This is a genomic window from Flavobacterium sp. (genome assembly GCF_034111225.1).
In the GTDB taxonomy this organism is placed as follows: domain Bacteria; phylum Bacteroidota; class Bacteroidia; order Flavobacteriales; family Flavobacteriaceae; genus Flavobacterium.
Genome location: NZ_JAWUXR010000011.1, coordinates 519,043 through 608,848, shown reverse-complemented (window position 1 = coordinate 608,848; position 89,806 = coordinate 519,043). Strand labels below are relative to the sequence as shown.

General features: G+C 31.0%; 78 protein-coding genes, 1 tRNA gene and 1 riboswitch (1 of these 80 cut by a window edge). Of the genes, 53 read left to right on the top strand and 26 right to left on the bottom strand.

Going from position 1 to position 89,806, the window contains the following annotated elements; genetic code table 11:
• On the top strand, nucleotides 1–417 hold a 417-nt coding region (locus tag UXY25_RS08130; protein WP_320815499.1), incomplete at its 5' end, for a hypothetical protein.
• 81 nt (nucleotides 418–498) lie between these two features.
• Here the strand turns inward: UXY25_RS08130 and ahcY are convergent.
• On the bottom strand, nucleotides 499–1,815 hold the full coding sequence (ahcY, locus tag UXY25_RS08125; protein WP_320815498.1) for an adenosylhomocysteinase: 1,317 nt from the start codon (nucleotides 1,813–1,815) through the stop codon (nucleotides 499–501).
• A gap of 128 nt (nucleotides 1,816–1,943) precedes the next feature.
• Here ahcY and UXY25_RS08120 point away from each other — a divergent pair, with 128 nt between their 5' ends.
• The 6 genes from UXY25_RS08120 (at nucleotide 1,944) to UXY25_RS08095 (ending at nucleotide 8,193) form a co-directional block, all read left to right on the top strand.
• The gene (locus tag UXY25_RS08120) at nucleotides 1,944–2,573 is read left to right on the top strand and encodes a 4'-phosphopantetheinyl transferase family protein (protein ID WP_320815497.1); all 630 of its coding nucleotides are present in this window, start codon (nucleotides 1,944–1,946) and stop codon (nucleotides 2,571–2,573) included.
• Between the two features lies 1 nt (nucleotide 2,574).
• Complete coding sequence (locus UXY25_RS08115; RefSeq protein ID WP_320815496.1) at nucleotides 2,575–3,294, top strand: geranylgeranylglyceryl/heptaprenylglyceryl phosphate synthase; 720 nt, start codon at nucleotides 2,575–2,577, stop codon at nucleotides 3,292–3,294.
• The gene (gene pnuC, locus UXY25_RS08110) at nucleotides 3,288–3,902 is read left to right on the top strand and encodes a nicotinamide riboside transporter PnuC (protein WP_320815495.1); all 615 of its coding nucleotides are present in this window, start codon (nucleotides 3,288–3,290) and stop codon (nucleotides 3,900–3,902) included. The genes UXY25_RS08115 and pnuC overlap by 7 nt, the downstream gene beginning before the upstream one ends.
• Nucleotides 3,872–5,407, top strand: a complete 1,536-nt coding sequence (locus tag UXY25_RS08105) for a DUF4301 family protein (RefSeq protein WP_320815494.1) — start codon at nucleotides 3,872–3,874, stop codon at nucleotides 5,405–5,407. Before pnuC ends, UXY25_RS08105 begins: the two co-directional genes overlap by 31 nt.
• Nucleotides 5,400–5,801: an alternative ribosome rescue aminoacyl-tRNA hydrolase ArfB gene (gene arfB / locus UXY25_RS08100; RefSeq protein WP_320815493.1), complete on the top strand. Its 402-nt coding sequence runs from the start codon at nucleotides 5,400–5,402 to the stop codon at nucleotides 5,799–5,801. Before UXY25_RS08105 ends, arfB begins: the two co-directional genes overlap by 8 nt.
• 40 nt (nucleotides 5,802–5,841) lie before the next feature.
• Nucleotides 5,842–5,936: riboswitch (TPP riboswitch) on the top strand.
• Between the two features lie 82 nt (nucleotides 5,937–6,018).
• Complete coding sequence (locus tag UXY25_RS08095) at nucleotides 6,019–8,193, top strand: TonB-dependent receptor (RefSeq protein WP_320815492.1); 2,175 nt, start codon at nucleotides 6,019–6,021, stop codon at nucleotides 8,191–8,193.
• A 56-nt stretch (nucleotides 8,194–8,249) separates the two neighbouring features.
• Here UXY25_RS08095 and UXY25_RS08090 read toward each other — a convergent pair whose 3' ends face one another.
• Nucleotides 8,250–8,675: a hypothetical protein gene (locus tag UXY25_RS08090; protein WP_320815491.1), complete on the bottom strand. Its 426-nt coding sequence runs from the start codon at nucleotides 8,673–8,675 to the stop codon at nucleotides 8,250–8,252.
• A 134-nt stretch (nucleotides 8,676–8,809) separates the two neighbouring features.
• Here UXY25_RS08090 and greA point away from each other — a divergent pair, with 134 nt between their 5' ends.
• Nucleotides 8,810–9,286: a transcription elongation factor GreA gene (gene greA / locus UXY25_RS08085; protein ID WP_320815490.1), complete on the top strand. Its 477-nt coding sequence runs from the start codon at nucleotides 8,810–8,812 to the stop codon at nucleotides 9,284–9,286.
• Between the two features lie 3 nt (nucleotides 9,287–9,289).
• A complete protein-coding gene (locus UXY25_RS08080) occupies nucleotides 9,290–9,679 on the top strand; it encodes an HIT family protein (RefSeq protein ID WP_320815489.1) in 390 nt (129 codons plus the stop codon).
• Nucleotides 9,680–9,716: 37 nt separating this feature from the next.
• Here UXY25_RS08080 and UXY25_RS08075 read toward each other — a convergent pair whose 3' ends face one another.
• Nucleotides 9,717–10,865: a HAMP domain-containing sensor histidine kinase gene (locus tag UXY25_RS08075; protein WP_320815488.1), complete on the bottom strand. Its 1,149-nt coding sequence runs from the start codon at nucleotides 10,863–10,865 to the stop codon at nucleotides 9,717–9,719.
• 92 nt (nucleotides 10,866–10,957) lie between these two features.
• Here UXY25_RS08075 and UXY25_RS08070 point away from each other — a divergent pair, with 92 nt between their 5' ends.
• The 4 genes from UXY25_RS08070 to UXY25_RS08055 all read left to right on the top strand — a co-directional run bounded on the left by UXY25_RS08070 (nucleotide 10,958) and on the right by UXY25_RS08055 (nucleotide 13,536).
• Nucleotides 10,958–11,833 (top strand): flavin reductase family protein, encoded by an 876-nt coding sequence (locus UXY25_RS08070; RefSeq protein WP_320815487.1) that lies wholly within the window; start codon nucleotides 10,958–10,960, stop codon nucleotides 11,831–11,833.
• A 12-nt stretch (nucleotides 11,834–11,845) separates the two neighbouring features.
• Entirely contained in the window at nucleotides 11,846–12,220 is a 375-nt protein-coding gene (locus UXY25_RS08065; RefSeq protein ID WP_320815486.1) for a DUF3127 domain-containing protein, read from the top strand.
• A gap of 120 nt (nucleotides 12,221–12,340) precedes the next feature.
• Entirely contained in the window at nucleotides 12,341–12,976 is a 636-nt protein-coding gene (gene aat, locus UXY25_RS08060) for a leucyl/phenylalanyl-tRNA--protein transferase (protein ID WP_320815485.1), read from the top strand.
• A gap of 92 nt (nucleotides 12,977–13,068) precedes the next feature.
• Entirely contained in the window at nucleotides 13,069–13,536 is a 468-nt protein-coding gene (locus UXY25_RS08055) for a hypothetical protein (protein WP_320815484.1), read from the top strand.
• Between the two features lie 60 nt (nucleotides 13,537–13,596).
• On the opposite strand, the gene UXY25_RS08050 is transcribed toward UXY25_RS08055, so the two are convergent.
• The 10 genes from UXY25_RS08050 to UXY25_RS08005 all read right to left on the bottom strand — a co-directional run bounded on the left by UXY25_RS08050 (nucleotide 13,597) and on the right by UXY25_RS08005 (nucleotide 25,751).
• Nucleotides 13,597–13,809, bottom strand: coding sequence for a VF530 family DNA-binding protein (locus UXY25_RS08050; protein WP_414601374.1), 213 nt, complete (start codon nucleotides 13,807–13,809; stop codon nucleotides 13,597–13,599).
• Between the two features lies 1 nt (nucleotide 13,810).
• Nucleotides 13,811–14,389: a DNA-3-methyladenine glycosylase I gene (locus UXY25_RS08045; protein ID WP_320815483.1), complete on the bottom strand. Its 579-nt coding sequence runs from the start codon at nucleotides 14,387–14,389 to the stop codon at nucleotides 13,811–13,813.
• Nucleotides 14,379–18,068 carry a TraB/GumN family protein gene (locus tag UXY25_RS08040; RefSeq protein WP_320815482.1) on the bottom strand — a complete coding sequence of 1,230 codons (3,690 nt, stop codon included), beginning with the start codon at nucleotides 18,066–18,068 and terminating at the stop codon, nucleotides 14,379–14,381. Before UXY25_RS08040 ends, UXY25_RS08045 begins: the two co-directional genes overlap by 11 nt.
• A gap of 118 nt (nucleotides 18,069–18,186) precedes the next feature.
• Nucleotides 18,187–19,008 (bottom strand): translation elongation factor Ts, encoded by an 822-nt coding sequence (gene tsf / locus UXY25_RS08035; protein WP_320815481.1) that lies wholly within the window; start codon nucleotides 19,006–19,008, stop codon nucleotides 18,187–18,189.
• A gap of 110 nt (nucleotides 19,009–19,118) precedes the next feature.
• On the bottom strand, nucleotides 19,119–19,928 hold the full coding sequence (gene rpsB / locus UXY25_RS08030) for a 30S ribosomal protein S2 (RefSeq protein WP_320815480.1): 810 nt from the start codon (nucleotides 19,926–19,928) through the stop codon (nucleotides 19,119–19,121).
• A gap of 180 nt (nucleotides 19,929–20,108) precedes the next feature.
• Entirely contained in the window at nucleotides 20,109–20,495 is a 387-nt protein-coding gene (rpsI, locus tag UXY25_RS08025; protein WP_320815479.1) for a 30S ribosomal protein S9, read from the bottom strand.
• Complete coding sequence (rplM, locus tag UXY25_RS08020) at nucleotides 20,495–20,950, bottom strand: 50S ribosomal protein L13 (RefSeq protein ID WP_320815510.1); 456 nt, start codon at nucleotides 20,948–20,950, stop codon at nucleotides 20,495–20,497. Before rplM ends, rpsI begins: the two co-directional genes overlap by 1 nt.
• A gap of 118 nt (nucleotides 20,951–21,068) precedes the next feature.
• Nucleotides 21,069–22,379, bottom strand: coding sequence for a serine hydrolase domain-containing protein (locus UXY25_RS08015; protein WP_320815478.1), 1,311 nt, complete (start codon nucleotides 22,377–22,379; stop codon nucleotides 21,069–21,071).
• Between the two features lie 47 nt (nucleotides 22,380–22,426).
• A complete protein-coding gene (gene polA / locus UXY25_RS08010) occupies nucleotides 22,427–25,279 on the bottom strand; it encodes a DNA polymerase I (protein ID WP_320815477.1) in 2,853 nt (950 codons plus the stop codon).
• Between the two features lies 1 nt (nucleotide 25,280).
• Nucleotides 25,281–25,751 (bottom strand): hypothetical protein, encoded by a 471-nt coding sequence (locus UXY25_RS08005; RefSeq protein WP_320815476.1) that lies wholly within the window; start codon nucleotides 25,749–25,751, stop codon nucleotides 25,281–25,283.
• A gap of 126 nt (nucleotides 25,752–25,877) precedes the next feature.
• Between UXY25_RS08005 and UXY25_RS08000 the strand changes: the two genes are divergently transcribed.
• The gene (locus UXY25_RS08000) at nucleotides 25,878–27,110 is read left to right on the top strand and encodes a metallophosphoesterase (protein ID WP_320815475.1); all 1,233 of its coding nucleotides are present in this window, start codon (nucleotides 25,878–25,880) and stop codon (nucleotides 27,108–27,110) included.
• Nucleotides 27,111–27,186: 76 nt separating this feature from the next.
• Nucleotides 27,187–27,483 carry a thioredoxin family protein gene (locus UXY25_RS07995; protein ID WP_320815474.1) on the top strand — a complete coding sequence of 99 codons (297 nt, stop codon included), beginning with the start codon at nucleotides 27,187–27,189 and terminating at the stop codon, nucleotides 27,481–27,483.
• Here UXY25_RS07995 and UXY25_RS07990 read toward each other — a convergent pair.
• A complete protein-coding gene (locus UXY25_RS07990; protein WP_320815473.1) occupies nucleotides 27,480–28,106 on the bottom strand; it encodes a polysaccharide deacetylase family protein in 627 nt (208 codons plus the stop codon). The genes UXY25_RS07995 and UXY25_RS07990 overlap by 4 nt on opposite strands.
• Nucleotides 28,107–28,184: 78 nt before the next feature.
• Nucleotides 28,185–31,391 (bottom strand): DUF2723 domain-containing protein, encoded by a 3,207-nt coding sequence (locus UXY25_RS07985; RefSeq protein ID WP_320815472.1) that lies wholly within the window; start codon nucleotides 31,389–31,391, stop codon nucleotides 28,185–28,187.
• Nucleotides 31,392–31,557: 166 nt separating this feature from the next.
• Between UXY25_RS07985 and UXY25_RS07980 the strand changes: the two genes are divergently transcribed.
• A tRNA-Gln gene (locus tag UXY25_RS07980) sits at nucleotides 31,558–31,628 on the top strand.
• Nucleotides 31,629–31,678: 50 nt separating this feature from the next.
• Here the strand turns inward: UXY25_RS07980 and UXY25_RS07975 are convergent.
• The gene (locus UXY25_RS07975; protein ID WP_320815471.1) at nucleotides 31,679–32,503 is read right to left on the bottom strand and encodes a universal stress protein; all 825 of its coding nucleotides are present in this window, start codon (nucleotides 32,501–32,503) and stop codon (nucleotides 31,679–31,681) included.
• A 169-nt stretch (nucleotides 32,504–32,672) separates the two neighbouring features.
• On the opposite strand from UXY25_RS07975, the gene rimP reads away from it, so the two are divergent.
• From rimP to UXY25_RS07955, 4 genes are all read left to right on the top strand, one after another.
• Entirely contained in the window at nucleotides 32,673–33,140 is a 468-nt protein-coding gene (gene rimP / locus UXY25_RS07970; RefSeq protein ID WP_320815470.1) for a ribosome assembly cofactor RimP, read from the top strand.
• 13 nt (nucleotides 33,141–33,153) lie between these two features.
• Nucleotides 33,154–34,392, top strand: a complete 1,239-nt coding sequence (gene nusA / locus UXY25_RS07965) for a transcription termination factor NusA (protein ID WP_320815469.1) — start codon at nucleotides 33,154–33,156, stop codon at nucleotides 34,390–34,392.
• A gap of 64 nt (nucleotides 34,393–34,456) precedes the next feature.
• The gene (gene infB / locus UXY25_RS07960) at nucleotides 34,457–37,231 is read left to right on the top strand and encodes a translation initiation factor IF-2 (protein ID WP_320815468.1); all 2,775 of its coding nucleotides are present in this window, start codon (nucleotides 34,457–34,459) and stop codon (nucleotides 37,229–37,231) included.
• Nucleotides 37,232–37,313: 82 nt separating this feature from the next.
• Complete coding sequence (locus UXY25_RS07955; protein WP_320815467.1) at nucleotides 37,314–37,706, top strand: hypothetical protein; 393 nt, start codon at nucleotides 37,314–37,316, stop codon at nucleotides 37,704–37,706.
• 56 nt (nucleotides 37,707–37,762) lie between these two features.
• On the opposite strand, the gene UXY25_RS07950 is transcribed toward UXY25_RS07955, so the two are convergent.
• Genes UXY25_RS07950 through UXY25_RS07940 form a run of 3 tightly spaced genes read right to left on the bottom strand, consistent with a single transcriptional unit; the run spans nucleotide 37,763 to nucleotide 40,909 of the window.
• Entirely contained in the window at nucleotides 37,763–39,964 is a 2,202-nt protein-coding gene (locus tag UXY25_RS07950) for a TonB-dependent receptor plug domain-containing protein (RefSeq protein WP_320815466.1), read from the bottom strand.
• 60 nt (nucleotides 39,965–40,024) lie between these two features.
• On the bottom strand, nucleotides 40,025–40,519 hold the full coding sequence (locus UXY25_RS07945; protein ID WP_320815465.1) for a hypothetical protein: 495 nt from the start codon (nucleotides 40,517–40,519) through the stop codon (nucleotides 40,025–40,027).
• The gene (locus tag UXY25_RS07940) at nucleotides 40,520–40,909 is read right to left on the bottom strand and encodes an SPOR domain-containing protein (protein ID WP_320815464.1); all 390 of its coding nucleotides are present in this window, start codon (nucleotides 40,907–40,909) and stop codon (nucleotides 40,520–40,522) included.
• Nucleotides 40,910–41,128: 219 nt separating this feature from the next.
• Here UXY25_RS07940 and UXY25_RS07935 point away from each other — a divergent pair, with 219 nt between their 5' ends.
• The 27 genes from UXY25_RS07935 (at nucleotide 41,129) to UXY25_RS07805 (ending at nucleotide 75,625) form a co-directional block, all read left to right on the top strand.
• Nucleotides 41,129–42,439 carry a c-type cytochrome gene (locus tag UXY25_RS07935; RefSeq protein WP_320815463.1) on the top strand — a complete coding sequence of 437 codons (1,311 nt, stop codon included), beginning with the start codon at nucleotides 41,129–41,131 and terminating at the stop codon, nucleotides 42,437–42,439.
• Nucleotides 42,440–42,472: 33 nt separating this feature from the next.
• Complete coding sequence (locus tag UXY25_RS07930; protein WP_320815462.1) at nucleotides 42,473–45,523, top strand: TAT-variant-translocated molybdopterin oxidoreductase; 3,051 nt, start codon at nucleotides 42,473–42,475, stop codon at nucleotides 45,521–45,523.
• A 28-nt stretch (nucleotides 45,524–45,551) separates the two neighbouring features.
• A complete protein-coding gene (gene nrfD / locus UXY25_RS07925; protein ID WP_320815461.1) occupies nucleotides 45,552–46,958 on the top strand; it encodes an NrfD/PsrC family molybdoenzyme membrane anchor subunit in 1,407 nt (468 codons plus the stop codon).
• Between the two features lie 4 nt (nucleotides 46,959–46,962).
• A complete protein-coding gene (locus UXY25_RS07920; RefSeq protein ID WP_320815460.1) occupies nucleotides 46,963–47,487 on the top strand; it encodes a DUF3341 domain-containing protein in 525 nt (174 codons plus the stop codon).
• A gap of 9 nt (nucleotides 47,488–47,496) precedes the next feature.
• Nucleotides 47,497–48,057, top strand: coding sequence for a cytochrome c (locus UXY25_RS07915; RefSeq protein WP_320815459.1), 561 nt, complete (start codon nucleotides 47,497–47,499; stop codon nucleotides 48,055–48,057).
• Nucleotides 48,058–48,087: 30 nt separating this feature from the next.
• Entirely contained in the window at nucleotides 48,088–49,410 is a 1,323-nt protein-coding gene (locus UXY25_RS07910) for a quinol:cytochrome C oxidoreductase (RefSeq protein WP_320815458.1), read from the top strand.
• A gap of 19 nt (nucleotides 49,411–49,429) precedes the next feature.
• Nucleotides 49,430–50,581 carry a cytochrome c oxidase subunit II gene (locus UXY25_RS07905; RefSeq protein ID WP_320815457.1) on the top strand — a complete coding sequence of 384 codons (1,152 nt, stop codon included), beginning with the start codon at nucleotides 49,430–49,432 and terminating at the stop codon, nucleotides 50,579–50,581.
• A gap of 28 nt (nucleotides 50,582–50,609) precedes the next feature.
• Nucleotides 50,610–52,379 (top strand): cbb3-type cytochrome c oxidase subunit I, encoded by a 1,770-nt coding sequence (locus UXY25_RS07900; protein ID WP_320815456.1) that lies wholly within the window; start codon nucleotides 50,610–50,612, stop codon nucleotides 52,377–52,379.
• A 75-nt stretch (nucleotides 52,380–52,454) separates the two neighbouring features.
• The gene (ruvB, locus tag UXY25_RS07895) at nucleotides 52,455–53,477 is read left to right on the top strand and encodes a Holliday junction branch migration DNA helicase RuvB (RefSeq protein WP_320815455.1); all 1,023 of its coding nucleotides are present in this window, start codon (nucleotides 52,455–52,457) and stop codon (nucleotides 53,475–53,477) included.
• 15 nt (nucleotides 53,478–53,492) lie between these two features.
• Nucleotides 53,493–54,827 (top strand): cytochrome P450, encoded by a 1,335-nt coding sequence (locus UXY25_RS07890; protein ID WP_320815454.1) that lies wholly within the window; start codon nucleotides 53,493–53,495, stop codon nucleotides 54,825–54,827.
• Nucleotides 54,828–54,927: 100 nt separating this feature from the next.
• Nucleotides 54,928–57,219, top strand: a complete 2,292-nt coding sequence (locus UXY25_RS07885; RefSeq protein WP_320815453.1) for an NADP-dependent malic enzyme — start codon at nucleotides 54,928–54,930, stop codon at nucleotides 57,217–57,219.
• Nucleotides 57,220–57,256: 37 nt separating this feature from the next.
• Entirely contained in the window at nucleotides 57,257–57,838 is a 582-nt protein-coding gene (gene ruvA / locus UXY25_RS07880) for a Holliday junction branch migration protein RuvA (RefSeq protein ID WP_320815452.1), read from the top strand.
• Nucleotides 57,839–57,841: 3 nt separating this feature from the next.
• Entirely contained in the window at nucleotides 57,842–65,056 is a 7,215-nt protein-coding gene (gene sprA, locus UXY25_RS07875; RefSeq protein ID WP_414601373.1) for a cell surface protein SprA, read from the top strand.
• An 85-nt stretch (nucleotides 65,057–65,141) separates the two neighbouring features.
• Complete coding sequence (gene gcvH, locus UXY25_RS07870) at nucleotides 65,142–65,522, top strand: glycine cleavage system protein GcvH (RefSeq protein WP_320815451.1); 381 nt, start codon at nucleotides 65,142–65,144, stop codon at nucleotides 65,520–65,522.
• On the top strand, nucleotides 65,500–65,895 hold the full coding sequence (locus UXY25_RS07865) for a VanZ family protein (protein WP_320815450.1): 396 nt from the start codon (nucleotides 65,500–65,502) through the stop codon (nucleotides 65,893–65,895). The genes gcvH and UXY25_RS07865 overlap by 23 nt, the downstream gene beginning before the upstream one ends.
• A gap of 30 nt (nucleotides 65,896–65,925) precedes the next feature.
• Nucleotides 65,926–66,669, top strand: a complete 744-nt coding sequence (locus tag UXY25_RS07860) for an energy transducer TonB (protein ID WP_320815449.1) — start codon at nucleotides 65,926–65,928, stop codon at nucleotides 66,667–66,669.
• 93 nt (nucleotides 66,670–66,762) lie between these two features.
• Nucleotides 66,763–67,512: a TonB family protein gene (locus UXY25_RS07855; RefSeq protein ID WP_320815448.1), complete on the top strand. Its 750-nt coding sequence runs from the start codon at nucleotides 66,763–66,765 to the stop codon at nucleotides 67,510–67,512.
• Between the two features lie 75 nt (nucleotides 67,513–67,587).
• Complete coding sequence (deoC, locus tag UXY25_RS07850) at nucleotides 67,588–68,331, top strand: deoxyribose-phosphate aldolase (protein WP_320815447.1); 744 nt, start codon at nucleotides 67,588–67,590, stop codon at nucleotides 68,329–68,331.
• Between the two features lie 7 nt (nucleotides 68,332–68,338).
• Nucleotides 68,339–70,459 (top strand): gliding motility protein RemB, encoded by a 2,121-nt coding sequence (locus tag UXY25_RS07845; protein WP_320815446.1) that lies wholly within the window; start codon nucleotides 68,339–68,341, stop codon nucleotides 70,457–70,459.
• A gap of 115 nt (nucleotides 70,460–70,574) precedes the next feature.
• Nucleotides 70,575–71,441: a heme o synthase gene (gene cyoE, locus UXY25_RS07840; RefSeq protein WP_320815508.1), complete on the top strand. Its 867-nt coding sequence runs from the start codon at nucleotides 70,575–70,577 to the stop codon at nucleotides 71,439–71,441.
• 1 nt (nucleotide 71,442) lies between these two features.
• Nucleotides 71,443–72,030 carry a heme-copper oxidase subunit III gene (locus tag UXY25_RS07835; protein WP_320815445.1) on the top strand — a complete coding sequence of 196 codons (588 nt, stop codon included), beginning with the start codon at nucleotides 71,443–71,445 and terminating at the stop codon, nucleotides 72,028–72,030.
• Between the two features lie 43 nt (nucleotides 72,031–72,073).
• On the top strand, nucleotides 72,074–73,045 hold the full coding sequence (locus tag UXY25_RS07830; protein WP_320815444.1) for a cytochrome c oxidase subunit 3: 972 nt from the start codon (nucleotides 72,074–72,076) through the stop codon (nucleotides 73,043–73,045).
• Nucleotides 73,046–73,063: 18 nt separating this feature from the next.
• Entirely contained in the window at nucleotides 73,064–73,414 is a 351-nt protein-coding gene (locus UXY25_RS07825) for a cytochrome C oxidase subunit IV family protein (RefSeq protein ID WP_320815443.1), read from the top strand.
• Between the two features lie 72 nt (nucleotides 73,415–73,486).
• Nucleotides 73,487–74,194 carry a hypothetical protein gene (locus UXY25_RS07820; RefSeq protein WP_320815442.1) on the top strand — a complete coding sequence of 236 codons (708 nt, stop codon included), beginning with the start codon at nucleotides 73,487–73,489 and terminating at the stop codon, nucleotides 74,192–74,194.
• A gap of 1 nt (nucleotide 74,195) precedes the next feature.
• Nucleotides 74,196–74,825, top strand: coding sequence for an SCO family protein (locus UXY25_RS07815; protein ID WP_320815441.1), 630 nt, complete (start codon nucleotides 74,196–74,198; stop codon nucleotides 74,823–74,825).
• Nucleotide 74,826: 1 nt separating this feature from the next.
• On the top strand, nucleotides 74,827–75,369 hold the full coding sequence (locus UXY25_RS07810; RefSeq protein ID WP_320815440.1) for a DUF420 domain-containing protein: 543 nt from the start codon (nucleotides 74,827–74,829) through the stop codon (nucleotides 75,367–75,369).
• Nucleotides 75,359–75,625, top strand: coding sequence for a hypothetical protein (locus UXY25_RS07805; RefSeq protein WP_414601372.1), 267 nt, complete (start codon nucleotides 75,359–75,361; stop codon nucleotides 75,623–75,625). Before UXY25_RS07810 ends, UXY25_RS07805 begins: the two co-directional genes overlap by 11 nt.
• Nucleotides 75,626–75,638: 13 nt before the next feature.
• Here UXY25_RS07805 and UXY25_RS07800 read toward each other — a convergent pair whose 3' ends face one another.
• The gene (locus UXY25_RS07800) at nucleotides 75,639–77,030 is read right to left on the bottom strand and encodes a DUF4403 family protein (RefSeq protein WP_320815438.1); all 1,392 of its coding nucleotides are present in this window, start codon (nucleotides 77,028–77,030) and stop codon (nucleotides 75,639–75,641) included.
• Between the two features lie 103 nt (nucleotides 77,031–77,133).
• Here UXY25_RS07800 and UXY25_RS07795 point away from each other — a divergent pair, with 103 nt between their 5' ends.
• The 3 genes from UXY25_RS07795 to tsaB all read left to right on the top strand — a co-directional run bounded on the left by UXY25_RS07795 (nucleotide 77,134) and on the right by tsaB (nucleotide 80,530).
• On the top strand, nucleotides 77,134–78,456 hold the full coding sequence (locus tag UXY25_RS07795; RefSeq protein ID WP_320815437.1) for a TolC family protein: 1,323 nt from the start codon (nucleotides 77,134–77,136) through the stop codon (nucleotides 78,454–78,456).
• A 3-nt stretch (nucleotides 78,457–78,459) separates the two neighbouring features.
• Nucleotides 78,460–79,761 carry an efflux RND transporter periplasmic adaptor subunit gene (locus UXY25_RS07790; RefSeq protein WP_320815436.1) on the top strand — a complete coding sequence of 434 codons (1,302 nt, stop codon included), beginning with the start codon at nucleotides 78,460–78,462 and terminating at the stop codon, nucleotides 79,759–79,761.
• Nucleotides 79,762–79,870: 109 nt separating this feature from the next.
• Nucleotides 79,871–80,530, top strand: coding sequence for a tRNA (adenosine(37)-N6)-threonylcarbamoyltransferase complex dimerization subunit type 1 TsaB (tsaB, locus tag UXY25_RS07785; protein WP_320815435.1), 660 nt, complete (start codon nucleotides 79,871–79,873; stop codon nucleotides 80,528–80,530).
• On the opposite strand, the gene UXY25_RS07780 is transcribed toward tsaB, so the two are convergent.
• Nucleotides 80,531–81,349, bottom strand: coding sequence for a mechanosensitive ion channel family protein (locus tag UXY25_RS07780; protein WP_320815434.1), 819 nt, complete (start codon nucleotides 81,347–81,349; stop codon nucleotides 80,531–80,533). It lies immediately after the preceding gene.
• Between the two features lie 456 nt (nucleotides 81,350–81,805).
• Between UXY25_RS07780 and UXY25_RS07775 the strand changes: the two genes are divergently transcribed.
• Nucleotides 81,806–84,064, top strand: a complete 2,259-nt coding sequence (locus UXY25_RS07775; RefSeq protein WP_320815433.1) for an inorganic phosphate transporter — start codon at nucleotides 81,806–81,808, stop codon at nucleotides 84,062–84,064.
• A gap of 62 nt (nucleotides 84,065–84,126) precedes the next feature.
• Here the strand turns inward: UXY25_RS07775 and UXY25_RS07770 are convergent, their stop codons facing one another.
• Nucleotides 84,127–85,026, bottom strand: a complete 900-nt coding sequence (locus tag UXY25_RS07770) for a NifU family protein (protein WP_320815432.1) — start codon at nucleotides 85,024–85,026, stop codon at nucleotides 84,127–84,129.
• A 204-nt stretch (nucleotides 85,027–85,230) separates the two neighbouring features.
• Here UXY25_RS07770 and UXY25_RS07765 point away from each other — a divergent pair, with 204 nt between their 5' ends.
• Together UXY25_RS07765 and UXY25_RS07760 are read left to right on the top strand one after the other, a co-directional pair.
• The gene (locus UXY25_RS07765) at nucleotides 85,231–86,229 is read left to right on the top strand and encodes a type IX secretion system membrane protein PorP/SprF (RefSeq protein WP_320815431.1); all 999 of its coding nucleotides are present in this window, start codon (nucleotides 85,231–85,233) and stop codon (nucleotides 86,227–86,229) included.
• 72 nt (nucleotides 86,230–86,301) lie between these two features.
• On the top strand, nucleotides 86,302–86,817 hold the full coding sequence (locus tag UXY25_RS07760; protein ID WP_320815430.1) for a gamma carbonic anhydrase family protein: 516 nt from the start codon (nucleotides 86,302–86,304) through the stop codon (nucleotides 86,815–86,817).
• Between the two features lie 4 nt (nucleotides 86,818–86,821).
• On the opposite strand, the gene murI is transcribed toward UXY25_RS07760, so the two are convergent.
• The 4 genes from murI to bamA all read right to left on the bottom strand — a co-directional run.
• Nucleotides 86,822–87,601, bottom strand: coding sequence for a glutamate racemase (murI, locus tag UXY25_RS07755; RefSeq protein WP_320815429.1), 780 nt, complete (start codon nucleotides 87,599–87,601; stop codon nucleotides 86,822–86,824).
• Between the two features lie 74 nt (nucleotides 87,602–87,675).
• A complete protein-coding gene (locus UXY25_RS07750) occupies nucleotides 87,676–88,179 on the bottom strand; it encodes an OmpH family outer membrane protein (RefSeq protein WP_320815428.1) in 504 nt (167 codons plus the stop codon).
• Between the two features lie 29 nt (nucleotides 88,180–88,208).
• On the bottom strand, nucleotides 88,209–89,201 hold the full coding sequence (locus UXY25_RS07745; RefSeq protein WP_320815427.1) for an OmpH family outer membrane protein: 993 nt from the start codon (nucleotides 89,199–89,201) through the stop codon (nucleotides 88,209–88,211).
• A 111-nt stretch (nucleotides 89,202–89,312) separates the two neighbouring features.
• Nucleotides 89,313–89,806, bottom strand: partial view of an outer membrane protein assembly factor BamA gene (gene bamA / locus UXY25_RS07740; protein WP_320815426.1) — the 3' end only. It continues 2,209 nt past the right edge of the window; only the last 494 of its 2,703 coding nucleotides appear in the window; its start codon lies beyond the right edge, outside the window — the gene reads right to left on this strand; it ends in the stop codon at nucleotides 89,313–89,315.

Below are 89,806 nucleotides of genomic sequence, written 5' to 3'. Positions count from 1 at the left end.
GCTTTTGGTACCTCTAGAGCCACAAGTGATTTAAAGAAAAGAGCTGAAATGCTTAAAAAAGCTGTTTTGGTTACCCCAAATGCTGATTTAAATTTATTGAATGAAATCGATAAAATTTTGAGTGATTTGAAACTTGTTGATATTAAATTAAACGGTGATAAAAGCATTAAGAAAAGAGAGTTCGAAACGGCACCATCCATAACAGATAGGGTAGGCCAAATCGTTTGGTATGTCTATAATTCAACTTCTGCTCCAACTCAAACGCAACGTGATAGTTACAGAGTGGCGGGGGAGACATTTAAAGCACTGTTAGCTGACTTGAATGTGACTTCAGTTAACCTAGACTCTGTTCATGATAAATTGGAGCAGAGTAAAGCTCCTTACGTTCCGGGTAAAATTCCTAATTGGGATTTTTAGGGCGAATAAAAATTCTTATAACAAGAAAAAAGGCGAACCATTTGGTTCGCCTTTTTTTTGAGAATAACTATTAACTAGTTATTAATATCTGTAGTAATCAGGTTTAAATGGTCCTTCAACCGTAACGCCGATATATTCAGCTTGATCAGGTCTAAGTTCTGTTAACTCAACACCAATTTTAGCTAAATGTAGCATGGCTACTTTTTCATCTAAATGTTTTGGTAACATATACACTTCATTTTTGTAAGCAGCAGTATTAGTCCATAACTCTAATTGAGCTAATGTTTGGTTTGTAAATGAATTACTCATTACAAAACTTGGGTGACCTGTAGCACAACCTAAGTTTACTAAACGTCCTTCAGCTAAAATAATAATATCTTTTCCAGCGATAGTGTATTTATCCACCTGTGGTTTGATTTCAACTTTAGAAGCGCCATGAGTTTTGTTTAACCAAGCCATGTCGATTTCGTTATCGAAGTGGCCAATGTTACAAACGATAGTTTTATCTTTCATTTGTTCAAAGTGCGAACCTAAAATGATGTCTTTATTTCCAGTAGTTGTAATGATGATATCTGCATTTCCAACAACCGTGTCTAATCTTTTAACTTCAAAACCGTCCATTGCAGCTTGTAAAGCACAAATTGGGTCAATTTCAGTAACTGTTACAATAGAACCTGCACCTTTAAATGAAGCAGCAGTTCCTTTTCCAACATCTCCGTAACCACAAACCACAACCCTTTTACCAGCTAACATAATATCTGTTGCTCTACGAACTGCATCAACTGCAGATTCTTTACAACCGTATTTGTTATCAAATTTAGATTTAGTAACTGAATCGTTTACGTTGATTGCTGGAACATGTAAAGTTCCGTTTTGCATTCTTTCGTATAAACGGTGAACACCAGTAGTTGTTTCTTCAGATAAACCTTTAATGTCAGCAATTAATTCGGGAAAACGGTCAAAAACCATATTCGTTAAATCTCCACCATCATCAAGAATCATGTTTAACGGTTTTCTGTCTTCACCAAACCATAAAGTTTGTTCAATACACCAATCAAAATCTTCTTCGTTTAAACCTTTCCAAGCATAAACTGGAATTCCAGCAGCAGCAATAGCAGCAGCAGCATGATCTTGAGTTGAGAAAATATTACAAGAAGACCAAGTAACATCAGCTCCAAGAGCAACTAAAGTTTCAATTAAAACAGCAGTTTGTATAGTCATGTGTAAACACCCAGCAATACGTGCTCCTTTTAAAGGTTGACTTGCGCCAAACTCAGTTCTTAATGCCATTAAACCTGGCATTTCAGCTTCAGCTAACTCAATTTCTTTTCTTCCCCAGTCCGCTAAAGTAATGTCTTTTACTTTATAAGGCACATAAGTTGTTGTATTTGAACTCATCTATTATGTATATTTGTATTATTAAATAAGAATGCAAAGGTACTAATTTCCTTTTTATTTTTTAAATAAATGCCTTATTTTGTGAAATGTTTAATAAGTTAATGCTTTGAACTTCAACCTTATATTTAATGCCTTTTTATAAAAAAATACAAGTAAATGCCTTAACTTCAGTTCTTATATGGAAAATTGAAGAAGATTTTAATGAGTTGTTTCGTCAAGTTAGGTTAAAAGATGTTTCACTTGCTAGACTTGAAAAAATGAAATCTGAAAGTCATCAAAATGGCTTTTTGAGCATTAGACGTTTGTTGAAAACAGCGGGTTATTCGGACTTTGATTTGTTTTATGATGAAGAGGGAAAACCTAATTTAATCGATGGAAAAAAAATATCGATAACCCATTCAAATAATTTTTCAGCTATTATTATTGGAAATGAAAACGTAGGCATTGATATAGAATTACAAAGAGAGAAAATTGTTAGAATTGCAGATAAGTTTGTGGGTTATGAATTTGATTACTTAGATAAAAACGCATCTGATTATATAAAGAAATTAACAGTAATTTGGGGAGCTAAAGAAGCAAAATATAAAATGTGTGATTCTAGAAGTTTGAGTTTCAAAGATGATATGAAAGTGTTTTCTTTTGATTTAATAGATGGAAACGGGAAAGCTTCAGTCGAACAGAATGAATTTGAAAAAGAGTTTTGTTTTTTCTTTGAAGAATTTGAAAACTTCACATTGGTTTACGCATTAGAAAAATAGAATGAAAGAGTTGTATAAAAATATTTTACAAGCCAAAAAAGAGCGCAAAAAATTACTTGCTATTTTATTAGACCCTGATAAAATTGAATTGAAAAATGTAAATGATTTGGTTGCAAAAATCAATCAATCACCAGCTACTCATGTTTTAGTAGGAGGAAGTATTGTTGAAAATAATATTATAGACGATTTAATTATTCAATTGAAAGAACAATGTAATTTACCAATTTTATTATTTCCAGGTAATCCCTCTCAAATATCAGACAAGGCAGATGGAATTTTGTTTTTAAGTTTACTATCAGGAAGAAATGCAAATTATTTAATAGAACATCAAGTTAATGCGGTGCCCATTTTAGAAAAAACCAATTTGGAGATTATTTCTACAGGTTATTTGTTAATTGAAAGTGGAGCTATAACTGCTGTCGAACGTGTAAGCGGAACAAAGCCTTTAGATAGAAGCAATATTAATTATGTATGTCAAACAGCTAAAGCAGGTGAGTTATTAGGTAATAAACTCATTTATTTAGAAGCAGGAAGTGGAGCGCAGAAAGTAGTTCCGTTAGAGATGATTAATAAAGTTGCTAATACTATTCAAGTTCCGTTGATTGTTGGAGGCGGCATTCGTTCTAAACAAGCAATTGATGAAGCTTTTAATGCAGGGGCTGATATGGTAGTAATTGGAACTGCATTTGAAAACGATAATACTTTTTTTAAATCATGTTAGAGTTTTTGTTTTCGCAATACAGTGAATATGCAACAATTGATATAGTTCTAGAAATTATTGCAGTATTATTCGGATTAACGAGTGTTTTTTATGCCAAGAGTAATAATATTTTGGTTTACCCAACAGGATTAGTGAGTACAATTATTTATGTTTATTTACTGAATAAATGGGGTTTAATTGGGGATATGCTTATTAATGGCTATTATGCCTCCATGAGTGTGTACGGATGGTTTCTTTGGACAAGAAAAAAGGATTCTCAAGTAGAATATCCAATATCTTGGATGACTAAAAAAGAACAACGAAGTGCTTTAGTTATTTTTATACTAACAATTCTTTTTGTAATATTGGTATATAATTGGTTCAATAAATTTAATGATTGGACAGCTTATGTAGATACATTTACTACAGGTGTTTTCTTTGTAGGAATGTGGCTTATGGCAAAACGTAAAATTGAAAATTGGTTGTTATGGATTGTGGGAGATATTATTTCCATTCCATTGTATTTCTATAAAGGATTTACTTTTTCAAGTTTACAATTTTTAATATTTACAATAGTTGCCATTTTTGGCTATTTAGAATGGAAGAGAATTTTACAGAAGAAGATTTAAGATATATTGAAAAAAGAGGGAATTCATTAATGAAAGTAAGACAGCAATTGTTTTACTTTAAAAATGGTATTCCAATGATAGATCTTGTTAAACCTGCAATAGTAGGGGATGGTATTATGTCTCTAAGTCAAAATGAAGTTGAAGAATATTCTATTTTTTTCAACAACCATAAATCTAATTACACTATCGAAAAATTTGTACCTGCTTCAGGTGCAGCTTCAAGAATGTTCAAGTTTCTAATCGAATTTTTAAATGAATTTGATATAAATACAGACACAATTAATAGTTATATCAATAAAAAAGGAAATCAAGACTTATCTATTTTTATTTTTGGATTGAAAAATTTTCCTTTTTATAGAGAGCTTAAAGGTAAAACTATAGAGTTATATCCGGAATTCTATTCTTTTTTTACAGATAAAAAGCAATATTTTTTAATTAAAACATTATTAAGTGAAGAAGGGTTGAACTTCACTCAAAAGCCAAAAGGGATACTGCCTTTTCATATAAGTGATGCAAAGATTATCACACCTATTGAAGAAAATATTATTGAAGCAAATTTCTATAAAAAGAATGATGTCAAAACTAAAATTCATTTTACAATAAACGAGGAATTTCAAAATGAATTTGAGGCAATAGTCAGCCAGTTTAAAGATTTTGAAATTGATTATTCTTACCAAAATTCAAATTCAGATACTATAGCTGTTAATCCTGATAACTCATTATTTCGATTAGAAGATAATTCTTTGTTTTTTAGACCTGGAGGTCATGGTGCGTTAATTGATAATTTGAATCAGTTAAAGTCAGATTTTGTTTTTTTAAAAAACATTGACAATGTATCTCTAAATAACAGAAGCTTAATTGTAGATTACAAAAAAGTTTTAGGTGCAATTATTATAAAAATACAAAGTAGAATTTTCGAATATTTAAATGATTTGGAAACGAAAGATTTGTCTGAAAAAGATCTTGATGAATTAATACTTTTTACTGAAAATGAATTATCCTTTCCTTTACCAGAAGATTTTAAATATTTCAAAAAGTCATATAAGAATGAATACTTGGTAAAAGTCTTAAATAGACCTATTCGAGTGTGCGGGATGGTAAAGAATGAAGGTGAGCCAGGTGGTGGTCCTTTTTGGACAAAAGATCAAAAAGGAAGGCAAACGCTTCAAATAGTAGAATCGTCTCAAGTGGATGTTTTAAATGAAAATCAAATTAATATTTTGAAATCTGCAACTCACTTCAATCCTGTTGATATTGTTTGTGCTGTTTATAATTATAAAGGGCAAAAATTCAACTTAGTTGATTTTGTAGACCACAATGCAGCATTTATTACAGAGAAAACTAAGAATGGTAAGCCAATCAGGGCATTTGAATTACCAGGTTTATGGAATGGCGCAATGGCAAAATGGACCACTATTTTTGTTGAGGTTCCTTTGGAAACTTTTAATCCTGTAAAAACAGTAAACGATTTATTAAAATCAGCACATCAATCATTAGATGAATAAAGAATTAATCATTAATGAATTAGATTTCAAAGCGGTTAGAAGTAGTGGAGCCGGTGGGCAAAACGTAAACAAGGTTTCTTCAAAAGTTGTACTTACTTTTGACTTAGAAAAATCATCAGCAATATCTGAAGATGAAAAAGAGTTGTTGAAGAATAAATTATCCTCAAAATTAACACAGAACAATATTCTTATTTTAAATTGTGATGAAGATAGAAGTCAGGTTAAAAATAAGTCCATTGTAATTAAAAGATTTTTCTCAATTATTGAAAAAGGTCTCCATAAGCCTAAGATAAGAAGAACAACAAAAGCACCACGAAGAGTTAAGGAAAAGAGACTTAATTCTAAGAAAATTATGAGTGTTTTAAAGCAAAATCGAAAAAAACCTAATTTTTAAAAAATTAAATTGAAACTTTAAACTAAAGTAGTACTTTTGCACTGTCTCAAAGGGGTGCTCTAAATAACGAGCTGAGATTATACCCATAGAACCTGGGCAGGTAATGCTGCCAAGGAAAATGACAAAATACTAATGTGCACGTTGGTATAAGTCTATTAACACAATTTAATTTTAAAAAAAGAATAATTACCCCTTTTATTCGTAACTAATTTTACGAATGAAAACTTTATTCAAAAAAAAACAAACTAAAAGTGTTTTAAAGCTAAGTCTTTTCGCTTTTTTCCTTTCACTCTTTTCTTACGCACAAAAGCAGCCAGTCGATTCTTTAAAGGTAAACAACCTAAAAGAAGTAACAGTCTTGTCTGTTAGGGCAACAGAAAAAACACCTATTACATTTTCAAATGTTTCTAAAGAGCAAATTGAGCCAAGAAATTTGGGTCAAGACATTCCTGTGCTTTTAAATTACTTACCATCAGTAGTTACTACTACCGATGCTGGTAATGGAGTAGGTTATACCTCAATGAGAGTGCGTGGTTCAGATGGATCAAGAATTAACGTTACCTTAAATGGAGTTCCTTTTAATGATAGTGAAAGTCATGGGACATTTTTTGTGAATTTGCCAGATTTTGCTTCTTCATTAGAGAGCGTTCAACTACAAAGAGGAGTGGGAACGTCAACTAATGGAGCAGGTGCATTTGGAGCCAGTTTAAATATGGAAACAAAGTCTTATCAACTGCAATCTCATGCTGAAATTTCAAATTCTGCAGGTAGTTTTGGAACAAGAAAGCATACTTTATCTTTCGGGACTGGCTTGCATAATAATTTCGAATTTAACGGAAGAGTTTCTCAAATTGCATCAGATGGGTATATTGATAGAGCTTCTTCAAACATGTTTGGGTATTTTTTTAATGCTAATTATGTAAAAGAAAATACTTTGATAAAACTTATTGCCTTTGGCGGTAAAGAAAAAACATACCAAGCTTGGTATGGTCTAGAAGATTTAGATAAGTTAGAAAACGATAGGACTTATAATTCAGCAGGTTTGTATTTTGACGAATTCGGTAATGAACAATTTTATGATGATGAAACCGATAATTATTGGCAAAATCATTTTCAATTGCATTGGTCTGAAAAGTGGTCTGAAAAGTGGAATTCAAACTTGGCGTTGCATTATACTCTGGGAAAAGGGTATTATAAGCAATATAAAGAAGATCAAACATTTTCTGATTATGGTTTAAGTGATTTTGGAGTTAATTCAATAACAGATTTAATTCGAAAAAGATGGTTAGATAATGATTTTTTTGGAACAACCTTTTCTTTAAATTACAATACTCATGAAACCAATATTCAATTAGGTGGAGCCGCTAATAGGTACTTAGGTAAGCATTATGGTGAAGTAGTATGGACGCAATATTATATACCTGGCAACAATAGGTACTATAATACTTTTGGAAACAAAGATGATGTAAATGTATATGCAAAATTATCTCAAGATGTCTCTTCAAAGATGAATATTTTTGCTGATTTACAATATCGTCTTGTGTACTATCAAGCAAGTGGAGTTCAAGCGACAGATGTTAATGATACGTTTCGTTTTTTTAATCCTAAAGTTGGTGCCAACTTTAAAATTAACCTTTCAAATTCTATTTATGCTTATGCAGGTGTTGCTAACAAAGAGCCGAGAAGAGATGATTATGAAAATGAAAGCACAAAACCTGAACGATTAATTGATTTTGAATTAGGTTGGAAGTACAATACAAGTAAGGTTAAAGTAAATGCAAATGCTTTTTATATGGATTATAAAGATCAATTGGTATTGACAGGCGCTTTGAATAATGTAGGAGCTCCAATATTTACTAATAGTGGAAAAAGTTACCGCTTAGGGTTGGAAGTAGATGCGCTAATAAAAATATTTGATAATTTATTATTTCAGCCAAATGTAACTTTAAGTCAAAATAAAAATAAAGATTTTTATTTTGAAAGAGATGGGGTTTTAACTAATTTAGGAAATACCAATATTGCTTTTTCTCCTGAAATCGTTGGTGGTGGAAATATTACTTTTTTACCTATTAAAAATCTGCAAGTAAGTTTGTTGGGTAAGTTTGTTGGAAAACAATATATGGGAAATATAGATTCTGAAAATTCTACACTTAGTGACTATACTGTTTTAGATTTCAATGCTAATTACGATTGGAAAATTAATAAAGGCATAAAGTCAATTGTTTTTTCTGCATTAGTTAATAATATACTAGACAGAAAATATGAATCAAATGGTTATTTCTACACATATGATGATACATGGAGTGGTCCAGGAACAACCACAATAGAAGGAACAGGTTACTATCCTCAAGCAGGAGTGAATCTCCTTTTAGGAATGACCTTAAAATTTTAAAATTAGTTCAGTCAGTTTAAAGTTAAATCCCTGTAAGATTCGTTTTGCAGGGATTTTTAATTGTAAACCTTTAAACTTGTTGAACTAATTTTTTGTACTCTATATTGTTTCATAGGATATTGTTGTCCTGGAGCCTGACCACTAAAAAAACTGTATTCAGCTCCGTCACAAGAACATAAAGCTTTAATGCCGTTAATTGTCATTGTTGAGCAACTGCTTAAGGCTTGGTTTGGACAAGCAGCATCAAATGCAACATAGTTTTCATTTCCAGTGTTGAAAACAAAAATGCCTCTTATTCCTGCTCCAGCGTTATTAATATATACTGCATTTGCAGGATATATTAACTGGCTGTATTGAGGTAAATTTAAATTTATAGTAGTTGAAAATCCATAATTAGGTAAATACGGATTATTGTTATTAAAAGAATCATTACTACAACTTAAAATTAGTGGTAATAAAATTAGTGTTAAGTATTTTTTCATAATTACAAATTTAAATTAAATTTAATAAAGTAATTGAGAAGCTAAATTAAATTTAAAAATTATTTTAGTATCTTTGTTATAAGGAATCCCATTTATTATGTGGGATTCTTTCTATTTATATAAACGATGAAGTTATGAGTGATATATCATATTATACAGCAGAAGGATTAAAAAAATTAAGAGACGAATTAGACTACTTAAAGAGCATTGAGCGCCCTAAAGCTTCACAAGACATTGCCGACGCAAGAGACAAAGGCGATTTGTCTGAAAATGCAGAGTATGACGCAGCAAAAGAGGCGCAAGGATTATTAGAAATGAAAATTTCTAAAATGGAAGGTGTTGTAGCTAATGCAAGGTTAATTGACGAATCTCAATTAGATCTTTCAAAAGTACTTGTTTTGTCAACTGTAAAAATTAAGAATCAAGTTAACGGTATGGAGATGATTTATACTTTAGTTGCTGAAAGCGAAGCCGATTTAAAATCAGGTAAAATTTCGGTAACTTCTCCAATAGGTAAAGGTTTATTAGGAAAAAGTGTAGGCGATGTTGCTGAAATTAGTATTCCTAATGGAGTTATTAAGTTTGATATTGTTGAAATTACAAGAAACTAAAATATGGCAAGTATTTTTACTAAAATTGTAAACGGAGAGATTCCATGTTATAAAATTGCTGAAGATGAAAATTTCTTAGCTTTTTTAGATGTTAATCCTAATGCAAAAGGACATGCGCTTTGTATTCCAAAACAAGAAATCAATAAGATTTTTGACATGGAAGAAGATTTGTATATGGGTTTAATGGCTTTTTCTAGAAAAGTAGCAAAAGCACTTGAAAAAACAATTGAATGTAAAAGAGTAGGTGTTGCCGTTGTAGGTCTAGAAGTTCCACATGTACATGTTCATTTAATTCCTCTTCAAGATATGGATGATATGCGTTTTCAACGAAAAGCAAGTTTGTCTTCAGAAGAATTTGAAAATATAGCCAAACAAATTAGTTTGAATTTATAAAACAAAATCCCGATACGTCGGGATTTTGTTTTATAATCTATTTTGCTTTAAAAGTCAGCTGCATAGTTGTTCCTCTCCCAATTTCAGATTGCGCAACTTTTATTCTCCCTTTATGGTACTCTTGAACAATTCTTTTGGTTAACGACAAACCTAATCCCCAACCTCTTTTTTTAGTGGTAAAACCAGGTTCAAATACTTTGTTGAATTGGTTTTTTGGAATTCCTTTTCCAGAATCTTTAATTTTTAATTTCACTATATTATTTGATTCTTCAATTGTAATGTTTAGGCTTCCTTTTCCTTTCATTGCATCAATGGCGTTTTTAATTAAGTTTTCAATGGTCCAACTATGTAATGCTGAATTCAATTCAATATAAACAGGTTCTTTAGGAACATTAATAGTAAAAACAACTTGTTTAGAAGTTCTAGTTTTTAAATATTCAATTGAGCTTAAAGTTTCTTCTACAAAATCTTTTCTCTCTAAAATAGGTTCAGATCCTATTTTTGAAAAACGTTCTGTAATGGTTTGAAGTCTGTCAATGTCTTTCTCAATTTCATATAAAGTACTTTCCTCTACATTTTCCATTTTCAGTAGTTCAAGCCAACCAATTAATGAAGATAAAGGTGTTCCAATTTGATGCGCAGTTTCTTTTGCCATTCCAGCCCATAATTTATTTTGGGTTGCCATTTTCGTAGCGCGATAAAAGTTGTAAACAACAGCTCCAAAAAGAATGATGATTAATAAAAGAGCAATAGGGTAATATTTCAACTTGTTTAATAAAGGTGAATTTCCATAATATAATAACTGATAATTATTTTCAGAAAGCTCCATTTTAATAGCTTTATTTTCTGCCTTTATGGAAATAAGTTTGCTTTGAAGAGTTAAGCTATCTTTAGAAACTTTCTCGTCAATATTATTGAAATTAATAATCCTCCCATTAATATCGGTAACAATCATTGGGCTAGATGTGTTCCTTGCAATAATTTCAAAAGGCAAGTCAACATCGGTATTTTCATTAGCATTAGCTAATGTTTTTTGAGCAGTTGCCCACAGTTCCATTTTAGTCCTTTCTTCAACTTTAAAAATTTGAAAAAAGTTATAGGTATTCCATAAAATCAAAATTACAATGAAAAATGATGCTAAAATAATGAACCAACGTGAAATATTTCGTTTTTCGGAAAACTGCATAAATAGGATTTGTTAGTAAAAATACTAAAAATGTATCAACTTATACGCTTCTAAATTATTTCAAAAAAGTATCTTTGTAAAAACTTTTTAACATGTTGTCAATCAACCCAAAAGAAATAGCACCTGCAAAATTACAAGGTTATTTACAAAGTGCCGTTGCACCAAGACCTATTGCATTTGCTAGCACACTCGATGAAAATGGTACGCCAAATTTATCGCCATTTAGTTTTTTTAACGTATTCAGTTCGAATCCGCCTATATTGATATTTTCACCTGCTCGTAGAGTAAGGAATAATACTGTAAAGCATACTTTGATAAACGTTCAAAATACTAAAGAGGTTGTAATTAATATTGTTAATTATGATATTGTTCAACAAGCATCTCTTTCAAGTACAGAATATGCAGATGGAGTAAATGAATTTGAAAAGGCTGGTTTAACGATGCTTGCTTCTGATGTTGTAAAGCCGTTTAGAGTTGCCGAGAGTCCAGTTCAGTTTGAATGTAAGGTAAATGACGTTATTGCGCTTGGTGATCAAGGTGGAGCAGGTAATTTAGTGATTTGTGAAGTTGTGAGAATTCATATCAATGAAGCGGTTTTAGATGAGAATGGAATGATAGACCAACACAAAATTGATTTGGTTGCACGTATGGGTGCCAATTGGTATTCACGTTCAAATGTTGGAATGTTTGAAGTTGAAAAACCTTTATCAACTTTGGGAATAGGAGTTGATAACGTTCCAGAGCTTGTAAAACAAAGCCCTATTTTTAACGGTAATGATTTGGGTAAATTAGGAAATATCGAAGCTGTTCCTACAGAAGAAGAAATTGCTATATTTGTAAAAGAAAATTTTGAGATAAAAGGAGTTTTAAGTGCAGATGATGCTCAAAAACAATTAGAGAAAGCAAAAGAATATTTAGATAAGAATGAAGTGCTAACCGCTTGGAAAGTACTTTTAGCAAAACAATAAATTAATAGTAAGATGGAAGTAACAGGAAAAATTAAATTAGTTAATGACGTACAACAAATTAGTGCTTCATTTAAAAAAAGAGAATTAGTTGTAACAACTGATGAGCAATATCCTCAAATGATAATGATTGAGTTTACTCAAGATAAATGCGACTTGTTAAACAGCTACAATGTTGGAGAACCAGTTAAAGTTTCAATTAATTTAAGAGGTAGAGAGTGGATTAACCCTCAAGGTGAAGCTAAATATTTCAACTCTATTCAAGGATGGAGAATTGAAAAATTACAAGAGCAAGCGCCTGCTGGAAATGTTCCTCCAATGCCAGCTGCTGATGCTTTTGAGCCAGCAACTAATTTTAAAGAAGAAGAACACGACGATTTACCTTTTTAATTGAAGATTAATAAGTAAACCATAAATAATTAAATTCCAAATTCCAAAAGTCTTTAAAATGACGTTTATTGGAATTTGGATTTTTTTTTGAAGTTGTAATTGATTTTTGAAAATGAACAAATGTATTTTTTAACTAAAGAACTATATTTTCCGTCTGTAGAAGAAACTACTCCTGAAGGCATATTGGCTGTTGGTGGCGATTTGTCCCCCGAACGATTAATGCTGGCTTATAATAGCGGAATTTTCCCTTGGTTTGAAGATGATGAGCCTATTTTATGGTGGTCTCCAGAAGAACGAATGGTGTTGTTTTTTGAATATTTGAAAATTTCAAAAAGCATGCGAAGTATTTTAAAAAAAGGTGAATTTAAGGTGACTTTTAATAAAGATTTTAAAGCTGTAATTACCAATTGTCAAAGTGTAAAACGAGAAGGCCAAAATGGCACTTGGATTACAGAAGATATGATAAATGCATATTGCAAGTTACACGAATTGGGTTTTGCTAAATCTGTTGAGGTATGGAAAGACAATGAACTTGTGGGTGGTTTGTATGGAATTGATTTAGGAGATGTTTTTTGCGGTGAAAGTATGTTTTCAAAAGTTTCAAATGCAAGTAAAATTGCATTTATAACACTAGCTCAAAAATTAGAAAAAGCTAATTATAAATTTATTGATTGCCAAGTGCACAATAACCATTTAGAAAGTTTAGGTTGTGTAGAAATTGACCGTGAAGAATTTATAGCAATTTTAAATTACTGATAATTAACTGCTTAATTCGACCTGAGTGGTTAATTTAATTTTTTGGCACAATAATTGGAATTTATATTCAATAAACAATTAATGAAAAAATTATGAATCCAGTATATTTAAATAATTTCGTAACAAAAATAAAGATCACTTTTGCTTTTTTGTTTTTATTAGCACTTCAAGGTAATGCTCAAATAGGAGTTAGTATTAATATAAATTCTCATCCTAGTTATGATAGGGAATATGAACGTCATAATCATTATGAAGATGTAGAATATTACTATTATCCTGAAATTGAGGCTTATTTTGATGTTCGTTCATCAGTTTATATTTATTTTGATCAAGGAAGATGGGTTAGATCTAGAAACTTACCAAGATATTATAGTAATTATGATGTTTACAGAGGGTATAAAGTTGTTATAGATTATCGTGGAAGAGACCCTTATAGTCATTTTCATGCTCATAAAAAAACATATAATCGTAAACAATATAGTTCATGTTGTGATAGAAAATATAAACATAAAGGTCATAAAAAACACAAAAAAAATCATCATAATGGACATGATGATTAGTAAAAAAATTAAAATAATAAAAAAGGGATTGTTTGATATCAAACAATCCCTTTTTTATACTTAAAACTTTGGCAAAGTTCTAATGTATAATTCTTCTACCTTTGTTCTTGCCCAGTCCGTTTTTCGTAAGAAAGTAAGGCTAGACTTAACAGATGCTTTTTCTTTAAAACATTTAATGTTTATCAATTCTCCTAAAGTGTCAAAGCCATAGAAATCTACTAATTGTTCTACAATAGCTTTTAATGTTTTTCCGTGTAATGGATCGTTACTCATTTTAATTATTTTTTTGGGTAAAACAATCTGCAACATGATCGTTTACCATTCCTGTTGCTTGTATGTGTGCATAAACTACTGTTGAACCCACAAATTTAAACCCGCGTTTTTTCAAATCTTTACTCAATGCATCTGAAAGTGGTGTAGTGGCTGGGACATCTTTTAAAGTTTGAGGTTTGTTGTCAATTGGTTTGCCTTCAACAAAAGCCCAAATGTATTTTGAGAAACTTCCAAATTCTTCCTGAACTTTAATAAAAGCTTGCGCATTACTTACTGCAGATTTAATTTTCAATTGGTTTCTGATAATTCCAGTATCTTCAATTAAAATTTGCAATTTCTTGTCGTTATAGGAAGCTACTTTTTTCACATCGAATTTATCAAATGCTTTTCTGAAATTTTCTCTTTTCTTTAAAATAGTGTGCCAACTTAAGCCTGCTTGAAACGTTTCTAAAATTAAAAATTCAAACAAAGTTGCATCATCATAAACTGGTTTCCCCCATTCATTATCGTGATAATTTCTATATAAATCATCTTTTTCGCACCAAGCGCACCTGATTTTGTTTTCTTTATTAATACTCATCATCATACTCATCTACATATTCATCACTTAATTTTCCATGAGTTACTCTTATATGGTCTTGATTTAAAGATTCGTCTATTTTCTTTTTTATGATAGCTTCAATTTCATCTTCTTCTAAATAACTTTCTTCTCCTAATACTTGAAATGCATTTATAATTAGGTTGTCGTTATTGGTAACAAAGGCTATTCCTGTTATTTTTTCTTTTTTGTAATTATATGAATCTTCATTAATTGATGTTTTTTTGAAAAAGAAGTATTTAATATCGGTATTATTAAACCTCATTTTTTTTGTGGAATAGATTGATAACGCATGTTTTTTAGGGTCTATACTTTCAAAATAAGTTAGTGCACATTTGGCAACATCTTCACTGCCAAAAATGTTGATTAATTCTTTTTGCTTTGTGTGGTAAAGCATTTGAATACCTCTAAATTTAATTTTTGGGTTTGATAGTATTTTTGAAGCTAACAAATTTTCAATACGCTTGTCGTTTTTTAATTGAAGTCTAGCAATTGCTAAATCGATTTCATCAATTTCTAACTTTTGTGCTTTATTGAATAATTCTGCTATTGTTTTTTCGCCTCTAGATGAATATAAAATATTTAAGTATCCTTCAAAATCTGAAGTTGGTGCAGAATCATCATATGTGTCTTCTGCATCTTTAATCAGCTGTTTGTTTTTCCAACTGGTAAGTCTTTTTGCTTCTAACTTGGCATTGGTTAAAAGCATTTTTTTGAATGACTTTAATTTTTTTGGATTTACCATCTCACTATTTATCAATTGATTTGTTAATTCAATTATTGGATTATGGTATTCTTGAATACTATAAAATTGGAAAACATCTGGAAATAATACCTGACTGTTTTCTAAATCTCCTTCAAAATAATTAAATAACCCTCTAATTTCATAACTGCTATCTGATATAGGCAAATCATACTCTAAAAGAGATAATATCATTTTATATGCTTCTTTGTTTTTTTGGAGTGTTAAGGCTCTTAAAACAGATAATTGTAATACGGTATTTACATTTGGTTTTTTATAAACACTTTCTAAAAACGGAATCACTTTTGGAGACTTTACTCTTCCAAGCTTTTCATATAAATCGCCCAAAATTTCAGTTTCATCATTATTAAATTTAAAGTTTGAAAGAAAGTATTGAAATTTTTGTAAATCTTCTTCTTTTAACGATAAATAATGAATTGATTTTAACGCCGAAAACCTTATGCTATCATGTTTGCTCATAGCATCATTCATGAAAATACTTAATTTATTTTCAAAGACGCTATTTTTATAAATAGTGTCTAAAAGAGTAAATGAATTGAATGTTTTCTCAATAAATGAACTTTCATTTTTATAATTATTGTCTACTAATGTTTTTATAACATAGAAAGTTCCATCTCTAAAAACGGCTTTGTATTTTATGGCTTGTTTTGAGTTTTCTTTAGAAACTAAAGCATTATATGTACTAATATTCGTTTTAGAATCAGTTTCGATATTTTCAGAAACAATAGTTAATTTAGGTTCTTTTTTCTTGTTTCTAAAAACAATATCTTCCCATCTCGATACCTTATAGTTCGATTGGTTTGTATTGTTGTTTTCTATAGCTTCAGTAACAGATAGGTGTTCAAGATCTTCGTTACCATTATCTGCAGTAAACTTCCTGGTAATAATTTTTCTATAATTGGCCCAAATAGAGTCAATACTTACTTCGCTTTCGTATTTATGGTATTGGTTGTAGTTAAGTTCTATTAAATTTCCTGTTGACGATAAGAACTCATAGTTTTTATAGTTTGAAGTAAAATAATTCTTCTTTTTTGAAGAGTTGTTGTTTTTCTCAGTTATAAAATCTAAATGTTCGTTTTGTTTTTTTGGAATTTCAATTTTAAATTGTGCAATAGTGTCTGTAAATGTTCTGTATTCCTCATTGTTTAAAGTGGGCATAAATACAAAAGAGTCGAAAAATTTATTTGTATTTTCTTTACTGGCATTTACTGTTCCTAATAAATAATATTTATTACCATTCATTAATGTTTTTAATTCTATTTCTTTTTCTCCAATTTTAGATTTTGAAGTAAAATAAAAATTATCATTATCAAAATGAGTGTAAGTTGAATCTAAATTATGTTGGTTGTAAAATTCATATTGAATTCGCTTAAGTTCAAACTTCGTGTCTTCTAAATTATAATTATCTTGAAGTGTTTTTTCAATTAGAATATAATTGGCGTCTTCTTTTTTGTCATACGCAATTATTTTCATGTCATCATTGCCTTTTAAATTGGCTTTGTTGCCTGAAAAACTATAATAAGAAGGAACCTGAACTTGGTAACTTCCTTTTAAAGGATTGATGATTTCCCACGACTCATTATTTTCTTTTAAAGTTATTTGTGAATATATTTCTTCTTCAAAAATTCTTACATATTCACCTTCACCACCCATCATTATTGAAATAATTTCTATGGGAGTTATATAGTATCTATAGTGTTGAGCGTTTCCTGTTTTAGTTTTATTTTTTATGTCATAAACTAAATAATTTTTTTCATTATATGTTTTTTTCGAAATAATTTCTCCAGGAATATTTTCGTAAAATAAACTATCTAAAGTTTTTGGGTTAAAGGTTTTGTTGTTTTTATTTAAGAAGTCGTTTAAATAGGTTCTTTTGAAGTTAATATAACCGCCATTAGCTAGGTCTGGTGATTCAATGTTTTCGTTTGATTCTAAAACTACATCAAAAACTGGGAATGTTACCATTCCGTCTGCTGTAGTTTTTAATTTCAATTCTGGCTTGATGAAATTTTCTTCAATTTTCTTTTTTAAAGCTTTCCCTTTTTCGGTATAGTTATCAAAAACAGGAGATACTTTATATCCTTTTTCTCTTAACATTTCAATGACTCCCTTTTTTCCTGGTAAATGAGCCGCCCCAATTGCACTAAACAAGCTCCCTTGTTTCATGTTTATCTCCATATTACTTACCATTTCAATATTTCTATCAAATAAAAGCGCTTTTATATAGTTTTTAGGTGAAGATAAAACAGTTAGAGAATCAATCATGTCTAAATCTTTTTCTCTGTAGAAATCTACTAAAGCTTCATTATAAGGCTTGTTTTTTAATATCTTTAATATGGCTTGATAATTCTTTTCTACTTCAGAATTATCCATTTCTGCCTCTGCTTTCATGATGTTAATTGTAGAGTTCTTGACATCTTCTAAGCCAATGGTTTTTTTATTATATTTTCTACCCGTTCTATAAATAAACATATCTAAATATGTTTCCTCTTGGTATTCTTTATTAGATTCGGTAGTTCTAGACAATAAGCCTATTAAATTATAGTTAGAACTTTGAAATAGAGAATGTAGGTCGTTTTTTTCTAAAGGAGTAAGGTAAAAGTGGGTGTAGAAAGCTTTGTTTTTAGTATAGCTGCTGTAAAAACTAAATAAGTCAAATAACTCTGTCCAAGTTCTTGGTTCACTTTCATTTGCAATAATATCTGCATTTAATAAATGTGTATAAAATGCATCTGATAAATGATAAGAAACTTTATCGCTAACATGCATTGTTCCATAAATATAGGAGTTTTTTTCTAAGCCATTCCCGCTGACTTCCCACAATAAACTTTGGTATTTTTTTTCTTGAGCAAATGAAGAAAAATAGAATAGACTTAAAAAGAAGATGTAATTTTTCAAGAATTGTAAATTTAGATTTGTTTCTACCAAATATACAATTTGTTTTTTCTGTTTTAAAAAAATATGCCTTAATTCTAAAAAGAATTAAGGCATAAATATTTTTTAATTTTCAGGAAAATTACCCTAAAGCAACTCTTTTAAATCCTGTAACTGTTAAACCTGCATCTACAGATTTTACATAGTTAGCAACACTCATAGAACTATCTTTAATAAAGTCTTGATTTACTAAGGTATTGTCTTTGTAGAAACGTTGGATTTTACCTTTAGAAATGTTGTCTAACATTGCTTCTGGTTTTCCTTCTGCTCTTAATTGCTCTTTTGCAATTTCAATTTCTTTTTCAATGATTGCAGCATCAACACCTTCTTCGTTTAACGCGATAGGGTTCATTGCAGCAGCTTGCATTGCAATATTTTTTGCAGCTTCATCGCCACCAGCAACATTTGCAGATAATGCTACTAGAGTAGCAATTTTACCTGAGTGGATGTAAGAACCAATAAAAGCACCTTCTAAACGTTCGAAAGAACCAATTTCAATTTTTTCACCAATTACACCAGTTTGCTCAATTAATTTTTCTGAAACCGAAAGCCCATTAAAATCAGAAGCTAAAAATTCTTCTTTAGATGAGAATTTTAACGCTTGATTAGCTAATTCAGTTGCTAATTTTACAAAAGTATCATTTTTACCTACGAAGTCAGTTTCACAATTTAATGTAATTGCAACTCCAGCAGTGTTGTCTGCGTTTAAAACAGCAATTGCAGCACCTTCAGTAGATTCTCTATCTGAACGATTTGCAGCAACTTTTTGACCTTTTTTACGTAAGTTTTCGATAGCTAATTCAAAATCACCATCAGCTTCAACTAATGCTTTTTTGCAATCCATCATACCAGCACCTGTAGCTGTTCTTAATTTATTTACGTCTGCAGCAGTAATATTTGCCATAACTTTTATTTGTTTTAAATTATAAAATTCCAAAAAGCAAATTCCATATTATTTTAAAAATGAATCTAAAATGTATGTTGGAATTTGCTTCTGGAATTTATAAAGATTTATTATTCTTTTATTTCAGTAGCTTTTGCTTCTGTAGCCTTTTCTTCTGTAGCTTTAGCTTCAGCAACTTCTTTTTTAGGAGCAGCTTCTTTAGGAGCGTCATCTTGCTCATCTTTTTCAGTTTTTCTTTCAGAAAGACCTTCAATGATTGCAGCAGTTACATGTGAAAGAATTTTATCGATTGATTTAGAAGCATCATCATTTGATGGTATAACAAAGTCAATTGGACGTGGATCCGAGTTTGTATCAACCATTGCAAAAATTGGAATGTTTAATTTCTGAGCTTCTTTAATCGCGATATGTTCAGCTTTAATATCTACTACAAATAATGCAGCAGGAAGTCTTGACATATCAGATATTGAACCTAAGTTCTTTTCTAATTTAGCACGTAAACGATCTACTTGTAAACGTTCTTTTTTAGATAAAGTTAAGAATGTACCGTCTTTTTTCATTCTATCAATAGTAGCCATTTTTTTAACAGCTTTTCTAATAGTAACAAAGTTAGTTAACATTCCACCAGGCCATCTTTCAGTGATGTAAGGCATGTTACAAGCAGCAGCTTTCTCAGCTACAATATCTTTAGCTTGTTTTTTGGTAGCAACGAAAAGTACTTTTCTACCAGATGCAGCAATTTTTTTCAAAGCATCATTAGCCTCTTCAATTTTAGCTGCAGTTTTGTATAGGTTTATGATATGGATACCATTACGTTCCATATAAATATAAGGAGCCATGTTTGGGTCCCATTTACGAGTCATGTGTCCGAAATGTACACCAGCCTCCAATAAGTCTTTAACTTCTATGTTGTTTGTCATTTTGTAATAGTTTACGTTCCGTTGATTAGCAATTTTCAAGTAGTTACTTGCGTTAGTCTTGAAAATTTAGATGCTAAACTAATTCCCTTTTTTATTAAAGGAATATCGACAACTGTGTTTTTAAATTCAATTTTGTTTGTAAAAATCTGTTTGAAAAATAATTCAAACCAATTCGAAATATTAACGTTTCGAGAATTGGAATTTTTTTCTTGCTTTTTTCTGTCCAAATTTCTTACGTTCTACCATTCTTGGATCTCTTGTTAGTAATCCTTCTGGTTTCAATATAGATCTGTTTTCAGCATCTACTTCACACATAACGCGTGCTAATGCCATTCTTACAGCTTCTGCTTGTCCTGTAGAACCTCCTCCGTAAACATTTACTTTAATGTCAAAGTTTTCTGCATTTTCTGTCATTGCTAACGGTTGCATAACTTTGTACTGTAAAGTAGCTGTTGGGAAATAAGTTGTAAATTCTTTTTTGTTTACTGTGATTTTTCCTGTTCCTTCTGAAACATAAACACGAGCAACTGCGGTTTTTCTTCTACCGATTTTGTGAATAACTCCCATTATTTAAGATCGTTTAGATTAATGGTTTTAGGTTTTTGAGCGCCATGTGTGTGCTCAGAACCTACAAATACATTTAAATTACGGAATAATTCAGAACCAACTTTAGTTTTTGGTAACATTCCTTTAATAGCTTTTTCTACTAATAATGCAGGATTTTTCTCTTGCATAACTTTAGCAGTTAAACTTCTTTGTCCTCCTGGGTAACCTGTGTGGCGAATGTATGTCTTCTCCTCTAGTTTGTTACCTGTAAGGTTAATTTTCTCTGCGTTGATAACGATTACGTTATCCCCACCGTCCACGTGTGGTGTAAAACTTGGTTTGTGCTTACCTCTTAAAAGTATTGCTACTTTTGAAGCAAAACGACCTAAGTTATGACCTTCAGCATCTACAACAAGCCATTCTTTTTGAACAGTTGCTTTGTTTGCTGACACAGTCTTGTAGCTTAATGCGTCCATAATATTATTTAAATTAAACATTCCTTCCCAATTAAGGGAGTGCAAAAGTACAACTATTTATTTATTATACAAACACCTATTTTGAATATTTTCTTATGTATATCATTTAGAATCTGCACTATTCTTCTAAATTAAAATTTAATTTTTGCCCTCCTTGGTTTAATATAAATGATTTTTCACCAAATTCTATTTCAATTCGTGCTGCTTGAAATACAAATGTATTTTCGTTTTTTTGAGTTAGAGGAAATGCACTTTGACCTGTAGCTTGTGCTAATAACTGGCCATCTTTTCCAAACACAGTTATTTTTAAAGGAATGTCTTTAGATGAATAAACACCTGAAATTTCTTTAATTTTTTCTGGATTAATTTTTTCGAAACTTGGAAATGGAAATGGCATTTTATAATAAATGCTTAAGATTCCAATCATTATATCGTTTCTGTTAAAGTTGTCTCCGTTTACAACTAATGAAATTCCAACTTTCTCAGTTGGATAATATCCTACAACAGACCTAAAGCTTTCAATCCCTCCAGTATGACCGTAAAATTTTCTTTCTCCAAAAGGCATTTGAATAAGCGCTTTTCCGTAGCTGTCTTTTATTTCTTTCATGCTTTCTAAAGAACTTTTTTTGACCAATTTCCCTTCAAAAAGCTCATATAAAAATGCAGTTAAGTCATTTGGTGTAGAAATTACAGCTCCAGCTGCATAAGCGATGTCGTTTTTCCATTCTTCTGTTTTCTCCCATTTTGTACCGTCAAATAGATAAGAATAACTTTCTTTATTAGAAATGTTGACTTGCTCGCTTGGGTAATATGTGTTTTTTAAATTAATTTTTTTAACGATTCGGGTTTCTAAATTTTCGGCAAACGATTTTTTTGTAATCGTTTCAATAATGCTTCCAAGTAGATAGTAATTTGAATTACTGTATTCAAACTTTGTGTTTGGTTCAGCGATTGATTTATAGTTTGCTATTTTGTTTAAAATAGTTTGTTTTAAATCAGGTTTGTCTAGTTCTTCTTGCGAAAGTGAATCTTGATTGATGTAATCTTTTATTCCTGATCTATGATGAAGTAAATCTTCAATTGAAATTTGATCTGCGTTTTCAATTTTCGGAAAATATTTAGAAAGTTTGGTTTCTAATCGTAATTTTTTTTCTTCGATTAACTGCATAGTAATTACAGCTGTAAAAATTTTAGAAATAGAGCCTACTTTATATTTTGTTTCGTTATCTGCTTTTATTTTTTGATCAGCATCAGCAAAACCATATCCTTTTGAAAAAACAACTTTGTCTCCTTCTCGAATCGAAATCGACCCCATGAACTTATCATTCTTATTTAAATAATTTAATAAACTATCTATCTTATGGTAGCGATTTTGTGCAACTAAACTAGTTGATAAAGCTAAAACAAATAATAAAAGTATTTTTTTCATGAAGTTTAATTTTATATTAGACAAATTGAATAAAGAAATGTTACATATTAATGTGCTTCTAGCCAATCTTTTCCTAATCCTAAATCAACGATTAATGGTACATCTAATATAAAAGCATTTTCCATTTCTTGTTTAATCATAGGTTTGATTTTTTCTAATTCGCTATTGTGAACATCAAAAACTAATTCATCATGCACTTGTAATAACATTTTAGATTTCCAATTTTCAGTAATTAATCGTTTGTGAATGTTAATCATTGCAATTTTAATAATATCGGCAGCACTTCCTTGAATAGGAGCATTAACTGCATTTCTCTCTGCGCCACCACGAACCATTGCATTTGCCGAATTAATATCTTTTAAATAACGACGTCTGCCTAAAACCGTTTGTACGTAGCCATTGTCTCGAGCAAAATCTACTTGTTCAGACATGTATGCTTTTAGTTTTGGATACGTTTTATAATATGCCTCAATAAGATCTGCACTTTCGCTACGTGATAAATCGGTTTGATTGCTCAATCCAAAAGCAGAAACACCATATATAATTCCAAAATTTACTGTTTTTGCATTACTACGTTGTTCTTTTGTAACTTCTTCTAAAGGAACATTAAATACTTTTGAAGCTGTTGAACGGTGAATATCTTCCCCGTCTTGAAATGCTTTTATCATATTGTCTTCGCCAGATAAAGCAGCAATAATACGTAGCTCTATTTGCGAATAATCGGCAGCTAATAAAGTGTGATTTTCATCTCGAGCAATAAATGCTTTACGAATTTGTCTTCCTCTTTCGGTACGAATTGGAATATTCTGTAAATTAGGATTATTCGAACTCAAACGTCCGGTTGCAGCTACAGCTTGCATATAATCGGTATGAACACGTCCTGTTTTTACATCTACCTGATTAGGCAAGGCGTCCACATAAGTGTTTTGTAGTTTTATTAATTGGCGCCATTCTAAAATATAACGTACAATTTCATTGTCTTTGGCTAAATAACTTAAAATTTCTTCACCAGTTGCGTACTGACCAGTTTTGGTTTTCTTTTGTTTTGGTCCGCCAATTTTGAGTTTATCAAATAAAACATCTCCAAGTTGTTTTGGCGAAGCCAAATTAAATGTTTCGCCAGCAATTTCGAATATTTTAGCTTGAAAATCATCTATTTCTACTTGCATGTCAGTAGACATTGATTTTAAAAAGTCAACATCTAAACGAATGCCTTCGCGTTCCATAGCAGCAAGAACTTCTACCAAAGGAATTTCAATTTCGTCAAATAATTTTTTGGTTCCCACTTTCTCTAAAATAGGTTGGAAGTGTTCTTTTAATTGGAACGTAATGTCTGCGTCTTCAACAGCATATTCTTTAACTTCTTCAACTGCTATATCGCGCATTGATTTTTGATTCTTCCCTTTTTTTCCAATTAATTCTTCAATACTTTTAGGAGCATATTTTAAATAAGTTTCACTTAAAATGTCCATATTATGACGCATGTCTGGATTAATTAAATAATGCGCAATCATGGTGTCAAATAATTTTCCTTTTACATAAACGCCATAATTTGCTAATATTTTTAAATCGTACTTTAAGTTTTGCCCAATTTTCTCAATGTTTTCATTTTCAAAAAACGGAAGTAATTTTTGAATTAGAATTTTAGCTTCTTCTTGATTTTCAGGGAATGGAATATAAAATCCTTTTCCTTTTTCATATGAAAATGCAATTCCAACTAATTCAGCATTCAAAGCGTCTAATCCAGTAGTTTCTGTATCAAAACAAACAGAGGTTTGTTTTTCCAAATTTTGCAAAAGCAATTTTAAAGCTAGATCTCCTTGTATAGTTTGGTAAAAATGCTCGGTATTTTCTAATGTTGCGTAATATGATTGTTCGGTTGTATTTGAAGTGTCTTCATCGGTAAAGCCAAATAAATCAAATTGCTCTTCATTTTTTGGAGCTAATTTTTTCGCTGGCTTTGGTGTTTCCTCATTAGAGCCGTTTCCGTTTGTGTTTATTTCATCATAATCACTTCCGTCTTTAAATAGTTTATCGAATTGCTCTTGCATTCTTCTGAATTCTAATTCATGGAAAAGCGCTTCTGTTTTCTCTACATCTGGTTTTGATAATTCATAATCTTTTTCATCAAATTGAACCGGACAATCTAATAGTATAGTTGCAAGTACTTTAGATAAAATTCCCTTTTCTTTATTCGCTTCAATGTTTTCTTTCATTTTTCCTTTCAGCTCATGTGTGTTTGCTAAAAGGTTTTCCATAGAACCGTATTCGGCTAAAAATTTCTTTGCCGTTTTTTCACCAACACCTGGTAATCCAGGAATATTATCGGCAGAGTCTCCCATCATTCCAAGGAAATCAATTACCTGTAATGGATTTTTAATTTCAAACTTGGCTAACACTTCAGGAACTCCCCAAATTTCAATTCCATTACCCATACGGGCTGGTTTGTACATGAAAATATTTTCAGAAACCAATTGGGCAAAGTCTTTATCGGGTGTAACCATGAAAACTTGATAATTCTCTTTTTCAGCTTGTTTTGCAATAGTTCCTATTAAATCATCGGCTTCAAAGCCCGCAACTTCTATAATAGGAATGTGCATTGCTTTTAATAATGCTTGAATATAAGGAACAGCTATTTTTATAGCTTCAGGCGTAGCATCTCTATTGGCTTTGTACTCTGGGAACATTTCGTTTCTAATGTCGCTTCCTCCTTTGTCAAATGCTACTGCTAAATGATCTGGTTTTTCTCTTTTAATTACGTCCATTAACGAATTCATGAAACCCATAATGGCTGATGTGTCCATTCCTTTAGAATTGATTCTTGGGTTTTTTATAAAAGCATAGTAACCTCTAAAAATTAAGGCATACGCATCAAGCAGAAATAATCGTTTTTGTGACATATTAAAAAGTTATAGTTAGTCCAATTCCGTTTTGAAAAGGGGTTAATTTGATATCATATAAAACAACTTTTTTATTTTGATTTTCAATTTCTTCATTCATTAATAAAACAGCTTTCTTGATTTTTTTTTGATATCCTATTTTAATGGGTATAGATATTAAAGTAGCAATGACTCCATAGCCAGATGTTAATGCGACTGTTGTTTCGTTTCCTTCTTTAGATACTTCGTACAGAGCATATCCTGAACTTAAAAGGCCAGTATATAATAAGAAGTTACCTGTTGTTTTCTTTGCAATTCCTTTTTTATATAATTTAATTATTTCTGGATTGCTATTAAAATACATATCGATATCTGACCCGTTAAGTTTTCTGTCATTTTCGTAAACTCTTCCTCCAAATTTATATGTGTACGAATTTTGGGCCATTATAAATAAAGGAGTAAATAAAAAGAAAAGTAATATTGTTTTTTTCATTTTCTAGATTTGATATTTTTTTCCAAACAAAAATACAATTCTTGTTTAAAAATACTTTGTTAAAATTGAATTAATATATAGTGTTATTTGTCAAGGACTTGCTTACTTTGCAAAAAAATAAAAGATATGCTCCGCGGTTTAATACCACTTCTATTAATATTAATGATCGAAATTTATTCGTTTCAAGCTGTTAAAACAATTGTAAAATCAAAATGGGTAATAGGAATTTATGTACTTGTTTCTCTTTTTATCATTGCATATATAGCCTATTTTATGTTTACTCACGATAGAGGAAATGGTCAAAATAAGCAATCCTTGTTTACAATTGGACTTCTTTTAATTACTATTTTGCCAAAAGTAGTTTTGACAATTGTTCTTTTTGGTGAAGATGTTTTTCGTTTTTTCGAAGGAATTGTTGTTCATTTTATGGGAGATAATGATGGAGGTAAGTTTTTGCCAGCCAGAAGAAAATTTGTTAGTCAAGTTGCGCTTGGAATAGCTGCAATTCCGTTTGCGTCATTATTGTACGGAATGACTATTGGTAAATATAACTTTAAGGTAATTAAACAAACTTTATTTTTTCCTGATTTACCAGAAGATTTTGAAGGAACGACAATAACACACATATCAGATATACACAGTGGAAGTTTTGATAATATTGAGAAAATTCAGTACGCAATAGACTTAATTAATGAACAAAATTCTGATATGCTTCTGTTTACTGGAGATATTGTAAATACACATGCAAAAGAAATGCATCCTTGGGTGGATACTTTTAAAGGTATTCATCAGCCTAAATTTGGTAAATATTCTGTTTTAGGAAATCATGATTATGGCGAATATTTTAAATGGGACTCTGATACAGAAAAAGAAGATAATTTTAATGCTATTAAAGATTTGCATCGTCAAATAGATTTTAAATTATTATTGAATGAAAATTTAAAAATCAAAAAAGGAAATTCTGAAGTTGTAATTGTAGGTGTTGAAAACTGGGGAAAACACTTTAAAAAAGTAGGGGACTTAGCTAAAGCTTCTGAAGGATTAACGAAAGAAGATTTTAAAATATTATTGAGTCACGATCCAAGTCATTGGGATGCTGAAGTACAGCATGATGATAAGCATTATCAATTGACATTATCAGGACATACGCATGGTTTTCAATTTGGAATTGAAATTCCCGGTTGGTTAAAGTGGAGTCCGGTTCAATATGTTTATAAACAATGGGCCGGTTTATATGATAACTTAGGTAGATATGTTTATGTAAATAGAGGTTTTGGTTTTCATGCTTATCCTGGTAGAGTAGGAATTATGCCTGAGATTACCGTAATAGAACTAAAAAAATCTAAAACAACAGTATAATTCATTAAAAATAGTACATTTGTATATTGTTTTTAGTGTTAAACTATAATTTTTTAACCCATTTAAACGTTAGTTTATGTCAAAATTTGGAGAACTAATAGATGCTCAAGTTCCAGTTTTAATCGACTTTTTTACAGAGTGGAACGAGCCTTCAGTTGCAATGAACGAAGTAATACGTCATGTAGCAGCAGCTCTTGGTGATAAAGCAAAAGTAATTAAGATTGATGTTGATAAAAACAGAGAATTAGCTGAAGCATTAAGAATTAAAGGTCTGCCAACTTTAATGATCTACAAAGAGGGTCAAATGATTTGGAGACAAAGCGGAGAATTAGACGCAAATACTTTAATTAGTTTAGTGCAAGAACAGGCTTAATTTATCTTATCAAAAATAAATCCTTTTTCTTTTAATTGCTGTATTAATTTAGGTAATACAAGTTGTAAATTTCTATGCGCTTTGATGCTGTCGTGGAAAATAATTATGCTTCCATTTGAAATATTTTTTAAAGTGTTTTTGAGACAAGCTTCGGGATTTAAAGAATTGTCAAAATCATAACTCAACACATCCCACATAATTATTTTATAGCCAAACTTTCTTAATTTTTTAGCCTGCTTGTTTTTAATTTTTCCGAAAGGCGGACGAAATAACAAAGTTTGTTTATCATGAGTTTTTAGTAATTTATTGTTGCATAATTCAATGTTTTTAAGGTATTCCCTTGTTGATGTTTTCCATCCGTTTAGGTGGTTGAAAGAATGATTTCCAATAGAATGATTATCTAGAACTATTTGTTTGAATACTTCGGGGTGTTTTTGAATATTGTCTCCAATACAAAAAAATGTCGCTTTTATTTCTTCCTTTTTTAAAAGTTCCAAAACCCATTCTGTAACTTCTGGAATTGGCCCGTCGTCAAATGTTAAATAGATTTTTTTTTCATTATTAGGTAAATCCCAAATGTATTTTGGAAAAAGCATCTTAAAAAATCTATTTGTTTTAAACATTCTAAACATAGGTTCAAAGCTAAAAAAAATGTGTCAACAAGTAAAATTGTTGACACATTTTTTATTTTTTAAAATATTTTATTCTGATTTTCTTCCAAAACGCTCAAACATTTTGTTGAAATTATTAAATTTTATTTTCTCTTGGTTGTATAATTCTAAATCACCTGAAATTTGCATGATTTCTAATAGCCCTCTGTAGCGCTCTATGTCGGTTACTATATCTACAGCCATATTTCTTTGTTCACTCAATTTAAAGCCATTAAAATAAGTCAGTTCTTCCTGATATTTTACAATCAATTGTTTCAAAACTGCTCTCGCTTTATCTTTTTTGCCAATTTCATAATAACCTTGTGCAAAAGGCTCAACAAGTGTATAATATTCAAAATACTCAACAGGCATTTTAGCCATTGCCAATTCAATTATTTTTTCTGCCTTGTCGTTTTTGCCTTCGTTAATTAAAGTTTCCATTAAACGAGCAAGGTTAGTTCTATAAGTAATTCCGTTTTTACGCGTTTCGGGGTCATGGTACATTTCTGGATTACCACTGTTTCCCCAATCCCATTTCATGACAATATTATACATTTTATCAGAATCTAAATATCCCATTTCTAATGGATTAGGACCTTCTTTTCCGTTTGAAGTTTTTACAGGGACTAATTTATAACACATGCCATCTAATTGAAGGTAGTCTTTCATCCATAAATAATCATCTTCACCAAAACTACCCCCAGTAAAATAAATTGGTCGTTTCCAATTGTTTTCACTTACAATATCAAGCATCATTAAACGGTTTTTGTACAATGCTTCGCCTTTAATTTTAAATTGTATTGCCGGAACAATAGAGTCATAGAATTTAGGAGAAACTACTTTGTTTTTTATCATTTCCTCCTTGTTTATTGGAATAATGATTTGGTTAGAAGGGTAATAGTTTACAAACTGACCGCTTCTAAGTTCAACTTTTGCTCTTTCGTCTTCTAACGAGATGAACTTTATTAAATCGCTTAATAAGATAGTGTCTTTTGTTTTCTCTATTAAGAAGCTGTAATCTCTATTACTTCCTCGATATAACTTCCTGTCAAAAGAAGAAGGAATTGGTTCAGAATCATATGCCTTTCTTTTCATTTGGTCAATGTACCAATCTGTCATGAATAAGCTCGTGTTTACTATTCTAATGTCGGTTCTGTATCCTTCAATTTCTTGAGCATACCATAATGGAAAAGTATCATTGTCACCAATGGTGAATAATATGGCATTTGGTTCACAAGAATCTAAGTAAGCTTTTGCCATTGCTAAAGCAGTGTGTTTTCCTGATCGATTGTGGTCATCCCAGTTTTCTTTAGCCATTAATACTGGTGTAGTAAGTAATGTAATTGCTAATGTAACAGGAATGGCAATGTTAGGTTTAATGTATTTTTTAATCCCTTCGTATATTGCAAAAACACCAACTCCTATCCACATTGCAAAAACATAAAAGGAACCTACAAGTGCGTAATCTCTTTCTCTTGGTTCAAATGGTCTTTCGTTCAAGTATATTTTTAAGGCTAAACCTGTAAATAGGAATAGTGCAAGTAGTACATAAAAACTCTTTAAATCTTTACGAGCATGGAAAATCATTCCTATTACTCCCAAAATGAATGGCAAGAAAAAATAAGTATTTCTTCCTCTGTTGTTTGCCATATCTGTTGTTAAGTTAGCTTGTGAGCCTAGTCTTATTTCGTCTAAAAAAGAAATTCCACTTAACCAATTTCCATTTAAGTTGTCGTATTTTCCTTGATTGTCATTTTGTCTACCAACAAAGTTCCACATTAAGTATCTCCAATACATGTAACCAAATTGATATTCAAACATAAACTTCATGTTGTTTACAAATGTTGGTTTTTCAATAATTAAGTATTCACCATACGTTTTTAAGAATTTATCATAATCTTCCATATCAACACGGCCTGTTTCATAAGCGGCTCTAAAGTCTGAAACTAATTGAATTAGTTGATTTTCTTCAGCGTACTCAGGATTTACTCTAAACTCTAAAGGTTCAGTAAAAGTCATGTAATTTTCATTATGATCAGAACTCCACATTCTTGGTAAAAATGCTTTGTGATTGTCATCAGTATTTTGTTCTGAATTAATATAGTTATTAGTTATAATGTATTTTCCACTAGCATTATCTCTTTCATAGTTCGGTTTCCCGTCTTTATATGGGTTTTCTTTATCTAATCCAGAATAAGCATCTGAAAATTGAGATCCATAAAATAAATGTTGTTCTCCATATTGTTCACGATTGTAGTAGGCTAAGACTTCGGCTGCATCTGAAGGTTTGTTTTCATTTATAACAACGTCTGCATTTGCTCTTACAGGTAACATTATCCATGTTGAGAAACCAATTAAAATAAATAAAGTGCAAAGCAATAAAGTATTGTAAAAAACGAGGTTTTTATTGTGAGTATATTTTAAACCAAAGTAGAAAACTGCAAGAATAAGTAAAAAAGCAAAAATTGTACCTGAGTTAAATGGTAGTCCAAGACCGTTCACCATAAAAATTTCTGTTTTACCAAAAAATCCTAAAGTGTAGGGTAGTAATAGTTTAAAAATAAACAATAAAATAGCAATTATTAAAACGTTTGCTATTAAAAAACTTTTAACCGTAATATTGTCGTATTTTTTGAAAAAATATAAAAATCCAATTGCTGGAATTGTTAATAAAGCCATGAAATGCACACCAAAAGAAAGTCCAATTACCAATGAAATCAGTAAAAGCCATTTGTTTCCTCTTTCTGTATCTAGGTCTTGTTCCCATCTTAATCCTAGCCAAAATAATAGCGCAATAAATAATGAAGCCATTGCGTAAACTTCGGCTTCAACTGCATTAAACCAGAAGCTATCTGAAAATGTATAGGTTAAAGAACCTATAAAAGCACTTCCTAAAATCATTAATTGAGTGTTTTTATCGCCATTTTCATTTTTAAATAAAAAGTTTTTAAATAAAAGTGTTAACGACCAAAACATAAATAAGATGGTAAATGCACTTGAAAAAACCGACATCATGTTTACCATTAATGCAATTTTACTTGCACTTGTTGCAAACATTGCAAAGAACGCTCCTAGCATTTGAAAAAGAGGAGCTCCTGGTGGATGGCCTACTTCAAGTTTGGCAGATGTAGCTATGTATTCTCCACAATCCCAGTAACTTAGAGAAGGCTCTACGGTTAAAGAATATGTGATTAAAGCAATTGTAAAAGCTGCCCAACCTAGAATAGTATTCCACTTTTTAAAATTAAATGATGCCATAAAACAATGAGTTTTTTATAGAGTTTTGCATTTTGAAATACAAAGAAACTATTTTTTTACTTATTGTAACGGATAATATTATTTTTTAATATTTTTTTTAGAAAAATTTGCAGGATAAAAAATATGTTTTACATTTGCACTCGCAATCGAAAAGGTTGTTTGGTATTGTCCCATGGTGTAATGGTAACACTCCGGTTTTTGGTATCGTCATTCAAGGTTCGAGTCCTTGTGGGACAACAAAAAAGTCCTGCTTCTAGCAGGACTTTTTTTATTTTACCGTTTTGCAGTTATATTTTAAATGTAATGACTGGTCTTTTAGCATGATTAACTAAGTCTTCACTAATACTTCCGTTAAAGAAATGCGCGATTCCTTTTCTGCCGTGAGTACACATTCCAATAATATCTACATCGTTGCTTTTTGCAAAATGTAAAATTCCTTTTTCTACATTAATGTCGTTGTAAATGTGAGTTGTAAAGTTTTTTGCAGAAGTGTCTTTTACAAAATCTTCCATAATTTTTTCAGCAACTCTCGTTGATTTAAAATTGTTTGGAGTATTAATGTTTACTAGATGAAGATGAGAATTGAACTTGTTTGCAAAAGCTGCTACTTTTTCAAAAGGTTTTTTTATCTCTTCTGAAAAATCTGAAGCAAATACAAATTTATCAGCACTAAAATTAGGCTCTTCCTTTTTTATTACTAAAACAGGAACATTAGAGTTTCTTACAACTTTTTCCGTATTAGATCCAATGAACATTTCTTGGAAGCCTCTTGCTCCATGTGATCCCATTACAATTAAATCTACACCATGGCTTTCTCCATTTTTGATAATTCCTTCAAATGCCATTTCAAATTGTATAATCTTTGTAACCTTTAAACCGTCTAAGTAACTTGCCTGCATTGCATCATTCATTCTGTTAACTGCTGCGTTTTTGAAAAGCATCAATTCAGGAATGTCATGAGAATTAGATAATGCATCGCCGCCAGCACTTGGTAATTCAAGCATATGCAACAAAAACACTTCTCCATCATTTTTTTTAGCAATTTGCGCAGCTACTTTTAAAGCATATTCTGCATGTTTTGAAAAATCGATTGGTACTAGAATTTTTTTCATAAATAGTTATTTGTAGTAATGTTATATTTTATAATTGGTACAATAAAGATACGACTTAAATCTTATATAGACAATTTTTTTTATTTCAAAAATATTATTTATATTTGCGCAAATTATTTGTTATTTAATTAATAATGAGGCACGCACTGCGTGCCTCTTTTTATAAGATATGACGTTTACAGATAAAGTGAGTGAGTTGGTTAATGAAGTTTTTGATTCTAGAGAAGATTTGTTCTTAATAGATTTGAAAATTGACAGTTCTAATAAGATTATTATTACCTTAGATGGTGATAATGGTGTGAACTTACAAGACTGTATCGAAGTAAGTAAAGCTATCGATGATAAGTTAGATAGGGAAGAAGAAGATTTTTCATTAGAAGTTGCTTCTGCAGGTGTTTCTAGTCCTTTAAAATTGGTAAGACAATTTAAAAAGAACCTAAACAGAACCTTAAAAGTGAAAAAGACTAATGATGAAGTTATTGAAGCTCAATTAACAGCGGCTTCAGATGAAAATATTACTCTTGAATGGAAAGCAAGAGAGCAAAAAAAAATAGGAAAAGGAAAAGAAACTGTAGAAAAGAAAGTACAACTTTTGTATAGTGAAATAAAAGAAGCAACAGTTATAATATCATTTTAAATAAAGAATTAGCATGGAGAATATTGCATTAATTGATTCGTTTTCAGAATTTAAAGACGACAAGCTCATTGATAGAGTTACCTTAATGGCGATTTTAGAGGACGTTTTTAGAAATGCACTTAAAAAGAAATATGGTTCAGATGATAATTTTGATATTATCATTAATCCAGATAAAGGGGACATGGAGATTTGGAGAAACAGAACTGTTGTTGAAGACGGTGAGGTGGAAGATTCAAATTCTGAAATATCTATATCTGAAGCAAGAAGAATAGAGCCAGATTTTGAAGTTGGTGAAGAAGTTTCTGAAGAAGTGAAGTTAATTCAATTAGGAAGAAGAGCTATTTTGGCTTTACGTCAAAACTTAATTTCTAAAATTCATGAGCATGACAATACAAATCTTTATAAGCAATTTAAAGATTTAATTGGAGATATTTATACTGCAGAAGTTCATCATGTACGCCCTAAAGCGGTTATATTGATGGATGATGATGGTAATGAAATCATTTTGCCAAAAGAAAATCAAATTCCAAGTGATTATTTCAAAAAAGGAGATAATGTAAGAGGAATTATTGAAAACGTTGAGTTAAAAGGGAATAAGCCACAAATAATTATGTCTAGAACATCTCCAGATTTCTTAGAAAAATTATTTGAACAAGAAATTCCTGAAGTTTTCGACGGATTAATTACAGTTAAAAAAGTAGTAAGAATTCCAGGTGAAAAAGCAAAAGTAGCTGTAGATTCTTATGATGATAGAATTGACCCTGTTGGTGCTTGTGTTGGTATGAAAGGTTCTCGTATACATGGAATTGTACGTGAATTAGGAAATGAAAATATTGATGTTATCAATTATACTTCAAACATACAGTTGTTCATAACAAGAGCATTGAGCCCTGCAAAAGTATCTTCAGTTAAAATTGACGAAGAGAAAAAAACGGCAGAAGTTTTCTTAAAAGTTGAAGAAGTTTCTAAAGCAATTGGTAGAGGTGGTCATAATATCAAATTAGCTTGTTTAATGACGGGATATGAATTAGATGTTATTAGAGAAGGAGTTGTTGAAGAAGAAGATGTTGAATTAAGAGAATTCTCAGATGAAATCGAAGGATGGATTATTGATGAATTCGAAAAAATAGGTTTAGATACGGCGAAAAGCGTATTAAGCCAAGATGTTGCAGATTTAGTTAGAAGAACAGATTTAGAAGAGGAAACTATTTTAGATGTTGTTCGAATATTAAAAGAAGAATTAGAAGATTAATTTTTAATTTACTATTCCTAAGACTAAACAACATAAATACACAAAAGAATTATAAAAAGATTATATGTCTGACAATAGAGTAATAAGAATCAACAAAGTTTTAAGAGAGTTAAATATTTCTCTTGATAGAGCTGTGGACTTTTTAAAAGAAAAGAATCATGAAATTGAATCTAGTCCTAATGCTAAAATATCTCAAGAAGAATACAACATCTTATGCAATAATTTTTCTGCCGATAAAGGTAAAAAAGTTGCATCTCTTGAAGTAAGTGAGGAAAAGAAGAAGGAGAAGGAGGCGCTTAAAAAAGAGTTAGAAAAAGAACAAGAGTTGAAACGTCAGCAAGAAGCAGAAGCAGAAAAAAAACGTCAAGAAGTTATCAAGGCTAAAGCTGTTGTTGAAGCACCAAAATCTGTTGGGAAAATTGATCTTAACCCTAAAAAAGTAGAGATTAAGAAACAAGAAAAAACTGTTGAAGCTGCTCCTGTAGAATCGAAAAAGGTTGATTCGGATCAAGTTTCTGAAAAACCTAAAAAAGAGAAGCCCAATAAACCTAAAGTAGAAGTTTCTAAAAAAGAAGAGCCAAAAGCATCTAAAGAAGCTGAAAGTTCAACTCCAGAAACTACTGAAGAAGAAACGATAACAACAAATTATCAAAAACTTTCTGGAACTACTTTTACTGGTCAAAAAATTGATTTAAGTCAATTCAATAAACCTAAAAAGAAAAAAGAAGACCCTAAAACAGTAGGTAAAAAAGCAGACGCAACTGCCGGAGGTAATAATGCAAACAAAAATAAACGTAAGCGTATTACTAAGCCAGTTCCAGGTGCAAAACCAGGTGCTGCAAATACTCAAGCTGGTGGAGTTAAGAAAGTTTTTTCTAAAGACAGTAGGTTTAGTAAAGGTAAAAAAGTAGTTGTTCAAAAAACTGAGCCTACTGAAGAAGAGGTTAAAAACCAAATTAAAGAAACTCTTGAAAGACTTCAAGGAAAAGGTAAAAGAGGTTCAAAAGCTGCAAAATACCGTAAAGATAAAAGAGACTCTCACCGTCAACGTGTTGATGATGAGTTAGAACAAAAAGATTTAGATAGCAAAATTTTAAAAGTTACTGAATTTGTAACTGTTGGAGAAATTGCTTCTTTAATGGATGTGCCTATTACAAAAGTAATTGGAACTTGTATGTCTTTAGGGATCATGGTAACTATGAATCAGCGTTTAGATGCTGAGACACTTTCAATTGTTGCTGATGAATTTGGATATGAAATTGAATTCATAACTACAGATATTGAAGAAGCTGCTGAAGTAATTTTAGACAAACCAGAAGATTTAGTACATAGAGCTCCTATAGTTACTGTAATGGGACACGTAGATCACGGTAAAACATCTTTACTAGATTACATTAGAGATACAAATGTAATTGGTGGTGAATCGGGTGGAATTACACAACATATTGGTGCTTACGGAGTAGAATTAGAAGGTGGAGAAACAATTGCTTTCTTAGATACTCCAGGTCACGAGGCTTTTACCGCAATGCGTGCTCGTGGTGCTCAAGTAACAGATATTGCAATTATTGTTGTTGCGGCGGATGACGATATCATGCCACAAACAAAAGAGGCAATTAGCCATGCACAAGCTGCTGGAGTGCCAATGATTTTTGCAATTAATAAAGTAGATAAACAAACAGCAAACCCTGAAAAAATTAAAGAAAAACTTGCGGCAATGAACTTACTAGTTGAAGACTGGGGAGGTAAATACCAATCGCATGATATTTCTGCAAAAATGGGTACTGGGGTTAAAGAATTATTAGAAAAAGTATTGCTTGAAGCAGAAGTTTTAGAGCTTAAAGCAAATCCAAATAAAAATGCCATTGGTACAGTTGTAGAAGCACAATTAGATAAAGGTAGAGGTTATGTGTCAACAATATTAGTACAAGCCGGAACTTTAAAAATTGGAGATTACATGTTAGCAGGTAAAAACCATGGTAAAATTAAAGCGATGTATGATGAACGTGGTAACAATGTTACTGTTGCAGGTCCGTCAACTCCAGTTTCTATATTAGGTTTAGATGGAGCGCCAACAGCAGGTGATAAGTTTTCTGTTTATGATGATGAAAGAGAAGCAAAACAAGTTGCTGCAAAACGTACGCAATTACAACGTGAGCAATCTGTTCGTACTCAAAAGCACATTACGCTTGCAGAAATCGGTCGTCGTATTGCATTAGGTCAATTTAAAGAGTTAAACATAATCCTTAAAGGAGATGTGGATGGTTCTGTAGAAGCTTTAGCTGATTCGTTCTCTAAATTGTCAACAGAAGAAATTCAAATCAATATTATTCATAAAGGTGTAGGTGCAATTACTGAATCTGATGTGTTATTAGCTTCGGCTTCTGATGCAATTATTATTGGATTCAACGTTCGTCCTCAAGGAAATGCTAAGCAACTTGCTGAAAAAGAAGAAATCGATATCCGTAACTATTCAATTATTTACGCTGCTATTGATGATTTAAAAGATGCAATGGAAGGAATGCTTTCTCCAGAATTGAAAGAAGAAATTACAGGAACTGCAGAAGTTAGAGAATTATTCAAAATTTCTAAAGTAGGTACTATTGCAGGTTGTATGGTTACTGATGGTAAAATCTTAAGAAATGGACAGATTCGTTTAATTAGAGAGGGTGTTGTAATATATACTGGAGAATTAATTGCTTTAAAACGATTTAAAGATGACGTTAAGGATGTTTCTAAAGGATATGATTGTGGTATGCAAATTAAAGGATATAACGACCTTAATGAGCTTGATGTTATCGAATGTTTCCATGAAATAGAAGTTAAAAAGAAATTGAGATAATACCTTTCAATTTTATAAATATAAAATCCCAAGTTTTCACTTGGGATTTTTTTGTTTATATTTATACTATAAATAGTTCCTTATGAAAATACGATTTCTCCTTATAGCGTTATTAATTTCTACATTTTTTTCTGCTCAAAATAAAGAATGTGAAAGGTTTAAAAATGGAAGTTTTTACTACCCTTCTATGCCAGATAAAATTTCAGTTAGAAATGGTTCTGTGCAAAAAAGTTATGAGGATGAAAATTTAGAAATGATTTGGGATGTTAATTGGATAAACGATTGTGAGTACGATTTGATTTGTGTTAAAATACTAAGTAATACTTCAAATTTTGAAGTAGGTGAAAGAATTAAAGTAAAAATTGTTTCTTCAGTAAAAAACTGCTATTACAGCATGTTGACTGTTTATAATAAAGAATACCCAAAAGGCTATGCTTTGCCTGGAGGACCTTTTCCACTTTGTAAAAAAGAATAAAAAAAATTCGCTTACAGATTAATGTAAGCGAATTTTTAATTAAAAAAGGATTTATCTTAAAAACTATATTTTATTCCGCCGTAAATATTTCTTCCAGGAGCATTGATTCCTGATGCAAAAACGCGGTATTGTGTATCTAATATGTTTTCTACACCAACAAATAAAGTTCCGCCTCTAATGATGTTAAATGCCGTTTTGAAATTGTATGTTTCCCAAGCTGGCATTCCTCCATTAGGAGCGTATTGTTCGTTATCTTCACCATTTAAGTAGTAATCACTAATAGGTTTTTTACCATTGAAAAGTATATAAGCTTCAAGTGTTCCCCAGCGTTTAGCATAATTCAAACCAAGTTTTCCGTAAAAAGGAGGAATGTGGTCTAAAGGGCTTCTTCCGCTATCTTCAGTAATTCTTCCTAAAGTGTAATTAAATGATCCGTTTAATTGTAAATTTTCAAATAGATATGCTTTTAAATTAGTTGAAAACCCTGTTACAAAAGCTTTCCCTTTATTTTGATTCGCTAAAACTTGACTGTTAACTCCGTTATATAAAATAGTAGATTGGCCTTCATATATAAAATTATCAGTTACAATAGCGTCAAAAAAGCGTGTATAGAAATACGTGTTTTCTAGTTGAAAACGTTTGTTGTTGCTTTTGATTACAAAGCCTAAATCTGTAGTTATGGTTTTTTCTGGACTTAAATCTGCATTTGGAACAATAACATATCCTCCACCAGACTCAAATACTTTAGCTAAATCATCAATATTAGGAACCCTAAAACCACTACTAATATTTGTTTTTAAATCAACATTTTTAGAAGGTTGATGGATTAAACCAGCGGTTGCGCTGTAAGTAAAGTTTTGTTGGTTAATTGAGTTAAAAGGCAATGGAAAAAATGCATCATCATCAATGCTACTGTGTAGTAAAGTGTATCCAGCTCTTGCGCCTAAGTTCCATGCTGTTTTAGCGGTTGACTTTTCATTATAAGAAATATAAAAATCATTTCTCATCATATAATTGTTTCCATTTGGGTAACGAGTATCAATATTTGAAACAGCTCCCGTATTTATGTTGTTTGAGTACGCATCAGATTTTAGGGTTTCATAATATGATTCTAAACCATAAAATAGCTCTCCCTTTGTGAATTTTTTATGTAAATCTATAGACGTAGAGAACATGTTTACTTTTTCCGTTCTGTTTTGCAAGTTGTAATTTCCAAATCTTCTATTGTGTCTGCTTTCTTCTACGTTTTGGTAGGCAAAGTCTACTTTAAAGTCACTGTTTAAAATAAGTTTTTCTTTAGATAAACTGTAAATTGCAAGTAATCTCTTTTGTGGTCCATAATACCATTCTGCATTTTTCAAACCTGTAGAAGACGAGACGTCTGTTAATCTATCATATCTTGGAACATCTGTTGAAGTTGAGTATTGAAAGTTTAAGCCGTGTTCAAATCCTTTGGCCGTTTTATAAGCCAATTTTTGCATAAAATTATACTGTTTGAAAGCGGAGTTTTTCTGAATATATTTATTTTCATTTGCCACTAAAATATCAACTCCGTTTACGGTCTCTACATAATAGTCTCTTTCTCCAAAGTAAGGATTGTTTTTATTTCTTTTTTTCCCCATTCTTAAGTCACCGAAATCATTATAAGAAAATGAAGTCAAGGATGCCCAATTTGTTCCTGCAAAATTCAAATCAAAATAACCAGATTTTTCTTCATTTACTGAACCATATCGAGTAGAAGCGTTACCGCTTAAAAACTTAGTATTACTGCTTAAATACTTTGCTTTTTTAGTATTCATGCTTACAGTTCCACCAAGTGCATCACTTCCAAAAAGAGTAGAGGTTGGTCCATAAAATATATCTACATTTTCAAGTAAATTTTCGTCAACTGTAATTGCATTTTGCAAATGTCCTGAACGGAAAATTAAATTATTCATTCTTACTCCGTCTACCATTAAAAGAACTCTACTAGATTCAAAACCTCTAATAGTTGGACTTCCACCGCCTTGTTGTGATTTTTGCACGTGTAAATTTCCTGAATTGGCTAATAAATCAGCAGTGTTTTGATAGTTCTGAAATTCAATTTCTTTTTGAGAAACAGATTCAATTTGAAATGGAATCAATTCTTTCGACCTCGGCACTTTGTTAGTTACTACGATAACTTCTTCAAGTTGATTGGTTTTAATTGTGTCTTTTTGTGTTTGGGAAAACCCAAAAGAAAACACTATCAATAAGGTTAAGTTTATTAATTTTTTCATTAGATATTTTAATTATTTAAAAGTCTTTGTTTAGTTTTTGTACTCTAATCTGAAATCTTTTTAAACAATTGGCGGTTTAAGTATAGGGATAACTACTTTGATGTTCTTATTTTGTTCAAAATAAAAATTATTTTGTCTTCCGTCAATTGTGATAAAATTATTTTTAATTTCCTCCTGAAAAGTTAAAGATAGGGTAATTCCTCTTTTAAGTTTTGCTTTGTTTTTCTTTGATTTTTCTTTTTTTAAAGAATAACTGAGGTATTTTACAAAACTTTCATTTTTATCTTCAATTACAAATAATTTTATCGTATTCTTTAAATGATCTACTTTTTTTATATCGTAATAAATATTGTCTACAATGATTTCTTTAGTCCCTTTTAGCAATAAATATTCCTTTTTTGAAAAAACAAAAGTAGTCTTGCAATTTGTTTTTTCAATAATATAGGATTGTCTTAATTCAATAAATTTATGGACTAATCCATCTGCATTTTGAAAAAATAATTGCAAACCAAATAAGGTGAATAATAAAAATAATATAATTTTATTTAAAATCATTTATTTACCTGGTTTTATTAAAAGCGCACTCGGATATTTCTTTTTAATGTCTATTAATACCTTTTCAGCATGAAGTCTAGACTTGTAATTCCCTACATATACTTTGTAAGTAGGATTTGAGTATATTATTGTGCCCTCAATGTCTTTGAAATCTCTTTTAAATTCAGAAAGTTTCTTTTTAGACTCTTCTCCAGAACCATAAAATATTTGAATTTTATAACTATCTGTAATAGATATGTTATTATTTATTTTTTGTTTTTCTTTAAGTAAAAGTTGGAATTTTGCATCTTGCTCAACAGTAGTTTTTGATTCTTGTGCAAAAGTTTTTGAGCTTAACAATAAGAATATGAAACTGATAAGTAGAATTGGTCTAAGTGCTAAATTTCTCATAATGAATTATATTTAAAACAAAAATACAACTAAAAATAGAATTCAAAACCCCTCAAATTATTTAGAATAAATATAAATTACATTTTAAGATAATATTAAGGTTTTTAGAATAGTCCGAATATTGTATTTTTGTCGGAGTTTAAAATTAAAGTGCGATATTTTTATAGTAGTTATTATAACTAATATCGTACCAATTTTGTCGATAATCATTAATTAAATATGAAAAAGGTGGGTAACCATAAGTCGTTTTCAAAGATTTTCTTCAGTTTAGCTTTATTGCTATCTTTTTCTTTATCTATGTATTCTCAAGATGCTGCTGAAGATGCGGCAGTTCCTGTTACGGCAGGAGCAGATGCAGTAAAGGGTAAAGAGTTGTTTAATGCTAATTGTGCAGCATGTCATAAATTAGATGCTAAAGCAACGGGGCCTGCGCTTCGTGGTGTAGCGGATAAGTATGATAAAGAATGGTTGTATAAATGGGTAAAAAACAGTAGTGACCTTATTAAGTCAGGAGATGCTCAAGCAGTAAAGGTGTATGAAGAAAACGGAAAAGTTGCAATGACTGCTTTTCCTCAATTGTCAAATGCTGACATTGATAATATTTTAGCTTATACCTCAGAAGTTTTGCCAACGCCTACTGGACCTGTTCCAAGTATGGAAAATGCATCAGCCAATTCTGATTCTGGAATTTCAAACAATATAATATTAGCTGCGCTTTCTTTAGTGTTGTTGATGTTAGTTGTTATGTTGTTCTTGGTTAGAAATGTTTTAACTAAAATTGCTAATTCTAATGGTATTGAAGTTGCTTCTAAAGAAAAATCTTTACCAATATGGAAAGCATATGCTAAAAATCAATTTTTAGTTTTGGTAACAGCAGTCTTGTTTCTATTGATGTCTGCATATTTTGCATACGGATATTTAATGCAGGTTGGTGTAGATCAAGATTATGAGCCAATACAACCAATTCATTATTCTCACAGAATTCACGCAGGTGATAATGAGATAGATTGTAAGTACTGTCACTCAGCTGCAAGAGTTAGTAAGCATTCTAATATTCCATCATTAAATGTTTGTATGAATTGTCATAAAAACATTGGTGAGGTTACTCCTGAAACATTGGCGGAAGGAAATGAATATGGAGTTGATTATAATAATGAGATTCAAAAGTTATACGACGCAGTTGGTTGGGATAAGTCAGCTCAAAAATATACAGGAAAAACTACTCCGGTGAAATGGATTAGAATTCATAATTTACCTGATTTCGTTTACTTTAATCACTCACAACACGTTACTGTTGCAGGTGTTGAATGTCAAAAATGTCATGGTCCTGTTGAAGAAATGGAAATCATGAAGCAACATTCTCCATTAACTATGGGATGGTGTATTAACTGTCACAGAGAAACAAATGTGAAGGTTGAAGATAATGAGTACTATAAAAAAGTACACGAAGAGCTTTCTAAGAAATATGGTGTTAGTAGTTTAACTGCTGCGCAAATGGGAGGTTTAGAATGTGGTAAATGCCACTATTAATAATAATTAAGAAGTTTAATATCTATATATAATATGGCATCAAACAAAAAATACTGGAAAAGTGTTGAAGAACTAAACGAAAATAGTTCTATTGTTGAGACGCTAAGAAACAATGAGTTTGTTGAGCAAATTCCTGTAGATGAGTTTTTAGGAGATAAAGATTCACTTGCAAATGCATCAACTTCTCGTCGTGACTTTTTGAAATACGTTGGATTTAGTACTGCGGCCGCTTCGTTAGCTGCTTGTGAAGGTCCGGTTGTGAAATCAATTCCTTATGTTATACAGCCAGAAGAAGTAATTCCGGGTGTAGCAGATTATTATGCAACTACAATTGCTGATGGTTTTGATTTCGCTAACATTTTAATTAAGACTCGCGAAGGTCGTCCAATTAAAGTTGAAAACAATAAATTAGAAGGAGCTGTTTCTGGAGCAAACGCTAGAGTTCATGCATCTGTACTTTCATTATATGATAGCTTACGTTTAAAGCAATCAAAAATTGCAGGTAAAGACGCTGCTTGGTCAGAAGTTACCTCTAAAATAAAATCTTCATTAGAAGACGCAAAAGCTAAAGGCGGAAGCGTAGTGTTGTTAACTAATACTATTGCAAGTCCATCTACTGATGCATTGATTGCTGATTTAGTTGCAAAATATCCATCTGTTAAGAAAGTGGTTTATGATGCGGTTTCAGAGTCAAATGCTTTAGATGCTTTTCAATCTGTTTATGGTGTAAGAGGGTTAGCTGATTATGATTTTTCAAAATCAGACGTAATCGTTTCTGTTGGAGCTGATATCTTAGGTGATTGGCAAGGTGGAGGTTATGATGCTTCTTATTCAAGAGGACGTGTGCCTAAACAAGGTAAAATGTCTAAGCACTTCCAATTAGAGGCAAATATGTCTTTAGCTGGTGCAAATGCAGATAAAAGAATTCCGTTAAATGTTACGGAGCAAAAATTAGCTTTAGTAAAAATTTATAATACTATTACTGGTTCTTCAGTTGTAACTGCTAAAATTTCAAACGAAGATTTAGTTACTAAAGCTGCGAGCCAATTAAAAGCAGCTGGTTCTAAAGGAGTTTTGGTTTCTGGTTTAGATGATAAAGACGCACAATTATTAGTTTTGGCTATTAATATTGCAATCTCTTCTGAATCTTTCAATCCTTCTGCAGCTCGTTTAACTAGAAAAGGAGATGCAAAGGCAGTTGCTCAATTAGTAACTGATATGAATGCTGGTTCTGTTCATACTCTAATTATGAGCGGTGTGAATCCGGTTTATACTTTAGCAAATTCAAAAGAGTTTGTTGCTGGACTTAAAAAAGTAAAACTTTCTGTTGCTTTCTCAATGAAGGAAGATGAAACAGCTAGTGTAACTAGTATTGCTGCTGCTGCGCCACATTATTTAGAATCTTGGGGAGATATTGCTCTTAAAAGAGGACATTATAGTGTAATGCAACCAACAATTCGTCCATTATTCGATACAAAACAATTACAAGAAGTTTTATTATCATTAACTGAAAATGCTACTTCTTATCACGATTATTTAAAAGGTTTTGCTGCAAGTCAGTTAAACGGAAAAACTTGGAATCAAACGGTTCATGATGGTTTTGCTGTTTCTGAAGTTGCACCTTTATCTGCAAGTGTTGTAGATGCATCAGCTTCTGCTTCAAAATTAGCTTCTTCAAAATCTACTGGACTTGATTTGGTATTGTATACTAAAACAGGAATGGGAGATGGTCAACAAGCAAACAACCCATGGTTACAAGAGTTTCCTGATCCAATCACAAGAGCTTCTTGGGATAATTACGTTACGGTTTCTAAAGCTGATGCTGAAAAATCAGGGTTAGAAAATTGGAACGTAGCTAATGGTGGTTTAAATGGTAGTTATGTTACTTTAAAAGTTGGGAATACTACTTTGAATAAAGTGCCTGTTATTATTCAACCAGGTCAAGCTAAGGGAACTGTTGGTTTAGCTTTTGGTTACGGTAAAAAAGCTTCTATGAAGCAAGAAATGCAAGTAGGTGTTAATGCATATGAATTGTATGCTAACTTAAATGCGAATCAAACTGTTTCTATTGCTAAAGAAGAAGGTGAACATGAATTTGCTTGTGTTCAATTGCAAAAAACATTAATGGGTAGAGGTGATATCATCAAAGAAACTACCTTAGAGATATTTAATTCTAAAGATTCTGCTGTTTGGAACCCAGTTCCAATGGTGTCTTTAGATCATAAAGAAACTCCTGCTACAGAAGTAGATTTATGGACTTCATTTGACAGATCAACAGGTCATCATTTCAATTTGTCTATTGATTTGAATGCGTGTACTGGATGTGGAGCTTGTGTTATTGCATGTCATGCAGAAAATAACGTTCCTGTTGTAGGTAAAGATGAAGTAAGAAGAAGTAGAGATATGCACTGGTTGCGTATTGATAGATATTATTCTTCTCAAGAAACTTTTGATGGGGATAACAAACTTAAGGGAGGAACTACTGGTCTTATGGATTCGGTAAGTACTTTAGCTGCAATGGAAGATCCGTCAGAAAATCCTCAAGTGGCTTTCCAGCCTGTTATGTGTCAACACTGTAATCATGCACCTTGTGAAACAGTTTGTCCTGTTGCTGCAACATCTCATGGTAGAGAAGGTCAAAATCAAATGGCTTATAATCGTTGTGTAGGTACTCGTTACTGTGCAAACAACTGTCCATATAAAGTTAGAAGATTCAACTGGTTCTTATACAACAAAAACAGCGAATTTGATTATCATATGAATGATGATTTAGGACGTATGGTATTAAATCCAGATGTTAATGTTCGTTCACGTGGAGTTATGGAGAAATGTTCTATGTGTATCCAAATGACTCAAGCGGTTAAGTTAAACGCTAAGCGTGAAGGTAGATTAGTAAAAGATGGTGAATTCCAAACGGCATGTTCTGCTGCTTGTTCAAGCGGAGCAATGGTTTTTGGAGACATAAACGATAAAGAAAGTCAAGTTGCTGCTTTAGTAGAAGATGACCGTATGTATCACTTATTAGAGCACATTGGTACAAAACCAAATGTAATCTACCATGTTAAAGTTAGAAACGATAAATAATTATTAATTAAGAAACAATATAAAGGATATGTCGTCTCATTACGAAGCACCCATTAGAAAGCCTTTAGTAGTAGGAAGTAAATCTTACCACGATGTTACTGTAGATGTTGCAGCACCTGTTGAAGGTAGAGCTAATAAGCAATGGTGGATTGTATTTTCAATCGCATTAGCTGCTTTTCTTTACGGATTAGGTTGTATGATTTATACCATCACTACAGGTATAGGAACTTGGGGATTAAATAAAACAATTGGTTGGGCTTGGGATATTACTAACTTCGTTTGGTGGGTTGGTATTGGTCACGCCGGAACCTTAATCTCAGCAGTATTATTGTTATTCCGTCAAAAATGGAGAATGGCAATTAACCGTTCTGCAGAAGCAATGACAATTTTCTCTGTAATGCAAGCAGGTTTGTTTCCAATTATTCACATGGGTCGTCCATGGTTAGGATACTGGGTTTTACCTATTCCAAATCAATTTGGTTCATTGTGGGTTAACTTTAACTCACCATTACTTTGGGATGTATTTGCAATTTCAACATATTTATCAGTATCGTTAGTGTTCTGGTGGACTGGTTTACTGCCTGATTTTGCAATGCTTAGAGATAGAGCAATTACTCCTTTCACAAAAAGAGTATATTCTATACTTTCTTTTGGATGGAGTGGTAGAGCAAAAGACTGGCAACGTTTTGAAGAAGTTTCATTAGTATTAGCTGGTTTAGCCACTCCTCTTGTACTTTCTGTACATACAATTGTATCTTTTGACTTCGCAACTTCTATTGTGCCAGGTTGGCATACAACAATCCTTCCTCCATATTTTGTGGCGGGAGCTGTATTTTCAGGATTTGCAATGGTTAATACCTTGTTAATCATCATGAGAAAAGTATCAAACCTAGAAGATTATATTACAGTTCAACACATCGAATTAATGAATATTGTAATCATGATTACTGGTTCTATAGTTGGTTGTGCTTATATTACGGAGTTATTCATTGCTTGGTATTCTGGTGTAGAATATGAACAATACGCATTTTTAAATAGAGCAACTGGTCCTTACTGGTGGGCATATTTCTTAATGATGGCGTGTAATGTTGTTTCTCCACAAGTAATGTGGTTTAAGAAAATTAGAACAAGTATTATGGCTTCATTTATCATTTCTATCGTTGTAAACGTAGGTATGTGGTTTGAACGTTTCGTAATTATTGTTACTTCTTTACATAGAGATTATTTACCATCATCATGGACAATGTTCCAACCAACATTTGTTGATGCAGGTATATTTATAGGAACTATCGGATTCTTCTTTGTATTATTCTTATTATATTCTAGAAGTTTCCCAGTAATTGCTCAAGCAGAGGTTAAAACTATTTTAAAATCTTCTGGAGATAATTATAAGAGAGCAAGAGAAGCAAACGGTCATAATTCAGATAATCATTAATATCATGAGTAATAAAGTTATACACGCTATATATAATGATGACGATGTTTTAATGGATGCTGTAAAGCAAACAAGAGCAGCTCATCATCATATCGAAGAGGTTTATACACCTTTTCCAGTACACGGACTAGACAAAGCTATGGGATTAGCGCCAACAAGACTTGCTATTGCATCATTTATGTATGGTGTAGTTGGAATTTCAGTTGGTACTTTCATGATGTATTTTACCATGATTCATGATTGGCCACAAGATATCGGTGGTAAACCAAGTTTTAGTTATTTGCAAAACATGCCTGCATTCGTTCCTATTATGTTTGAAATGACAGTATTTTTTGCAGCCCACTTAATGGTTATTACTTTTTATATGAGAAGTAAATTATGGCCATTTAAACAAGCTGAAAATCCTGATGTAAGAACTACAGATGACCATTTTTTAATGGAAGTTGGTATTCATGGAAACGAAGAAGAATTAGTTTCTTTTTTCCAATCTACAGGAGCAGTAGAAGTTAAAGTAATCGAAAAGCATTAATATCAAGATATGAAAAGCTTATATAAAATAGTAGCTGTATTAGGTTTGTCATTCATAGCAACATCTTGCTTTGATAAATCGAAACCAAACTACCAGTTTTTTCCTAACATGTATGAATCAGTTGCATATGAAACTTATTCAGAGTCAGATGCATTTAATTCTGAAAATGGTTTAAAAGGAAAAGAAGGTCAATTACCAGCAGAAGGTTCTATAAAAAGAGGATTCGTTCCTTATGAAATACCAAATACGCCAGAAGGTTATTTGCTTTCTAAAACAATAACTACTTCGCCTTTAGATAGTATTTCTGGAAATACAGAAAAAGGTAAAGAATTGTTCAATATTTATTGTGCAATTTGTCACGGAGAAAAAGGAGACGGAAAAGGAACCTTAGTTAAAAGAGAAAAATTTCTAGGAGTTCCTAGTTATGCTGATAGAGAGGTAACGGTTGGTAGTATTTTTCACGTAGTGACTTATGGGTTAAATTCTATGGGTTCTCATGCAAACCAACTTTCTAAAGAAGAAAGATGGCAAGTTGCTGATTACGTTTTGAAACTGAAGTCTGAATTATAATTGTAAAACACTTTTTTGAAAATCATTGATATGTATACATTTTCAAGTAAATTAAAAACTTTTTCTCTTATCCTTATGATTGTAGGGGTAATTGGTATTGGGGTTGGCTTTATGAAAGCTCCAAAAACGATTGAAGAAGTTGAACAGATATTAAGCGCTGACCATGGGCATGATGCTCATGCAGATGCAACAGCTCATCATGGCGCAGATGCTCATGATGCACATGCAGCTGCTGAACATAAAGAACATTTAGAACACGTATTACATCAACAACAAAATAAGCCATGGGCTGCATTTTATGTTGCTTGTATTTTCTTTATGTTAATTTCAGTAGGTGTTTTAGCATTTTATGCTATTCAATATGTTTCACAGGCGGGTTGGTCACCAGTTCTTTTTAGAGTAATGGAAGGGATAACAAGTTATTTGTTGCCAGGTTCTATTATTTTCTTTCTAGTTCTTGTAGCTGCCGGTATGCATCTTGGACATAATGGTATTTTTGTTTGGATGGACGAAGCTGTTGTAGCTAAAGATCATTTATTACAAGGTAAAGTAGGATACTTAAATGTGCCTTTCTTTCTTGGTAGAGCTGCTTTTTTCCTAATTGTTTGGAATTTATATCGTTACTTTTCAAGAAAAAACTCAATTGCTCAAGATAATGCAACTGATAATTTATTCTTCAAAAAGAATTTCAATATCTCTGCAATGTTTTTAGTATTCTTTATTGTTTCAGAATCTATCATGTCTTGGGATTGGATTATGTCTGTTGACCCACATTGGTACAGTACATTGTTTGGATGGTATGTGTTTGCAAGTTTTGTAGTTAGTGGAATTACAGTTATTGCATTTGTAGCATTATATTTGAAATCAAAAGATTTATTGCCAGAAGTAAATACAAGTCACATACATGATTTAGCTAAATTTATGTTTGGATTTAGTATTTTCTGGACTTATTTATGGTTTTCTCAATTCATGTTAATTTGGTACTCTAATATTCCAGAGGAAGTTACTTACTATGTAACAAGAATCGAAAATTATAACTTACCATTTTTTGGAATGTTAGTTATGAATTTTGTATTTCCATTTTTAATTTTAATCAACACGGACTTTAAGCGATTAACTTGGATTATTGTTATGGCTGGTATTGTTGTTTTATTTGGTCATTATCTTGATTTTTTCAACATGATTATGCCTGCAACTGTTGGTGATCAATGGTATATAGGAATTCCAGAAATTAGTTCATTGTTGTTCTTCTTAGGTTTGTTTATTTTTGTAGTGTTTACTGCTTTAACAAAAGCTCCACTTGTTGCAAAAGGGAACCCATATATTGAAGAGAGCAAACATTTTCATTATTAATATTTAAAGAAATAAACAAATGACAAGTTTATTGATATTCTTAGTTTTAGCTTTAATTGGAATTGCAGTTTGGCAATTGACTAAAATTTTCGACCTATCTCAAGTTGGTACTTCAAAAGATGATTCTGGAGTTGCTAATGATTACGATAATAAGGTTAACGGTTATTTAATGTTTGCCTTTTTAGGTTTCATTTATGTATTTACAATTTATTCTCTAGTTGTATGGGGAGATTTAGTTTTAGGAACTCCAGCTTCTGCTCATGGTCCTGAAGTAGATAATTTAATGAACATTTCGATGGCATTAATTTTCTTCGTACAAACTATAACACAGTTCTTATTACATTATTTTACACATAAATATAGTGGTAAAGAAGGTCAAAAGGCATTGTATTTAGCGGATAACAATAAGTTAGAAGCAATCTGGACTATTATTCCGGTAATTGTACTTTCTGGTTTAATTCTTTATGGATTATATACTTGGAATGATATTATGTATTATGATGAAGAGGAAGATGTAATGTATGTAGAAGTTTACGCTAAACAATTTGCTTGGGAAGCTAGATATGCTGGTGAAGATAATACATTAGGTAAGGCTAACGTAAGATATATTGAGGGTGTAAATACTTTGGGTGTAGATTTGGAAGATCCTGCTGCAAACGATGATAAGGCAGTTAGTGAATTACATATTCCAACAGGTAAAAAAGTTGTATTTAAGTTTCGTTCTCAAGACGTCTTGCACTCTGCTTATATGCCACATTTTAGAGCGCAAATGAATTGTGTTCCGGGAATGGTTACCCAATTCGCTTTTGTTCCTACGGTTACAACTGCTGAAATGCGTTTAGACGAAAAAATTGTTGCTAAAGTAATTAAAATCAATAAAATTAGAGCTGCAAAAAGCCTTAAGCTCGTTGCTGAAGGTAAAGCTGCTTTAGATCCTTACACTTTTGATTATTTATTATTATGTAATAAGATTTGTGGAGCCTCACACTATAACATGCAAATGAAAATAGTAGTTGATACTCCTGAGGATTTCAAAAAATGGTTAGCTGAAAAGCCTACTGTTACACAAGTTTGGAAAGATGCTAATGCACCAGCTCCAGTTGAAGTTAAAGTTGTTGCTCCGGTAGCGATTGTTGATTCTGCTATGGTAGTTGCACAAGTTATAAAATAATTTAGGTTTTTAATTTTAGAATAAGATTATGTCAGCACACGAACACGGTCATCATAAAGAAACTTTCATTACTAAATATGTTTTTAGTATTGATCATAAGATGATTGCTAAGCAATATTTAATTACAGGAATGTTAATGGGAATCATAGGAGTTATGATGTCTATTTTTTTCCGTATGCAAATTGCTTGGCCAGAAGAATCTTTTGAGATATTTAAAATATTTTTAGGCGAAGATTATGCTCCGGGTGGAGTTATGAAAAATGATATTTATTTAGCATTAGTTACAATTCACGGTACTATAATGGTGTTTTTTGTACTTACTGCTGGATTAAGTGGAACGTTTAGTAACTTGTTAATTCCTTTACAAATTGGAGCTAGAGATATGGCGTCTGGGTTTATGAATATGATTTCATACTGGATGTTCTTTGTTTCTTCTGTTATTATGATCGCTTCTTTATTTGTAGAATCTGGACCGGCATCTGCAGGATGGACAATTTATCCTCCTTTAAGTGCCTTGCCACAAGCTATACCAGGTTCAGGTACAGGTATGACACTTTGGTTGGTTTCTATGGCTATATTTATTGCTTCTTCGTTAATGGGGTCTTTGAATTATGTAGTTACAGTTATCAATTTAAGAACAAAAGGAATGACAATGACGCGTTTACCTTTAACTGTTTGGGCATTTTTTGTTACAGCAATTATTGGTATTATTTCATTCCCTGTTTTATTCTCAGCAGCATTATTGTTAATTTTTGATAGAAGTTTTGGAACATCATTCTTCTTGTCAGATATTTTTATTGCAGGTGAAGTTTTACATTATCAAGGTGGTTCTCCAGTTTTATTTGAGCATTTATTTTGGTTCTTAGGTCACCCTGAAGTATATATTGTGATTTTGCCAGCAATGGGTCTTGTGTCAGAAATTATGGCTTCAAGTTCACGTAAACCAATTTTTGGTTACCGTGCCATGATTGCTTCTATTATTGCAATTGCATTTTTATCTACAATTGTTTGGGGTCACCACATGTTTATTTCAGGTATGAATCCTTTCTTAGGATCTGTATTTACATTTACAACTTTATTAATTGCAATCCCATCAGCTGTAAAAGCATTCAACTGGATAACTACTTTGTGGAAAGGAAATTTACAATTAAACACAGCAATGTTGTTTTCAATTGGGTTTGTTTCTACATTTATTACAGGTGGTTTAACGGGAATTATTTTAGGAGATAGTACGTTAGATATTAACGTTCATGATACATATTTTGTTATTGCGCATTTCCATTTAGTAATGGGTATATCTGCACTTTATGGATTCTTTGCGGGTGTTTACCACTGGTATCCAAAAATGTTTGGTAGAATGCTTAATAAAACATTAGGGTATGTTCACTTTTGGGTAACTGTAGTTTGTGCTTACGGAGTTTTCTTCCCAATGCACTTTATAGGAATGGCTGGTTTACCAAGACGTTACTATACTAACTCTGCATTCCCATTGTTTGATGAATTAGCAGATGTGAATGTTTTAATTACTGTTTTTGCTATTATTGGTGCTTCTTTCCAAGTTGTTTTCTTCTGGAATATATTTTATAGTATGTTTTATGGTAAAAAAGCAACACAAAATCCATGGAGATCTAATACTTTAGAATGGACTACGCCAGTTGAGCACATACATGGTAACTGGCCTGGAGAAATCCCTGAAGTACATCGTTGGCCATATGACTATAGTAAACCAGGTCACGAGGATGATTTTGTGCCTCAAACTGTTCCTATGATGGAAGGTGAAGAAGAATTACATCATTAAAATTTATAAAAATATATAAAATACCTTTCCATTTTGGAAAGGTATTTTTGTTTTAAGTTTGCTTATATTTGTCTTATGAATGAGAATTTAGACCCAAATAAAGATAGGTTTACTCCTCAAGAGATTGATGTCGAAAAGGCATTAAGGCCTTTGTCTTTTGATGATTTTGCTGGTCAGGAACAAGTTTTAGAAAATTTGCAAGTATTTGTACAAGCTGCAAATTTAAGAGAGGAAGCGTTAGATCATACTTTATTTCATGGCCCTCCAGGTTTAGGTAAAACTACCTTGGCAAATATTTTGGCTAATGAATTAGGTGTTGGAATCAAAATTACTTCTGGACCTGTTCTAGATAAACCAGGGGATTTAGCTGGTTTATTGACAAATTTAGAAGAAAGAGATATTCTTTTCATAGATGAAATTCATCGTTTGAGTCCAATTGTTGAGGAATATTTATATTCTGCTATGGAGGACTTTAAAATTGACATTATGATTGAGTCTGGTCCAAATGCTAGATCCGTTCAAATCAATCTTAACCCTTTTACACTTGTTGGTGCTACCACTCGTTCAGGTTTGTTAACTGCGCCCATGCGTGCTCGTTTTGGTATACAAAGTCGTTTGCAATATTATAATACAGAACTTTTGACTTCAATTGTTGAAAGAAGTGCGTCAATTTTAAAAATGCCTATAACTACTGAGGCTGCCATTGAAATTGCTGGAAGAAGTAGGGGGACTCCACGTATTGCAAATGCCTTACTGCGAAGAGTTAGAGATTTTGCTCAAATAAAAGGAAATGGTAGTATTGATATAGAAATTTCAAAATTTGCTTTGAAAGCACTTCATGTAGATGCAAATGGACTTGATGAAATGGACAATAAAATACTAATAACAATTATTGATAAGTTTAAAGGTGGACCTGTTGGTTTGACTACTATTGCAACGGCTGTTTCAGAAAGTAGCGAGACAATTGAAGAAGTTTATGAACCCTTTTTAATTCAAGAAGGATTTTTAATGAGAACGCCAAGAGGTCGTGAAGTAACTGAAAAAGCATACAGGCACTTAGGGAAAGTTAAAAACAACATTCAAGGAGGTCTTTTTTAATATTAAATAGAAATAATGAGAGTTTTAAAACAAATTCCTGAAGTCTCGTTCCTAAAGTTCCTCAGACATTCGGTTTCTATATTACGAAATCCATTACCGTTTCATAACTCTAATTTTCTTTTACACGGCAACTCTTTCAGATTGAAAATTGGTTTTAGAAAATCGGTTATTTTTACTCGTGATGCTGAACTGTTGAGTTATGTGCTCCAAAAAAACCAAAAAAATTATACAAAGTCGCCCATTCAAACTAGAGATTTAGCGAAATATATTGGAAAAGGTTTGTTAACTGCCGAAGGTGAAAAATGGCAAAAACAAAGAAAGTTAATCCAACCTGCTTTTCACAAAAGTCAATTAGCACTTTTGTTAGATACAATTCATTCGATTATCCAAAAGGAACTAAATAATATTGTTACTGATAAACCAAGTGATGTTTTTCCAGTTTTTAATGATTTGGCTTTTCAAGTGGTTGTGAAATCTTTGTTTAGCTCAGAAATTAAAGAAGACGATATTAAAAAGCTGCAACATGCAACAGAAATAACCCAGCAAATGCTTGTTAAAGAATTGCGCCAGCCTTATTTAGGTTGGTGGTTTAAAGTTTCTGGCAAAATAAAATTTCATATTGATTTAATTGACGAATCTAGAGCGATTTTAAGGAGGTTGGTTAATGAAAGAAAGCAAAGTGCTTCTAAGTATAATGATTTATTAGATATGTTACTTGACGCTCGTTATGAAGATGGCGAAGCGATGGAAGAAGCTCAATTATTAGATGAAATCTTAATTTTATTTGCTGCTGGTCATGAAACTACTTCAAATGCTTTAACTTTTACGTGTGAATTATTGGCTCGTAATCCAGAAGCCCAAAATAAGATTTTAGAAGAAGTTCATAAAGTAAAAAATGAATCTTCGGATATTATGCATTGGTTAAAAAACAGTAATTATACTAAAATAGTTATTGAAGAAGCAATGCGACTGTATCCACCTGCATATTTTATCGATAGAATTAATAAAGAAGATGATCAATTTAATGGTTTTGAATTGCCAAGGGGTTCTAATTTATTATTTTCTGTATACGAAATTCACCGTCATCCTGATTTTTGGGATAAACCAGAATCGTTTGTCCCTGAACGTTTTTTAGATGAAAATATTAAATTTTCAAAAAATTATTATCCATTTGGAGCAGGTCAAAGAATGTGTATTGGTAATAATTTTGCCATGTATGAAATGATTTTGGCAATTATGACGGTTGTTGAACAATATGAAATTTTAAAAAAGAAAACACCTATTCAGATAAAGCCATTAATTACCTTAAAGCCTTTTGAAGCTATTTTAGAATTTAAAGCCAGAAAATAGCTTATTTTTCTTAATAATTTCATTTAGTAAAAGAATTGGGTTAAATTTTTTTTGTTGACGTGCTTATGTTAACTTTGTGAGTTCCTATAGATTTAATCATATGCATAAAGATACAAAAAGAAGAGAAGCATTATTATATCATGCTAAACCTACACCTGGTAAAATTCAGGTAGTTCCTACAAAAAAATATGCTACACAAAGAGATTTGTCATTGGCTTATTCGCCAGGGGTTGCTGAACCATGTTTGGAAATTGCAAAAGATGTAAATAATGTATATAAATATACCGCTAAAGGAAATTTAGTCGCTGTAATTTCAAATGGAACAGCTGTTTTGGGTTTGGGGGATATTGGGCCAGAAGCGTCGAAGCCAGTTATGGAAGGAAAAGCACTTTTGTTTAAAATATTTGCAGATATTGATGTTTTCGATATTGAAGTAGGTACAAAAGATGTTGAAGAGTTCATACAAACCGTTAAAAATATTGCGCCAACCTTCGGAGGGATTAACCTCGAAGATATTAAAGCTCCTGAGTCATTCGAAATTGAAAGAAGATTAGTTGAAGAATTGAATATTCCTGTAATGCACGATGATCAGCATGGTACGGCAATAATTTCATCGGCAGCTTTATTGAATGCTTTAGAATTAGCAGAGAAAAATATAAACAAGATAAAAGTTGTAGTTTCAGGTGCTGGATCAGCAGCTTTAGCTTGTGCTAATTTATATGTTTTATTAGGAGTAAATCCTGAAAAAATTATAATGTTTGATAAAGATGGTGTTTTGTCTTCTGAAAGAACAGATCTGTCTGATTTGCAAAAAAAATATGCAAAAGGAATGCCAAATACCACACTTGGTGAGGCATTAAAAGATGCTGATGTGTTTTTAGGACTTTCGGCAGGAAATGTTTTAAAGCCAGAAATGCTTATTTCAATGGCAAAAGACCCTATTGTTTTTGCAATGGCAAATCCAACACCGGAAATTGAATATGATTTAGCTATTGCCACTCGTGATGATATTATTATGGCAACTGGTCGTTCTGACCATCCTAATCAAGTAAATAATGTTTTAGGGTTTCCTTATATTTTTAGAGGAGCACTAGACGTTAGAGCTACAAAGATTAATGAAGAGATGAAGATGGCTGCTGTTCGAGCTTTAGCAGAATTGGCGAAGACACCTGTTCCTGAACAAGTAAATATTGCTTACGGAGAGACTAAATTAAATTTTGGTAAAGATTATATCATTCCTAAGCCTTTTGATCCAAGACTGATTTCAGTAGTTGCTCCTGCTGTTGCGAAAGCAGCAATGGATTCTGGAGTTGCGCAAGTTGAAATTCAAGATTGGGATAAATACGAAGAAGAATTATTAGATAGATTAGGTTCTGATAATAAGATGATACGTATGTTAGTCAATAGAGCTAAAACTAATCCAAAACGTGTAGTTTTTGCTGAAGCAGATCATTTAGATGTATTGAAAGCGGCACAAATTGTTCTTGAAGAAGGAATTGGAATCCCTATTTTACTAGGGAATAGAGAAACTATTAAAGAATTAAAAGAAGAAATTGGTTTTGATGCAAATGTAACCATTATAGATCCAAAATCTAAAAAAGAAAAAAACAGGAGAGATATTTATGCTCAATCATTTTGGAAAGCTAGACAAAGGAAAGGACTTACCTTTTTAGATGCTCAAAAATGGATGCGTGAGCGTAATTATTTTGCAGCAATGATGATAAACGAAGGCGAGGCCGACACACTTGTTACAGGCTATTCTAGAAGTTATCCGTCAGTTGTAAAACCAGTTTTAGAATTAATTGAAAAAGCACCTGGAGTAGTTAAAATTGCAACTACAAATATGATGATGACAAGTCGAGGGCCTATATTTTTGTCGGATACGGCTATTAACCCTGATCCAACTGCCGAAGACTTAGCTCGAATTGCATTAATGACAGCAAAAACAGTTAGAATGTTTGGAATGGAGCCAGTTATTGCAATGGTATCGTTTTCAAATTTTGGGTCGTCAGTAAATCCAAATTCTTCTAAAATAAGAGAGGCTGTTGCTTATTTACATAAATATTATCCAGATTTAATTGTTGATGGAGAAATTCAAACCGACTTTGCTCTAAATTCAGAACTTCTGAAAAGTAAGTTCCCGTTTTCTAAATTAGTCGATAAGAAAGTAAATACATTAATTTTCCCTAATTTAGATTCCGCTAACATTACTTACAAAATGATGAAAGAATTAAATAAGTCAGATTCTATTGGTCCTATAATGTTAGGCCTTGATAAGCCTGTTCATATTTTTCAATTAGGAGCAAGTGTAGAAGAAATGGTTAATATGGCAGCAGTATCGGTTGTAGATGCTCAAGAAAAGGAAAGAAGATTAAGGCAAGTAAATCAATAATATTTTTTATTTTTGGTAACAAACATAAACAGAATTCATGATAACACACATACAAGGTAGACTAGTAGAAAAAACACCAACCGGAGTGGTTATTGACTGTAATGGTTTAGGTTATCATATTAATATTTCGTTACATACTTTTTCTTTATTACCTGAAGGTGAAAGTTTAAAATTATTTACCTTTCTTCAAGTTAAAGAAGATTCACATACACTATTTGGTTTTGTTGAAAAGCAAGAAAGAGAATTATTTAAACTACTTATATCTGTTTCTGGTATTGGTGCAAACATTGCCAGAACAATGCTATCTTCGCTAGAACCGCAACAAATTATACAGGCTATTGCTTCAAATGACATAGCAACTGTGCAAAGTATAAAGGGAATTGGTGCTAAAACAGCGCAAAGAGTAATTTTAGATTTAAAAGATAAAGTGTTAAAAATTTATAATTTAGATGAAGTTTCTGTTATAGCAAGCAATACAAATAAAGAAGAAGCGTTATCTGCCTTAGAGGTTTTAGGTTTTACAAGAAAATCAGTTGAAAAAGTAATTGAAAAAATCAATAGAGATTCCCCAAATGCTACTGTTGAAGATTTGATAAAACAAGCATTAAAAAGTTTATAAAATTTGAAAAATATAACTATAAAAAATACGTTTTATAAATTTATACAAGTAATAAAAGTTTTTATTTTTATTGCTCCTTTTTTAGTCTTTTCTCAAGTTAATGAAGAAGAAAATGACACTATAAAAACAGGTGTTGATTTAGGTAGAATTGATGTTCCAAATCCACAAAGTATTGTAGAGGCATATACTTATGACCCTGGAACAGATAGGTATATTTATACGAATACATTTGATGGATTTAATATTAATTACCCACTTGTTTTAACCCCAGAACAATACCAAGAATTGGTATTTCGTGAAGAAATGCGAAAGTATTACCAGGAAAAATCAGCAGCAATTGATGGTAAAAAAGCAGGGAGCGAGGAAGCTAAAAAAGATTTATTACCTAGATACTATGTAAATTCAAGGTTTTTTGAAGCTATTTTCGGAAGTAATACGATTGATATTAAGCCAACAGGTTCTGTTGAGTTAGATTTAGGAGTTAGATTTACAAAACAAGATAACCCTGCATTTTCGCCTAGAAATAGAAAAACGACAACTTTTGATTTTGATCAAAGGATAAGTGTTGGTCTTCAGGGAAAAGTAGGAACTAGATTAAATGTAAATATTAATTACGACACTCAATCTACTTTTGCTTTTCAAAACTTAATCAAATTAGAATATGGATCAGATGAAGATGATATTCTTCAAAAATTAGAAGTTGGTAATGTGAGTTTTCCATTATCTAATTCTTTAATTAGAGGAGCTCAAAGTTTATTTGGAGTAAAGGCTCAATTCCAATTTGGAAAAACTAGAGTTACAGGAGTTTTCTCTGAACAAAAATCACAAACACGATCTGTTACTTCTCAAGGAGGAGGAACATTACAAGATTTTGAGGTTTTTGCATTAGATTATGATTCAGATAGACATTACTTTTTATCACAGTATTTTAGAGAACAATACGACAAAGCTCTTTTGAATTATCCATACGTTAACAGTAGGGTTCAAATAAACAGAATTGAAGTTTGGGTTACGAATAAACAAAACAGGGTAAATTCTACAGAAAATAATTTAAGAAATATCATTGCGCTTCAGGATATTGGAGAAGGTCAAGTTATAGGTGTTAATTCTCAAGAAATTGTTGCTATTGACTTAGCAACAAATCCAACCTTTTTCAATGCAGCTGCCGATACACCTTCTAATAATGCAAATAATAAATTCAATCCAAATCAAATAGGGAGTAATTTTTTAAATTCAAACATTAGAGAAGTTGCAACTGCAGGAAACGGGTTTAATATAACAGGAATGAATGAAGGTTTAGATTATGCTAAACTTGAAAATGCCAGAAAATTAACAGCATCTGAATATACTTTCCACACTCAATTAGGTTATGTTTCATTGAATCAAAAACTTGCTAATGATGAAGTTTTGGCAGTTTCTTATCAATATACCATTGGAGATCAAGTTTATCAAGTAGGTGAATTTGGTACAGACGGGGTAGATGCTACACAAGTAAGTACTTCTGGAGTTCCAACTTCTCAAGCGTTACTTTTAAAATTATTAAAAAGTAATTTAACAGCGGTTAAACAAAAAGTTCCTAATGATGCTTTAACAATGCCAACATGGAATTTAATGATGAAAAATATTTATCAAATTCCTGGTGCATATCAGTTGCAACAAGAAGATTTTAGATTTAATATTTTATATACAGATCCGTCTCCATTAAATTATATTACTCAATCTGGAGTGACTCCATTGCCAGCTGATGTTGCTGATACACCCTTGTTGAAAGTATTTAATGTTGATAAACTTAATTATACCAATGACCCACAAGCAGGAGGAGATGGTTTTTTTGATTTTGTACCTGGAGTAACTATAGATTCTCAATACGGTAGAATTATATTCACAACTAAAGAGCCTTTTGGAGAGCATCTATTTTCAAAATTAGACACGAGTAGTGGTGAAGATTATAATATGCCCGTAACATATAATTCCAATCAAAGTAAATATGTTTTTAGAAATTTATATACTTCTACACAAGCGTCTGCTCTTCAAGAAAGTGAGAAAAATAAATTTCAATTGCGTGGTAAATTTAAATCTACTGGTGGAGACGGAATTTCAATAGGTGCTTTTAATGTCCCACAAGGTTCTGTAGTAGTAACAGCAGGTGGTAGATTATTGGTTGAAGGTGTTGATTATACTGTAAATTATCAATTAGGTAAAGTCCAAATCTTAGATCCATCATTACAAGCTTCTAATACTCCAATTGAAATTTCTGTTGAAAATAATTCAGTTTTTGGGCAACAAACAAGAAGGTTTTGGGGAGTAAATGTTGAGCACCAATTTAATAAAAACTTTTTAGTAGGTGCAACTTTGTTAAACCTATCGGAGAAGCCTTTTACGAATAAATCAAACTACGGACAAGAATCTATTAACAATACAATTTTTGGTGTAAATACCAACTATTCTACTGAAGTGCCTTTCTTGACTAGGTTGGTTAATAAATTACCAAATATCGATACTGATGTCCCGTCTAATTTGTCATTTAGAGGGGAAATAGCTTATTTAAAACCTGGTGCTTCAAAAGCAGATCAGTTTAATGGAGAGGCAACTACTTATATAGATGATTTCGAAGGCTCTCAATCAACTATAGACTTAAGATCTTCTAATACTTGGAGTTTAGCGAGCGTACCATTAGAAGGTGATTTTGATGGGAATCCAGCTGATTCAGAATCTTCTTCAGATGATATATCAATTGGTTATAAAAGAGCAAAGTTTTCTTGGTATTCAATTGATCCTGTTTTCTATACACAAACACCAAGTGGTTTGAATGATAATGACTTATCATTTAATAGTACGAGAAGAATTTTTATTGAAGAATTATACCCTGTTACAAATATTGCTCAAGGACAATCAACTGTTGTAAACACATTAGATTTGAGTTATTATCCTTTAGAAAGAGGTGCTTATAATTTTAATCCTTCATTGGCGGCTACAAATCAATTTCCTGCTATAGATGCTCCAAATAATTGGGGAGGAATTATGAGGTCTATTAATACAACAAATTTTGAGCAATCAAATGTTGAATATATTCAGTTTTGGGTAATGGACCCTTATTATGGAAACTCTTCTGCAGACCCTACAAATACTGGAAAATTAGTTTTTAACTTAGGGGAAATAGCAGAGGATGTTTTAAAAGATGGACGTAAGTTATATGAAAATGGTTTGCCAGAAGTAGGTTCAACACAACCTACAATTGCTACAAACTGGGGAGAAATTCCAACTTCTCAATCATTAATTTACGCTTTTGACACTAATGAAAACAATAGAGCGATTCAAGATGTTGGTTTTGACGGGTTAACTGATGCTGAAGAAGCAATTAAGTTTCCGGCATTTGCGGCACAACCTGACCCTTCTAACGACAACTATCAGTTTTATTTAAATACAAATGGAGGAATTGTTGATCGTTATAGAAATTACAATGGTGTTCAGGGAAATTCACCAGTAAATGTTACAGATACAAATAGGGGTAATACTACTTTGCCTGATGTTGAAGATATTAATCGTGACAATACAATGAATACCATTAATGCTTACTTCAAATTTGAAGTGCCTATCGATTATTATCCTGAAGGTTCTACGGTTCCTACAGGACAAAATTATATCGCAGATGTTAGAGAAGATAATGCAATTACACTTCCAAACGGAACAACAGGAAAAGTAAGATGGATATTATATAAGATTCCAATTCAAGAATTTACGGCTGCCAATCAAGTTGGGCCAATTACTGATTTTAGGTCAATACGATTTATGAGAATGTATATGACAGGTTTCAAAGATGCTGTAACATTGCGTTTTGGAGCTTTAGATTTGGTTAGAGGAGAATGGAGGAGATTTACTGGAACTTTGGATGCGACAGATCCTGATCCAGATGATGATAATACAGGTTTTGATGTAGTTGCTTTAAATATACAAGAAAACGGAAACAGGAGTCCTATTAATTATGTTACTCCTCCCGGAGTAGTAAGAGAGCAATTGTATAATAACAATACGGTAATCAATCAAAATGAGCAATCTTTATCGTTAAGAGTTTATGATAAACTTGGAGGTAATGTAAATGGTTTACAGTTAAATGATTCTAGAGCTGTTTTTAAAAATGTAAATGTAGATATGCGTCAATTTAAAAAATTACGTATGTTTTTACATGCTGAAGCATTGCAAGATAATACTTTAGCAGACGATGAAATGGTTGCTTTTTTAAGATTTGGAAATGACTTTACCGAAAATTTTTATCAAATTGAAATTCCATTAAAAGTTACGCCTCATGGTTCAATTGCTGCAGATATAATTTGGCCATTTGAAAATGAAATTGAACTTCCGTTAGATTTTTTAACTAAATTAAAGATATTAAACATAAATAATGACCCTTCAATTATTGTTGATCCAAACGGTATAGGTTTTGTTGAAGAAGAAGATCCAGTTATAGGCTCTTCAAATAATAGACTTACTCTTGGTATTAAAGGGAATCCAAATTTCGGATTAGTACGTACGATTATGGTAGGTGTGAAAAATAAAAATGGAGGCACAACCGAGAGAGGAGAAGTTTGGTTCAATGAATTAAGACTTTCTGATATGGATAATAAGGGTGGTTATGCTGCTGTTGCAAATTTAGATACAAACTTAGCTGACTTCGCAAATGTTTCTGCAACAACACGTGTTAGTACTATTGGTTTTGGTGGAATAGAAGAAGGTCCTAATGAGAGAAGTAGAGAGGATGTTTTTCAATATAATGTAGTTACTAATATAAATTTAGGTCAGTTGTTACCTAAAAAATGGGGTATTAATTTGCCGTTTAATTATGCTGTTGGAGAAGAAACAGTAACTCCAAAATATGATCCTTTTTATCAAGACATAGAGTTAAGCCAGTTATTAGACATCACAAGCGACGCTGCTGAAAGAGAAAATATAGAAAGTAGAGCTATAGATTACACAAAGAGAACCAGTATTAATTTTATTGGAGTTAGAAAAGATAGAGCGCCAGAACAAAAGCAACACTTTTATGATGTTGAAAATTTAACATTGTCGTATTCATTTAATGAAATGGAGCATCATGATTATGAGATTGAAAACTTAGTGGATCAACAAAATAGATCATCAGTTGATTATGCATATTCGTTTAAGCCTTTAGAGATTCAGCCATTTAAAAATTCTGAAAAATTAAAGAAAAACGGTTATTATAAGATGCTGTCAGATATTAATTTTAATTTATTACCTGCAAATATTTCATTTAGTTCAAATATTATAAGACAATTTAATAGACAACAATTTAGGTTGGTTGATGTATCTGGAATAGGAATTGATCCATTGTACAGAAGAAACTATTTCTTTAATTATCAGTATGGGTTTAATTATAATTTGACCAAATCATTAAGGTTAAATTATACTGCTGCTTCAAATAATATTGTTAGAAATTATTTAGACGATGACAATATTCCTATTGACGGTTTGGATATATGGGATGATTATTGGGATATTGGGCAATCAAATCAGCACAATCAACAATTAGTTGTAAACTACGATTTGCCTATCAATAAAATACCAGCTTTAGCATTTGTAAAATCAACTTACTCTTATACAGGTGACTATAATTGGCAGCGTTCTTCAGATGCTTTTTCAACTATTGAAGCACAAGATGGAACTATCTATCCTTTAGGTAATACGATACAAAACGCAAGTTCGCATAAATTGAATACTACTTTTAATATGGATTTGCTTTATAGATATATAGGTTTAACAGGTAACAAAAAGACGAAAAAGAACAGAAATACTGCGAAACCAACAACTATACCTTTGCCTGGGCAAAAAATAACAGCTTCAGATAAAAAATCAAATTCAGAAGGAAATATATTCTTAAAAGGACTAAAAGGTGTTTTAACGAGTGTAAAAAATATTCAAGCAAACTATTCGGAGAATAGTGGAACGGTTTTGCCAGGTTATTTACCAGGATTAGGGTTTTTCGGTTCTTCAAAACCTACTTTAGGATTTGTATTTGGTAGTCAATCAGATGTAAGATATCAAGCAGCACAAAACGGTTGGTTAACATCTTTTCCTGAGTTCAACCAGAATTTTACTCAAGTAAAAACAAAGCAATTGAATTTTACAGCTCAAATGGAGTTGTTTCCTGATTTAAAAATTGATTTAAAGGCAGACAGGTCTTATACTGAAAATTACTCTGAACAATATGACGTTTCAGCAGGTCAATATAATTCAAGGTCTCCATACGAATTTGGGAATTATAATATATCTACAATCCTTATTTCCACTTCATTTAGTCAAAGTGATGAAAACTTCTCTCAAGCTTTTCAAGATTTTAGAGAAAATAGATTGGTGGTTGCAAATAGATTAGCGACTTCATATTATGGTAATACAACTTTTCCAACAGATGCAGAAGGGTATCCTTTAGGCTTTGGTAAAAACAGTCAGCAGGTTTTATTGCCCTCATTTGTGGCTGCTTATTCTGGGAAAGACGCTGGTACAGTTTCGACAGGTGTATTCAAAGATATTCCATTGCCAAATTGGACAGTTAAATATACTGGTCTAATGAGGTATAAATTCTTTAAAGATACATTCAAGCGTTTTTCGTTACAACATGGTTATAGAGCAAGTTATAATGTAAATGCTTTTACGACAAACTTAAATACTTCTCCGGTTGATGTAAATGGAAATTTCTATTCTAATAAATTAATCTCAAATGTAAATTTAGCAGAACAGTTTAACCCTTTAATGAGAATAGATTTTGAAATGAAAAATTCAATAAAAATTCTTGCTGAAATGAAGAAAGACAGGACTCTTAATATGAGTTTTGATAATAACCTACTTACAGAAGTAAGTGGTAATGAATACACTATAGGTCTTGGATATAGGATAAAAGATGTGACTATAAATTCAGCGCTAGCGGATAGTAAAAATGGAGTCATTAAAAGTGATGTTAATATAAAAACTGATTTTACATTCAGAAGAAATAATACAATTGTAAGGTATTTAGATTATGATAATAATGAATTAGCTGGAGGACAAAATATATGGTCGGTAAAATTAACTGCTGATTATTCATTTAGTAAAAATCTTACTGCAATTTTCTTTTATGATCATCAATTTTCTAAAGCAGTTATTTCAACGTCTTTCCCTATAACTAATATTAGGTCAGGGTTTACCATTAGATATAATTTTGGAAATTAATTTAAATGAAAAATAACAAAAAAGTTATTTTTCATTTAAATTAATAAAACTACATTTGTACTTTAATTTTTTTAAAACTACATAAATGAACATACCAACTAATTTAAAGTATACAAAAGATCACGAGTGGATTGCAATTGACGGAGATATTGCAACTGTAGGGATTACTCATTTCGCTCAAAGTGAATTAGGAGACATTGTATATGTTGAGGTAGAAACTTTAGATCAAACTCTTGATAAAGATGAAGTGTTTGGAACAGTTGAAGCTGTTAAGACAGTTTCTGATTTGTTTTTACCTTTGTCTGGAGAAATTATTGAATTTAACGATAGCTTAGAATCTGAGCCTGAAGTAGTGAATTCAGACCCATATGGTGCTGGTTGGATGGTAAAGATAAAAATTTCAGATTTGTCTGAAGTTAACGGTTTGTTATCTAACGAAGATTATGCAACTCTTATTGGAGCGTAAATTTATTTTTATTGCTGTTGTTTGGACAATATTAATTACTACGTTAAGTTTAATTACTATTGAAAAAGCCCCTTTATTTGTAGTGCAATTGCCATTTAAAGATAAAATTGTTCATTTTATTTTTTATTTTTTTTTGGTTTTCTTGTGGAGTTTTGGTTTAAGGAAAAAAATAAATCATTTTAGATTTAAAATACTTATTGGTGCTATTTTTTATGGCATAATTATTGAAGTATTACAAGGCGCTGTAACTGTAACTAGAACAGCTGATTTTTACGATGTTATTGCAAATTCAATAGGAGCATACATTGCTTATATTAACTTTCCTATATTAGAAAGGAATATTATCAAGCAAGAACAAAAAATTAAAAAATAATATTTATATTAGCAACACAAAAATTAAGTCATGGAACTAAAGAAAAACCCAAATGTTGACCCAAAAAGAAATAGTACACTTTTCTTTCAAGTTGGTTTAGCAGCAGTATTGTTATTGACATTTATAGGAATAGAGTTAAAATCTGCTGATCCTGTAATTGAAACAGAGAAATTAAATTTAGTTGATAATTTTGTTGATGACGAGGAAACAATCATTACACTTCCTCCTGTTCAAAGATTACCACCACCACCACCACCTGCCCCTGAAGTAATTCAAGTAGTAGATGATAAAATTATTTTAGAAGATAAAAAAATTGAGACTACTGAGGTTGATGAAAAGAAGCCAGTAGTTGTAGTTAAAGCTTCTGAAGTTGGTGAAGCAGGTGGAGATTTTGATGATATTCCAGATGAATTACCATTTGCTGTAATTGAAGACATTCCTGTTTTTCCAGGTTGTGAAGGTGTTGCAAAGAACAAAAGAATGGATTGTTTTAATGAAAAAATGGCAGCACATATAAATAAACATTTTTCTTTTCCACAAAGAGCACAAGAAAACGGATCACAAGGTGTTGTTTCTGTTCAATTTGTTATTGATAAGCAAGGAAATGTAACAGATATTTTGACACGTGGTAGAGGAATTAAAAGTGATGCTAATTTATTAGAAGCAGAAGCTAAAAGAATTATCTCTAAATTACCTAAGTTTACTCCAGGGAAACAGAGAGGTAAGGCTGTTGGAGTGAAATATGGACTACCAATTAACTTTAAGCTACAGTAATATTTTAAAAATCCCAATCAACTGATTGGGATTTTTTTTGGCACATAAATTGTATTGTAATAATTAAATATTGTTTAATTAAAATAGAATACTATGAGACCAAATGTAAATTTTAAAGGAAAATTAAAAAACAGCTTCGCTTATTTTCAAATAGGTTTAATAGTTACTATGGTGGTAACGCTTTTTGTTTTAGAATATAAGTTTGAAAACAAAAAATCAGTTACTAATGATGAAAATTCTGTAACAATATCAGTAGAAGATGTTTTTAGATACAATCCAATAATACCTGAGAGTAAACCTGTTGCTAAGTTAGAAAAGGCTGTTGTAAAAATGAATAGAGTAAGTCCTGTTTTTAAAAAAGTTGATGACAATCAAGTTTTAAAGCCAGAGACAAAAAATATTCCTGACGAGAATAATACAATAAATGAAGTTCCTAACGATTTAAAACAATCTCCAGTAAGTGAGACTGCGACAAAGTCTAGTGAGAATACTATATTTTCTGTAGAACAATTGCCAATGTTTGAAGCATGTAAGGGGCTTGCCCGTAGCGAACAAAAAGCATGTTTTGATAGTCAATTGGCAAAAGCAATTTCTAGAAATTTAACTTATCCAGATTCAGATTTCGAAAGTGGTAAGCAGGGTACTGCTCTTGTAGAGTTTGTTATTGATGAAAAAGGGAATATTACTAATGTAATTTCGGTTGATAATAATCGAGCTACTTATGATATGAGAATGGCTGCTGAAAAAGCCATAAAAAAAATACCTAGAATCACACCGGCAAAGCAAGGAAAGGAAAATGTAAAGATAAAATATATTATTCCTGTGTCGTTTAGATTAAAATAAAAACATTTAAAAAATAAAAAAATCCCTTTTTAAAAGGGATTTTTTTATTTTTACAACTTTCATAATAATTTGACTATGAATATCAAACAATATTTAGACTCGACATATTTAAAAACAGCGGAACAATCTTTAATATCTGAAGAAAAAAATGTTGAAATCGTTGAAGCGACTATAGATGAATCTATTTCTGAAGGTTTTAAACTTATAATGATAAGGCCAGAATATATTAGTTTGGCAAAAAGAGCAATTGATGAATCAAATTCTAAATTATTGATAGGGACAGTTATCGATTTTCCAAAAGGAACAAATTCAACTGAAGAGAAGTGTGATGAAGCGCTAACTGCTATAAAGCATGGTGTTGATGAATTGGATTATGTTATTGACTATGAAGCTTTCAAAAGAAATGAGTTGGATTATGTGAAGAATCAGGTTATTGAGTGTACTAAATTAGGCTTGAGTAATAATAAAGTTGTAAAATGGATCATAGAGATTGCAGCATTAAATAATCATGAAATAGTTCAAATTACTGCTTTAATAAAAAATTGTGTGATTTCAAGCTTTAATGAATCACAGTACGATAAGGTTTTTGTAAAATCATCAACAGGTTTTTATGTAACTCAAGATGGTTCCCCAAATGGAGCAACATTTTCGGCAATTAAACTAATGATTGAAAATGCTTTTCCATTACCGGTTAAAGCTTCAGGTGGAGTTAAAAGTTACGAAGATGCAATCCAAATGATTAACCTTGGGGTTAAGAGAATTGGAACTTCTTCAGCAAAGCAAATTGCTAATAATGAAATTACTAATACAGATTACTAAATTAATCATGAAAAAAATATACTATATAATTTTATTATTCGCTACAGGATTTTCCTTACAAGCGCAAATAAATCCTTCAAATGAGCAACTTCCTGTTTTCCCTGAATGTGAGAACACAACTTCAGATAAGTATGAAGCATGTTTTTACAATACTATTCAGAATTTCTTTTTTGAAAATTTTAAAGTTCCCGAAGAAACAGCTAATTCAAGTTTTAAAGGAAATGTAGTGGCATTATTTGAGACAGACACTCTAGGTGAGTTTAAAGTGATTTATGTTGATGCGCTGACGGAAGATTTAAAAACGGAAACCAAGAGAATATTTGGATTGTTGCCAAAAGTGAAATCTGCAACTTATTCAGGTAGAAAAGTATACTCAAAGTTTACTATTAAAATACCTATTCCTTTGCAAAATCCAAAACCTTATGGTTCAAGAGCAGTTGTTGAAGAGTTTGATAAAGCTAATTCTAAATTAATTGATAATAGTAAAATTTTGAATGAATTTGAGTCAGTTTCAGAAAATTACAAACCTTATGAAAACGCTACTTATAAAAGCAGATTGAATATTCCTTTTACGCATCTTAATTATTCTAATTTTGATGCTTTAATGAATCAAGTTGGGAGTAATAATCATACCGCAACTAAGCCTTATTCTTATCAGGAAGTTGCTAAATATTATGATTTTGAAGCTGTTAATCAGTCTTTATTAAAAGAGAAGTCAACTTGGTTGGGTAAAAAGTTATGGAACGAAAACCTAGTAGCTATTCAAGGAGAAGGTTATTGGTTTACAATGAATCCAATTTTAGACTTAAGAGTAGGGAAAGACTTAGATAGTGAATTGTCCAATACGTTTGTGAATACGAGAGGTGTTCAGGTTCAAGGTGAGTTAGGTGAAGAGTTAAGTTTTTCTGCTTCTATATTTGAAAGTCAAGGTAGGTTTGCAGATTATTATAATCAATATGCTTCAAGTATTAGACCTTCGGGTGGAAATCCAGCAATAATTCCAGGAATTGGAATCGCTAAAGGATTTAAAGATGATGCTTTTGATTTTCCATTGGCTGAAGCAAATATAAAATATACGCCTAGTAAGTTTATTAATATGCAATTAGGGTATGGAAGAAACTTTATTGGAGATGGATATCGTTCGCTTTTGCAAGGAGATGGAGCTAGTCCTTATCCGTTTTTAAAAATTAATACAACTTTTTGGAAGATCAAATATACCAATACTTATATGTGGTTAAAGGATGTTCGTCCAGATGTTACTGTTGACGGAGCTTATGCTACTAAGTATATGGCAAGTCATTATTTAAGTTATAATGTTTCTAAAAAATTAAATATTGGACTTTTTGAAAATGTAGTTTGGTCAAATACTAATGACAGAGGGTTTGACGTAAACTTTGTAAACCCTATTATTTTCTATAGGGCAGTAGAGTTTTCTTCTTCTTCAAAAGCCGGAAATGCAGTTTTAGGATTAACATCTAAATACAAATGGAACAATCAGGTTAATTTTTATGGGCAATTTCTAATTGATGAATTTGCTATAGGTGATGTCAAAGAAAGTAATCAAAGTTGGAGAAATAAATTTGGTTACCAAGTTGGTGTTAAATATTTTGATGCGTTTAAAGTTAAGAACTTAATGTTGCAAATGGAGTATAATCAAATTCGACCATACGTATACTCACACAGTAACCCGTTGACAAATTATGCGCATAATAATCAAAGTATGGGACATAACTGGGGCGCTAATTTCAGGGAGTTAATTGGAGTTGCAAGATATTTTAAAGGAAGGTATTTTGGAGAGGTCAAGTTAATTTACGGACAAAGAGGTTTTGATTTTAATTCTTCAACAGATACATTTAATTATGGTGGAAATATTTATTTAGACTATGATGACAATAGACCATACGATACTGGAGTTTCAATAGCTCAAGGTAATAAAACTACCGTAATGATCACTGATCTGCAGTTTGGATATGTTGTAAATCCTTCAGCTAACTTAAAGGTTTTCGGAAATTTTATGTTTAGAAATTTTGATCCAACTGCAGAGACTGCAAATACATTAAAATCTAATACTACTTGGTTTTCAATTGGTCTTAGAAGTGATTTATTTAATTGGTATTTTGATTATTAAAATCTTCTTAACTTTTAAGAATTGATACTGTTTTATCAATAATCTTATTTGTATCTTTGCCATCAATTAAAACTAAAGTTTTTCATAAATTTTGAGTACTACAACTAATAAATCAATGTTTGCTAATTTTGTTGCAATTACTAAAGCCAGACTGGCTATTAGTGTTGTTTTTTCTACAATTGCAGGTTATTTGTTGGGAGTTGAAAATTGGGAAGCCTCAAATTGGTTGACGATCTTGTCGTTAATCATAGGAGGTTATTGTATGGTTGGTGCTTCAAATGTTTTTAACCAAGTAATAGAAGTAGACTTAGATGCTTTAATGGATAGAACTAAAAATCGTCCATTACCTGCAGGAGATATTACAAAAAATCAAGCAATATTATTAGGAAGTGTTTTAACGGCAATAGGGTTAATTATACTTTATTGTATTAATCCTAAAACAGCAATGTTTGCGGCGATTTCCATTTTCATGTATGTGAGTTTGTATACGCCTTTAAAAACAGTTACGCCTCTTTCAGTTTTTGTTGGTGCTTTTCCAGGAGCTATTCCTTATATGTTAGGTTGGGTTGCTGCTACAGGCCATTTTGGTATAGAAGCGGGTGCTTTATTTATGATACAATTTTTCTGGCAATTTCCTCATTTTTGGGCAATTGGTTGGTTTTTGTATGATGATTATAAAAAAGCGGGATTCTTTATGTTACCTACAGGCGAAAGAGATAAAAAAACAGCGCTTCAAACAATACTATACACAGTTTGGATGATTTTAGCCTCTTTAATTCCTGTGCTTGGAATTACTGGAAGGTTATATTTAACTAAACCGTCTGCAGTTATTGTGTTTTTACTTGGTATTTGGATGTTGTATGCTGCTGTTAAATTATATAAAGAAATGGACGCCAAGGCTGCAAGAAAATTAATGCTTGTTAGTGTAATGTATATTTCATTAGTTCAAATAATCTTTGTTTTAGATAAATTTATAAGATAATATGGAAACAAAAATGTCTATAGAAGAACATCAAATACGAAAAGGGAAATCGTATAAGTTGTTGTTGTTGTTTGGTATGATTAGTATTTTAATGATTTTCGCTGGTTTAACGAGTGCTTATGTTGTTAGTAAATCTAGACCAGACTGGATGAGTGATTTTCAAATGCCAACAGCCTTTATTTATTCTACGTTAGTTATGATAACGAGTAGCGCTACTTTTTATTTAGCATATAGATCAGTTAAATCAAATAATAGAGCTCAAGCTACGATGTTTTTTTGGGGAACTCTTTTATTAGGATTTTTATTCGTTTATTTGCAATTCAAAGGCTTTAAACAAGCAGTTGAAAGCGGATATTTTTTTACTGGGAGTGAGAGTAATGTTACCACTTCTTTTTTGTACATTGTAGTAATTGTGCATTTAGCGCATTTAATAGGAGGGTTTATTTCTCTCTTTATAGTAATTTATAATCATTATAAACAAAAATACAATTCCTCTCAAACCCTTGGTATTGAGCTAAGTGCAATGTATTGGCACTTTATGGATTTTATTTGGGTTTATTTGTTTTTATTTTTCTATTTTTTCAAATAGAAAAAAAGTAATAAATTTGGGAACTTTTTAACAATAAAAAAATATGGGAGCGACAGGTACTTCACATGACGAAAACGCTTTATTAGATGGCGGTCCAGGCCCTTTAGGAGCAACTTATGGTAAATTGATGATGTGGTTTTTTATCGTATCAGATGCTTTAACATTTTCTGGATTTCTTGCGGCTTATGGTTTTTCAAGATTTAAATTCATTGAAAATTGGCCAATTGCCGATGAAGTGTTTACTCACTTTCCTTTTTTACATGGTGTCCCGGCGCCTATGTATTATGTGGCATTAATGACATTTATCTTAATCTTCTCATCTGTAACGATGGTACTAGCTGTTGATGCTGGTCATCAAATGAAAAAGAGTAAGGTTGCTTTTTATATGTTTTTAACAATCATTGGAGGATTTATTTTCTTAGGTTCTCAAGCTTGGGAGTGGAAAAACTTCATTAAAGGTGAATATGGAGCAATCGAAACAAAAGGTGGTTCTATATTGCAATTTGTTGATAAAGATGGAAAACGTGTTGCTTTACATGAATTTGCAAAAGTAATGCATGAAGATAGAACTCAGCTAACTAGAGATAAAGGTTTTTGGTTTATAGATGAATCTGCATTACCTTCTTTTTCTGTAAATGAAGTTGTAGAAGGTTTTAAATCACATCCAGAGTTGTTTGTGAAATCTGAGATGATTGTAGATAAAGAAAAAGTTGTTCTTACTAGAGAGGAATCTTTGAAAAAAATGGAGAGTGCAATGTATGTTGTAGAAGGAGCTAATTTAATTAGAAACGAATACGGACATAAATTGTTTGCAAACTTCTTCTTCTTTATTACTGGTTTTCACGGTTTCCACGTTTTTACAGGAGTTTTACTTAATGTAATTGTTTTCTTTAATGTTATTTTAGGAACTTATGAGAAGCGAAAAAGTTACGAAATGGTTGAAAAAGTAGGATTGTATTGGCACTTTGTAGATTTAGTTTGGGTATTTGTATTCACATTCTTCTACTTAGTATAATTTTAAAATAAAAGAATCATGGCACACGCACACGAATCAAATACAAAAAGAATCTGGATAGTTTTCGCAATTTTATCTGTTATTACTACAGTTGAAGTAGCGTTTGGTATTGTTAAACCAGATGCATTGTTTAAAGTTCATTTTCTTTCAGTAAGTTTATTGAACTGGCTGTTTATTATTTTAACAATTGTTAAGGCGTATTATATTGTTTGGGCATTTATGCACTTAGAAGGTGAGACTAAAGGACTAAGATGGTCTATAGTTGCCCCTTTAGTGTTCTTAATATTATATCTATGTTTTATTTTATTAGTTGAAGGTGATTATATACATGAAGTATATAAATCAGGTCAAATCAAATGGAATTTTTAACAAGATATTCTGATATATAAAATCCCGCATCTCGCGGGATTTTTTTATTTTTGTATAACATTAAAAGATATTATGAAAAAGAAAATTGTTTTAATAGGGTTGTTTATATTACCCATCGTAGCATATTTAATTTTTGCTTCTGCAAAACATAACTCTTTGTTTCTTCCTACCTTGTCAAAATCAAATGAAGAATTGCCTTTAAATTGGAAATCATTTGATAGTTCTGAAAAGATTCAGCTCAAAAATAAGATTACTGTTTTAGGATTTCTTGGAAGTAATGTAGAGTTAAGTAAGGGGAATTTATTTAACTTGAATCAAAAAATTTATAAAAAATATTTTGGCTTTGATGATTTGCAATTGGTAATGATTGTTTCAGAAGGGCAAGAAGAGGCTGTGAAGTCTATTATAAGTGAATTAAAACCTATTACTGAAGATATGAGTGGATGGAAATTTATCTTTGCTCCTGAATCAGAAATCAAACCTTATTTTGAAAGTTTTAAAATACTTGGAGGTCTCGATGAAAAATCAAGTACTCCATCTGTACTTATTTTAGATAAAGAAATTAATCATAGAGGTAGAAAAGGAAAAGATTTAAAAGGACAAGATGAATACATAGATAGTTATAATACTATTTCTGCTGCTGAACTCCATAATGAAATGACAGACGACATGAAAATTATCTTAAGAGAATATCGTTTGGCTTTGAAAAAGAATAAAAGAACAGACGAGTTTAGAGATAAGATTACTAAGAATGTTGAAGAACAGATAAAAAAGAAATAATATGAAGAATAAATCTTATATAGGAATTTCGTTTATAGTTTTAATTTTTGGAATTTGGACAGTAAAAGAAATAAAGGCTCGTTATTTTACAAAATCTGAATTAATTGAAATTGGTTCAGCACCTAGTTTTTCATTGACAAATCAGAACAATAAAATCATTTCAGATAAAGACTTAAAAAATAAAGTATATGTGGTTGAGTTTTTCTTTTCAACCTGTCCTACTATATGTCCAATAATGAATCAAAACATGCTTGGAATTCAAAAGCAGTTTTTTTCTAATAATGACTTTGGAATTGTTTCTATAACTATTAACCCAGAAAACGATACAGTTGAAGTTTTAAAAAATCATGCTGATCATTTGGGAGTAACACACAAGAACTGGCATTTTTTAACAGGAGATAAAAAGTATATCTACGAAATAGCTAATAAAGGTTTTAATTTATATGCTTCTCAAAATAATAAAGCAAAAGGAGGTTTCGAACATTCTGGTTTTTTTGCTTTAATTGATAAAGAAGGAAACATTAGATGTAGAAAAGATGAATTTGGCAATCCTATTTTATATTATGATGGAATTGAACAATCTGGAGTTGACGCTATAAAAGAAGACATTCAAATATTATTAGAAGAATAAAATGGAACAAAATAAAACAGAAACGAAGTACAATAAATTAATAATTGCATTATCAATTATTATTCCTCTAGCCGTTGCGGCACTTTTTGGAGTTAATTTAAGGGAATTGGGTTACGATGTGGAGCCATTGTCTTTTTTACCGCCAATTTACGCCACCATAAATGGCTTTACAGCAATTTTATTAATTGCAGCGGTAATTGCTATTAAAAAAGGAAATAGAACTTTACATGAAAGATTAATGAAGTTTGCAATTGCTTGTTCGGTTGTGTTCTTAGTTATGTATGTTGCTTATCATATGACTGCTGATTCTACTAAATTTGGAGGAGAAGGAACCATTAAATATGTTTATTTCTTTATACTTATAACTCACATTGTACTTTCAATAGTAATTATTCCATTGGTTTTAATTACTTACGTAAAAGCTTTAGCTAAACGATTTGATAAGCATAAAAAAATTGCAAAAATAACATTTCCTATTTGGTTGTATGTAGCAATTACAGGTGTTGTAGTTTACTTAATGATATCTCCTTATTATGTTAGTTAAAAGGCTAAAATCCAAAGTTAAAAGTTCAAAACTATTGTTAAAAGTTTTTCTTATTTCTTCTTTTTTCTTGCCTCTATTATCTCAAGCACAATGTGCAATGTGTAGAGCGGCATTAGAAAGTGAAGAAGGTGGTGTGCAAGCTGAAGCCATTAATGACGGTATAGTTTACTTAATGGTTATTCCTTATGTATTAGTTGCTGTTGCAGCTTACGCAATTTATAAAATACGAAGTGTAAAAAAAACTGAAAAGGAATAATTAGTAAAATATTTTATTCCATTCCATCTATTGTAATTTTCATTTTTCCAGATGTTGTAATGAAAGCAATAATAGCATTGTTTGTGAGCTCTACTTTTTCAAATTCGAAATCATTTAATGTTCCATTTACAAATACTCCTTTGGTTGGAGAGTAATTGTTTAAATAGGGTAACATGTTTTGTTTTGCTTCTTCCAAATTTTCTCGGATTGAGTACCTGCAGTTTTCTTTTATTTTATTTAAAATGGAACCTTGGGCTAACCAGTTTGCCGATTTTAACAGAATACTTTTGGTGTTTAAAACATAATCTAAATCTTCAAAATAAATTTCTCTTGATACTGAATTGTAATCAGGATAACCTGATAAATAAATTGTTCCATTTATAGAACCTATTAAGTCTAATGCGATTATTAATTTATTGTCTTTTTGCCAAATTTCAACCTTTTGAACCGTAACACTTCTGCTTCCTGAAGAAAAAGTCTCACCTTTAAAGTTTTTAGTAATAATTTCTGAAGCATTTTTGTAGGTGGAAACTGCTGCTATAGATGCGTTTATTTTATCGGGCATGCTTGAAACAGGTTTTAAAACAATATTGTCTTTGTTGAAATTGTTTTTTGGTTCCTGACCTACCATAGTTTGCATAATGCACTTTAAGCCCATTTGCATAGTGATTTTGTTGTCTTTTAAAACAGCTGTAGTGTCGTATAATTCTATAGGATGAAGCTTAAACCAAGTTTGATATGTGTTGTTTGCTAAAAAGGGTTTGCATAACACATCTAAAGCATCAAGAACAATAGGTTTAAAGTCGCAAGTAGAATCAATAGCATTGTCAATTTGTGTTGAAATTTCACTTTTAAACATTGAAATTGTTGGATTGATTAAATAAGTAATAGGTATCAATTTCCCTGAAATTATAATACTTGGACTTTCATTCCATTCTAGTTTTTCAATAGTGGAATTAGTAGTTAATTTCCAATTTGTTAAATGAGTTTTGCTTCTTAAAGTGATTGTGCCATTTAAATAAATATCTTTTGTGTCATTTAAGCCAAGAAAATCGGTTCCATATTTTACAGTAGTCAATATTTTTAAAGGAATTTCAGAGTAAATAATTCCGTATTTCTCTTTTAAAATAATATCATCAGTCTTCCAAATTTTCATTTTCACATTGTCATCTTCAATGTTATCGTCTTCATATATCAATCCATTTAAATTCTTGTTTAATTGCCTCTGAATATCTTGAATAGTAATTTCAACAGGCATTGCAATAAACGAAGTTTTGTTTTTATAAACCATTGGTAAACTTCCAGTTGGAGTTGGTTTAAGCGCTTCTATTTTTTTTACTGTTCCACAAGAAACAAAAAATAAAAACACTAAGAATAGACAATATTCATATGTTGATTTTTTCATCGATGAAAATTATTTTGCTGTAAAATTAAAATTTTAATCGTTTCCTGTAACAAAACTAACCTTTTTTGGTCTTATTATTAAATTCATTTATAAAAAATATATAATGATCATTAAAAAAATAATGTTTTTTCTCTTTCTGATAGGTTTTCAGTTATCTGCTCAAGAAAAAAAATGGACACTTGAAGAATGTGTAGACTATGCCATCAAAAATAACATTTCTGTTAAGCAGTCAGAATTAGATTTAAAAACTTCTGAGATTGAAAAAATGGAAGCTATTGGAGGCTTTTTGCCAACGTTAAATACTAATGCTAACTACAGTATGAATACAGGAGCAAGTATTAACCCTGTAACCAATCAGTTCCAGAATCAAACGTTTAAATCGTTTTCGGCAGGTGCTAATTCAAATGTTACCTTATTTAACGGTTTGTCTAACTGGAAAACTCTTCAACGTTCTAAGTTAAATCAAATTGCGAACACGTATCGTTTAGATAAAATGAAAGACGATATTGCACTTTCAGTTGCCAATTCTTATTTGCAAATATTGTTTAATAGAGAGCAGTTAAAAGTTTTAATCAATCAAAACTCAATTACTAAGGAGAACTTGATTAGAACGCAGCAGTTAATTGACGCAGGTTCATTACCAACTGGTGATATTTTTGAACTTCAAGCAACTGATGCAACGCAACAGCAACAAATTATTAGTACTGAAAACACGCTTTTAATTTCTAAAATTGCTTTAGGTCAAATGTTGCTAATTAAAGATTATGCGACTTTTGATGTTTCTGATGAAGATATAGATTTACCTTTAACAGATTTAAGTACTGAATCACAGCAAACTATTTTAGCTAAAGCTAAAGAATCGGTAAACGATATAAAAATAGCGCTTTCAAATGTTGAAATTGCTAAAAAAGATCTTGCAATTTCTAGATCTTCTTATTTGCCAACACTTTCAGGATTTGTGGGTTATAACACCCGTTGGTCTGAAAGTACCCCTTTTAATTTTACAGATCAATTATCATTGTTTGATGGAACAGCAATTGGACTACAGCTAAATGTCCCAATTTTAAATGGATTATCAACAAGAGGAAGGGTTCAAAGAGCGAAAATAAATCAAGAACGCTCTGAGTATCAATTACAACAAGCGGAATTAGATTTAGAAACTAGTGTTTATCAAGCATATAATGATGTAATAAATGCTAAGAAAAGTTATGAAGCGGCACAAAAAACTTTAGAAGCGCGTAAACAAGCCTTTGGTTTTTCTAAAGAAAGATACGAAGTAGGATTGTTAAATACTTTTGATTTTTCTCAATCATCAGTAGCTTTGGATAGTGCAGAATCAGAATTATTACGCACAAAATATGATTACATATTTAGAACAAAAATATTAGAGTTTTATTTCGGAATACCATTAATTGAAAAAAAATAAATTATGACAAAGAAGTCAATATTCATTACAGTTGGATCAGTAGTTGCTTTTATAGCCGTTTTACTAGTGTTAAAGAGTAAAGGAATTATAGGTAATAATGAAGATGTTAAAATTGTAGAAATTGCAAAAGTCAATGAAATGACAATTGTAGAAACAGTTTCTGCAACAGGTAAAATACAGCCTGAGGTTGAAATTAAAATAACTTCTGAGGTTTCAGGTGAAATTATAGATTTGCCTATTAAAGAAGGACAACAAGTTAAAAAAGGAGATTTATTGGTTAAAATAAACCCAGACATTTATGTTTCTGGTGTAAATAGAACTGCAGCTTCTGTGTCAAATACAAGAGCAGGTTTAAGCCAAGCAGAAGCTCAGGTAAAAGAAGCAAAAGCTAATTTTGAGAGAAATAAAGCGTTATTCGAAAAAGGAGTTATCTCTAAATCTGAATGGGATAGAATTGTTTCTGCATATGAAGTAGCGGTAGCTTCAAAGCAATCTGCATATTATAATGTTCAAAGTGCTTCGGCAACTTTAACAGAAGCAAAAGATAATTTAGGACGTACTACAATTTACGCTCCTGCTGATGGAACAATTTCATTACTTTCAGTAGAATTAGGAGAGAGGGTATTGGGTACTCAGCAAATGGCAGGAACTGAAATTCTTCGTGTGGCAAATTTAAACCATATGGAAGTTGAAGTAGATGTAAACGAAAATGATATTGTTAAAGTAAGTGTTGGTGATTCAGCTAATATTGAAGTGGATGCGTATTTGAAAAAAGAATTCAAAGGAGTTGTTACGAGTATTTCTAATTCTGCTAGTTCTGCATTAACTGCAGATCAGGTTACTAATTTTAAAGTGAAAGTTAGAATTTTAAAAGAATCTTATATGGATTTAATTGAAGGAAAACCAGATACATATTCTCCATTTAGACCTGGAATGACTGCAACTGTAGATATTATTACAAATAGAAAAGTTAAAGTTATTGGTGCGCCAATTAGTGCAGTTGTAATTAAAGATGACACTACTTCTGTGAAGAAAGATATCATTGCTGAGTTAGATAAAGAAGTTAAAGAGAAAAACGGAACGTATAAATCAGATCAAAAATTCGAATGTGTTTTCGTTAAGAATGGTGATAAAGCTCAAATTAGAGTTGTAAAAACAGGTATTCAAGACGACACGAATATTGAAATCATTTCTGGATTGAAAAAAGGAGATGAAATTATTACTGGACCTTATACCATGGTTTCAAAAGAGTTAAATTCTAATGACAAAATAAAGCTCGAAGATAAATCCAAGAAGAAAGAATAATTTTTTGTTATAATTAGTATAAAAAAAAGAGGCGTGATATTCATGCCTCTTTTTTTATTGAAATACTAAAACTAAACTTTGTATTTTTGCACTATAATTATTTTAAAGAATGAGTTTTATATTAAGTATTGAAACTGCAACAAAAAACTGTTCAATAGCATTGTCAGAGAATGGAAAAACGGTTGCATTAAAAGAAATTGCGAGTCATAATTTTTCTCATGCAGAAAAACTACATGTTTTTATTGAAGAGATTTTAATCGAAAACAATATTACGTTTAAAGATTTGTCTGCAATTGCGGTAAGTAAAGGTCCTGGTTCTTATACAGGTTTAAGAATTGGTGTTTCTTCGGCTAAAGGCCTGTGTTATGCTTTAAATATTCCTTTAATTTCAGTTGATACTTTAACTGCATTGGCAAAACAGCTTACAATTGAAGATGGAATAATTATTTCAATGATAGATGCACGAAGAATGGAAGTATATGCCGCTTTTTTTAACCCGCAATTTGAAATGATTAAAAATGTAGAAGCCTTAATTATTGATGAAAAGTCATTTTCTGAAATTGAAAGTACGATACATTTAATTGGAGATGGAGCATTAAAATTTAAAGAGACTCTTACTGATGATAAGTTTAAATTTCATAACGATATTATTTATCCGTCTGCTAATGAAATGAGTAGTTTTGCATTTGAAAAATACAAAATAAGCGACTTTGAGAATGTCGCTTATTTTGAACCTTATTATTTAAAAGATTTTGTCTTAAATAGATAATTATTTTTTATGAATTTCTACCTGATGTGGATATGGAATTTCAATATTGGCTTTGTCAAAAGCAATTTTACATGCTTCTAGTATTTCTGAACGAACTTTAAAGTAATCTTCAACTTTTGCCCAAGGACGAATTGCCATGTTTATACTACTGTCAGCTAAGTCTAGTACAAAAGTTGTAGCTTCAGGTTCTTTTAAAACATGGTCATTTTTACTCATCACTTCTTTAATAGTGTTTTTTACTAATTGTAAATCAGAACTGTAATCAACACCTATAACTATGTCAACTCTTCTTATTCCTTCTTGTGTATAGTTTGTAACTACACCATTTGATAAAATTCCGTTAGGAATGTATATAGTTTTATTGTCAGCTGTAAGTAATCGTGTGTTGAAAATTTGAATTTCTTTCACAACTCCAATTACTCCTTGAGTTTCAATAACATCTTCTACTTTAAATGGTTTGAACAAAATAATTAAAATTCCACCAGCAAAATTAGATAAAGAGCCTTGTAGTGCTAAACCAACAGCTAAACCTGCGGCTCCTAAAATTGCTACAAATGAAGATGTTTCTACTCCAAGTTTTGAAATAAATGTAATAAATACAAGTATTCGAAATGTCCAAAAAAGAAGATTTCCAACAAAATTTGCTAATGTATCTTCAACTTCTCTTTTCTTTAGAACTCTCTTTATTAATTTCGTTATGATACTTGTTGCCCATAGTCCTATAAACAGGATTAAAAAAGCGAAAATTATTTTAGGGGAATATTCTAAAACAACTTTTTTTAATAAGTCAAAATAGCCTTCCATTTTATTGTCAGTCATTTTTTATTTTTTTAGGATTGTTTACAAAGGTAATTTTTCAAATTGTTTAATAAAATAAAATCCTCCTGTAAATAGAATGTTTAGGGTTTTTTTGTTTTGAAAAATTATTCTATTCCAAATGTAATTTTTAAATTGATTCTAAATTCTGAAACCTTATTATGTTTTATTGAAGCTTTTAATCCTGAACACATATTGAGTGAATGTTTTTTTTATTGATTTAGATCTATGTTTAACTGCTTTTTTAGTTGAGTCTTCTCAACTTTTTCAGAACTAGATAATACTTCTATAACTTTTAAAATTGCTATTATAAATATTTTTAAATGATTATTATTGTTATAAATTTACAAACTAACAGACTCTTCTGCAACTTCCTTATTTTTTAAATAAATAACGTTAGCTTAACATTAGATATAATAAGTTAAAGGAATTTTGCATAAAATAATTATATACAATTAGATGGAACAAATTTATGTGATAATGCTTGTTGCACTTGCAATTCTAGCATCAATTGATTTAATGGTTGGAGTAGCTAATGATGCGGTGAATTTTTTAAATTCTGCTATTGGTTCAAAAGCTGTTTCTTTTAAAACTATTATGATAGTTGCGAGTATTGGTGTTGCTGTTGGAGCGTTGTATTCTAACGGAATGATGGAAATTGCCAGAAGCGGTATTTTTACGCCAAGCATGTTTAGTTTCAATGATGTCATTATGATATTTTTAGCTGTAATGATTACAGATGTATTGTTGCTAGATGTTTTTAATACATTAGGACTGCCAACATCAACTACCGTTTCTATTATCTTTTCATTATTAGGGGCTTCTGTTTTTATCGCAATTACAAAAATTTATTTTGCTGATGGAGATTTTAATACACTCGGAGAATACATAAATACAAAGAAAGCATCTGAAATTATATACAGTATTTTATTGTCGGTTATTTTATCGTTTACATTAGGGTCAATTATACAATATATTTCTCGTTTACTTTTTACTTTTCATATTGAAAAAAGATACCGTTATTTTGGTGCAATTTTTGGAGGTTTTGCATTAACTGCAATTTCATTCTTTATCTTAATTAAAGGTTTAAAATCAGTTACTTTTATCTCTAGTGATGCAAAAGATTTTATAAAAGAAAACCAATTAATGATTATTGGTTACTGTTTTATCTTTTGGACTGTTGCATCTCAAATAATAATGAGTGTAATAAAGTTTAATATATTTAAACTTATTATTATTGTTGGAACTTTTGGCTTAGCATTGGCTTTCGCTGGAAATGACTTGGTAAACTTTATTGGAGTTCCAATTGCTGCTTTTCAATCTTATGAGATGTATACTGAGGTTGGTCAAACACTTGGTGCAAAAGAGTTTATGATGTCTGGTTTAGAAGGAGAAAATTTACCAGCACCATTTATCTTTTTAGCTTTAGGAGGAACTATAATGGTGTACACACTTTGGACCTCTAAAAAAGCTAAAAATGTACTAGAAACAGAACAAAATTTATCAAGACAAGGAGAGGGGTCTGAAAAATATAATGCAAATACTTTATCAAGAGGTATTGTAAGAGGAGGAATGTATTTAGGAAATGCAATTAATTTTGTTCTGCCTAAAGCAGTTCAGATAAAGATTGATAAGCAGTTTATTTTGCCAGAATATAAAGGGAAAAGAAGCGAGCAACCAATGTTCGATATGGTAAGAGCTTCTGTGAACTTAATTGTTGCGGCAGTCTTAATATCAATTGGTACTTCAATGAAATTGCCTCTTTCTACCACTTATGTAACATTTATGGTTGCAATGGGTTCTTCTTTTGCTGATAGAGCTTGGGATAGAGAAAGTGCGGTTTATAGAATTGCAGGTGTTTTAAATGTTATTGGAGGTTGGTTCTTCACTGCAATCGCAGCATTTATAGCATCAGGAATTATTGCTTATACACTATACATAGGTGAAGCATTTGCATTCCTTGCATATATGATGATTATTGCTATTTTCTTCTATAGAAGTAATCAATTGCATAAAAAGAAAGTGCAAGAAGAAGAAGAAGTAAAAAGTTTAAAAAGAGAAGACATTGTTACTATTAATGAAGTAATTAATGAAACTTCAGATCAGATTGCAAATATTGTAAACAAATCTAATAAAATTTATAGTGGAGTTATTAGCGGCTTAAGTTTACAGGATTTATTGATTTTAAAAGAAAATAAAAAAGCAATTAAAAAACTTGAAAAACAAGTTGATGATCTTAAGAATAATGTATACTACTTTATTAAAAATCTTGATGAAACTTCGGTCGAGGGGAGTAAGTTTTATATTTTAATTTTAGGTTATTTACAAGATATTTCACAATCAATGAGTTTTATTGCTCAAAATGGATATTCTCATGTAAATAATAATCATAAACAATTAAAGTTCAATCAAACGAGAGATTTAAAAAGTATTGAATTGCAAGTTTTAGAATTGTTCAACAACATTGTTTTAGTATTTAATAGTAAAGATTTTAAAAATATTGATACGATTTTATCTGAGAAAGATGTTGCGTTAGATAAAATCTCAGATTTAATTCAAAAACAAATTGAAAGAATTAGAACAACTGAAAACAGTCCAAAAAACAGTAAGTTGTATTTTGCGTTATTATTAGAGACTAATGATTTAATTAAAGCAACAATGAGTTTGTTGGAGTTGTTTAAAGATTTCAATCAATACGCAGCTAATAAGTCAAAGTAATTAGATATAAACAATAAAAAAAGGGAGCCTATGGGCTCCCTTTTTGTTTATATGAGTTAAAGTTAAGCGTTAATTGCTTCAACTTTAATGTCTTGGTCTTTTAGCATGTCTTTTAGCATGTTTTCAATTCCGTTTTTTAAAGTAAATGTAGAAGAAGGACATCCACTACAAGCGCCTTGTAAAATAACTTTTACTCTTTTTTCTGTTGGGTCAAATGAGTCAAACATAATATTTCCACCATCACTTTGAACAGCTGGTTTAATATATTCTTCAAGGATATTAATTATTTGTTGCGAAGTAACATCAAGTTTGTCAAAATAATCTTCTTGTTGATTTTTATGGATTTCTGTTTTTACTATTAAAGATTCGTCAACAACAATATTTCCGGTTTCAATAAACTCTTTAATAAAGGTTCTAATTTCTAAGGTAACGTCATCCCAATTTGCAACTTCATATTTTGTAATTGAAATGTAATTCTCATCAATAAAAATTTCTTTTATAAAAGAAAATTTGAACAATTCTTTAGCTAAAGGTGAAGCAACAGTGTCGTCAATATTCTTACACTCAATCATTGTTTTTGTGAGTAGCTTGTTGCTTACAAACTTTAAAACAGCTGGGTTAGGTGTGTTTTCAGCATAAATTGTAACTGGAGTTTTTTTTGTAGAATTTTCTTCAATCTTAACAATTATTCCGCCGTCGTTTATAAAGCTTTCAATTTGTTCGGCAACTTCATTTTGTACATCTTTCCATTCAACAATCGAAAAACGCTCTATGGCAATAAAATTTCCAGAAATGTATACTGTCTTTACAAATGGTAAATAAAATAATTGTTGAGCAAGTGGTGAATTTTTTGCTTCATCAATGTTCTTAAATTCAAAACTTTGATTTTTTACAATAAACTCATCTAATTCAAACTTTATAATTAATGGATTGTTAGTCTCTTTTATAGCTACCTTGTACATTGTCTTTTTTTTACAAAGGTAATAAACAAAACTTGTCTATATATTTCATTTTTATTTTTTTAACTTTTAACATTTATTTTAGATAAAAATAAGTTGTTAAACTTAAATTAAAATTTATATCTTTGGCAAGTTCGTGATTTTTACGCACTTCAGAAAGTTATATTTTTCGACTGATAAACAGTTGTTTACATTAAATTATTGAAAATGAATTTAAATAAAATTTTTTTAATTTTTGCTTTTGCATTGTCTCAAATTACTTTTTCTCAAGAAGGAGTTGCTGTTTATTCAGATTATTTATCGGATAATTACTATTTAATTCACCCTTCAATGGCTGGTGCGGCTAATTGTGGAAAAATTAGATTAACTGCACGTCAACAATGGCTTGGTCAAGAGGATGCTCCTGCGTTACAGACTATAAGTTTTAACACTGCATTAGATGAAGACGGTACTTCTGGAGTTGGTATGATTCTTTTTAATGATAAAAATGGTTATCATTCTCAAAAAGGAGCAAAACTTACTTATGCCCATCATTTAAGATTCTCTAGAGGAACTTCTGATTTAAATCAGTTGTCTTTTGGTTTAAGTGCTGCATTTGTTCAGAGTAATATTGACGGAACTGACTTTGATGGATTTGATCCTGTTATTGTTCCAGGTGTTATTCAAAAAGATGCCTATTTTAATGTTGATATAGGAGCTTCATATCATTATATGGATTTCTTTACACACTTAACAGTAAAAAACTTCTTAGCAAACAGAAGGGAATTATATACAAGTCAAATAGAATCAGATAATTTAAGAAAATACCTTTGGAGTGCTGGAGCTGTTTTTGGAGATAGTGATAGATTAATGTTTGAACCTTCATTTATGTTTCAGATGACTGAAGAAACAGGTGAAAAGTCTATTGATTTAAACTTGAAAGTATATAAGAACCTTGATTTTGGTAGATTATGGGGTGGAGTTTCTTATAGAAGAAGTTTTGACGGCGCAGAATATTTAAGTGGAACGACTGTTAAAGAACAAAAATTACAATATATTACTCCAATTATTGGTGTAAACTATAAGAAATTTATGTTTTCATATACTTACTCTCACTTGTTAGGAGATGTTAAATTTGATAATGGTGGTTTCCACCAGATAACACTTGGATTTGATATCTTTTGTAGAGCTGCTGATTGGGATTGTAATTGTCCTGCGGTTAATTAAAAATATTATAATTATATAAGATTTATATTTGTCCTGAATTTATTCAGGACATTTTTTTTAAATAAATAAGACATGGTAATTAAAGAAGTTAACGGTAAATATCCAATTATTCCATCAGATTGTTACGTGGCAGAAAATGCTACAATTGTAGGTGATGTCTCTTTTGGAGATAATTGTAGTGTGTGGTTTAATGCAGTTATTAGAGGCGATGTTAATTTTATTACAATAGGAAATAAGGTTAATATTCAAGACGGTGCTGTTATTCATTGTACTTATCAAAAACATCCTACTATTATAGGAAGTAATGTTTCAATTGGTCATAACGCAATTGTTCATGGGTGTGTTATTCATGATAATGTGCTAATTGGAATGGGGGCTATTGTAATGGATAATTGTGTAATACACAGTAATTCAATTATTGGAGCAGGTTCTGTAGTTACTCAAAACACTATTGTTGAATCTGGTTCTATATACGCTGGTATTCCAGCAAAAAAAGTAAAAGATATTGATCAAAGTAATTTTGCAGGTGAAATAGAAAGGATTTCTAATAATTATGTGATGTATTCAGGCTGGTTTAAGGACGAATAATCAATTAAAACTCTTTTTCCCAAACTATGTATCTGTTTTTTAAAATCTCTTTTAAAACAGCAGAATTACTATTAGTATAAAAGTGATTGAAACTAGTTCCTTGCGTTTCATTATTTATGCTGTATTGATTTAAAATGTTTTGGGTCTGTTTTGCAACAGCTTCACCCGAATCGATAATCTTTACATGTAATGGTATTATCTTTTTTATTTGAGGTATTAAATAGGGATAATGGCTGCAACCTAGTACTAGATAATCAATGTTTTGTTCTAGCATTGGTTTAATATAACTTTTTAGTAGAAGCATCATTTCATTTGAATTAATATCGCCGTTTTCTATAAGCTGAACTAGTCCATGACCTATTTGTTCAATTATCTTTACATCTGAAAAGTTAGCGACGTTTGTGTGAAATAATTCGCTATTAAGTGTTCCTTTTGTAGCTAGAATTCCTATTGTATGTGTCTTGGTTTTGTCTGCTGCAGGTTTAATAGCAGGTTCTATTCCAATGAATGGAACTTTATATTTCTCTCTTAATTCTTTTATTGCATTTGTAGTTGCTGTATTGCAGGCTACAACAATTAATTTGCAGTTTTTGTTTAATAAAAATTCCGTGTTCTTAATTGATAATTCAATGATTTCATCTTTTGATTTCACTCCATAGGGTGCGTTTTTACTATCTGCTAAGTAAATGGTGTTTTCAAGTGGTAGTAGTGAATGAATTTCTTTCCAAATTGATGTTCCACCAATTCCAGAATCAAATAAACCAATAGGATTTTTATTACTCATGTAACAAATGTAAAAAAAAACTGCCCAAACTATTTAAAGTTTGAGCAGTTATATTTTAAAAAATTAGAGACTGATTAGAATCCTAATTCTTTTTTAACATCAGCTAATAAATCAGTTCCATCTGCAACTAATACACCGCTTCCAGTTGTAGAGTCTAAAACGTACTGAAAACCTTTAGCTTTAGCCACTTTTTTAATAGCTCCTTGAGCCTTTTCCATAATTGGCTTAATAAGGTCTAGTTCTTTTTGTTGTAATTCTTTTGTTGCGTTTTCACGATATTGTTGGATTCTTCCGCCCATATCTTGCATTTCTTTTGAACGAGTTTCATTCATAGCCTCTCCAACAGTTGGAGCTTCTTGCTCGTATTTTTGTAATTTTGTTTGGTATTCTTGCACCATTGTTTTGTACTCCTTGTCGTAAGTTGCTTGAACTTTTTCAATTTGAGATTGTGCAGTTTTCATTTCTGGCATACCAGTCATTAAAGCTTGAACATCAATATGTGCCATTTTAGATTGTGCAGATACTTGAGTACCAACAAACATTACTAATGCAATTGCTAAAGTTTTTAATTGTTTCATTCTTATTATTAATTTAATTTAGGTTATTATTAATCTACTTTACTTTCCTCTTCTTTTGTTTTTTTTGCTGCTTCCCTTTCTTCTAAAATTTTTCTTCTTTTTTCTTCCAGGGCTTGTTTTCTTTCTTCTACTTTTTGCTTTCTTTCTTCAATAACTAATTGTCTCTTTTCTTCAGGGGTTAATTCCTTCTCATTTGTAGCTTTATTTTCATCTACATTTGGATCTTTACTTTCGCCTTCTGAATTATTAGATTCAATTACTGTGCCATTTTTTTTAGCTTCTCTTTCATCAATAAGTTTTTGCCTCTTTTCAGCGGCTACTCTTTTTCTTTCTTCTATAGCTAGTTTTCTTTCTTCTAAAAGTTTTTCTCTTGCAGCTTTTCTTTCGTCTAATATTTTTTGTCGTTCAGCCATAGCAGGATTTTCATCTACCATGTCTTCTTCTGCTTCTTTAGCCTCCTGGTCTTTAAGTTGCTTTTTTGATAATTGTTCTCTTTTTTGAATTCTTGTCAAAATACGCACAACTTGGTCACTAATGTCAAATCTTTGAGCTGCAAATAACATCGTTAAATCAGAAGATTTGTCAAATATAAAATCATATTTTTTTGTCTCTGCAATATCTTGAATTGCTGTAAATATTTGATCTTGTATTGGTTTTACTAAAAGTGTTTTTTGGATAATTAAATCGCCTCTGGCTCCAAATCTTTTTTCTTGATAATCTAATAAATCCTTTTCTTGAAAAGAAATTTCCTCTTCCCTTTCCTCTATTAATTCTTTGGTTAAAAGAACTTTTTCAGTATTTAAACTTTCTTTAAGGGTTTTTATGTCGTTTTTTTTAACTTCAATTTCTTGTTTCCACTTTTGAGCTTTTTGTTCAAGTTGGTTTTTAGCTTCAGCATAATCAGGCACTTTTTCTAAGATATATTCCATATCAATATACCCTATTTTAACACCTCTCGATTGAGAAAGTGATGAAATAGAAACTAGTAAAAGTACAATGGAGATGTATTTGCTTATTCTCATATTTTAATATTTAAATGCTTTTTGAAAAACCTAAAAAAACATTCCGAAAGATAAGAAATGTTTTTTTAAGTTAAAATTCTAAATTTTATATTTTATTAAAACGCATTTAAATTAGAATTGTTGCCCTATGATGAAATGAGTTTGCCAGCCGCTTTTTACATTTTGACCTGGTATTGCGTCGAAACCGTGAGCAAAGTCTATTCCTAATAAACCAAAAGCAGGCATAAATACTCTCAACCCAAATCCAGCTGATCTTTGTAAATTAAATGGATTGTAATCTTTGAATTTATCAAAAGCTGATCCTGCTTCAGCAAATGATAAAACATAAATTGATGCTGCTTGTTTTAGCGTAATTGGATATCTTAATTCTAAAGAGAATTTATTATATATAGTTCCACCGTCAAGCGATGATAATGAGTTGTTTGGATAACCTCTTAGTTGTATTACTTCTCTTCCATCTAGTGCAAAGTTAGCTAAACCATCTCCACCAAGGAAAAATCTTTCAAAAGGAACAAGTCCTCTGTCGCTATTATAAGCGCCTAGGAATCCAAATTCACCTAATGATCTTAGAACAAATTTGTCATAAATTCGTGTATACCAATCGG

What these genes read in the sequence shown, in the direction of transcription:
- UXY25_RS07790 (WP_320815436.1), top strand. Translation starts at nt 78,460, where the DNA reads ATGACAAAGAAGTCAATATTCATTACAGTTGGATCAGTAGTTGCTTTT.
- UXY25_RS07830 (WP_320815444.1), top strand. Translation starts at nt 72,074, where the DNA reads ATGGGAGCGACAGGTACTTCACATGACGAAAACGCTTTATTAGATGGC.
- UXY25_RS07955 (WP_320815467.1), top strand. Translation starts at nt 37,314, where the DNA reads ATGAAAATACGATTTCTCCTTATAGCGTTATTAATTTCTACATTTTTT.
- UXY25_RS07900 (WP_320815456.1), top strand. Translation starts at nt 50,610, where the DNA reads ATGTCAGCACACGAACACGGTCATCATAAAGAAACTTTCATTACTAAA.
- UXY25_RS07915 (WP_320815459.1), top strand. Translation starts at nt 47,497, where the DNA reads ATGAAAAGCTTATATAAAATAGTAGCTGTATTAGGTTTGTCATTCATA.
- aat (WP_320815485.1), top strand. Translation starts at nt 12,341, where the DNA reads ATGTATTTTTTAACTAAAGAACTATATTTTCCGTCTGTAGAAGAAACT.
- rpsI (WP_320815479.1), bottom strand. Translation starts at nt 20,495, where the DNA reads ATGGGAGTTATTCACAAAATCGGTAGAAGAAAAACCGCAGTTGCTCGT.
- UXY25_RS07795 (WP_320815437.1), top strand. Translation starts at nt 77,134, where the DNA reads ATGATCATTAAAAAAATAATGTTTTTTCTCTTTCTGATAGGTTTTCAG.
- rpsB (WP_320815480.1), bottom strand. Translation starts at nt 19,928, where the DNA reads ATGACAAACAACATAGAAGTTAAAGACTTATTGGAGGCTGGTGTACAT.
- UXY25_RS07810 (WP_320815440.1), top strand. Translation starts at nt 74,827, where the DNA reads ATGGAACAAAATAAAACAGAAACGAAGTACAATAAATTAATAATTGCA.
- UXY25_RS08115 (WP_320815496.1), top strand. Translation starts at nt 2,575, where the DNA reads ATGAAAGAGTTGTATAAAAATATTTTACAAGCCAAAAAAGAGCGCAAA.
- UXY25_RS07770 (WP_320815432.1), bottom strand. Translation starts at nt 85,026, where the DNA reads ATGTACAAGGTAGCTATAAAAGAGACTAACAATCCATTAATTATAAAG.
- UXY25_RS07780 (WP_320815434.1), bottom strand. Translation starts at nt 81,349, where the DNA reads ATGACTGACAATAAAATGGAAGGCTATTTTGACTTATTAAAAAAAGTT.
- UXY25_RS07950 (WP_320815466.1), bottom strand. Translation starts at nt 39,964, where the DNA reads ATGAAAAAATTAATAAACTTAACCTTATTGATAGTGTTTTCTTTTGGG.
- tsf (WP_320815481.1), bottom strand. Translation starts at nt 19,008, where the DNA reads ATGGCAAATATTACTGCTGCAGACGTAAATAAATTAAGAACAGCTACA.
- rplM (WP_320815510.1), bottom strand. Translation starts at nt 20,950, where the DNA reads ATGGACGCATTAAGCTACAAGACTGTGTCAGCAAACAAAGCAACTGTT.
- UXY25_RS07820 (WP_320815442.1), top strand. Translation starts at nt 73,487, where the DNA reads ATGAAAAAGAAAATTGTTTTAATAGGGTTGTTTATATTACCCATCGTA.
- UXY25_RS08120 (WP_320815497.1), top strand. Translation starts at nt 1,944, where the DNA reads ATGCCTTTTTATAAAAAAATACAAGTAAATGCCTTAACTTCAGTTCTT.
- UXY25_RS08070 (WP_320815487.1), top strand. Translation starts at nt 10,958, where the DNA reads ATGTTGTCAATCAACCCAAAAGAAATAGCACCTGCAAAATTACAAGGT.
- arfB (WP_320815493.1), top strand. Translation starts at nt 5,400, where the DNA reads ATGAATAAAGAATTAATCATTAATGAATTAGATTTCAAAGCGGTTAGA.
- UXY25_RS07835 (WP_320815445.1), top strand. Translation starts at nt 71,443, where the DNA reads ATGGAAACAAAAATGTCTATAGAAGAACATCAAATACGAAAAGGGAAA.
- UXY25_RS07855 (WP_320815448.1), top strand. Translation starts at nt 66,763, where the DNA reads ATGAGACCAAATGTAAATTTTAAAGGAAAATTAAAAAACAGCTTCGCT.
- tsaB (WP_320815435.1), top strand. Translation starts at nt 79,871, where the DNA reads ATGAGTTTTATATTAAGTATTGAAACTGCAACAAAAAACTGTTCAATA.
- ruvA (WP_320815452.1), top strand. Translation starts at nt 57,257, where the DNA reads ATGATAACACACATACAAGGTAGACTAGTAGAAAAAACACCAACCGGA.
- UXY25_RS07750 (WP_320815428.1), bottom strand. Translation starts at nt 88,179, where the DNA reads ATGAAACAATTAAAAACTTTAGCAATTGCATTAGTAATGTTTGTTGGT.
- UXY25_RS07860 (WP_320815449.1), top strand. Translation starts at nt 65,926, where the DNA reads ATGGAACTAAAGAAAAACCCAAATGTTGACCCAAAAAGAAATAGTACA.
- UXY25_RS08005 (WP_320815476.1), bottom strand. Translation starts at nt 25,751, where the DNA reads ATGAAAAAAACAATATTACTTTTCTTTTTATTTACTCCTTTATTTATA.
- UXY25_RS08065 (WP_320815486.1), top strand. Translation starts at nt 11,846, where the DNA reads ATGGAAGTAACAGGAAAAATTAAATTAGTTAATGACGTACAACAAATT.
- UXY25_RS07985 (WP_320815472.1), bottom strand. Translation starts at nt 31,391, where the DNA reads ATGGCATCATTTAATTTTAAAAAGTGGAATACTATTCTAGGTTGGGCA.
- UXY25_RS07930 (WP_320815462.1), top strand. Translation starts at nt 42,473, where the DNA reads ATGGCATCAAACAAAAAATACTGGAAAAGTGTTGAAGAACTAAACGAA.
- nrfD (WP_320815461.1), top strand. Translation starts at nt 45,552, where the DNA reads ATGTCGTCTCATTACGAAGCACCCATTAGAAAGCCTTTAGTAGTAGGA.
- UXY25_RS08090 (WP_320815491.1), bottom strand. Translation starts at nt 8,675, where the DNA reads ATGAAAAAATACTTAACACTAATTTTATTACCACTAATTTTAAGTTGT.
- UXY25_RS07890 (WP_320815454.1), top strand. Translation starts at nt 53,493, where the DNA reads ATGAGAGTTTTAAAACAAATTCCTGAAGTCTCGTTCCTAAAGTTCCTC.
- UXY25_RS08075 (WP_320815488.1), bottom strand. Translation starts at nt 10,865, where the DNA reads ATGCAGTTTTCCGAAAAACGAAATATTTCACGTTGGTTCATTATTTTA.
- UXY25_RS07945 (WP_320815465.1), bottom strand. Translation starts at nt 40,519, where the DNA reads ATGATTTTAAATAAAATTATATTATTTTTATTATTCACCTTATTTGGT.
- cyoE (WP_320815508.1), top strand. Translation starts at nt 70,575, where the DNA reads ATGTTTGCTAATTTTGTTGCAATTACTAAAGCCAGACTGGCTATTAGT.
- UXY25_RS07760 (WP_320815430.1), top strand. Translation starts at nt 86,302, where the DNA reads ATGGTAATTAAAGAAGTTAACGGTAAATATCCAATTATTCCATCAGAT.
- UXY25_RS07990 (WP_320815473.1), bottom strand. Translation starts at nt 28,106, where the DNA reads ATGTTTAAAACAAATAGATTTTTTAAGATGCTTTTTCCAAAATACATT.
- gcvH (WP_320815451.1), top strand. Translation starts at nt 65,142, where the DNA reads ATGAACATACCAACTAATTTAAAGTATACAAAAGATCACGAGTGGATT.
- UXY25_RS07765 (WP_320815431.1), top strand. Translation starts at nt 85,231, where the DNA reads ATGAATTTAAATAAAATTTTTTTAATTTTTGCTTTTGCATTGTCTCAA.
- greA (WP_320815490.1), top strand. Translation starts at nt 8,810, where the DNA reads ATGAGTGATATATCATATTATACAGCAGAAGGATTAAAAAAATTAAGA.
- UXY25_RS07995 (WP_320815474.1), top strand. Translation starts at nt 27,187, where the DNA reads ATGTCAAAATTTGGAGAACTAATAGATGCTCAAGTTCCAGTTTTAATC.
- UXY25_RS08095 (WP_320815492.1), top strand. Translation starts at nt 6,019, where the DNA reads ATGAAAACTTTATTCAAAAAAAAACAAACTAAAAGTGTTTTAAAGCTA.
- rimP (WP_320815470.1), top strand. Translation starts at nt 32,673, where the DNA reads ATGACGTTTACAGATAAAGTGAGTGAGTTGGTTAATGAAGTTTTTGAT.
- UXY25_RS07745 (WP_320815427.1), bottom strand. Translation starts at nt 89,201, where the DNA reads ATGAGAATAAGCAAATACATCTCCATTGTACTTTTACTAGTTTCTATT.
- UXY25_RS07935 (WP_320815463.1), top strand. Translation starts at nt 41,129, where the DNA reads ATGAAAAAGGTGGGTAACCATAAGTCGTTTTCAAAGATTTTCTTCAGT.
- UXY25_RS07975 (WP_320815471.1), bottom strand. Translation starts at nt 32,503, where the DNA reads ATGAAAAAAATTCTAGTACCAATCGATTTTTCAAAACATGCAGAATAT.
- UXY25_RS08080 (WP_320815489.1), top strand. Translation starts at nt 9,290, where the DNA reads ATGGCAAGTATTTTTACTAAAATTGTAAACGGAGAGATTCCATGTTAT.
- murI (WP_320815429.1), bottom strand. Translation starts at nt 87,601, where the DNA reads ATGAGTAATAAAAATCCTATTGGTTTATTTGATTCTGGAATTGGTGGA.
- UXY25_RS07805 (WP_414601372.1), top strand. Translation starts at nt 75,359, where the DNA reads ATGTTAGTTAAAAGGCTAAAATCCAAAGTTAAAAGTTCAAAACTATTG.
- deoC (WP_320815447.1), top strand. Translation starts at nt 67,588, where the DNA reads ATGAATATCAAACAATATTTAGACTCGACATATTTAAAAACAGCGGAA.
- UXY25_RS07800 (WP_320815438.1), bottom strand. Translation starts at nt 77,030, where the DNA reads ATGAAAAAATCAACATATGAATATTGTCTATTCTTAGTGTTTTTATTT.
- UXY25_RS08105 (WP_320815494.1), top strand. Translation starts at nt 3,872, where the DNA reads ATGGAAGAGAATTTTACAGAAGAAGATTTAAGATATATTGAAAAAAGA.
- UXY25_RS07910 (WP_320815458.1), top strand. Translation starts at nt 48,088, where the DNA reads ATGTATACATTTTCAAGTAAATTAAAAACTTTTTCTCTTATCCTTATG.
- UXY25_RS07920 (WP_320815460.1), top strand. Translation starts at nt 46,963, where the DNA reads ATGAGTAATAAAGTTATACACGCTATATATAATGATGACGATGTTTTA.
- UXY25_RS08015 (WP_320815478.1), bottom strand. Translation starts at nt 22,379, where the DNA reads ATGAAAAAAATACTTTTATTATTTGTTTTAGCTTTATCAACTAGTTTA.
- UXY25_RS07940 (WP_320815464.1), bottom strand. Translation starts at nt 40,909, where the DNA reads ATGAGAAATTTAGCACTTAGACCAATTCTACTTATCAGTTTCATATTC.
- UXY25_RS07825 (WP_320815443.1), top strand. Translation starts at nt 73,064, where the DNA reads ATGGCACACGCACACGAATCAAATACAAAAAGAATCTGGATAGTTTTC.
- ruvB (WP_320815455.1), top strand. Translation starts at nt 52,455, where the DNA reads ATGAATGAGAATTTAGACCCAAATAAAGATAGGTTTACTCCTCAAGAG.
- UXY25_RS07885 (WP_320815453.1), top strand. Translation starts at nt 54,928, where the DNA reads ATGCATAAAGATACAAAAAGAAGAGAAGCATTATTATATCATGCTAAA.
- UXY25_RS07865 (WP_320815450.1), top strand. Translation starts at nt 65,500, where the DNA reads ATGCAACTCTTATTGGAGCGTAAATTTATTTTTATTGCTGTTGTTTGG.
- pnuC (WP_320815495.1), top strand. Translation starts at nt 3,288, where the DNA reads ATGTTAGAGTTTTTGTTTTCGCAATACAGTGAATATGCAACAATTGAT.
- polA (WP_320815477.1), bottom strand. Translation starts at nt 25,279, where the DNA reads ATGTCACAAAAACGATTATTTCTGCTTGATGCGTATGCCTTAATTTTT.
- UXY25_RS07845 (WP_320815446.1), top strand. Translation starts at nt 68,339, where the DNA reads ATGAAAAAAATATACTATATAATTTTATTATTCGCTACAGGATTTTCC.
- UXY25_RS07905 (WP_320815457.1), top strand. Translation starts at nt 49,430, where the DNA reads ATGACAAGTTTATTGATATTCTTAGTTTTAGCTTTAATTGGAATTGCA.
- UXY25_RS07775 (WP_320815433.1), top strand. Translation starts at nt 81,806, where the DNA reads ATGGAACAAATTTATGTGATAATGCTTGTTGCACTTGCAATTCTAGCA.
- UXY25_RS08045 (WP_320815483.1), bottom strand. Translation starts at nt 14,389, where the DNA reads ATGAGTATTAATAAAGAAAACAAAATCAGGTGCGCTTGGTGCGAAAAA.
- UXY25_RS07815 (WP_320815441.1), top strand. Translation starts at nt 74,196, where the DNA reads ATGAAGAATAAATCTTATATAGGAATTTCGTTTATAGTTTTAATTTTT.
- UXY25_RS08050 (WP_414601374.1), bottom strand. Translation starts at nt 13,809, where the DNA reads ATGAGTAACGATCCATTACACGGAAAAACATTAAAAGCTATTGTAGAA.
- UXY25_RS08000 (WP_320815475.1), top strand. Translation starts at nt 25,878, where the DNA reads ATGCTCCGCGGTTTAATACCACTTCTATTAATATTAATGATCGAAATT.
- UXY25_RS08055 (WP_320815484.1), top strand. Translation starts at nt 13,069, where the DNA reads ATGAATCCAGTATATTTAAATAATTTCGTAACAAAAATAAAGATCACT.
- nusA (WP_320815469.1), top strand. Translation starts at nt 33,154, where the DNA reads ATGGAGAATATTGCATTAATTGATTCGTTTTCAGAATTTAAAGACGAC.
- infB (WP_320815468.1), top strand. Translation starts at nt 34,457, where the DNA reads ATGTCTGACAATAGAGTAATAAGAATCAACAAAGTTTTAAGAGAGTTA.
- ahcY (WP_320815498.1), bottom strand. Translation starts at nt 1,815, where the DNA reads ATGAGTTCAAATACAACAACTTATGTGCCTTATAAAGTAAAAGACATT.